Raw genomic sequence first — 112,174 nt, 5'->3', positions numbered from 1 at the left:
CTGGGCTACCGGGACGTGCAGGAGATCCTGGCGAGCTCCGCGCGCCTCACCGATGAGGCCGCGACGGGCTGGATCAACAGCGCCGCCGGCACCTGGAATGGCGGCGGGCGGATGTTCAACCGCGACTACGGGTTCGGCCTGGTCGATGCGCATGCCGCGGTGCGGCTGGCGGAGAGCTATATCGGCCGCGACGCGAAGACCGCCGCGAACGCGTTGAGCTACGAGACCGCCTATGTGCCGCCCAGCGCCGTGACACTCTCGGCGCAGTGGACCACGATCCCGCTGCACCTCACCGGCAGCGGCACGGTCGAGCATGTCAGCGTGGCGCTGCATCTCGACACGCCCAATTCCGGTAACCTCGCGATCGAGCTGATCTCGCCCACGGGCACCCGGATCCCGCTGCTGCAATTCGCCAAGAGCACGGATGCGATGGCCTGGCCCGAAGGCGGCTTCGCGCTGACGACGCCGGGCTTCTGGGGCGAGACGATCGACGGCACCTGGAAGCTCTCCGTCCTCAGCCTGAACGAGGACCCATCGGTGGTCGAGAGCCTGGTCGACGCCACGATCGAGGTCACGGGCGCACCGGTGGGCGGCGTGAAGGAGTTCGTCTACACGGACGACTTCGCCTCCCTCGCCGCCATCGACTCCTCGCGCCTGATGCTGTCCTCGGCCAGCAACCAGATCTCGATCAACGCCGCGGCGGTGACGAGCGGCATGATCCTGGACCTGCCGGGATACCAGCTCGACATCGGCGACACGGCCTCGGTGATCAACCCCGCCGCCCGCGTCGTCGCGTTCCAGGGCGGCGACGGGGACGACGTGATCTACGGCGATGCCGGCGACACGCTCTTCGCCCCCGGCCGCGGCGCCAACGTCACCGAGGGCGGCGACGGCCACGACACGGTGAAGCTGCTGCGCCCGCTCGACGCCTATTCCGAGTTCGCCAGCGGACGCTGGGTGGTGGTCGCCGGCAAGGACAGCTACGACACCATCTCGGAGGTCGAGACGCTGCAGTTCAGTGACGGCAGCATCACCATCGGCAGCAACCCGATGGTCCGCGGCGTCTACTACGCGCAGAACAACCCGGATGTGTACGCCTCCGGCGTCGCCGCCGACATCCACTACGCCACCGAGGGCTGGCAGCAGGGGCGCGATCCCAATCCCTGGTTCAGCACCACCAGCTACCTGGCGAACCACCAGGACGTGCGGGATTCGGGGGTGAACCCGCTCGACTACTATGCCTGGGTCGGCTGGCAGCAGGGCCATGACCCCTCGGCCAATTTCGACGGCTCGATCTACCTGCACTTCAACCCGGATGTCGCGGCGGCCGGGCTGAACCCGCTGCTGCACTGGCTGCAATACGGCCAGACGGAAGGGCGCCGCTTCTCCCCGGTGGCCGATGGCGAGGCGCTGCAGGGCGACTTCGATCCCACCTACTACGCGCTGGACAACCCGGACGTCGCCCTGGCGGGCGTCGACCCGATGCTGCACTGGCGGGAATATGGCTGGCAGGAGGGGCGCGACCCGAATGCCTATTTCGACACCGACTTCTACCTGACGAACAACACGGACGTCGCCGCGGCCGGGCTCGACCCGCTGCTGCACTACCAGATCTATGGCTGGCGGGAAGGGCGCGACCCCTCGGCGGCCTTCGACACCGAGGCTTATCTGCACCGCTACGCCGATGTCGCGGCCGCGGGGGTCGACCCGCTGCTGCACTTCCTCAGCTACGGCATCCTTGAGGGCCGCACGGCGGAGGCGGAGCTGGTTTGATGCCCGGCCCGTCCGGGTGGAGACACCCGGGCGGGCGCCGTTGAGATCCCTGTTGCCGCAACAGGGCTGGATCATGATCCGCTCACACAGGGTCGCGGATCATGGTCCAGGCCGTTGCTTGATCGCGTGAGTCACGCTCTAGGCGTCCGGACCTCCAGGCCCGGACGCAACCCATCCCGGCAAGCCCGCCGCCACCCGTTGCCCTGACGCGGATTCGTCGCGGCAGGCTGTGACGGACCTTCGACCGGAAGCAAATCCCGAGGCCCTGCGACGCCGCGCAGCGACGTCGCGGGGAACAATCACGCCCCCTTCACCCCGCCCGCGGTCAGCCCGGCGACGATCTGCCGCTGCGCCAGCAGGGTCAGCAACAGCACCGGGAGGGTGACCAGCAGCGCCGCGGCCGAGAGCGGGCCCCAGGCGATCTGCTCGAAGGTGAGCATGTTGTTCACCGCGACCGGCAGGGTCCGCGTCTCCCGCCCCGCCAGCACCATGGCGAAGACGAAGTTGTTCCAGGAGAAGATGAAGGCGAGGATGGTGGCGACCGTAATGCCCGGCCGCGCCAGCGGCATCGCCACGTGCCGGAAGGCCTGCCAGATGGTCGCGCCATCGACCAGCGCCGCCTCCTCCAGCTCGCCCGGCAGCCCCTCGAAGAAGGAGATCATCACCCAGACCACGATGGGCACGGTGATGACGAGGTGCGAGATGACGATCGGCACCAGCGTCCCGGTGAGCTCCAGCCACTGGAACAGCAGGAACATCGGGATGAGGTAGGAGAGGCCCGGGGTGATGCGGGCGATCAGGATCAGCGCCGCCGCCCGCATCGCCCGCATCTTGGCGATGCCGTAGCCCGCCGGCACGCCGACCAGCAGGGCGAGGCCGGTCGCCGAAACCGAGACCACCACGCTGTTCCAGGCATAGAGCAGGAAGTCGTTGCGGGCGAAGACCTCGCGGTAATTCTCGAGCGTCGGCGGGTCGGGGATGAAGACCGGCGGCCAGGCCGTGTTGTCGAGCTCGGTCTTCAGCGAGAGCGACAGCATCCAGAGGAAGACCAGCACCGCCGGCGAGACCAGCGCCAGCACGGCGAGGCCGAAGCCGAGCCGTTCCAGCAGCCGGCGCAGCCGGTACCGGAGCGGCGCGTGCCGCGGCGCGGGACGGGTCGCGGCGCCGCTCATGTCACGCGCACCCGGGCGCGGGTCCAGAGCAGCAGCGCGGCGAGGGCCATGATGATGGCGAAGAACACCACCACCACCGCGCTGGCATAGCCGACATTGTAGAAGGCGAAGGCCTGCAGGTAGAGGAAGATGTTGATCGTCTCGCTCGCCTGTCCCGGCCCGCCCTGGGTGATCACGTAGATGGTGTCGAAGGCCTTCAGCGCATCGATGCTGCGGATGATGAGCGCGACGACGATGAAGGGCGCCAGCAGCGGCAGGGTGACGTGGCGGAAGGCCTGCCAGGCACTGGCGCCGTCGATCTTCGCCGCCTCGTAGGGGTCCTGCGGCAGCGAGGCGAGGCCGCCCAGGATCAGCAGCATCACCAGCGGCGTCCAGTGCCAGACCTCGACGATGACCAGCGTCGGGATGACGGTGTCGGCGCTGTAGACCCACATGGAGGGCGGCAGCCCCACCTGCGTCAGCAGCCAGTTCAGCACGCCGAGCTGCGGGTGGAACATCATGGTCCAGACCAGGGCGACGGCGACCGGCGTCGCCATCATCGGCAGGATGAAGACGGTGCGCGCCAGGCCGCGCAGCGGGAAGCGGCGGTGAAAGCAGAGCGCCGCGGCGAGGCCGAGCAGCATCGGCGCCACCACCGCGAGGGCGGTGTAGAACAGGGTCCGCAGCACCGCCCAGCCGAAGCGCGCATCGGCGAAGAGGCGGGCGTAGTTGTCGAGCCCGACCCAGCGCCGCTCGCTGCCGAGATGCCAGTCGAAGGCCGAGACGTAGAGGGTGAAGAGCCAGGGGAAGAGGATGACGGCGATGACCACCGCCGCCGCCGGCACGACGAACCAGGCATAGCGCCGCGCATAGTTGCGACGCCGGCCGGCGCCGGCCGCCCGTGCCGGCGCGGCCAGGATGGCGGCATCCTGCGGCATCAGCCCTTCTCCTCCAGCACGCAGCCCTCGGGCAGCGCCACCCAGTCGCGCTTCGAGCGGGTCCAGATATGCCGGTCCACGCGGAACCAGCCGGGATCGTCGAAGCAGCCGCCGGCGAGGATGCGCCCCTGCGGCGCGCGCTCCACCCGCAGGCCGGTATTGGTGCCGCAGCGCGGGCAGAACTCGATCTCGAGCCAGCGGCCGCTCTCGTCCGAGATATGCCGGTAGGTCGAGGGCGGCTCCCCCATCATCTCCACCGCCTCGGTCTTGAAGAGGGGCAGCACGGCGAAGGCGCTGCCACTGCGCCGCTGGCAGAAGGCGCAGTGGCAAACCGAGGTCCGGACCGGATCGCCGGTGACGCGGAAGCGGATCCGGCCGCAGAGGCAGCCGCCCTCGTGCCGCCCCGCCATCAACTCTCCCGCTCGCTCTGCTCGAGGATGGGGCGGAACTCGGCGGTCGCCCGCTTCAGCTCCGCCGCGACATCGGCGCCGCCGAGGGTGTTGGTCAGCGCCGTGCCGATCACGTCGCGGAACTGGGTGACAGGCACGATCTCCGGCAGGCCGGCGCGGGCGATCTGCGCGCTCGCCTCCAGCGTCCGGAAGAATTCGCGCGGGAAGTGGCTCTTGCCGATCGCCTCCTCGTTGCGGAAGGGGCTGCTGCGGGCCGGCACGCCGGCGGCGGAGGTGAGCCATTCGAGCTGGTTCTTCTTGCCGAGCGCCCATTGGATGTAGAACCAGGCCGGCCCCTTCTTCTTCGAGGCCTCCGGGATGCCATAGCCGGCGCCGAACAGCGCGCAATGGTGCTGCGGCCCCGGCCCCTTCGGCACCACCGCATAACCGACCTGGCCGGCGATGCGCGAGCGCGCCTTGTCCTCCAGCGGCGCGGCGAAGCCGATGCCGTCCACCCACATGGCGGCGCGGCCCTGCATGAAGGTGGTCTGGCACTCGTTCCAGTTGAAGCCGATGGAGCCGGGCGGCGAGAGGTCACGGATGAAGCTGCGATAGGTCTCGCCGGCCCAGACCGCATCCGGCGTGTCGGTGATGAGCCGGCGGTTGGCGTCGATCATGTCGCGCTGCGCGGTGCCGAGCAGGTAGCTCGACCAGAGCACGACATTGGCGTTCTTCAGCCCGCGCCCGACATGGCCGTAGACCTGCTTCTTCGGATCGGCGAGGCGCTTCGCCACCTCCTGCATCTCGTCCCAGGTCTTCGGCAGGTCGAGCTTCGCCGCCTCGAACAGCGCCTTGTTGTAGTAGAGGATGAAGTAGTCGGCGCCGGCCGGGCAGCTGTCGAGCCGGCCATCGGACTGGGTGGCGTAGGTCACCATGCCCTTGCCGTAGTCGTCGAAGTCGAAATCCGGCGAGGTGAGCGAGGGATCGGCGAGCAGCGCCTTGATGTCGGTGTTCCAGCGCGCCTTGCCGACCTGTCGCTTGTTCACGTGCAGGCTGATCTCGGTGACGTCGAAGCTCGGCCGGCCGGAGGCGTATTCGACGATGATCTTCTGCCGGTGCTGCTGCTCCGGCACCACCTCCAGCCCGACCTTGATGCCGGTGAGCTCCTCGAACTCGGCATTGTGCCGCTGCAGGAACTGGCCGCGCGGCGAGAGCTGCACCGTCACCTCGATCCGCTCGCCGCGGAAGCGGCGCCAGTCGAAGCCGCTCTGCGCATTGGCGCGCTCCACCAGGGCCGGGGCGGCAACCGCCGCCGCGCCGGCCCGGAGCGCCTGGCGGCGCGTGATGCCCTGCATGGACCTCTCCCCGTTCGGAGGCGGATGCGTGCCCGCCCCTGTTGCGGGGCGATGGTCGGCCATAACCCCGCCCGCCGGCAAGCCCATCCGGCACGGCCTCCCTCCTTGACCGCCTCCCCTGACCGCTCCTGGGGGCTTCCCGCCCGCGCGGACTCGATTAGGCTGCCGCGCCGGACCGGCAGGGAGGAATACGGAATGCCGCGCATCGAAGGGATGGCATTGCCGGAGGATTGGCGGGATGGCTGCTTCGCCGCGCGGGTGATGATGCCGGACGGGCCGAGCGCGGTCGCCGTGCTGCGCGGCGCCGCCTTCGACATGACGCCGGGCTTCGGCACGGTGAGCGCCTGGCTGAACGAATCCGATCCGGTCGGCGCCATCCGCGCCCGCGGCGTGCCGATGCCGCTCGACCTGCCCGCGACGCTCGCCAACAGCGCGCATGACCGGCGCGATCCCCATCGTCCGTGGCTGCTGCCGCCCATCGACCTGCAGGCGGTGAAGGCCTGCGGCGTGACCTATGCGCGCTCCATGCTGGAACGGGTGATCGAGGAGCGCTGCCGCGGCGATGCCAGCCAGGCCGAGGCGGTGCGCGCCGAGGTCCGCGACATCATCGGCGACGACCTCTCGGCGGTGAAGCCGGGCAGCACGGAGGCGATGCGCCTGAAGGCGGCGCTGGTCGAGCGCGGCTGGTGGAGCCAGTATCTCGAGGTCGGCATCGGCCCGGATGCCGAGATCTTCACCAAATGCCAGCCGATGGCCGCGGTCGGCCCCGGCGCGCTGATCGGCGTGCATCCGGTGAGCCATTGGAGCAACCCGGAGCCGGAGGCGGTGCTGGCGGTGAATGCCCGCGGCGCCATCCTCGGCGCGATGCTCGGCAACGACGTCAACCTCCGCGATGTCGAGGGCCGCTCCGCCCTGCTGCTCGGCCGCGCCAAGGACAACAACGCCTCCTGCGCCCTGGGGCCGGTGCTGCGGCTCTTCGGCGACGGCTTCTCGCTGGACGACGTGCTCGCCGCCGAGATCGCGCTGACGATCGACGGCGCCGACGGCTTCCGGCTGGAGGAGCGGGGCGCGGTCAACGCCATCAGCCGCGACCCGCGCGACATCGTCGGCCAGCTCATCGGGCCGCACCACCAGTATCCGGACGGGGCGGTGCTGTTCCTCGGCACGCCCTTCTCGCCGAGCAAGGACCGCACCGCGCCGGGCCAGGGCTTCACCCACAAGCCGGGCGATCTGGTGCGCATCGCCACGCCGCGGCTCGGCGCGCTGGTGAACGAGGTGGCGCGCACCGATGCCTGCCCGCCCTGGGGCTTCGGCATCGGCGCCCTCCTCGCCAACCTCGCCCAGCGCGGCCTGCCGCGGCGATGAGCGGGGAGGAGGAGCAGGGCAGGCTCGACCGCGGCGACGGCACCGCCCTCGCCTGGCGGCGGCGGCGCGGGCGGGGCCCGGGCGTCGTCTTCCTCGGCGGCTTCAACAGCGACATGACCGGCAGCAAGGCGGAGGACCTTTCCGCCTTCTGCGCCGGGCGCGGCCAGGCCTTCCTGCGCTTCGACTACAGCGGCCATGGCGCGAGCGGCGGGCACTTCGTGGACGGCACCATCGGCCGCTGGGCCGAGGATGCGGCGGCGGTGCTGGCGGCGCTGACCGAGGGGCCGCAGATCCTTGTCGGCTCCTCCATGGGCGGCTGGATCGCGCTGCTGCTCGCCCTGCGGCAGAGGGAGCGGGTCGCCGGGCTGATCGGCATCGCCGCGGCGCCCGACTTCACCACGCGGATCGAGGCGGCGCTGCCGGCCGAGGCGCGCGCCGCGATGGCGCGCGAGGGCGTCTGGCACCGGCCGAGCGCCTATGGCGACCCCTACCCCATCACCCGCGCGCTGATCGAGGAGGGACGCCGCCACCTGCTGCTGCAGGCGGGCGTGCCGCTCGCCGTTCCCGTCCGGCTGCTGCAGGGCCAGCGGGACCCGGACGTGCCCTGGGAGCACGCGCTGCGCATCGCCGAGGCCATCGAGGGGCCGGATGTGCAGGTGGTGCTGGTGAAGGATGGCGACCACCGCCTCTCCCGGCCGCAGGATTTGCGGCTGCTGCGGCGGGTGCTGGGGGCGATGCTGGAGGGCGGGTAGCGGCTGCCTTCAGCCCGCCCCCGACTCCTCCGCCAGGATCGCCCGCAGCCCCTCGCGGTAGCTCGGATAGCGCCAGGCGAGGCCGAGCGCCGCCTTGGTCGCGGCATTGCCGATGCGGCGGTTCTCCGCCCAGAAGCTGCGCGCCATGGGCGACATCGCCGGCAGCGCCGCGGCGAAGTCGATGAGCGGCGGCGGGTCGAGGCCGAGCAGCCGCGCCGCCTCCGCCACCACCGCGGCATTCTCCGCCGGCTCGTCATCCGCGAGATGCAGCACCCGCAGCCCGGGCGGCACCGCCTGGCGCAGGGCGGCGAGCACGGCATGGGCGATGTCGTCGCGGTGGATGCGGCCGAAGAGATGGCCGGGCTTGTGGATGCGGCGGGCCCGGCCGGCGCGCAGGTCGTCGAGGGCGCTGCGGCCGGGGCCGTAGATGCCGGCGGCCCGCATCAGGTCGAGCGCCCGCCCGGCCGCCGCCGCCCGCCAGGCCTCCTCCGCCGCCAGCCGCCGCTGGCTGCGCCCCTGCCCCGGCGCGGGCGGCGTCGCCTCGTCCACCCAGGCGCCGCCGCGATCGCCATAGACGCCGGTGGTCGAGACATAGCCGATCCAGCGCAGCGCCGGGGCGGCGCGGATCGCCGGCTCATGCGCGGCCAGCACCGGGTCGCCCGTCTCGCCCGGCGCGGCGGTGACGAGGAGATGCGTCGCCGCCGCGATCGCGGGTCCGGCCGCCGCGAAGGCGACGACATCGACGCCGGGGGGCGGCGCCGCGCCGGCCGGATCGCGCGCCGTGCCGGTCACCTGCCAGCCCGCCGCCGCGGCGGCCCGCGCCACGGCGCTGCCGCTATAGCCAAGGCCGGCGACGACCAGCCTTCCAGGATTACGCTCCGTCATGCCCTCCGATCTGGCGTGGATTCGCCCGCGCGGCTAGGCTCCGCCGCGTGTTCCGGCCCTTTCCTGCCCTGTTCGGCGCCGCCATCGCCCTGCTGCTCGCCATGGGTGGTGCCCGGGCGGCCGACGAGGCCCTGCCGCTGCCGCCCGACATCCCGCGCCTCGCCGAGGGGCCGCAATACGAGGAATGCCTCGACCTGCTCCGCACCGATCCGGATGGCGCGCTCAGCTTCGCCGAGAGCTGGGAGGGCGCCGGCGGCGGCGAGGGAGCGAAGCAATGCGGGGCGCTGGCCATGCTGGCGCTGGGCGAGCCGGAGAAGGCCGCCGAGCGGCTGGAGGCGCTGGCCCGCAACAGTGCCGCCAGCGCCACGGCGCGCGCCGCGGTCTTCGCCCAGGCGGTGCAGGGCTGGATGCTGGCCAACCAGGCCGGCCGCGCCTTCGCGGCGGCGACCATGGGGCTGACCATCGCGCCCGACGATACCGGCTTGATGCTGGACCGGGCGGTGGCGCTCGGCACGCTCGGCCGCTACCGGGAATCGCTCGAGGACCTGGCGCGCGTCACGGCGGCGGAGCCGGACCGGGCCGAGGCCTTCGTCTTCCAGGCGGCGGCGTTGCGCCACTTGGACCGGCTGCCGGAAGCGGCGAAGGCGGTGGACCACGCCCTGGCGCTCGCCCCGCGGAATGCCGAGGCGTTGCTCGAGCGCGGCATCCTCCGCCAGCTCCGCGGCGATGCGAAGGGGGCGCGGGCGGACTGGCAGCAGGTGCTCGCCGTCGCGCCCGACAGCGCCGCGGCCGATCTGGCGCAGCAGAACCTGGCGCTGAACGAGGCCGGCCCGAAGCGCCGGTGAGCCGCCCGTTGCCGCAGTCGCGCCCCCGGTTGCCCTGCCGTGGCTTCGCCACGGCAGGCCGTGACGCGTCGAGGATCAGGTGCGAATCCCGGGGCCCCCGCGAAGACGCGCAGCGGCTTCGTGGGGAAAGCTAGAAGTCCAGGTCGTCGTAGTGCTGCGGCGGGGTGAGGCCGCTCACCCGCTCGGCCAGCAGGGCCCGGAAGCAGGGGCGCGACTTGCAGCGCGCATACCATTCCTTGGCCGCCTCGTTCAGGCTCCAGTCGATGTCGCCCGTGTAATCCAGCGCCGAGAGATGCGCCGCGGCGGCGAAATCGGCGAGGCTGAGCTGCGCCCCGGCCAGCCAGCTCCGCGTCTCCGCCAGCCAGCCGATATATTCGAGATGCGGCCGCAGGTTCTGGTAGCCGGCGCGGATCGCCGAGGCATCCGGGTTGCCGCGGCCAAGCATGCGCTTCATCTGCTTCTCGAAGAGCAGGTTGCGCGTGACCTCGAGGTTGAACTTGCCGTCGAACCAGGCGACCAGCCGCCGGGTCTCGGCCCGCTCCGCCAGGGTGCGCCCCAGCAGGCCGGTATCCGGATAGGCCTCGTCCAGGTACTCGCAGATGGCGTAGCTGTCGGCGATGGCGAGGCCGGTCGGCTCCTGCAGCACGGGCACGGTGCAGGCCGGGTTCATTTCCAGGAATTCGGGCCGCCTCTCCCAAACCCGCTCGACGCGGAGCTCGAAAGGGATGCGCTTCTCCGCCATTGCCAGGCGGACTTTGCGCGCAAAGGGCGAAAGCGGGAGGTGATATAGGACACGCACGGATCGGCTTATGCCATCCGGGCGGCGGTGGGGAAAGCGCCGTGACGACGCTTCCCCCGATTATCGCTACTCGGCGGCGACCGCGGCCGCCTCCTGCATCGGCACCGGCAGGTATTTCGCATATTCCTTCGGCACGACGTGCCAGAAGGCCTCCCGCTCCTGCGCCCAGTTGTTCAGCAGCCGGGCGGCGAGGCGGGAGCCGGTCTCCCGGGCATGCCGCTCGACCAGCCCCCTCAGCACCCCCTCCCAATGGGTGGAGGCGAGGCGGGACCAGAGCAGGGTGTCCGGGTTCACCCGCTTCTCGAAGACCTCCTCCGGGTCGTAGAGGAAGGCCATGCCGCCGGTGAAGCCGGCGCCGAAATTATCGCCGACCTGGCCGAGGATGACGACCGTGCCGCCGGTCATGTACTCGCAGCCATTGGCGCCGCAGCCCTCGACCACCGCCGTCGCGCCCGAGTTGCGCACCGCGAAGCGCTCGCCCGCCTGGCCGCCGGCGAAGAGCTCGCCCGCCGTCGCGCCGTAGAGGCAGGTGTTGCCGATGATGGCGTTCTCGTTCCAGACCAGGGTGGAGGAGGGCGCCGGGCGGACCACGATGCTCGCCCCCGAGAGGCCCTTGCCGACATAGTCGTTGGCGTCGCCGAAGACCTCGAGCTTGAGGCCCTGGACGGCGAAGGCGCCGAGCGACTGGCCGGCGGTGCCGCGCAGGCGCACGGCCAGATGCCCCGGCTGCAGGCCGGTCATGCCGAATTTCCGGGTGATCTTGCTGCTGATCTTGGTGCCGATCGCCCGGTGGGTGTTCCGGATGTTGTACTGCAACTGCATCTTCTCGCCGCGCTCGAACAGCGCCGCGGCGTCGCGGATCATGTCGGCATCGAGCGTCTCCGGCACCTCGTTGCGGCCTTCCTGCGTGCAGTAGGCGGCATGCGGGCCGGCATCGGCCTGGACCAGCAGCGGGTTCAGGTCGAGGTCGTCGAGATCCTCCGAGCCGCGGCTGACCTGCTTCAGCAGGTCGGTGCGGCCGATCACGTCGGTCAGCTTGCGGTAGCCGAGCCGGGCGAGGATCTCCCGCACCTCCTCGGCGACGAAGGAGAAGAGGTTGATCACCTTCTCCGGGCTGCCGGCGAATTTCTCCCGCAGCGTCTCGTCCTGGGTGCAGACGCCGACCGGGCAGGTGTTGCTGTGGCACTGCCGGACCATGATGCAGCCCATGGCGACCAGGGAGGCGGTGCCGATGCCGAACTCCTCGGCGCCGAGCATGGCGGCGACGACCACGTCGCGCCCGGTCTTGATGCCGCCATCGGTGCGCAGCCGCACGCGGTGGCGCAGCCGGTTGAGCTGCAGCACCTGATGCGTCTCCGACAGCCCCATCTCCCAGGGCAGGCCGGCATACTTGATCGAGGAGACCGGCGAGGCGCCGGTGCCGCCGGAATGGCCGGAGACCAGGATGGCGTCGGCCTTCGCCTTGGCGACGCCGGCCGCGATGGTGCCGATGCCGCTGCGCGAGACCAGCTTCACGCAGACCGAGGCCTCCGGGTTGATCTGCTTCAGGTCGTAGATGAGCTGCGCCAGATCCTCGATCGAGTAGATGTCGTGGTGCGGCGGCGGCGAGATCAGCGTCACCCCCGGCGTCGCGTGCCGCAGCCTGGCGATCAGCCCGGTGACCTTGAAGCCCGGGAGCTGGCCGCCCTCGCCGGGCTTGGCGCCCTGCGCGACCTTGATCTCGATCTCCTTGCAGTTATTCAGGTATTCGGCGGTGACGCCGAAGCGGCCGGAGGCGATCTGCTTGATGGCGCTGTTCGGGTTGTCGCCATTGGGGCGCGGCCTGGCCCGCCCCGGATCCTCGCCGCCCTCGCCGGAATCCGAGCGGGCGCCGATGCGGTTCATGGCGATGGAGAGCGTCTCATGCGCCTCCGGGCTCAGCGCCCCGAGCGAGATGCCGGGCGCGACCAGGCGCTTGCGGATCTCGGTGATGCTCTCCACCTCCTCGAGCGGGATCGGCGTCGCCCCCTCGGTGCGGAAGTCGAGCAGGTCGCGCAGCGCGACCGGCGGGAGCTTGCGCACCGCCTCGGAGTACCGCTTGAAGGTCTGGTAGCTGTCGGTCTCCACCGCCTTCTGCAGCGTGTGGATCAGGCCGCCGTCGAAGGCATGGCTCTCGCCGCGCTTGCGCAGCTTGTAGAGGCCGCCGACCGGCAGCGTCACCGCATCGGCATCCCAGGCGATGCGGTGCAGCGCCAGCACGCGGCGGGCGATGCCCTGCAGGCCGATGCCCGAGATGCGCGACGGGATGCCGGGGAAGAATTCCGCGACGAGGGCGCGCGAGAGGCCGATCGTCTCGAAATTCATGCCGCCGCGGTAGCTCGAGAGCACGGAGATGCCGATCTTCGACATCACCTTCAACAGCCCCTTGTCCACCGCCTTCTTGTAGCGGGCGACGCAGTCGGTGAGCTTCAGCTCGCCGAACAGCCCGCGCCGGTGGCGATCGGCGATGCTCTCCTGCGCCAGATAGGCGTTCACCGTAGTGGCGCCGGCGCCGATCAGCACCGCGAAATAATGCACATCGACGCATTCCGCGGTGCGGACGTTGAGGCTGGTGAAGGTGCGCAGCGAGGTCTTGACCAGATGCGAGTGGACGCCGCCGACCGCCAGGATCATCGGGATCGGCGCCCGCTCCGGCCCCTGGTTCTCGTCGGTCAGGATCACATGCGCGCAGCCGCTGCGCACGCCCTCCTCCGCCTCGTGCCGGATGCGCTCGAGCGCCCGGCGCAGCCCGGCCGCGCCCTCCGCGGCCGGCCAGGTGCAATCCACCTCATGCGCGGTCGCGCCCATGTACTGCCGCATGCTGGAGAACTCGGCGTTCGACAGAACCGGGCTGTCCAGCATCAGCATGTCGCACTGGGTCGGGTCCTCGTCGAGGATGTTCCCGAGATTGCCGAGCCGGGTCTTCAGCGTCATCACCCGCGTCTCGCGCAGGCTGTCGATCGGCGGGTTGGTGACCTGGCTGAAGGTCTGGCGGAAATAGTGGTGCAGCCCGCGATACTGGCCCGAGAGCACGGCGATCGGCGTGTCGTCGCCCATGGAGCCGACGGCCTCGGCCGCCTCCTCTACCATCGGGTGCAGGATCGTCTCCAGCTCCTCGAGCGTGTAGCCGACGGCGAGCTGGCGGCGCCGCAGCTCCTCGCCCTGGAAGCTCACCGGCTCGCCCTGCTCGGCGCGGACGATGCCGTCGATGCGGATGGTGCGGTTGGTCCAGTCGCCGAAGGGGTGGCGCGCGGCCAGCATGTCCTTCAGCGCCGCATCGGTGAAGAAGCGGCCATCGGCGAGGTCGACGCCGATGCACTGGCCCGGGCCGACGCGGCCCTTGGCGACGATCGCCTCCTCCGGCAGCTTCACCATGCCGGTCTCCGAGCCGACGATGAGCAGCCCGTCCGCGGTCTGGGTGTAGCGCAGCGGCCGCAGCCCGTTGCGGTCGAGGCCGGCGACCACCCAGCGGCCATCGGTGCCGCAGATGGCGGCCGGGCCGTCCCAGGGCTCCATCACCGCGTTGCAGTAGAGGAAGAACTCGCGGTGCGATTCCGGCATGGTGGCGTTGTTGCCGATGCTCTCGGGGATGAGCATGGCCTTGGCCATCGGCGCGTCGCGGCCGCCGCGCACCAGCAGCTCGAAGACGTTGTCGAGCGTCGCGGTGTCGGAGCCGCCGGCCTGCACCACCGGCTTGATGTCCTCGAGATAGGGGTCGAGGAGCTGGTGCGAGAGCCGCGTCTCGTGGCTCTTCATCCAGTTGGCGTTGCCGTGGACGGTGTTGATCTCGCCGTTATGGGCGATGGTGCGGAAGGGCTGCGCCAGCCGCCAGGTGGGGAAGGTGTTGGTGCTGTAGCGCTGGTGGTAGATGGCGAAGCGGCTGACGAAGCGCTCGTCCAGCAGGTCCGGGTAGAACTCGGTCAGGTGCTCGGCGAGGAACATGCCCTTGTAGATGAGCGAGCGGGAGGAGAGCGAGCACAGGTAGAGCTCGGGGATCTGCGAGGCGATGGCCTGCTTCTCGATCCGCCGGCGGATGACGTAGAGGTCGCGCTCATAGACCTCCGCCTCGCGCTGCTCCGGGTCGTAGACCAGGATCTGCTCGATCTCGGGCCGGGTGGCGTTGGCCTTCTCGCCGATGCAGGCGACGTTGATCGGCACCTGCCGCCAGGAATAGATGGCGTAGCCGGCCGAGAGGATCTCGGTCTCGACGATCTGCCGGCAGCGCTCCTGCGCGCCGAGGTCGCTCTTCGGCAGGAAGACCATGCCGACCGCGATGCGGCCCGGCCGCAGCCGGTCGCCGCCGCGCTGCACCACCTCGGCGAAGAAGTCCTGCGGGATCTCGATATGGATGCCGGCGCCGTCGCCGGTCTTGCCGTCGGCATCGACCGCGCCGCGGTGCCAGACCGCCTTCAGCGCGTCGATGCCGGCCTTGACCACCTGGCGCCGCGGCTTGCCGTCGAGCGAGGCGACGAGGCCGACGCCGCAGGCATCGTGCTCGGTCAGGTCGATCTGCGCCGCATCGGCCAGGCGGGCGGCCTCGGCGGGGAAGCGGGCGGCGAATTCGGTGGCGCTCATGACGATACGCTCCCTACACGGATCTAGAGATTGAGGCCGCGGGCGCGCAGCGCCTCGCGGTGCTTGGCCAGGGCGGCGGCGGCGATGCGCGCCCCCCAGGCCTGGCCGAAGCGCAGCGATTCGGCGAAGACCTCGGGCATCAGCCCGCGCAGCTTCACCCCCACCGGCATGGCGTAGAAGGCGGCGATCTGCCGCATCTCCTCGGGCGTCAGCCGCCCGGCATAGATGGCGACCGTCGCCTCCACCACCTCGCCCGCATGGGCGCGGAATTCCGGCATGACGAACTCGTCGACCAGGGCCGCGACCTGCGCCTCGGGCAGCCGCGGCGCCTGCTGGCGCAGCGCCGCGATCATCGGCCCGCGCAGCTGGCCGATCATGTCCTCGACCTGGCCCGGCAGGCCGAGCGAGGCGACGAGGCCGCGCGCCGCGGCGAGGGCCTGCGCCGGGCCAGTCTCCTCCGCCTTGGCCTTCTCCATCCCGGCGGACGCGACGAGGGCCAGCAGCGCGGCGCCGGCGAGGGCGAGCGGCCCGCGCCTCATTCCGCCGCCACGGCGAGCTTGCCGCCGGCCTTGGCCCGCACATAGGCGTCGATCTGGTCGGCGGCGTCGCGGCCGTCGCGGATCGCCCAGACCACCAGCGAGGCGCCGCGCACGATGTCGCCGCCGGCGAAGACGCCGGGCAGCTCGGTCATCATGGTGCGGTGATGCACCTTCAGCGTGCCCCAGCGCGTCACCGGCAGGCCCGGCTCGTCGAAGGCGTGCGGCAGGTCCTCGGGGTCGAAGCCGAGCGCCTTGATGGCGAGGTCGCAGGGGATGGTGAAGGCGCTGCCCGGGATCGGCGCCACCTGCTGCCGCCCGGTCGCATCCGGCAGGCCGAGATGCATGCGGGTGGCGCGCAGGCCGGTGACCGCCGTCTCGCCGAGGAAGGCCTCGGGCGCCGCCAGCCAGGCGAATTCCACGCCCTCCTCCTCGGCATTCTTCACCTCGCGCATCGAGCCCGGCATGTTCGCCTTGTCGCGGCGGTAGAGGCAGGTGACGGCGGTCGCGCCCTGCCGCACGGCGGTGCGCACGCAGTCCATGGCGGTATCGCCGCCGCCGACGACGACAACGCGCTTGCCCTTGGCGTCCAGCGCGCCCGAGGCGAAGTCCGGCACCGCATCGCCGAGGTTGGAGCGGTTGGAGGCGGTGAGGTAGGAGAGCGCCGGCACGATGCCGGACAGGTTGCTGCCCAGGCAGTCGATGTCGCGCGCCTTGTAGACGCCGGTGGCGATGAAGACCGCGTCGTGCCGCTCGCGCAGCTCGGCCAGGGAAACGTCGCGGCCGATGGCGCTGTTCAGGTGGAAGTGGATGCCGGCGGCCTCGAATTGCTGCCAGCGGCGCAGCACCACCGCCTTCTCCAGCTTGAAGTTCGGGATGCCGTAGATCATCAACCCGCCGACGCGGTCGTAGCGGTCATAGACATGCACCTGGTAGCCGCGCAGGCGCAGCCGCTCGGCGGCGGCGAGGCCGGCCGGGCCGGCGCCGATGATGCCGACGCTCTGCGCCAGCTCGCTGCGCGGCCGCGGCGGCTTCACCCAGCCCCGCTCCCAGGCGGTGTCGGTGATATAGCGCTCGACCGCGCCGATGGTGACGCTCTCGAAGCCCTTCTCGATGACGCAGTTGCCCTCGCAGAGCCGGTCCTGCGGGCAGATGCGGCCACAGATCTCGGGGAAGGTGTTGGTCGCGGAGGAGACCTCATAGGCCTCCTCGAGCCGCCCCTCGGTGGTGAGCTTCAGCCAGTCGGGGATGTTGTTGTTCAGCGGGCAGTGCACCGAGCAGAAGGGCACGCCGCACTGGCTGCAACGGCTGGCCTGCTGGGTGGCGCCGCCGGCGTCGAACTGCTCGTAGTGGTAGATCTCGCCGAAATCCGCCCGTCGGGCCGCGACGTCGCGCTTCTCCGGCTGGGCCTGGGAGAGTCGCACGAATTGCAGCATCCGTTCGGCCATGGCGCGGTCCTTGCATGCACATGAATCGGGCAGACGTGGATAGGCGCACCAGGACTGCCCCCGGCGCGCGCACCCCGCCGCCCTCTGGGGCGTTCTGCGCAGCAATACGGCCGTCTGAGAGGGGAGGCGAGTCCTTTTTCGACATCAGGGCAGAAAAGCTGCCCTATTTTTTGAGAAACCCCTTTCCCGACTCTGAACAGTCGCGCATGTCGATCGGATAATGGTCCGATTCGGACCTATCACCCCGCCAGGACCGGCCGCCGCCCGCCGCCGGGCCGGAACCGCGCGAGATAGCCGGGCACCACCGCCTCCACCGATTTCGGCGCGATGCCGAGTTCCATCAGCCCCGGCGCCTCGCCGGAAGCCACATTGTCCCGCGCCAGCATGAGCAGCTGGTCGCGGGTCAGCGGCGGGTTGGGCAGCATCTCGCCGAGCCGCGCCTGCAGCCGCGCCAGCCCCTCCGGCACGTCCCACATGCGGCGGCGATGCCCCGTGGCGTCGAGGATGAAGCGCAGCACCTCGCGGAAGCGCATCACCCGCGGCCCGCCGAGCTCATAGGTGCGGCCCGCCGCATCCTCCCGCGCCGCCGCGACCACCGCCTCCGCCACGTCGCCGACATAGACCGGCTGCAGCCGCGTCTCGCCGGCGACCACCGGCATCACCGGCAACAGCCGCGCCATGCCGGCGAAGCGGTTGAAGAACTGGTCCTCCGGCCCGAACAGGATCGAGGGCCGCAGGATCACCGCCTGCGGGAAGGCCGCGCGCACCGCCGCCTCCCCCTCCCCCTTGCTGCGTCCATAGGCCGAGGGGCTCGCCGGATCAGCGCCGATCGCCGAGACATGCACCAGCCGCTCCGCCCCCGCCTCGGCGGCGAGGCGCGCGACGGTGCCGGCGCCCTCGGCCTGCAGCCGGCGGAAATCCCCGGCATGCCGCTCGTGCAGGATGCCGACCAGGTTCACCACCAGATCCGCCGCCGCGACGGCCCGGGCGACGGCGCCGGCATCGGCGACGCTGGCGGCGAGCGGGACGATCTGCCCGACCCGCCCCTGGGTCTGCAGGAAGCGGGCGCCGGCCGGATCGGTGACCGCGACGCGGACGACATAGCCCTCATGGGCCAGGCGCTGCACGACGTAGCGGCCGAGGAAGCCCGAGCCCCCGAAGACCGTGGCGACCTTGCGTACCGTGCTTGCGCGCATGCTGGCTGGGCTCCCCGAGATCCGCATCCGCGACGCCAATGCGTCCAGGCTGAACGCAACGCCGCCGCCTCCGTTGGTTCCGGCGCGGCGCCGCGCGTCCCGAACGCTCCGGCTCGCGCGATCCGTCGCGGTCGGCGCGGCCGCGACATGCGACCGGCGCCAGACCGTTGTGGCCCGACGATATGGCCACCCTCCGCCGCCGCCAAGCCGAGCCCGGGCCGCCGCTTCCGCCGCCGTTCTCATCCCCGGTTTCATCGCCGGAGCCGCTTGACGCTGCCCCGGCTGCGGCTCTATGTCCGCGCTCCCGGCGGGCAGACAACCCCGTCGGCTCCGCACCCTGTGCCCAGGTGGTGGAATTGGTAGACGCGCTGGCTTCAGGTGCCAGTGACCGCAAGGTCGTGAAGGTTCGAGTCCTTTCCTGGGCACCACTTCCCTCGGCGGGCTGCCGCCCGCGGCGCGGAAGCCCCCGCCGGCGGCCCTGCTGAACCTCGCTCGGGCCTCGTGCGCATCACCCTCTTCTCGCGCGGCGCCCCCACAGGGAATCCCGCCGTGATCCAGCTGCACCGGCACGACCTGCCCGATGGCCTCGGCTTCGGCCCGGTGGTGGCGATCGATACCGAGACGATGGGCCTCAACCCGCATCGCGACCGGCTCTGCCTGGTGCAGCTCTCCGCCGGCGACGGCGACGCGCATCTGGTGCAGATCATCCCGCCCGCCATGGGCGGCCGCGGCGCCGATTGCCCGAACCTGAAGCGCCTGCTGGCCGATCCGGCGGTCACCAAGCTGTTCCACTTCGCCCGCTTCGACTGCGCCGCGCTGCAGCAGCATCTCGGCGTCACCGTGGCGCCGGTGATCTGCACCAAGGTCGCGGCCAAGCTGGTCCGCACCTTCACCGACCGGCACGGGCTGAAGGATCTCTGCAAGGAGCTGCTCGGGGTCGAGATCTCCAAGCAGCAGCAGAGCTCGGACTGGGGCGCGCCGGAGCTGAGCGCCGAGCAGCTCGCCTATGCCGCCTCGGACGTGCTGCACCTGCACGCCCTCTGGGCCCGGCTGGAGGGGCTGCTGCGGCGCGAGGGGCGGCTGGAGCTGGCCGAGGCCTGCTTCCGCTTCCTCCCCACGCGCGGCGCGCTCGACCTCCTCGGCTACGACGAGCCCGACATCTTCGCCCACTGACGCCGCGCGCCGGCGCCGCGTCTGGCCGGAAGGCCTTGGCATGATTCTTGTTCGATACGGGGACGGCTCATTGACCCCCGCCACGCCACGCCCCATACATCCGGGCGTGACCCCGACGCCTCGCGCTCTCTTGCCGATCCGTGACCATCGCGCCGGACGTCGCATCCGGCGGGCGATGTCGCGCGAGTTGGGGTCGTGCCGCCGGTGATCCAGGACCAGGCCCCGCCGGCGGAGGCCGCGGCCCCGCGCCCGTCCGCCTCGCCGCGGCACATTCCCTCGCCGACGCGCCTGCGCCGGGCGCCGACGGTCGGGCAGATGGCCCGCCGCCGCTTCCTCGTCGCCTGGACCAAGCGGCTGCTGCCCCTGCTCGCCCTCGGCCTGCTCGCCGCCGTCGCCTTCTGGCCGGAGATCGAGGGCACCGAGGACCGCGCCCGCGTCTCCTTCCGCCGCACCATGCAGCCGCGCGCCGAGGCGCTGCGCGTGGTCAATCCGCGCTACCAGGGAATCGACGAGCTGAACCGCCCCTTCACCCTCACCGCCCGCATCGGCCAACAGGAGGGCTCGGACGAGATCCTCAACCTCGAGGAGCCGAAGGGCGACATCGTCATGGGCGACGGCGCCTGGATCTACCTCCAGGCCCGCACCGGCCGCTACGACAAGCCGGCCGGACGGCTCGACCTCGCCGGCGACGTCACGATCTACCACGACGACGGCACCATGCTGCTGACCGAGCGGGCGACGGTGATGCTGGATCAGGGCAACGCCAGCGGCGACGCCCCGGTGGCGGCGCAGGGCAGCTTCGGCACCCTGACCTCGGAGGGGTTCGAGCTGACCGATCGCGGCGCGGTGGTCGTTTTCACCGGCCATGCGCATGCGGTGCTGGAGGGCGGACGGTGAGCCGGCGCACCCGCATCCCCGGCCGGCCGTCCCGCGCCTGGGCGGCCGCCGCCCTGCTCCTCCTGCTCGCCGGGCCGGCCGTGGCCCAGGGCATCGACCTCTCCCAGGGCGGGCCGGTCGACGTCACCGCCGATGACGGCATCGAGTGGCGCCAGGGCGAGCAGGTGGTGATCGCCCGCGGCAATGCCCGCGCCATCCGCGGCGGCGTCACGGTCAATGCCGACCGGCTGCTGGCCCGCTATCGCCCCTCGGCCAGCGGGGTGGGGGCCAGCGGGGCGGGAGCCAGCGGGGCGGGGGGCGCCGCGGCGCCGGCCACCACCGCGAGCACCGCCGATCCGATGGCGCCCGGCGGCAGCAACGACATCTGGCGGCTGGAAGCGGAGGGGCATGTCGTCATCCGCACCGCGACCGATACCGCCCGCGGCGACCGCGCGGTCTATGATGTCGACCAGGCGGTGCTGGTGCTGACCGGCCGCGACCTCTCGCTGACCACCCAGACCCAGGTGATCACCGCGCGCGACAGCCTGGAATACTGGTCGCAGAAGCGCATGGCCGTCGCCCGCGGCAGCGCGGTGGTGGTCGAGCCGGCGGAGAACCGCCGCATCGCCGCCGACACCCTCGTCGCCTATTTCCTCGAGGGCGCCGGGGAGGGCAACGCGCCGCCGCCGCCCAAGCCGGCCCTCGCCCCCGGCGAGAAGGAGGCGCCCGGCGCCGGTCGCATGGACCGGGTCGAGGCCTATGGCAATGTCGAGATCCGCACCGCGACCGAGGTGGTCCGCGGCGATCGCGGCGTCTACAGCGCCCAGACGGGGATGGCGCGCCTGCTCGGCGATGTCCGCATCACCCGCGGCGAGAACCAGGTGAATGGCCGGGAGGCGATCGTGAACATGCGCACCGGCGTCGCCCGGCTGGTCTCCTCACCGGGCGCCCGGGTGCAGGGGCTGATCGTGCCGAACCAGAAGGACCAGGAGGCCGCCCAGCCGAAGCAGCCCGGGGCCCAATCGGGGGGCCAAGCGGGAAGCCAGCAGCAGCCGGGCGCGAGGATCGGCCGATGAACGAGGCCTCCCCGGCGCCGCTGCTGAAATCCGTCCCCGGCGAGGGCGGGCTCGCCGCCTACGGGCTTGGCAAGCGCTACCGCAAGCGCCCGGTGGTGCGGAACGTCTCGATCCATCTCCGCCGCGGCGAGGCGGTCGGGCTGCTCGGCCCCAACGGCGCCGGCAAGACCACGACCTTCTACATGATCACCGGCCTGGTGCAGCCCGATGAAGGGCAGGTGGTGATGGACGGGCATGACGTGACCAACCTGCCCATGTACCGCCGCGCCCGGCTCGGCCTCGGCTACCTGCCGCAGGAGGCCTCGATCTTCCGCGGCCTCTCGGTCGAGGACAACATCCGCGCCGCGCTCGAGGTGGTGGAGCCGGTGCGCGACCGGCGGGAGCAGATGCTGGACGCGCTGCTGGCCGAGTTCGGCATCGCGCATCTGCGCCGCGCCCCGGCGCTGGCCCTCTCGGGCGGCGAGCGGCGGCGCTGCGAGATCGCCCGGGCGCTCGCCACTCACCCTTCCTACATCCTTCTCGACGAACCTCTGGCCGGCATCGACCCGATCGCGGTGGGCGAGATCCGCGACCTGGTGAAGCATCTGAAGGACCGCGGCATCGGCGTGCTGATCACCGACCACAATGTGCGCGAGACGCTCGAGATCATCGACCGCGCCTATATCCTGCACGACGGCCAGGTGCTGATGGAGGGCGCGCCGCGCGACATCGTGGCGCATGAGGGCGTCCGCCGGGTCTACCTCGGCGAGAGATTTAGCCTGTGACGCCAGGGAGCGGCGCCGGAGGCGCCCACACCGCCCGGTGCGAAGGGTTGGACGGGACCCCGTCGCAGCCTTGCTGCGACGGGAACCCGGTGTGGCGGCTTCGCACCGGGCGGCATATATGAGCCTGGCGCCGCGGCTCGATCTGCGGCAGTCGCAGTCGCTGGTGATGACGCCGCAGCTGCGGCAGGCGATCAAGCTGCTGCAGTCGAGCAATCTCGAGGTCACCGCCTTCGTCGAGGAGGAGCTGGAGCGCAACCCGCTGCTCGAGCGCGACGAGCGGCCGCTGCCTGGGCCGGATGACGGCCACCGCGTCGATCCCCTGCCGCCCGCGCCGGAAGCGCCGGACGCGCATGCCGCCGCCACCTCCGACGCCCTGCCGCAGGAACAGGCCGGCCCGCTCGATGCCGAGTGGGACAATGTCTACGATGCCGGGGGCGGCTACGAATCCCCCTATGGCCGCGGCGGCCGCGCCGATTTCGCCGAGGATCTCTCGGGCGTCGAGGACCTGGCCGCGACCGGCCGCAGCCTGCGCGAGCATCTCGGCGAGCAGGTGCGCCTCGCCTTCGCCGATCCCGCCGACCGGCTGATCGCGGCGCAGCTCATCGCCCTCGTCGATCCCGCGGGGCGGCTCGCGGTCGAGGATGCGGCGATCGCCGCCGCGCTCGGCTGCGAGACCGGCCGGGTCGCCGCGGTGCGGGCGCGGATGCTGCGCTTCGAGCCGGTCGGGATGTTCGCGCGCAACCTCGGGGAATGCCTCGCGGCGCAGCTCGCCGAGCAGAACCGGCTGGACCCGGCGATGCAGGCGCTGCTCGACCATCTCGAACTGCTGGCGCGGCGCGACCGCGCCGGGCTGATGCAGGTCTGCGGCGTCGATGCCGAGGACCTGGCCGAGATGATCGCCGAGATCCGGCGGCTCGACCCCAAGCCGGGCGCGAGCTTCGACGCGCCGCCGGCGCCGGCCGTGGTGCCGGACGTGCTGATGCGCCGCGCTGAGGATGGCGGCTGGATCCTGGAGCTGAACCCGGAGACGCTGCCGCGCGTGCTGGTCAATCGCGGCTTCTACGCCCGCTGCCAGGTCTCGGCCCGCAGCAAGGACGACCGTGTCTTCCTCGCCGAGCGGCTGCAGAGCGCCAACTGGCTGCTGAAGAGCCTGGAGCAGCGGGCCAACACCATCATCAAGGTGGCGCAGGAGATCGTCCGCCGCCAGGACGCCTTCTTCCGCCACGGCGTCGAGCATCTCCGCCCACTCATCCTCCGCGACATCGCCGAGGAGGTGCAGATGCACGAGAGCACGGTCAGCCGCGTCACCGCCAACAAGTACATCGCCACGCCGCGCGGCACCTTCGAGCTGAAGTATTTCTTCACCACCGCCATCGCCGGCACCCATGGCGGCGAGCAGCACAGCGCCGAGGCGGTGCGCTGGCGGATCCGCGCCATGATCGCGGCGGAAGATCCGGAGTCAGTCCTTTCGGATGATGCGATCGTGGAGAAATTGCGCCAGGAAGGCGTAGACATCGCCCGCCGAACCGTGGCCAAATACCGCGAAGCGCTGCGCATCCCCTCATCCGTGCAGCGCAAGAGGGAGAAGGCCGTCCCGGCCTGATCCGGCCTTCCGGTCGCGCTCGCGTTGCGGCCGGGCGGCATGCGGGCATGGTGCGGCAGGCCGCGCCGTCGCAAGCCCCGCCGGGCGGTCCTCCTCGTCGGGAAAGGAGGAACAACCCGCATGCACATCACCGTCGCCGGCAAGCAGGTCGAGACCGGGGAGGCGTTGCAGACGCATGTCCGGGAAGGCCTGTCCGTCATCGCGCGCAAGTATTTCGACCATGCGCTCGAGGCGAACGTGACCTTCCGGCGGGATGCGAGCAGGAGCAAGCAGGGCGTCTTCTTCACCTGTGACATCAACCTCAAGGCCGGGCGCAACCTGTTCATGCGGGGTGAGGGTGAGGGGCCGGATGCGCACCGGGCCTTCGAGGTGGCGGCCGAGCATGTCGCCAAGCGCCTGCGCCGCTACCGCCGCCGGGTGAACGACCATGCCCGCAGCCTGGCCGAGACGCGGCTGAACGAGGCCGAGACGGCGACGCAATACGTGCTGCAGCCGGAGGACGGGGAGGAGGCCGAGGAGGGCGCCGCCGCCGCGCCCGAGGCCACAGCCGGCAACGGCCTCGACCATGGCGCCATCGTCGCCGAGCAGGTGACGGAGATCGCCCGCCTCTCGGTGAGCGAGGCGGTGATGCGGCTCGACCTCACGCAGCAGACGGTGCTGATGTTCCGCAACAGCCGCTCGGGCGCGCTGAACGTGGTCTATCGCCGCCAGGATGGCTGCGTCGGCTGGATCGACGCGCCGGCCTAGGCAGTTCCCCGCAACGGACCCGAGGGACGTCACAGCCTGCCGCGGCGAAGCCGCGGCAGGGCAACGGGACGCGGCTGTTCCGATGGGCGCCTCGATGCCCTGCCCGCGCTCGTCCTGCCAGGCCTGGAGCAGATCCCGTTCGAGTGGAAACACTCGAACGGCAAATGCTTTAGCGCAGGTGCGGCCCCGCCCAGCAGAGCAGCAGCAGCGCGGCCAGGATCGCCGAGACCACGCGCCAGAACAGCAGCGGATCGCGGTCGTGCAGCGAGCGCGGGCGCGGCCGCACCGGGGCGCCGCCGGCCATCCCGCGCTCGAGCGCGAAGAGCAGCTCCACCGCATCGCCGAAGCGCTCCTCCGGCGCCACGGCGACGGCGCGGGCCAGCACCTGGTCGAGCCAGGCCGGCAGGTCGGGCCGTCGCCCGAGCAGCGAGGCCGGCGCGCCGAAGCGTGGGCGCGAGAAGGGCTCGACCTCGCCATGGGGATAGGCCCCGGCGAAGAGCCGCCAGAGCGTGACGCCGAGCGCATAGAGGTCGGAACGCTCGTCGCCCGGCCCCTCGCCGGCCAGCAGCTCGGGCGCCATGAAGCTCGGCGTGCCGGGGATGTCGGCCGGGGCGAACTCCTCCATCTGCGGCAGCCGGGCGACGCCGAGATCGATCAGCCGCAACCCGCCATCCGGCTGCAGCAGCACGTTGTCCGGCTTGATGTCGCGATGGACAACGCCGGCGCGGTGCAGCGCCGCCACCGCCTTGCACAGCGTCGCGGCGATGCCGATCCCCTGCTCCAGCCCGATCGGCGGCCCGCGCAGGATGCGGCGCTCCAGCGTCTCGCCGCCATAGAAGGGCATGACGGCATAGAGGCAGGTGGCGCGGCCGGGCGGCGGCTCCAGCACCTCGCCGAGGAAGGGGCTGCGCACCCGCGCGGCGATCCAGCCCTCGCGCAGATAGGCCTGGCGGAAGCTGGCCTCGGCGGCGGTGCCGGGCTTGGGGAATTTCAGCACCACCGCCCGCCCGTCCGGCGCCAGCCCGTCGCGGCCGCGGAAGACGCGGCTGTAGCGGCTGTCGGCCAGCATCGCCTCCAGCGCATAGCCATCCACCACCGCGCCGGGCTTCGGGGGCGGCAGGATCGGCCGGGCATCGATCGCCGCCTCCAGATCGGCCCGGTCGGGCGCCGGCAGGTCGAGCAGGTCGAGGAGGAGGGCGGTGGCGTTGTCGCCGAGCGGCGTGGCGAGGGCCGCCGCGACCAGCCGCCGCGCCGTCTCCTCCGGCGCCGCGCGGCGGCCCAGCTCGGCGGCGATCGCCGCTTCCGGCAGCGCGCCATGCACGCCATCCGAGCAGAGCAGGTAGCGGTCGTGCGGCCGCGCCTCCGCCTCGGCATGGTCGACGCGCACGCTCTCCTCCGTCCCCAGGGCGCGGGTGAGGACGTTGCCGGCGCGCTGCAGATGGTCGGTGGTCAGCCGGGTGAGCTGGCCGTCGCGGAAGCGATAGGCCCGGCTGTCGCCGAGATGCAGCACATGCATCCGCCGCCCGCGCAGCACCAGCGCCGTCAGGGTGCAACCCATGCCGGCGAGGGCGGCATCGGCGCGGCCCTGGGCGTGCAGCCAGCCGTTCAGCGCCTCGATGGCGCGGCCGGCGGTCCGGCGGACGCCGCGCGCCTCGCTCTGGCCGAGCATGCCGTCGATCAGCCCGCGCACCGCCGTCTCGGCCGCGACGCGCCCGCCCCGGGCGCCGCCGACGCCATCCGCCAGCGCGGCGATCGCGCCCTTGCCGGCGCCGAGGCCGGGCTCGCCCAGCCAGGCGGCGGCGTAATCCTCGTTCGCCGGCCGGGCGCCGCGCTCGGAGCAGAGGCCGAGGCGGAGGTCGAGGCGGCGGCGCGGCAGCGGGGGAGGCAATGGAGGAGGGAAAGCCGGGGCGCTGCCCCGGGCCCCGCGAAGGGGGCGAGGCCCCCCTTCGAGACCGCCCGTCATCGTGGGGTTCGGCTCAGGCGGCGCGGCGCGCGGCCTCGCCGCGCTCATCCGCCAGCGCCACCACCTCGCCGATCAGGGTGAGGGTCGGGCCCTCCACCGCCGCCTCCGCCACCGCGCCGGCGATGTCCGCCAGCGTCCGGCGGATGCGGCGCTCGCCCGGCAGGGTGGCGTTCTCCACCGCGATGGCGGGCGTCGCCGGCGACATGCCGGCAGCGAGCAGCGCCTCGGCGACGCGCGGCAGGGTGCGGGCGCCCATATAGACGGCGAGCGTGCCGCCGGCCACGGCCAGGGCCCGCCAGTCATGCTGCGGCAGGCCCTCCGCGTCGCGGCCATGCGCGGTGATGAGGTGCAGGCTGCGGGACAGGCCGCGATGCGTCAGCGGCATGCCGAGCCGCGCCGCCGTCGCCAGCGCCGCGGTGATGCCGGGCACCACCTCCACCCTGGCCCCGGCCTCGCGCAGCGCCTCCAGCTCCTCGCCGCCGCGGCCGAAGATGAAGGGATCGCCGCCCTTCAGCCGCACGACATGGCCGCCGCGCCGCACCTCGGCGACCAGCAGGCGGTTGATCGCCGCCTGGCTCATGGCATGCCGGCCGCAGCGCTTGCCGACATCGATCCGCCGCGCCCGGGCCGGCGCCAGGTCGAGCAGCCGCGGATCGATCAGCTTGTCGTAGAGCACGACATCCGCCGTCTCCAGGGCGCGGACGGCCTTCACCGTCAGCAGCGCCGGGTCGCCCGGCCCGGCGCCGACCAGGCTGGCCCGGCCATGATGGGCCCGGGGCGGCGCCGCGACGGCATTGACCAGCACGCCGGCCGCGCGCGCCATCGCCGCCACCGCCTCGCCCGCTGCCCCTTCCAGCGCGACGACGCAGAGCCGCACGCCGGCCAGATCCGCCGGCAGGACGGCGCGGCGGTGCAGCGTGAGCCGCCCCGCCTCGGCCAGCGCCGCCAGCGCCGGCGCCGGTGCCGGATCGACCACGCGCAGCCGGGCGCCGGCGGCGAGCAGCGCCTCGGCCTGCTCCGCCGCGCCGCCGGCCAGCAGCACCGGCGTCTCCGTCAGGTCGAGGGTCACGGTGAATGTGCCGGCCATTGTCAGGCTGCCGCCTCCGTCTCGTTCTGGGCCTCGCGCAGCAGCGCCCGGATCTCGGGCAGGCAGGACCCGCAATTGGTGCCCGCGCCGAGTGCCGCCCCCACCGCATCGGCGGTGGTGAGGCGACGGTCGAGGATGCAGGCCCGCAGCGTCTCGATGCCAACGCCGAAGCAGGCGCAGATATTGCGCTCCGCGGGCCGCGCCGCCAGGGCCTGGCCGGCGAGCAGGCCGGGCCGTGCCCCTTCCGCCACCAGCCCCTGCAGCAGCGCCGCCAGCGCAGCGCCCGAGGGCAGGCTGGCGCGGCTGCCCTCGCGCATCAGGAACAGGCAGGCCTCCACCCGCCCCTCGACCAGCGCCGCGAAGCGCCAGATGCCGCGGCCGGGATCGGCCAGATGCACCTGCTCCGCCCCGGCGGGGGCCGCCAGCAGCGCCTCGACCAACGGCGCGAGCTCGGCCGGCAACGGCGCCGCGCCGGTGAGCTCGAGGACATGGCCCTGGACCACCGGCACCCGCGACCAGTGCAGGCCCGGCGCCTCCGGCCGCAGGGCCCGGCGATGCAGCAGCAGCCCGCGCCAATGCACCGGCAGCGGCTCGGCCCGCACCGGCGTCGCCTTCAGCTCGGGCTGGCCGGAGACCGGATCGGTCGCCGCTCCCACCAGCCGGTCCACCGGGCCGGAGGAGGTGAAGTCATCCGTCCAGTGCATCGGCACGAAGACCTCGCCCGGGCGCTGGCCCGGCTCGATGGCGACGCGCAGCACCGTCTCGCCATGCGGCGAGGCGAGGCGGACCAGCCCGCCCGGTTCCAGGCCCAGCCGCGCGGCATCGCCGGGGGCGAAGCCGGCCGCCGGCACCGGGCTGTGCTCGGCGAGGCGCGGCACCTGCCCGGTGCGGGTCATGGTGTGCCACTGGTCGCGCAGCCTTCCGGTGTTGAGCAGCAGCGGGAAGGCGGCGTCCGGCGCGGCGGCGAGGCCGCGGAAGGGCGTGGCGACGAAGCGGGCGCGGCCATCCGGCGTCGGGAAGCCGCCCTCTGCGAAGAGCCGGCTGCCCTCCTCCCCTGCCCCGGCCGGCAGCGGCCAGCGGAAGGGCGTCATCGCCTCGTAGCCGGCCTCGTCCAGCCCCGCCATGGCCGAGATGTCGAAGCAGCGGCTGCCGGCATTCCCGAAGCCGGAGAGGGCGGCATGCTCGCGGAAGATGGCGGCCGGCCCGTCCCAGGCGAAGGCCGCCGCCCAGCCGAGCCGGCGGCCGGTCTCGGCCAGCATCCACCAATCCGGCCGCGCCTCGCCCGGCGGCGCGCGGAAGGGGCGCTGGCGGGAGATGCGGCGCTCGGAATTGGTCACCGTGCCGCTCTTCTCGCCCCAGGCGGCGGCCGGCAGCACCACATGGGCGAGGCGGGTGGTGTCGGTCTCCCAGCAATCGGAGACCACGACGAAGGGGCAGGCCGCCAGCGCCTCCCGCACCAGCCCGGCGCGGGGCAGGCTGTCGGCCGGGTTGGTGGCCATGATCCAGAGCGCCTTCACCCGCCCCTCGCGCACCGCCTCGAACAGCTCGACCGCCTTCAGCCCCGGCCGGGTGGCGAGGTTGGGCGCGCCCCAGAAGCGGCGCACGAGGTCCTGCGCGCCCGGCATGTCGAAGCGCATATGCGCGGCGAGCTGGTTGGCGAGGCCACCCACCTCGCGCCCGCCCATGGCATTGGGCTGGCCGGTGACGCTGAAGGGCCCCATGCCGGGCCGGCCGATGCGGCCGGTCGCCAGGTGGCAGTTGAGGATGGCGTTGACCTTGTCCGTCCCCGCCGCGGACTGGTTCACCCCCTGGCTGTAGACGGTGACGCTGCGCTCGGTCGCGGCGAAGAGGGCGTAGAAGCGGCGGATCTCCGCCTCGGCGAGGCCGGTGAGGGCGGCGACGCGCGGCAGGCTCGGCGCCGTCTCCCGCGCCGCGGCGAGCGCCGCCTCGAAGCCGCCCGTATGGGCGGCGATCCAACCCGCCTCCAGCGCCCCCGCCTCGGCCAGGTGCGCGAGCAGGCCGGCGAAGAGCGCGACATCCGAGCCCGGCGCCAGCGGCAGGTGCAGGTCGGCGCCGGCCGAGGTGGCGGTGCCGCGCGGGTCGATGACGACGAGCTGCGTTCCCCGCCCGGCGCGCGCCGCCTGCAGCCGGCCATGCAGCACCGGGTGGCACCAGGCGAGGTTGCTGCCGACCAGCACGACGAGATCGGCCTCCTCCAGGTCCTCGTAGATGCCCGGCACCACATCGGCGCCGAAGGCGCGGCCGTGGCCGGCGACCGAGGAGGCCATGCAGAGCCGGCTGTTGGTGTCGATGTTGCCGCTGCCGATGAAGCCCTTCATCAGCTTGTTGGCGACATAGTAGTCCTCGGTCAGGCATTGGCCGGAGACGTAGAAGGCGACCGAATCCGGCCCGTGCTCGTCGATGGTCGCGCGGAAGCGGGCGGCGACCTGATCGAGCGCCGCGTCCCAGGAAGTGCGCCCGCCGGCGACGGTTGGATGCAGCAGGCGCCCGGCCTCCGACAGCGTCTCGCCCAGCGCCGCGCCCTTGACGCAGAGCCGGCCCCGGTTCGCCGGATGCGCCGGATCGCCCTTCAGCGTGCCGTCCGGCGCCGCCAGGACGCCGCAGCCGACGCCGCAATAGGGGCAGGTGGTGCGGACGGCTTGCGTCATCGCCCGTGTCTCACTCGGCCGCGATGCCGGCATGCAGCGCCGGCGCGGGCGCCTGCCGCTTCGGCGCGGTGCGGGCATGCGTCGCGTAGAGCGTCAGGCCGACGAAGGTGATGCCGCCCACCAGATTGCCGAGGACGGTCGGCAACTCGTTCCACAACATGTAGTCGAGGAAGGTGAAGTGGCCGCCGAGCATGAGCCCCGAGGGGAAGAGGAACATGTTCACGATGGAATGCTCGAAGCCCATGTAGAAGAACACCATGATCGGCATCCACATGGCGATGACCTTGCCGGGGACGGAGGTGGACATCATCGCCGCCACCACGCCGGTCGAGACCATCCAGTTGCAGAGCACGCCGCGGATGAAGAGGGTGAGCATCCCCGCCGCGCCATGCGCGGCATAGCCGAGGGTCCGCCCCTCGCCGATGCTGCCGAGGCGCTTGCCCACCTCGTTCGGCGCCTCGGTGAAGCCGAAGGTGAAGATGATGGCCATCATCACCGCGACCATCAGCGCGCCGGCGAAGTTGCCGAAGAAGACCAGCGTCCAGTTGCGCAGCACGCCGCCGAGGGTGACGCCAGGCCGCCGGTCGAGCAGCGCCAGCGGCACCAGGGTGAAGACGCCGGTCAGTAGGTCGAAGCCCATCAGGTAGAGCAGGCAGAAGCCGACCGGGAAGAGGATGGCGCCGACCAGCGGCTGGCCGGTCTGCACCGTGACGGTGACGGCGAAGGCGGCGGCGAGCGCCAGGATGGCGCCGGCCATGAAGGCGCGGATCAGCGTGTCGCGGGTGGCCATGAAGACCTTCGCCTCGCCGGCGTCGATCATCTTGCGCGTGAAATCCTGCGGCGTGACATAGGACATGGGATCTCTCCTGGCGTCAGGCGGGAAGGGAGAGGAGGATGCGGCCATCCTCGACGCGGACCGGGATGCGCTTGACGCAGCCCATATCCGGCGCCGCGGCCTCGCCGCTCTGCAGGTCGATGACCCAGCTGTGCAGCGGACAGGTCACGGCATGGCCGTGCACGATGCCCTGGGAGAGCGGGCCGCCCTTGTGCGGGCAGCGGTCCAGGGTGGCGAAGACCGTGTCGTCCAGCGCCCGGAAGACGGCGATGTCGCCGATCCGGCTCGCCACCACGCGGGCGCCCTGGCGCGGGATGTCCACGACCTGCCCGATCTCGGTCCAGTGCCCCGTCACAACCATGCCGTCCATCGCCGCCTACTCCGCCGGAACCAGGGTCTTGAAGGGCTCGGCCACCGCGCCGCCGGCGGCGCGCTCGGCCCAGGGATCGTCCTGCATGAACTGCTGCGAGTGCAGGAATTTCGCATGCAGCGCCCGGCGGCCCTCGGCATCCTCGACGATCCGCCGCTTCACGTAACCGATGCCGACGCGCTCCACCCAGGGGGCGGTGCGCTCGAGGTAGCGCGCCTCCTCGCGGTAGAGCTGCAGGAAGGCGCCGCAATACTCCAGCACCTCCGCCTCGGTCTCGACCTTGCAGAGCTTGTCCGTCGCGCGGACATGGATGCCGCCATTGCCGCCAACCGAGAGCTCCCAGCCGCTATCGACCGCGACCACGCCGAAATCCTTGATCGTCGCCTCGGCGCAGTTCCGCGGGCAGCCGGAGACGGCGAGCTTGACCTTGTGCGGGTGCCAGGAGCCCCAGGTCATCTTCTCGAGCTGCACGCCCATCCCGGTGCTGTCCTGGGTGCCGAAGCGGCACCAGGTGGAGCCGACGCAGGTCTTCACCGTGCGCAGCCCCTTGGCATAGGCATGGCCGGAGACCATGCCGGCGGCGTTCAGGTCGCGCCAGACCGCCGGCAGGTCCTCGCGCTTCACCCCGAAGAGGTCGATGCGCTGGCCGCCGGTGACCTTCACCTCCCGCACGTTGTACTTCTCGGCGACATCGGCGATGGCGCGCAGCTCCTTGGCGCTGGTCAGCCCGCCCCACATGCGCGGCACCACGGAATAGGTGCCGTCCTTCTGGATGTTGGCGTGCATGCGCTCGTTGACGAAGCGGCTCTGCGCGTCGTCAACGTATTCGCCGGGCCATTCGCAGAGCAGGTAGAAGTTCAGCGCCGGGCGGCAGGAGCCGCAGCCCTCTGGGTTCTTCCAGTCCAGCCGGCGCATCACCTCCGGGATGGACTTGATCTCCTGCTCGCGGATCGCCTTGCGGACGACGTCATGGCCATGCGCGGTGCATTTGCACATCGGCTTCTCGCCGGCCGCCTTCTGGAACCCGTCGCCGAGCGAGAGGGCGAGCAGGCTCTCCACCTGCGGGGTGCAGGAGCCGCAGGAGGCGCTGGCCTTGGTATGGGCGCGGACGGCCTCGAGCGTCGTCAGCCCCTTCTCGGCGATGGCCCGGGTGATCGCGCCCTTGCAGACGCCGTTACAGCCGCAGATCTCGGCCGTCTCGGGCAGGGCGGCGACGGCGGCGTTCGGGTCGGGCGCCGCGGCGCCGAGCGCGGCCGTCGCGACGGTGCGGCCGAGGATGAGGGTGTCGCGCATGGCGGCGACATCCGTGCCCTCGCGCAGCATCTGGAAGTACCAGCCGCCATCGGCGACGTCGCCATACATGACGGCGCCGACGATCTTCGATTCGCGTAGCACCAGCTTGCGGTAGACGCCGCGCGCGGCATCGGCGAAGGTGATCTCCTCATCGGCCTCGTCGGCGGCGGCGAGGGCACCGGCCGAGAAGACGTCGATGCCGGTGATCTTGAGGCGGGTGGAGAGGGCCGGCGTCACATAGGCCGCCTCCTCCTCGCCGGCGAGCTGGGCGGCGCAGACCTTGGCCTGCTCCCAGATCGGCGCCACCAGGCCGAAGACCTGGCCGCGATGCTCGATGCACTCGCCGACCGCGAAGATGTCGGCATCCTCGCTGGTGCGCAGCCCGTCATCCACCACGATGCCGCGATTGACCTCGAGATCCATGGCGCGGGCGAGATCGACATTCGGCCGGATGCCGATGGCGACGACGACGAGATCGGCCTCGATCTCCCGCCCATCGGCCAGCTTCACGCCCGTCGCGCGATCCGCGCCGGTGATCTGCTCGGTCTGGCCGTTGGTGAAGAAGGCGATGCCGCGCTTGTCGAGGTCGCGCTGCAGCAGCATGCCGGCATGGGTGTCGAGCTGGCGCTCCATCAGCGTCGGCATCAGATGCACCAGGGCGACGCCCATGCCGCGGCGCTTCAGGCCCCAGGCGGCCTCGAGGCCGAGCAGCCCGCCGCCGATGACCACCGCGCGCCTGTGGTTGCGCGCCGCCTCCAGCATCAGCTCGACATCGTTGATGTCCCGGAACGCGCAGGTGCCGGGCAGGCCGAGGCCGGGGATCGGCGGCGCCAGCGGCTTGGAGCCGGTGGCGATCAGCAGCTTGTCGTAGCCGAGCCTCACGCCGGAGGCGGAGGTGACCGTCTTCAGCGCCCGGTCCACCGCCACCGCGGGGTCGCCGGCGATCAGGCGGATGCCGTTCTCGGCATACCAGTCGCGGCTGTTGATGACGATCTGCTCGAGCGTCTTCTCGCCGGCCAGCACCGAGGAGAGGGCGATGCGGTCGTAATTCGGATGCGGCTCGGCGCCGAAGACGGTGATGTCGTAGCGCTGCGGCGCGCGCTTCAGCAGCTCCTCGACCGTCCGCATGCCGGCCATGCCGTTGCCGATGACGACGAGGCGCTGACGCTGGGGGGAGATCATGTTCATGGCGAGCGTCTCCGGGCCGGGGTCAGATGCGGGCGGTGGTGGCGGCGGCGGCGCCCCAGGTGGTGCGCCAGCGGCGCTTCACGCCGGTGAGGCCGACCAGGGCGAGGGCGGCGAGGGCGGCGAAGACCAGGAAGCCGGCCTGGTAGCTGCCCGTGTACTGCTTCGAGAGACCGAGGGAGGAGGCGAGCCAGAAGCCGCCGATGCCGCCGGTCATGCCGACGAGGCCGGTCATGACGCCGATCTCGGCGCGGAAGCGCTGCGGCACGAGCTGGAAGACCGCGCCATTGCCCATACCGAGGGCCAGCATGGCGGGGACGAAGACGGCCAGCGCCAGCCAGGCGCTCGGCAGGCCGAGGCTGACGATGCCGAGCGCGATGGCGGCGACCGCGTACATGACCGAGAGCGAGCGGACGCCGCCGACGCGATCGGCCAGCGCGCCGCCGATCGGCCGCACCAGGGAGCCGGCGAAGACGCAGGCGGCGGTGAAGTAGCCGGCGATGACCGGGCTCAGCCCGTAGACGTCGTTGAAGTAGATGGTGAGCGAGGCGGCGAGGCCGACGAAGCCGCCGAAGGTGACGCTGTAGAAGACCATGAACCACCAGGCATCCGGGTTGCGAAGCACGGCGGCGTATTCGGCGAGCGACTTGGCGGCCGGGCGGTTCGGCGCATCCTTGGCCATCGCCAGATAGGCGACGAAGACGGCGACGAGCGGCAGGGCGGCGAGGCCGAGCACGGCGTTCCAGCCGAAGGCCAGGGCAAGGCCCGGCGCGAAGAGCGCGGCGAAGACGGTGCCCGAGTTGCCGGCGCCGGCGATGCCGAGCGCGGTGCCCTGATGCTCCGGCGGATACCAGCGGGAGGCGAGCGGCAGGGCCACGGCGAAGGCCGCCCCGGCGACGCCGAGGGCGAGGCCGACGAGCAGGATCTGGGCGAAGGAGGAGACGCCGAACCACCAGGCGGCGAGGAGGCCGAGGATGACGATCACCTGGCCGATGGCGCCGGTGCGCTTCGGGCCGATCCGGTCGACCAGCACGCCGTTGACCACCCGCAGCAGCGCCCCGGCCAGCACCGGCACCGCGACCATCAGCCCCTTCTGCGCCGGCGAGAGATGCAGGTCGGCGGCGATCTGCACGGCGAGCGGGCCGAGCAGCACCCAGACCATGAAGCTGACGTCGAAATAGAGGAATGCCGCGATCAGGGTCGGGAGGTGACCCGCCTGGAGGAAGCCCTTGTTCACGCTGGGTGGTCTCCGCGGACCCTGATGTCCGCGCGCGGGCCGCCTTTGGCCCGCAGGTCAGGTGCAGGAGGGCCCGTGGTCCTCCACTGCATGGCGCCGCACCGCCTTTGGCGGGCGCCAGGCGCGGCGAGCGGGGCGGGAGACCGCGCCACTGCCGGCAGGCGAGCCATAGCAAGATGCCGCTTCGGCGATCAATGGTGATTTATCAGGCCATCACAGGCCACAAGCTAATTATAGCCTATATTATGTGCGTCTATGCCGAAATTTTCGGCTTTCAGCCTTCGTTCAAGGCGAAGAGCAGCAATAGGGACCGCTGCAACGGGAACTGGTTGTCGTCCGAGACCAGCGCGACAAGGGTCCGTCCCCCGACCCGCGCGGCGCTGACGCCTTCGAAGTTATCGGCTGGCAGGGGCGCGGCGATGCGGAGGATCTCCTCGCCCTGCAGCACCGTCACCGGCACCGCCTCGCGCAGCGCCGCAGCGGAGAGCCGCACCAGCCGGCCGCCGAAGCCGCCGAGGATGGAGAAGCTGCGCTCCAGCACCAGAGCCCCGCCATCGGGCAGCGGCGCCGCATCCGCCGGGTAGAAGCCCTCGGCGGGGCGGTAGGCCAGCGCCATCCACCGCCCGGGCCCGCCCAGCCAGGCCTGGGTGGCGCCCTCCACATCCTCCAGCGGCAGCGCCTCGGCGATCGCCAGCCAGCGGCCATCCGCCAGCACGGCGAGGGATTCCAGCCCGCCATTGTTGCTCGCCCGCTGCAGACCGGGCGGCGGCTCGACATAGAGGCCCGGCCCGCTGAGCCGGCGATAGGCGCGGATGCGGTGCCAGCGCTCGAAGCCGACCAGCCAGCCGCCATCCGGCAGCCGGGCGAGGGATTCCGCATCGCCGGCATAGCCGCGGCGCAGCGGCCGGCCGGCCCCGTCGCGCAGCGGCCCGGTCCAGAGCTCGGAGAGGCCGACCGGCCGGCCATCCTGCAGGTCGAGCCGGGCGGTCATCCAGAAGGCGAGGTCGCTGATGGCGGTGATGCGCAGATCGGCATCGAGGTGCAGCGCGGAGAGGCCGCCGAAGCCGATCGCCTCGTCATCGAGCTGCAGCCCGCCCAGCAGCGTCAGCGGTCCGCCCGGCGGCAGCGGGTCGATGGCGATCGGCCTGGCCGGCGCGAGATCGGCCGGCGAGGCCGGGCCGCCGAGCACGCAGGCGGCGGGCGCCAGCGAGGCCAAGCCAGCCGCCAGCAGCGACCGGCGCCGCCAGCGCCGGTCGGGAGGAAAGGGCATGCAGGAAACTCAGGCGACGAGCGGCGCGCGCTCCATCGCGGCCCGCTGCCAAGCCTCGGCAGCGTCCTCGTCGAACAGTTCGGCCAGCTTCTTCATCATGGTCCCGCCCAGCTCCTCGGCGTCCACGATCGTAACGGCGCGCCGATAATACCGGGTTACGTCATGTCCGATGCCGATGGCAATCAGTTCCACGTCACCACGGCCCTCGATATCGGCGATCACCTTGCGCAGGTGGCGTTCCAGGTAGTTGCCCGGATTGACCGAGAGGGTGCTGTCATCCACCGGCGCGCCGTCCGAGATCACCATCAGGATGCGGCGATGCTCCGGCCGGCCGCGCAGGCGCTTATAGGCCCATTCCAGCGCCTCGCCGTCGATATTCTCCTTCAGCAGCCCCTCGCGCAGCATCAGGCCGAGATTCTTGCGCGCGCGCCGCCAGGGGGCGTCGGCCGCCTTGTAGACGACGTGCCGCAGGTCGTTCAGCCGACCCGGATTGCGCGGCTTGCCCTCCTGCACCCATTTCTCGCGCGACTGGCCGCCCTTCCAGGCGCGGGTGGTGAAGCCGAGGATCTCGGTCTTCACCGCGCAGCGCTCCAGCGTGCGGGCCAGGATGTCGCTGCACATGGCGGCGACGGTGATCGGCCGTCCGCGCATGGAGCCGGAATTGTCGATCAGCAGGGTGACGACGGTGTCGCGGAAATCCGCCTCCCGCTCCCGCTTGTAGCTCAGCGCCAGCAGCGGGTTGGCGACGATGCGGGCGAGCCGCGCCGCATCCAGCGTCCCCTCCTCGAGGTCGAACTCCCAGGCGCGTTGCTGCTGCGCCAGCAGCCGGCGCTGCAGCCGGTTGGCGAGCTTGGAGACGACGCCCTGCAGGTGGGAGAGCTGCTGGTCGAGCTGCTGCCGCAGCCGGCCGAGCTCCTCCGGGTCACAGAGGTCGTCGGCCTGCACCTCCTCGTCGAAGGCGGTGGTGAAGGGGTGGTAGCGGCTGGCATCGTCGGTCTGCGGCACCTCGCGGCGCTGCTGCGGGCCGCCGGGCTTGTCGTCGCCCTCGGCGGCGGCGCCCTCCTCCTCGGCCTCCTCCACCTCCTCGTCGGCGGCCTCGCCCTGCATGGTCTCGGGCTGGGCGCCGAGCATGCTCTCCTGATCCTGCGACTGCGCCTCGCCCTCGCCGGACTGGTCCTGCTGGGCGGATTGCTCGCCGCTCTCCTCGCCGTCCTCCTGGTCCTCGGACTCGGCCTCCACCTCCGCCTCGGCCAGGTCGAGCGCGGTGAGCAGCTTGCGAGCGGCGCGGGCGAAGGCGTCCTGGTCCTCGGTGGTCGTGGCCATCTCGGCCAGCGCCGCCTCGGCCTGGTCGCCGAGCGTGTCGCGCCAGAGATCGAGCACGCGATGCGCCGCCTCGGGCGCCGGCTCGCCGCTGATGCGCTCGCGCGCCAGCAGGGACAGCGCCGCGGGCAGCGGCAACTGGTCCTTGCGGGTCATGCGGTCATAGCCCTCGGTCTCGCACTGGTCGGCGAGCCGGGCGCGGAGATTGGCGGCGACGCCGGCCATGTGCCGGCTGCCCACCGCCTCGACCCGGACATCCTCGAGCGCGTCGAAGACCTCCTTGGCCTCGCGCCGCGCCGGCAGGCGGGCGGTATGCACCGTCTCGGAATGGTGCCGCAGGCGGAGCGCGGCGGCATCGGCGGCGCCGCGCAGCTTCGCCATCTCCGAGGGCGGCAGGGTGCGGGTCGGCAGCGGCAGGCGGACGCGCTTGCCGGCGACGCCGCCCGGGCCGGGCTGGAAGGCCACCTGCACCTCGGAATTCGCATGCGCGATGGCGCGCAGCGTGCCGGCGGTGGCGCGCTTGAACTCTTCCTGGCGGGTCAGGTCCTGCTTGCTCATCCAACTCGCTCCGGGACGGCCAGCGCCGTCCGCATCCACCATGTCATGCGGCGGGCCCGCGGGCATCGGCGGCCAGGGCCCGCTGCCGCGCCGGCCGCGCCTCGAGCGCCGCCATGTAGCGCCGTAGCGATGCCGGCGCCTCGGCCAGCTTGCCCCAGCCATCGAGCCAGAGCAGCATCGAGCCGATCAGCACATCCGCGGCGGTGAAGCCCTCGCCGAGCAGCCAGGGCCCGCGTCCGAGCGGCGCATCGAGCCGCGCCAGGGTCTCGGGGAAGGGCGGCCAGCCGAGCGCCCGGGGCGGGGGCGGAGCGGCCCGCGGGAAGACCAGGTCGGCCGCCGCCGGCTCCAGCACGCCCGGGCACCAGGCCATCCAGTCGGCATAGGCGGCACGGCCGGGCGAGCCCGGCGGCGGCGCCAGGGCGGCCTCCGGCAGCGCATCGGCCAGATAGGCGCAGATCGCCGCGCTCTCGGTCACCACCACGCCCTGCCAGTCGCCCGCCAAGCCGCGATCCTCGAGCGCCGGCACCTTGCCGGCCGGGTTCAGCGCCAGGTAGCCGGGCTGCTTCTGCGTCGCCTGCTCCAGGTCGTGCAGGGCGATGTCGTAGGCAGCGCCCGCCTCCTCCAGCATCCACAGCGCCCGGCCCGATCGCGAGCGGGGCGCGTGGTGCAGGCGAAAGCGCGCTGCCGCCATCAGCCCGCCTTCTTCAGCAGCGTGCCGGTCGGCAGGTCCTCGTTGAAGCAGCGCTGGTAGTACTCGGCCACCGTGCTGCGCTCCGCCTCGTCGCACTTGTTGAGGAAGGTGAGCCGGAAAGCGAAGCCGACATCGCCGAAGATGCGCGCATTCTCGGCCCAGGTGATGACGGTGCGCGGCGACATGACGGTGCTGATGTCGCCGGCGATGAAGCCGGCGCGCGTCAGGTCGGCGAGCGCCACCATCGCCTCGACCCGCTTCTTCATCTTCGCGTCCGACGGGTCGGCGCCCATCTTCGCCAGCACGATCGAGGTCTCCTGCGCATGCGGCAGGTAGTTCAGCGTGGCGACGATGGACCAGCGGTCCATCTGGCCCTGGTTGATCTGCTGCGTGCCGTGATAGAGGCCCGTCGTGTCGCCGAGCCCGACCGTGTTCGCCGTGGCGAAGAGGCGGAACATCGGATGCGGCCGGATCACCTTGTTCTGGTCGAGCAGGGTCAGCTTGCCCTCGACCTCCAGCACGCGCTGGATGACGAACATCACGTCCGGGCGGCCGGCATCGTACTCGTCGAAGACCAGGGCGCAGGGGTGCTGCAGCGCCCAGGGCAGGATGCCCTCGCGGAACTCCGTCACCTGCTTGCCGTCCTTGAGGACGATCGCATCCTTGCCGATCAGGTCGATGCGGCTGATGTGGCTGTCGAGGTTGACGCGGATGCAGGGCCAGTTCAGCCGCGCCGCCACCTGCTCGATATGCGTCGACTTGCCGGTGCCGTGATAGCCCTGGATCATGACGCGCCGGTTGTGCGCGAAGCCGGCCAGGATCGCCAGCGTCGTCTCCCGGTCGAAGCGGTAGGTGGTGTCGATCTCCGGCACGTGCTCGGTGCGCATGGAGAAGGCCGGAACCTCGAGGTCGATATCGAGACCGAAGGCCTCCCGCGCCTGCACGGTGGTGTCCGGGGTGTCGATCGCCGAAGTGGGTCGGATTTCGGCGAGTGTGGCGACCTTGTTCATCGGCATCCGCTCAGTGTTCTTGGAGGGCAGACTAGGCCAGGGCTGCGTGGCAGGCTACCCGGGCCGGGGCGAATTCCCAATCGTCGGCCCGGCGGCCGGATGGCGGGGCCGAAGCCGGCCCCTGGGGGGACATTCCGCTCCCGATCCCGGCCTGCTTGGTCAGGGCGCCGCCCTGGCGGGCTCGGCCGGCGCGCCGGGGCGGCCACTGCCGATACGCTGCCGAAGCAGGCTGTAGGCACGGTTGACGTCCTTCAGGCGATCCTCCGCGCCGCGATCGCCGCCATTGACGTCCGGGTGCAGCTGCTTCGCCAGTTCCTTGTAACGGGCGCGGAGCGCCGGCGGATCGACCGGCCAGTCCAGGCCGAGAACGTCGAGCGCGGCCCGCAGTTCAGGCGGCGCCTCGCGCTTCTCGGCGGCCGGCCGACGCTGCGCGTGCAGCGGCGTCTCCCGCAGGATCCCGAGCGGATCGCGCAGGGCGTCCGGCGAGAAGCGGGCGGCGCCGCCGAGCCGGCCGAGCGGCCAGGTCGGGCGCTGCCAGCCGCTGTCGCTGCGGAGATTGGCCTCGATCTCGGCCGGGCCCATGCCCTTGTAGTAGTCCCAGCCGGCATTGTACTCGCGCACATGCGGCAGGCAGAACCAGAGATACTCGTTCAGCCGGGATCGCGAGCGCGGCGCGCGAAATTCCCCCACCTCCCCGCAACCGGGAGCGTCGCAGGGCCGCTGCGGCCGGTCCGGGTCGGGCTCGGGTTTCTGGCCACGGCGGGGGGGCATCGGTGCTTTATGGGCGTGCGCCGCCGGGGGCGCAAGGCGAAGCCGCCAGCGCGCGGAACGGCGCCGGCATGCCCGTCCGACCGCTTGCGGATCGCGCCGAAACCCTTGAAATATCGGGCATGCAGACACGGTCCGAACGCATCCGCCTGGCCCTCGAAGCCGCCTTCGCGCCGGCGCGGGTGGAGGTCCGGGACGATAGCGGCCAGCATGCCGGCCATGCCGGGGCGCGGCCGGAAGGCGAGACGCATTTCTCCGTCCTCGCGGTCAGCCCGGCCTTCGCCGGCCTGTCCCGCCTTGCCCGCTCCCGGGCAGCGCATGCGGCGCTGGAAGCCGAGTTCGGCGGCGGGCTGCACGCCCTCTCCCTGCGGCTGCTGACCCCGGAGGAGGCCGGCCAGGGCTGAGCCACGCCGCCGGCGTCCCCCAGGGCAATTCGCCCTAGAGTGTTGTTTTCAGGGCCGATTCATCCCTATGGCTGGCCCCGGTCCAGCCGCAATCGGCTCTAGCCCCGCGGGCGCCCCGCCGCTAATGGGTCGCAGTTTCAAGCAGGACGCAGCGCCATGAACCCAGCCGAACTCGCCGCCGTGCAGGCCCATCTGCGCCGGCTACTCGGCAACGAGCGGATCACGCTCTCGACCCCGAAGCGCAAGAACGCCTCGGTCGAGCTCTTCGTCGGGAGCGAGTTCGTCGGCACCGTGCATCGCGACACCGAGGACGGCGAGGTGTCCTACGCCGTACAGATCGTCGTGCTCTCCGAGGATCTGTCGCAGATCAACTGAACCCGGGCGGCCTCCCGGGCGTCATGCCGGCATGAGCGACCGCGCCCCCGGGGACCGCCCCGAACAGCTCCGCCTCGACGCCGTGCGCTGCCCGCATTGCGATCAGGTCACCATGGCCAACATGCTCGGCGACGGGAGCGTGGTCTGCTCCTGCACCGCCGAGCGGGCCCTGCCGCTCGACATGCTGCACGGCACGCCCTGGGACGGCGAGGAGGGCACTATGCCCGCCCCGGTCGACGAGGCGCCGGCGACGGGCGGGCGCGGCGCCCTGCCCGAGGACAAGGGCCAGTTCGGCCGCGATATCGAGACCGAGGATTACGAGCCGCTGCGCCCGCCGCCGGGCCGGACGCCCGGCGGGTAACATCGAGGGTCTCCAGGGCAGGGCGCGAAGCTCGGGCCGCCCACCGGTATGCCATTAGCGGTGCAACGGCCCCGCCTCAACGGTACCAGGGCTGCCGTCGCGCCCAGGCCTCGCGCTCGCGCTGCTCCTGCCAGCTGTCGCGCTGCCACTGCTGATGCCGGCGGCGCGCCTGTTGCTCGCGCCGTCGCCATTCCGCGGCGCGCCAGCGCTCATACTCCTGGCGGCGGCGCTGGTTCTCCCACCACCAGGACTGCGGCGCGGGCGGCCGGGGCGGCGGCGGCCGGAAGGGCGGCGGGCCCGGCGGCGGCCCAGGCCGGGGTGGCCCGGGCGGATGCGGGCCGGGCGGGAAGGGTCCCGGTGGCGAGCCCATTGATGGGCCTGGCTGCGCCGAGGCGCTCGCCGCGCCGAGCAGGGCGCCGCCCAGCCCCGACAGGCCGAGCAGCAGGCCGCGGCGCGTCGCCACCCGCATGCTGTTACCGCCGCGGCGCCGTCAGCGCACCGCCGGCCGCCCCAATGCCGCCGCCGATCAGGGCGCCGGTGCCGACATTGCCCCCGGTCAGGGCGCCGACACCGGCCCCAGCGCCGGCCCCCAGCAGCCCGCCCGAGACCGCGCGGCCGCCGGGGCTCTGGCCGCAGGCCGCGAGGGCCAGGACCAGGAAAGACGCAAGCGCCATCCGCATCATGCCTTCCTCCATCTTTATCCGAAGGCGTAACGCATCGGCCGCGCCGCGGTCTCGCAGCACCGGCGGCAATTCCGGATCACATCGGCTAGCGGTGGCGGGCCGCCTCAGCCGGCGAGGTCCTGCGCCGCCTGCAGCACCTGGGCGGCATGCGCCTCCGGCTTCACCTTGCGCCAGATGCGCGCGACCTTCCCCTCGGCATCGACCAGGAAGCTGCTGCGCTCCATGCCCATGTACTTCCGGCCATACATGGATTTCTCCACCCAGGTGCCATAGGCCTCGGCCACCTTGTGGTCGGGATCGGAGGCGAGCGGGAATTCCAGGCCGAATTTCTGCGCGAATTTCTCGATCGGCGGCAGCTTGTCCGGGCTGACGCCGATCACCGTCAGGCCGATCCGCCCGAGCTGCGGCAGCGCCTCCTGGATGCCGCAGGCCTGCCTGGTGCAGCCCGGCGTATCCGCCTTCGGGTAGAAGTAGAGCAGGAAGGGCCGGCCCTTCAGCCCGGCCAGGCTCACCGTCCGGCCGCCGCTCGCCGGCATGGTGAAGTCCGGCGCCGCCGCGCCTTCCTGCGGGCCCTGCCCGCCCGTGACCGCCTCGCTCATGCCGCTGCCCCCGTCCCGAGATCGCCGATCCGCCGCTCGAAGATGGCGCGGACCTCGGCCGCCACCGCGCGCATCTGCGCACGCCATGCCTCGAGGTCAACCGCCGGCGCCGGCAGCAGCGGCGCCGTCGCCCGCAGCAGCGCCGCCGCGGCCGGCGCCGGCAGGGCCGGGTCGCGGGACCGGCCATGGGTAAGCCGGATCAGCCCGATCGCGGTGCGCCAGAGCTGGTCGGCGGCGATGAGGGTCGCCGCTTCCCCTGGCGGCAGCACCCCGGCCTCGCGCAGCCGGGCAAGGGCGATGCGGGTCGTGGTCGCCAGCACCCTCGGGGCCGCCGCGGCGTGGCGGAGCTGCAGCGCCTGGGCGATGAACTCCACCTCCACCAGCCCGCCGGGCATCGCCTTCAGGTCCCAGGGGCCCTCCGGCGGCAGGTCGCGCAGCATGCGCTGGCGCATCGCCACCGCATCCTGCAAGGCGGTCTCGGCCACGCCCGGCCGGGTCAGGGCGGCGCGCAGGATCTCGCCGATGCGCCGCCGCATGGCCGGCGGCCCGGCGATCGGCCGCGCCCGGGTCAGCGCCATGCGCTCCCAGGTCCAGGCCTCGGTCATGTGATAGCGCTCGAAGGCCGAGAGCCGGACCGCCGCCGGCCCCTTGTTGCCCGAGGGGCGGAGCCGCATGTCCACCTCCCAGAGCCGCCCCTCCGCCCCCGGCGCGGTGATGGCCGAGACCACCTGTGGCGCCAGGCGGACGAAGTATTCCGAAGGCGCGAGCGAGCGCCGGCCGCCCTCGCTGCCCGCCGCCTCCGGGTCGTGCTCGTAGAGCAGCACCAGGTCGAGATCGGAGCCCGGCAGCATCTCCCGGCTGCCGAGCTTGCCCATGGCCAGCACTGCCATCGCGCCGCCCGGCACCCGGCCGTAGCGCTCGGCGAAATCCGCCATGATGCGCGGCAGCAGCGCGGCGATGGCGGCGTCCGCCAGGTCGGCGCGCAGCTCGCCCGCCGTGTCGGCGTCGATCTGCCCCTCGAGCGCCGCGGCGTCGATCTCGAATTTCCGCGCCGTCGCCAGGCGCCGCGCCGCCTCCATCGCCTCCTCGATATGGCGGGCATCCTTGACCAGGGCCGGCAGGCCGGCGGAGGGATCGGCGTCGCTCGGCGAGATGCCGCCGGCGAGCAGCCCGTCCAGCGCCGCCGGGTTGCGCGCCAGGTGTTCGGCCAATTGCGGCGCGGCGCCGAGGATGCCGGCGATGCGCTCCAGTAGGGCCGGGTTGCGGTGCAGCAGGCTGAGCACCTGCACCCCGGCCGGCAGGCGGCTCATCACCGCATCGAAGCGCACCAGCGCCTGGTCGGGGTTGGACTGCTTGCCGAAGGCGGCGAGCAGCGAGGGCATCAGCGCGGTCAGCAGCTCCCGCGCCCGCTCGCTGCGGGTGGCGCGCGGCCGGCCATGGTGCCAGCCGCGCACCAGGGCGGCGACCGAGGACGGGTCCTGGAAGCCGAGCCGCTTCAGGGTCTGCAGCGTGCCGGGATCGTCCTCGACGCCGGTGAAGACCAGGTTGCCGGTGCCGGCGCCGTCGGGCGCCTCGACCGAGAGCGGCGGCGCGGTCTCGAAGAAGCTCTCGTAATGCCGCTCGACCCGGCCGAGATGCGCCATGAAGGCGGCGGCGAAGGCATCGGCCGATTCGTAGCCCATGAAGGAGGCGATGCGCGCCAGCCCGGCCGGGTCCTCCGGCAGCCTGTGCGTCTGCCGGTCCGCCACCATCTGCAGCCGATGCTCGAGCGTGCGGAGGAAGACATAGGCATCGGCGAGGTCGGCCGCGGCGCGCCGGTCCAGCCGCCCGGCCGCCGCCAGGGCCGAGAGGGCGCCGAGCGTGGTCGGGTCGCGCAGCGCCGGGTCACGTCCGCCCCAGATGAGTTGCAGCACCTGGGCGGTGAACTCGATCTCGCGTATGCCGCCGCGGCCGAGCTTCACGTCGTGGCCGGCCAGCGCGATGGTGGCCCCTGCCCCGCGCGCCCGCTTGTGGACATGGATCTGCCGCTTGATGGAATGGATGTCCGCGACCGCGGCGAAATCGAGGTGACGGCGCCAGACGAAGGGACGGATCTCGCGCAGGAAATGCTCGCCGAGGGCGCGGTCGCCGGCTACCGGGCGGGCCTTGATCATCGCCGCCCGTTCCCAGTTCTGCCCCATGCTCTCGTAATAGACGATGGCGGCATTGACCGAGACGGCGAGCGGCGTCGCCGCCGGGTCCGGCCGCAATCGCAGATCGGTGCGGAAGACGTAGCCCTCGGCGGTGCGTTCATCGAGCAACCGCACGAGGTCGCGCGCGAGGCGGACATAGCAGGCGCCGGCCCGGTCGCTGTGATAGGCAGCCTCCTTCGGGTCGTACAGCACCATGAGGTCGATATCCGAGGAGTAGTTCAGCTCCCGCCCGCCGAGCTTGCCCATGCCGAGCACGATGAGGCCGCTGCCCTTGCAGATCTGCCGCGGATCGAGCCGCGCGGCCTGGGCGGGGCGGGCGATGCGCAGCTCGCCGCGCCCGGCGGCGGCGAGCAGCAGATGCGCGCAGGCGAAGTCGATCGCCGCCTCGGCGAGATCCGAGAGCGCCCCGGTGACCCGGTCGAGCGGCCAGAGGCCGGCGAGGTCGGCCGCGGCGACGATCAGCGCCGCCTGCCGCTTCGCCCGCCGCAGCATCGCCCCGACCGCATCGCGCGGCGCCGCCGGATCGGCATGGCGCAACGGCTCGAAGGCGAGGTCGAGCGCCTCGTCCGGGCCGCGCGCAGCGAGGCGCAGCAGCGCCTCCGGATCGCGCTGGGCGAGCTCGGCGAGGAAGGGGCTGTGGCCACCGAGCGCGGCGAGCAGCGCCGCGCCGCCGGGCGAGGCGGCGAGGGCGCGCATCGCGGCGTCGCCGCCGGCATAGTGCTGCACCAGCCGGTCCGCCGCCTCCCGGTCGAAGGGGCGGGGCAGGCGCTCCGGGGCGAGGGCGATCTGGGACATGGTCCCGGAGGGAAGGGGTGAGCGGCGGCCGAGGTCAAGCCTCGCCCGATCCAGGCCCGCGCCGCCGGGCGCTTCCCCATTGGGGCTGGCGCTGGACCCGCCGCTGCGCCGCCGGGGCGATCGGCCTGCTCTTCGTGCTGCTCGCCGGGCTCGGCCTGCTGGCCTGGCGGCTGGGCGAGCGGCCGCTGGAGCTGCCGCAGCTCGCCCGCCGCATCGAGGCGGCGGTGAACGACCGGCCCGACGGGCTGCGCCTGTCGATCGGCCACGCCGCCATCGCCTGGGAGGGCTTCCGCGGCGGCACCGCCGCGCCGCTCGACATCCGCCTGGGCGCGGTCCGGCTGCAGGGCGGCGAGGCCGAGATGGTGCTGCCGGAGGCGAGCATCGCGCTCTCCTTCCGCGCCCTGCTGCACGGTGTCCTGGCGCCGGCAACGATCGAGCTGCGGCGGCCGCGGCTGCAGGCCGTGCTGACCGACCAGGGCATCGCGCTCGGCCTCGGGCCGGGCGGCGCGGCGCCCCCCGCGGAGGCGCCGCCGCCCGGAACGCAGCTCTCCGCCCTGCTCGGGCGGCTGATGCAGCCGGCCTCCGACCGCGACCCGCTGGCGGCGCTCCGCCGCATCCGGGTGAATGGCGGCGAAATGGTGCTCACCGATCCGGCCGCGGGGCTGACCTGGCGGCTGCTCGAGCCCCGGCTCGATCTGCGCCGCGCCGCGGCCGGCGGGCTGGCCGGCGAGGGTGCGGCGGTGCTGCAGGCCGGCGCGGTCAGCCTGCCGGTGCGGCTGAGCGGCATGGCCCGCGGCACGCCGATGCGCCTCTCGGCCCGGCTCGCCCTGCCGGCGTTGCAACCCGCCGCCCTGGCGGCCTTCTGGCCGCCGCTGGCGCCGCTCGCCGCGCTCGACGCCCCGGTGACGCTCGCCGCCGAGGCCGAGTTCGACGCCGATGCCCGGCCCGACCGGATGCGGGCGCGGCTTGAGGGCGGGCCGGGGGCGCTGGTGCTCGCCCCGGGTCAGCGCCTGCCGCTCGCCGGCCTCACCGCCGAGGTCGAGGGCAACAGCCGCAGCCTCGCGGTGCGCGAGGCGGTGCTGCGCCTGCCCGGCCGGCTCGGCCAGCCCGGCCCGGCGCTGCGCGCCGAGGGCACGGTGCGGCAGCGCGAGGAGGGCTGGCTGGCGGCGATCGACCTCGCCGGCGGGCCGTTGCAGGCGGCCGAGCTGCCCTATCTCTGGCCGGCCGCCCTGGCCCCGGCGCTGCGGGCCGAGGCGCTCGCCGCCCTGCCCGCCGGCCAGTTGCAGGCGGCGAAGGCCAGCCTCTCCCTCGCCCTGCCCGCCGCGCTCGACGGGCTGCGGCTGGAGGCGGCGCGCGTCGAGGCCAGCCTGGCCCAGGCGGTGTTCCAGCTCGGCGGCGGCCGCCTCGCCACCGAGAGCCTGTCGCTCGCCGGCCATTACGCGCCGGGCGAGGCGGCGCTCGACCGGTTGCAGCTCCGCCTACCGGCGACCGGCGCCGCCGGCGGCCCCTCGCCCAGCCTCGCCGCCGATGGCCGGGCGGTGCTGCGCGACGGCGCCTGGCGGATCGCCGGCGAGGCCTCGCTCGACGCGCTGCGCGTCGCCGATCTCGCCAGCTACTGGCCGGCGGGGATCGTCCCGGGGGCGCGCGACTGGATCGTGCAGAACATCACCGCCGGCCGGGTCCGCGATGGCCACTGGCAGGCGCAGGCGGAGGTGCCGGAGAGCCTGGACGGCATCCGCCTCACCGGGCTCACGGGGCAGGTGCAGGTCACCGGCGCGACGGTGCACTGGCTGCGCCCGATCCCGCCGGCGGTCGGCGTCTCCGGCACCGTGGACTTCGCCCCGACCGAGATCATCCTGCGCGGCCAGGGCGTCCGGCAGGCGCGGGCGGATGGCCGGCCGGGCGGGATCGAGGTGCGGGACGCACTGGTGCGCTTCAGCGGCCTCGATACCGAGCCGGGGGCGGCCGACATGGCGCTGCAGGTCGCCGGGCCGCTGCCCGAGATCTTCACCGTGCTGCGCCAGCCCCGGCTCAAGCTCTTCGAGAAGCGCAAGCTGGAGGCGCAGGCGGTGGCCGGGCAGGCCGAGGCGCAGCTCAGCATCGGCTTCCCGCTGCTGCACGACCTGCCGATGGAGATGCTGCGCATCCGCGCCACCGGCCGGGTGACGGAGGCGAAGCTGCTGAACGCGCTGGCCGAGCGCGACCTGGACCGGGCCAATTTCGACCTCGCGGTCGATACCGAGGGGATGAAGCTGAACGGTCAGGCGCTGCTGGTCGGCGCCCCGGTCCGGCTCGGCCTGGAGATGGATTTCCGCAGCGGGCCGGCCAGCCAGGTGACCGATCGCGGCACCCTCGCCGGCCGCTTCGACGCGCCGCAGGTCAAGGCGCTCGGCGTCGAGACCGGGCAGGTGCTGGGCGGCACCGTGGCGCTCGACGCGAAATACGAGAAGCGGCGCAACGGCCAGGGCAGCGTCGCGCTGCGCGGCGACCTGCGCGACGCCCGGCTCGGCCTCGAGGCGCTGCACTGGAGCAAGCCGCCCGGCGCGGCCGGGCTGTTCGAGGGCACGCTGCGGCTGCAGGGCGAGACCCTGGCCTCGATGGAGGCGATGCGGCTGGCGACGCTCGACCTGGCGCTGCGCGGCCGCGCCGAATTCGGGCCGAAGGCGCGACTGGAGCGGGTGGAGGTCGGCGAGGGCAGCCTCGGCCTCACCCGCTTCGCCGGCACCGTGACCCGGCCGGCGCGCGAGGGCGGCCCCTGGGCGGCCAGCCTGCGCGGGCCGCTGGTGGATCTGCGGCCGGTGCTCGGCCCCGCCGATGCCGCCGGGCCGGCCCCGGCCGCGGCGGCGGACGAGAGCGGCCTGCCCTTGCAGCTCGATCTCCGCTTCGACCAGGGGACCATGGGCGAGGGGCGGCTGCTGCACGACCTGCAGGCGCGGCTGCGCAGCGATGCCAACGGCCTGCTGCGCGAGGCGCGCGCCACCGGCCGCACCGGCGCCGCTGCTGGCCAGGGCGGCTTCGACTTCACCCTCGCGCCGCAGGGCCAGCACCGGCTGCTGCGGCTGACGGCGCGCGACGGCGGGGCGCTGCTGCACGCCCTCGACGTGACGGATTCGATCCGCGGCGGCCGGCTCTCGGTGAGCGCGAGCTATGGCGAGCTGCGCCCCGGCGCCGCGCTGGAGGGCACCGCCGAGCTGGAGGAGTTCGTGCTGCGCGACGCGCCGGCCCTGTCCAAGGCCTTGCAGGCGATGACGCTCTACGGGCTGGTCGAGGCGGTGCGCGGCGGCAGCGGGCTGGTCTTCAGCCGGCTGGTCGCCCCCTTCGCCCTGACGCCGGAGACGCTGACGCTGACCGATGCGCGGGCCTTCTCGGCCTCGCTCGGCATCACCGCCAAGGGGCGGATCCAACGGCTGCGCAAAACCGCGGCGATCGAGGGCACCATCGTCCCGGCCTATGTCTTCAACACCCTGCTCGGGCGGCTGCCGATCCTCGGCCGGCTGTTCAGCCCCGAGGCGGGGGGCGGGGTCTTCGCCGCCACCTACCGGGTGCAGGGGTCGCTCGCCGACCCCACCGTCTCGGTCAACCCGCTGGCGGCGCTGACGCCGGGCTTCCTGCGCGGGCTGTTCGGGCTGGGCAGCGCGGAGCGGTAGGCGCCCCGGCAGGCCCCCTTGGGCGTTTCCACGGTCCTGGCAGATCGCGGCGCCGTCACGCACGCTTTTCATGCCGATAACGGCACAATAAGCCTCTGCCGTTACTGCGTCACGGAACGTTACGCTCCACGCTTTCAGGAAGAGTATTTTGGAAAACCAATCACCTTATAGGTTCCGGTCTGCAACATTGATCGATATGATCCGGCAAGGGGATGGAGCCAGCCGGAATGTTGCGCGTGCCCAAGGTCAGCGTGGTCCTGCCTACTTACAATCACGAGCTTTATGTCGCGGAAGCCATTGAAAGCGTCCTGACGCAGTCCTTCGACGATCTCGAACTCATCGTCACGGATGATGGATCGAAGGACGACACAGCCAGAATCATCAACTCCTTCTCCGACTCAAGACTCAGCACCAGGATCACACGGCCGAATTCGGGCTATTCCAATACGCTGAACAAGAGCATCAGACGCTGCAAGGGCGAATACATCGCCCTGCATTGCTCGGACGACGTCTTCCATCCCGGCAAGCTGGAACGCCAGGTCGCCTTTCTCGACGAGAACCCCGGCATCGCCGCCGTCTTCGGCAAGGCGGACTTCATCGACGAGCATGGCCGGGCCTGCGCGCCCGGCAGCCATCCCTATGAGCACGCCTTCATCGACGACCTGCCGAACCGGTTCGCCTGGCTGCGACATTTCTTCATGCAAGGGAATGCGCTTTGCCATCCGACCGCAATGATCAGGCGGGTGGTGCTGGCCGAGATCGGCGCCTATGACCCGCTTCTCGTCCAGCTGCAGGATTTCGACCTCTGGATCCGGCTGGTCACCCAGCACGAGATCAGGGTGCTGGACGAGCCGCTGGTCGCCTACCGGGTCCTTGGCGAGGGGAAGAACACGAGCTGGCCCAGCAGCCGGGTGATGCGCCGCTCGGCCTGGGAGACGCGGCGCGTGCTGCGGCGCTTCCTCGCCCTGTCGCCCGACACGCTGGAACGCGCCCTCGGCTCCGAGCTGGCGCGGCTGGAGGTGCCGGCCGATCCGGTCCGCGTCGCCCTCGGCCTGCTGCTGGCCACCTTCGCCAAGGACCAGCCGCGCCAGGCGCTCGCCCTCGAGCTGCTGGAGGCGGCCATCGATTGCGGCGAGCCGGGGATCGACTGCCGCACCTTCACGCAGTTGTCCGGTCAGCTCGATCCCTTCAATCTCGATGCCCAGGCGGCCATGGTCCAGGCCGTGGACCGGGCGAAGCAGGCAGCCGAGCGGAGCGCCGCCATGGAGAACCAGACGCAGCGGCTCGAGCAGAAGCTCGGCGCGGCCGCGGCGAGGACCGCCGGCCTGGAACAGGAGGCCGCCGCGGCGCGGACGCGGGTGGCGGAGCTCGAGACCGGCATCGCCGCGACCCAGACGCGGACGGACGAGCTCGGCCGGATGCTGGCCTCGGCCCAGGCGGAGATCGCCCGTTTCGCCGGCGATGCGACGGCGGCGCAGGCCGGCATGGCCAGGCTCGCGGCGGAGGCCGCCATCGCCGAGGCGAGGATCGCCGAGCTGGAGCACCGCGCCGCCCTGGCGGAGGCGAAGGCGGAGGCGATCGCCAGCAGCACCCTCTGGCGCTCGACCGCGCGGCTGCGAGATGTCGTCTCGCGCCAACCGGCGATGCGCGCGGCCATGCGGCGCCTGCTGCGGGGCGGGGCCGCGCCCAGCCCGATGCCGCTCGTCCCGCCCCCGCCCCCGACACCGCCCTTGGCCCCTCCCTTGGCCCGTCCCCTGGCCCCTCCCTTGGCACCGCCAGCCCCAGCGCAGGCGGCGCCGGCGATGCCGACCGAACCGGTCGCCGAGGCCGCGGCGCCGGCGATCGCCCCGGTTGTCGCCGAGGCGCCGCCGGCGCCCGATCCGCGGCCGCCGGAATGGGAATACGTGCCCGAGGGCTGGCAGCCGGACGACCCGCGCACCGCCGGGTGGGACCATCCGAGCATCGCCGAGACGCAGCTCGCCAAATGGCCGACCTTCCTGGCCGCGCTGCGCAGCACCACGCCGCTCGGCATCTATCACGAGGCGGCGCAGATCGGCTCGGAGGACCCGGCCGCCCACAACTTCATCCTCGTCTTCTCCTACGTGCTGGCCCGGGCGGCGGCGGGACGGAAGCGGATCTCCGTCCTCGATTGGGGCGGCGGCATCGGCCATTACGCCGCGATCGCCGAGGCCGTCCTGCCGGAGGTCGAGATCGACTACACCGTCTGCGACCGGCCCTCCCTCTGCGCCGCCGGCCGGCAGGTGCTGCCGCGGGTCCGCTTCGCCAGCGATCCCGCGGAGTGCTTCGCGCGGCGCTACGACCTGGTCTTCGCCAGCGGCTCCCTGCAATACGCCCCCGACTGGCAGGCGCAGCTGCGCCAGTTCGCGGATGCGGCGGAGGGCTGGGTCTTCCTGAGCCGGACGCCCTTCGTGCGCTCGGCGGCCTCCTTCGCCGTGGTGCAGCGGCCCTGGTCGGCGGATGGCTACCGCACGGAATACCTGACCCGCGTCTTCGCCCATCCGGAGCTGCTCGCGGCGGCGCAGGCCGCGGGCCTGACCCTGGAGCGCGAGTTCATGATGATCGGCGAGCGGGTGGCCGCGGTTGGCGCGCCCGAGCCCTTCGAGTATCGCGGCTTCCTGCTGCGGCCATCCGGCGCCGCGACGCCGCCCGCCGGCTGACGCCCGGGGCCTGAACGGGCGCCGCCACCGGTGCGGCGGCCCCGGCGATGGGACAGGGTCCCTGCCCCTTGCCAAGGCGTGCCAGGGCGATTCCCATGGGCGATGCCGCCGCGGCGGCACCGAACCGGCAGGGAGCCCCATGGCGCAACCCCGACTGCGCGAGCCGCCGCTCTGGCTGCTCTTCCTCATCACGCTCAGCGGCACCATGGCGATGCACATGTTCGTCCCGGCCCTGCCGGAGGCGGCCGCCGATCTCGGCGCCAGCGTCTCGGCGATGCAGGCGACGATCAGCCTCTACATCCTCGGCCTGGCGGTCGGGCAGCTCGTCTATGGCCCGCTTTCCGATCGGCTGGGGCGGCGGCCGACGCTGATGTGGGGCCTCGGCCTCTTCACCCTGGCCGGCCTCGCCGCGGCGCTCGCGCCGGGGGTGCGGCTGCTGATCGCCGCCCGCCTCGTGCAGGCCCTCGGCGGCTGCGCCGGCCTGGTGCTCGGCCGCGCCATGGCGCGCGACACGGCGACGGCGGACGACGTGGTGCGGCGCATGGCGCTGCTCACCCTGATGATGATGACCGGGCCGGCCCTGGCGCCGCTGGTGGGCGGGCTGCTGGCCTCGCATCTCGGCTGGCGCTCGATCTTCGTCCTGCTGACCGGCTTCGGCCTCGCCAACCTGCTGCTCTCCTGGCGGCTGCTGCCGGAGACGGGCCAGGGGGCGGGGCAGCGCGGCGGCGGGATGAGCGCGCGGGCGCTGTGGCGCGCCTGGCGAGGGCTGCTCGCCTCGCCCGCCTTCCTCGGCTACGCCATCGGCGGCGGCTGCGCCACGACCTCGATGTACGCCTTCGTCGCCGCCGCGCCCTTCGTCTTCGTCGCCGACCTCCACCGGCCGGTGGAGGAGGTGGGATTCTATCTGGGCCTGCTCATCCTCGGCATGGCCTGCGGCAACCTGCTGATTGGCCGGCTGCTCGGCCGGGTGCGGGCGGAGAGGCTGATGGTCGGCGCCAATCTGCTCAGCCTGCTGAGCGCCGTGGCGCTGCTCGCCGCGGTGCTGCTCGGCCGCCTCAGCGTGCCGGTGGTGATGGGGCTGATGCTGGTCTTCACCTTCGGCGTCGGCATGGCCAGCCCGACGGCGCTGACCAAGGCGGTGGGACTCGACCCGAAGGTGATCGGCTCGGCCTCGGGCCTCTACGGCTTCAGCCAGATGGCGGTGGGCGCGCTGTGCAGCGCCCTGGCCGGGATCGGGCCGGACCCGGCGCTGGCCTCGGCGCTGGTGATGGTGCTGGCCGGGGCCTGCGCCCAGCTCGGCTTCTGGGTGGCGCTGCGCGCGGAGCGGCGCGCCGGCCGGGCCTGACGCGGGCGGCGTCAGGTATGGACGGACTGGTCCCTTGACCGGTCCGAGGCCCCGAACGGGGCCAGCGGGTCGCGCCGCCAGGCGCGCCTGACGGCGCGACGCCGCGAAGCCAGGCAAACCGAAGGTTTGCGCCCGGCATTTGAGGGGCGTTGGGCTATACCGGCCGCACCAGCACGTGCCGCTTGCGGCCCAGCGAGAGCTTGGCGGCGCCGTCCTGCAGGTCGGCCTCGGTCAGCATCCGCTGCGGGTCGGTCACCGGGGCGTCGTTCAGCCGCACGCCGTTCTGCCCCATCAGCCGCCGCGCCTCGCCCTTGCTGGCGACCAGGCCGGCGGCGGCAAGCAGGTCGATCACCGGCGCCGGCAGGGCATGCGCGATGCCCGGCAGGCTGGCCGCCGCCTGGCCCTGCTCGAAGGCCAGCCGCGCCGTCTCCGCCGCCGCCTCGGCCGCGGCGCGGCCGTGCAGCAGCGCCGTCGCCTCGGTGGCCAGCACCTTCTTCGCCTCGTTGATCTCGGCGCCGCCGAGCGCGCCGAGGCGCCGCACCTCGGGCATCGGCAGCTCGGTGAAGAGGCCGAGGAAGCGCGCCACGTCGCCATCCTCGGTGTTGCGCCAGAACTGCCAGTAGTCGTAGGGCGCCAGCCGGTCGGGGTTCAGCCAGACCGCGCCGGCGGCGGTCTTGCCCATCTTGGCGCCCGAGGCGGTGGTGAGCAGCGGCGTGGTCAGGCCGAAGGCCTCGGCCCCTTCCCTCGCCCCGCCCATGCGCCGCACCAGGTCGGCGCCCATGACGATGTTGCCCCACTGGTCGGAGCCGCCCATCTGCAGCGCCACGCCATGCCGCCGGTGCAGCTCCAGGAAGTCGTAGGATTGCAGCAGCATGTAGTTGAATTCGAGGAAGGAGAGCGGCTGGTCGCGCTCGAGCCGCAGCCGCACGCTGTCCATGGTCAGCATGCGGTTGACCGAGAAGTGCCGCCCCACCTCGCGCAGGAAGGGGATGTAGCGCAGCTCGTCCAGCCATTCGGCATTGTCGAGCATCAGGGCGCCGGCCGGCCCCTCGCCGAAGTCGAGGAAATTGGCGAAGCTGCGGCGGATGCCGGCCTTGTTGGCCTCGATTCCCGCCTCGGTCAGCAGCTGCCGCGCCTCGTCCTTGCCCGAGGGGTCGCCGATCTTGGTGGTGCCGCCGCCGATCAGCACCACCGGCCGGTTGCCGGCGCGCTGGAACAGCCGCAGCATCATGATGGAGACAAGATGGCCGACATGCAGGCTGTCGGCCGTGCAGTCGAAGCCGATATAGGCGGCGACCGGCCCGGCCCGCAGCCGCGCATCCAGCGCCGCCCGGTCGGTGATCTGGTGGATGTAGCCGCGTTCCTCCGCCTGGCGGAGGAACTCGCTCTCGGGGCCGCTCATCGTCTCTGCCGCTCGATTCTCGCTCTGGTTTCCCACTCTGGCCCAGGCCACCTGAGATTGACCTTGGCATGCGGGCCGCTCCCGTAGCACAGGGGGGGCATGCTTAGAACCATCGGGCTGATGAGCGGCACCTCCCTCGACGGGGTGGACGCTGCCTGGATCGAGACGGATGGCGAGGCGATCGGCCGCATCGGACCGACCCTCACCTTGCCCTACGACCCGCCGCTGCGGCGGGACCTGCGCCGGCTGCTCGATCTCGCGGTCGGCGTGCCGGGCGAGCCGCCGCTCGCGCCGGAAGACCCTTTCCTCGCCGATTGCGTCCGCCGCCTGACCGAGCGGCATGCCGAGGCGGTGGAGCGGCTGCGCGCCGAGTCGCTGCGGCTGTTGGGCGAGGATGCCGACCTCATCGGCTTCCACGGCCAGACCATCCTGCACCGGCCGGCGCGCGCCGGCGATGCGGCGCCCGGCCGCACCTGGCAGGTGGGCGATGCCGACTGGCTCGCCCGCCGCGCCGGCCTGCCGGTCGCCTTCGATTTCCGCAGCGCCGACGTCGCCGCCGGCGGCCAGGGCGCGCCGCTGGTCCCCGTGGTGCATGCGGCGCTGGCCGCGACCCTGCCCAAGCCGCTCGCCGTGCTCAACCTCGGCGGGGTCGGCAACGTGACCTGGATCGGCCGCGACCGCAGCCTGCTCGCCTTCGATACCGGCCCGGCCAATGGCCCGCTGGACGACTGGGCCCGGCGGCACACCCAGTCCGACTACGACCGCGACGGGGCGCTCGCCCTCTCGGGCCAGCCGGACGGGGCGGTGCTGGCGCGGCTGCTGGCGCATCCCTACCTCGCCGCGCCGCCGCCGAAATCTCTCGACCGGCTGGATTTCGACCGGGCGCTGAAGGAGGCGGGAGCCGGCGCGCTCTCCCCGGCGGATGGCGCCGCGACGCTGGTCGCCTTCGCCGCCGTCTGCGTCGCCGCCGCGGCCCGGCATTTCCCGCAGCCGCCGCTGCAATGGCTGGTGGCCGGCGGCGGGCGGCGCAACCCGGCGCTGATGCGGGCGCTGGCCGGCGCGCTGGAGCAGCCGGTGCGGGCGGCCGAGGTGGTGGGCTGGAACGGCGATGCGCTGGAGGCGCAGGCCTTCGGCGTGCTGGCGGCGCGCTGCTGGCATGGGCTGCCGCTCACCTTCCCCGGCACCACCGGCGCGCCGCAGCCCCTCGCCGGCGGCCGCATCGCCGGGGGCTGAGGCGATCGCCGCCCGGTGGCGGCCTATTCCGCCGCCTGGTCCGTCGCCGGCGGCCGCAGCCAGGGCCAGCGCGCCTGCGTCACCGGGCTGTCCGGCGCATAGGCGATGCAGGTGCCGACCATGGCGGGCGGCCGCGCCGGGCGCTGGCCGGTGGCGAGGATGCGGGCGGTCTCCGCCTGCTCCTCGGCGGCGCGGAGCGGATAGAGGGTCTGGAAGACCACCGTCGCCATCTGGCCCAGCACCTCGCGCAGATGCGTGCAGCCAAGGATGCCGCCGACCCGCTCGACCACGGCGCGGTTGAAGCCAGGGCCGACCTTCAGCCCGGCGAGCCGCGCGAAATTCGGCGCCGCGCCCGGGCAGACCGTGTAGGGCGTGTGGTCGGAGGCCGCCTCGGCGGCGATGATGACCATCTCCTCGTTCACCGTCAGCCGCAGCCAGAGCCCGTGCAGCGGCTCGCCCGGCGTGATGGTGCCGCGGTCCTCGTTCTCGAAGGGATAGGCCTTGGTGTCCTCGAGATAGGCCTCGATGTCGAACAGCCCGTCCTCCCGCCGCCAGCCGCGGATGTCGATGGCGCGGCGATGCAGCATTTCGCGCGGGGCGGGCGGCGACAGGGGCATGCAGCGGGACTCCCGTTGGACACTCGACCGATTGCCTACCGCGAATCGGGCTGCCTGGCATCGGCGGATGGCGTGGACCAGACCTGCGCTGTCGCGGCAGGTGCCACGGCGGCTTCGGCATCGCGCGGACTTTCCTCGGCTTTGCCGGCCGATTTCCCTTTGCTGTGATGACGCCCGCGGCGCCGCCCAGTCGTCGGCATCGCGCCGAGCCGCTAATGGTTCCCTGACAGAGGCCGAACCCTGGGGGATGCGGACCATGCCCGAGGACAGTCGGTCCGATCTGCCCGATATCGAATGCATCCGCGGCTTTGCCGAGGAATCGCCGATGGCGGTCCTGGTGCTGGAGGGCGCCGGGCAGGTCATCCGCTTCGCCAACCGCGCCTTCCTCGCCGCCGTCGCGCGGCCCGAGGCGGCGCTGCGCGACCGGCCGCTCGCCGCCGCCCTGCCCGAGCCTGGCGCCGCCCTGCTGGCGATGCTGGAGGAGGTGCATGCCACGGGCGTCGCGCGCCGGGTGGAGGCCCTCCCGCTGCGTCTCGATGGCCGCGCGGCGCGCCGCTGGGACATCGAGCTCTCGGCGATCCGCGCCGACGGCGCCGTCGCCGGCGCGCTGGCCCTGCTGCGCGACGTCACGGAGCGGGAGGCGCAGGCCGAGCGCTACCGCGCCCTGGTCGAGGTCGGCGCGCTCGCCGTCTGGATCGCCGGGCCGGACGGCGCGGTGCTGGAGAATGCGAGCTGGGCCGCGGTGACCGGCCTCGATCCGGCGACGGTCAGCGGCAAGGGCTGGCAGGAGGCGATCCATCCCGAGGACCGGGCGCGCGCCGCGGCGCTCTGGCAGGCCTCGGTCATGAGCGGCGAGGTCTACGAGGTCGAGTACCGCCTCCGCCGCGCCGATGGGACCTGGCGCTGGAGCACCGCCCGCGCGGTGCCGCGGCGCGACGAGGACGGCCGGATCCTGGAATGGGTCGGCGCCAATGCCGATACCGAGGCACGGCAGCTCGCCGAGCAGGCGCTGCGGGCGAGCGAGGACCGGTTCCGCACCCTCGCCGAGGCGATGCCGCATCTCGTCTGGCAGACCGATGCCGCCGGCCGGATGGAATACGTCAACCGGCGCTGGCGGGCGCTGACCGGCCTCGGCCTCGCCCCGCTGGCTGAGGCCGGCTGGATGGCGGCGCTGCATCCCGAGGATGCCGCGCGGCTCGCCCCCGGCTGGGCGGCGGCGCTGGCCGGGGGCGGCGAGTACGACGCCGATGCGCGCATCCGCACCGCGGAGGGCGAGGATCGCTGGCACCGGGTGCGGGCGGCCTCGGTGCGCGACGCCGCCGGCCGCATCCATCACTGGGTCGGCACCTGCACCGATGTCGAGGAGCGGCACCAGGCCGAGGCGCGGCTGCGCGAGGCGCTGGCGATGCAGGAGCGGCTGCTGCGCGAGGCGGAGCACCGCATCAAGAACAGCCTGCAGCTCGTCGCCGCGCTGCTGCGGCTGCAATCCGGCCGCATGCCGGAACCGGCGGCGCGCGAGGCGCTGGAGGCGGCCACCGCCCGCGTGCAGGCGGTGGCGGAGGCGCACCGGGCGCTGCAGATGAGCCCCGACCTGCGCAGCGTCCGCCTCTCCGACATGCTGCGCGAGCTCGCGGCCGGCGCCTCGGTGCAGCATCCGGGCTGCGATATCCGCATCGCCGCGCCGGAGACGCTGGCCCTCGACGCCGAGCGGGCGATCCCGCTCGCCCTCATCCTCTCCGAGCTGGTGACGGATGCGCTGCGCCGCGAGCGGCCCCCGGGCGCCGAGCATCCGATCCGCCTCGAGGCCCGGCTGGAGGCCGAGCGGCTGGTGGTGACGGTCGCCGATGGCGGCACCCTGCTGCCGCAGGACCTCGCCGCGGGCCGGATGGGCGAGACGGTGGTCCGCGCCCTGGCCCGGCAGATCGGCGCCGAGGTCGCGACCGAGGAGAATGCCGATGGCGATCGCCACCAGGTGACGCTGCGGATGCGGCTGGAGCCGGGGTAAGCTGCTGCCCGCGGCATCCTGCCGATGGCGGGATCGGGACAGGCGGGCCGCGAGAGGCGAGGATTGAAGCATGAGCGAGACCGTGGGCTTCGCCGATATCGAGGCGGCGGCGGCGCGGCTGCGCGGCAAGCTGGTGCGCACGCCGCTGCTGCGCCACCGGCTGCTGGACGAGATCACTGGCGGCACGGTGCTGGTGAAGCCCGAGCCGCTGCAGAAGACCGGCAGCTTCAAGCTGCGCGGCGCCACCAACGCCGCCCTGCTGCTCGATCCCGCGGCGCGCCGGGGCGGGCTGGTGACGCATTCCTCGGGCAATCACGGCCAGGCCATCGCCTGCGCGGCGCAGATGCTCGGCATGCCGGCGCTGATCGCCATGCCCCGGGATGCGCCGGCCATCAAGGTGGAGAGCACGCGTCGCTGGGGGGCCGAGATCCATCCCTTCGACCGGCATGGCGAGGACCGCGACGCGCTCGCCGCCCGGCTCGCCGCAGCGCGCGGCGCGACGCTGATCCCGCCCTTCGACCATCCGCATGTGATCGCTGGCCAGGGCACCGTGGCGCTGGAGATGCTGGAGGATGCCCGCGCCGCCGGCCTCGCCCTCGATTGCCTCGCCGTCTGCACCGGCGGCGGCGGGCTGATCGCCGGCTGCGCGCTCGCGGTCGAGGCGCTGGCGCCGGAGGCCGAGGTCTGGGCGGTCGAGCCCGAGGGCTGGGACGACACCCGGCGGAGCCTCGAGGCCGGTCGGCGCATCGCCGCAGACGGTCAGGCCGACGGCTTCTGCGACTCCCTGCTCTCGCGCCAGCCCGGGGCGCTGACCTTCGCCATCAACCGCCCGCGCCTCGCCGGCGGCCTGGCGGTGAGCCGGGGCGAGGTGCTGCGCGCCATGCGCTTCGCCTTCGACCACCTGAAGCTGGTGACGGAGCCCGGCGGCGCCGTCGCCCTCGCCGCGCTGCTGGCCGGCCGGCTGGACACGCGCGGGCGGACCATCGGCATCGTCATCAGCGGCGGCAATGTCGATCCGGCGGTCTTCATGCAGGCGTTGGCCAGCGGCTGATGCGCCTCAGGCTCGGCCTTCTCCACCGGCCGGTGCTGCTGGCCGCAGCGGGTCTCGGCGCCCTGGCCGGGGCGCTGCTGTGGCTCGGCGGGCTGCACCTGCCGGCGGCGTTGCTCATCGGCTGGTGCGTCGCGGTGCTCGCCTATGCCGGCCCGACCCTGCGCGTCATGCACCGCGCCACCCCGGCGCAGATCCGCCGGCGGGCCGAGCTGCTCGACGACGGCGAGGCGGCGGTGCTGACGGCGAGCCTCGCCGCCTCGGTCGCGGCCCTCGGGGCGGTGGGATGGTTCCTCGCCTCGCGCTCCGACCCCATGGCGGTGCCCGACATCGCGCTGGCTGCGCTCGCCATCCTGCTGTCCTGGCTCTTCGTGCACCTGCTCTTCGCGGTGCGCTACGCGCATGAATACTGGCAGGCGGATAGCGGGCTGAACTTCCCGGGCGGCGAGCCGCCCGATTTCAGCGACTTCCTCTACTTCGCCTTCACCATCGGCATGACCTTCCAGACCTCCGACGTGGAGATCTCGAGCCGGCTGCTGCGCCGGCTGGCGCTGGCGCACAGCCTGGTGGCCTTCCTGTTCAACGTCGTGATCCTGGCGACCGCGGTGAACGTCACGGCCGGGATGATGAACTAGCGCCCCCGCAAAACCGCTGCGCGGCTTTGCGGGGACCCCTTGGCGTTCCCTCCTGCCCAGGAACCGTCACAGCCTGCCGCGGCGAAGCCGCGGCAGGACAACGGGCAGCGACGGTTTTGACGGGCGCTTTTAAGCCCCCGCGAGACTGCCTGCGCACCCTCGCGGGGGGTGCCGCCTTCAGCGCTGATGCGCGAGCAGGCTGCGCTCGGCGCTGGCCCAGCCATGCGAATGCACCAGGCCGTCGTCGTAATCCTCCTCCTCAGGATGCCGGGCCATGGCCTCGGCGATCTCGGCGCCGCGCCGCATCGGGCCGGTCGTCGGCGCCAGCGGCTCGCTGGCCCAGCCATGGGAATGCACCAAGCCGTCGTCGTAATCGTCGTGGGACATCGGAAGCCTCCTCGTCGTGCTGGTGGATGGTCGGGGGTGCCGCGCCTCACCCGGCGCGGCACCCTTGGCTCACTTCGCCGGGGCGGGCTGCTTCGCCGGGGCGTGTCCGGGGGCGTGCCCATGGTCGTCATGGAACTGCGCCGCCTCGGTGCTGGTCGCCAGCGCCGTGGTGCTGGACTGGCCGCCGCCGGCCGCTGTCGCCACCGCGTCGAAGTAGCCGACGCCGACCTCGCGCTGGTGCCGCACCGCGGTGAAGCCCTCGGCCTCGGCCGCGAACTCGGCCTGCTGCAGCTCGGAATAGGCGCCCATGCCGCGGTCCTTGTAGCCGCGGGCCAACTTGAACATGGACAGGTTCAGGCTGTGGAAGCCGGCGAGCGTCACGAACTGGAACTTGTAGCCCATGGCGCCCAGCTCGCGCTGGAACTTGCTCGCCGCCTCGACGCCCATCTTCCGCTGCCAGTTGAAGGACGGGCTGCAGTTGTAGGCGAGCATCTTGCCCGGGAACTCCTTCTGGATCGCCTCGGCGAAGTCGCGGGCATCCTGCAGGTCCGGGTCCGAGGTCTCCCACCAGAGCAGGTCGGCATAGGGCGCATAGGCCAGGCTGCGGGCGATGGCGTATTGCTTGCCCATGCCGGGCCGGATGCGGAAGAAGCCCTCGGGCGTGCGCTCCTCGGTGATGAAGGGGCGGTCGCGCTCGTCGACATCGCTGGTGAGCAGCTGCGCGCTCTCGGCATCGGTGCGGCAGAGCAGCACGGTCGGCACGCCCTCGACATCGGCCGCGAGCCGGGCCGCGTTCAGGGTGCGGATGTGCTGCTGGATCGGCACCAGCACCTTGCCGCCGAGATGGCCGCACTTCTTCTCCGAGGCGAGCTGGTCCTCGAAATGCACGCCGGCCGCGCCCGCCTCGATCATGGCGCGCATCAGCTCATAGGCGTTGAGCGGGCCGCCGAAGCCGGCCTCGGCATCGGCGACGATCGGCGCCATGTAGTGCGTGTCGTCGCCCTTGCCTTCCTGCACGGCGATCTGGTCGGCGCGGCGCAGCGCGTTGTTGATCCGGCGGATCACCGTCGGCACGCTGTCGACCGGGTAGAGCGACTGGTCCGGATACATGGTGGAGGCGCTGTTGGCGTCGGCCGCCACCTGCCAGCCGGAGAGGTAGATCGCCTTCAGCCCCGCCTTCACCTGCTGCAGGGCCTGCATGCCGGTGAGCGCGCCGAGGGTGTTCACATAGGGCTCGGACTTCAGCAGCTGCCAGAGGCGGCGCGCCCCGCGATCGGCCAGCGTGTGCTGGATCCGGAAGCTGCCCGCCAGCCGCGCGACATCCGCCGGGGTGTAGTCGCGGCGGATGCCGTCGAAGCGGCCGGGCTCGGGCCGGTCACCCCCGAAGCTGCCATCGGGCGCATAGGTGGGGGTGGGGGTCGTCTGACGCATGGTCCTTGGAACTCCTGCTGCCGTTGTCTGGCGTGCAGGTCAATAATTCACATTGCGGCGCCGAAGTTCAGCGCCTATTGCCGTGAAAACCGGCAAAGCTGTAAGCATCTTCACAGCAAGATTGTAAATTTAGTTAAGGTCGTAAAGCATGGCGCGGGCACTCATCGGGCGGACGGTCCGCCGGCTGCGGCAGGAGAAGGGCCTCGCGCAGCAGGCCCTCGCCGCCCGCCTCGGCATCTCCGCGAGCTACCTGAACCTCATCGAGCATGACCAGCGCGCCGTCACCGCCTCCCTGCTCATCAAGCTGACCGAGGCGCTGCAGGTCGATATCGCCGCCCTCTCCGGCCTGCGGGAGAAGGCGGTCGAGACCGGGCTGCGGGAGGTGCTGGCCGATCCGCTGCTCGGGCTCGAGCAGGTGCCGGAGGAGGAGGTGGCGACGCTGGCGGGCAGCGCGCCCAATGTCGCGCGCGCCATGCTCGCCCTCTACCGCGCCTGGCGGGTGGCGCGGGAGGATTCCGGCGGCATCGCCCTGCCGACGGGGCGTCGCATCCTGCTGCCGACGGAGGAGGCGCGCGACTTCTTCCACGACCGCTCCAACCATTTCGCCGAGCTGGAAGCGGCGGCCGAGGCGATCGCCGCCGAGATGGGCGTCACCGCGCCCTCGGAGATGAACCATGCGGTCGCGCAGCGGCTGCGGCAGAAACACGGCCTCGTCGTCACCGTCACCGCCCTGCCCGGGGCGCTGCGCCGCTACGACCCGGTGGGCCGCCGCCTCGACCTCTCGGAGACCCTGCCGCGGGAGAGCCGCGGCTTCCACCTCGCCTTCCAGCTCATGCTGCTCGAGGCGGGGGATGCCGTGCAGGCGGCGATCGGCGGCTTCGAGCCCTCCTCGGCCGAGGCCGGGCAGCTCATCCGCATCGGGCTGCTGAACTACGCCGCGGCGGCGCTGCTGATGCCCTACGGCCCCTTCCTCGCCGCGGCGCGGGAGTTGCGGCACGACCTGGAGGCGCTGGCCTCGCGCTTCGGCGTCTCCTTCGAGCAGGCCTGCCACCGCCTCACCACCCTGCAGCGGCCGGACGAGCCGGGGCAGCGCGGCGTGCCCTTCTTCTTCCTCCGCGTCGATCCGGCGGGCAATGTCGGCAAGCGGCTGGCCGCGGCCGGTTTCCCCTTCGCCCGCTTCGGCGGCTCCTGCCCGAAATGGATCGTGCACCAGGCCTTCGCCACGCCGGGCTCGCTGCGGGTGCAGCTCGCCCAGCTCCCCGATGGCGGCACCTTCCTCTGCGTCGCCCGCACCGTGCACGGCGTCGCCGCGCGCTGGGGCGATCCGCCGCCGGTCTATGTCGTTGCCATGGGCTGCGACATCTCCCGCGCGCCGGAGGTGGTCTATGGCGACGGGCTCGACCTCGAGAAGGCGATGGTCGGCATCGGCCTGTCCTGCCGGCTCTGCGACCGGATGGATTGCCGCAGCCGCGCCTTCCCGCCGCTCGAGCACCGCCTCGCCCTCGATCCGCTGGTGGCGAGCGACGCGCCCTACCGCTTCGAGCCGCCGCGGCGCGCCCCGCGGCCACCGAACCCGGCCGGGTGAGCCGGGTTTATCCCCCGAACCCTCGCGAGGGACGGAACGGATCGGAGACACTGTGGCGCTGCGCATCGAGGACTATGCCCTGCTCGCCGATGGCCATACCGCGGCCCTGGTCGGCCGCGACGGGTCGATCGACTGGCTCTGCCTGCCGCGCTTCGACAGCGCCGCCTGCTTCGCCGCGCTGCTCGGCACGCCGGAGCATGGCCGCTGGCGCATCGCCCCGGAGGGCGAGGTGCGGCAGGTGCGGCGCCGCTACCGGCCCGGCACCATGGTGCTGGAGACCGAGTTCGAGACCGCCGAGGGCGTCGTCGCGCTGATCGACTGCATGCCGGTGCGCAACGGCGCCGCCGATCTGGTGCGCCTCGTCGAGGGCCGCCGCGGCCGCGTCGCCATGGCCATGGACCTGGTGCTGCGCTTCGATTACGGCTCCCTCGTGCCCTGGGTGCACCGCGCCTCGGACGGCACGCTGCTCGCCGTCTGCGGCCCGGACCAGGTGGCGCTGCGCACCCCCGCGCCGCTGCGCGGCGAGGATTGCCATACCGTCGGCCGCTTCACCGTCGCGGCGGGCGAGACGGTGCCCTTCCACCTCGTCTGGACCCCCTCCCACCAGCCGCCGGGCCCACCGGTGGATGCGCCCGCCGCCATCGCCGCCACCGAGCATTACTGGCAGGACTGGCTGGCCGGCGCCCGACTGGCCGAGGACTGCCCGCATCCGGAGATGGTCCGCCGCTCGCTGCTGGTGCTGAAGGCGTTGACCTATGCGCCGACCGGCGGCATCGCCGCCGCGCCGACCACCTCCCTGCCCGAGACGCTGGGTGGGCAGCGCAACTGGGACTACCGGCTCTGCTGGCTGCGCGACGCCGCGCTGACCCTGCATGCCCTGGTCGGCGCCGGGCATCTCGGCGAGGCGGAGGCCTGGCGCCGCTGGCTGATCCGCGCCGTGGCGGGCAGCCCGCAGCAGGTCCGGCCGCTCTACGGCCTTGCCGGCGAGCACCGGACGCCGGAGATGATCCTGCCCTGGCTGCCGGGCTATGAGGGCTCGGCGCCCGTGCGCATCGGCAACGAGGCCGGCGCGCAGGTGCAGCTCGATGTCTATGGCGAGGTGATGGACGCCTTCTTCGCGGCGCGCAGCGTCGGGCTGCGGCCGGACCGGCTGGGCTGGGCCATGGCGCGGCAGATCCTCGACCATTTGGCGCAGATCTGGCGCGAGCCCGACGAGGGGATCTGGGAGGTGCGCGGCCCGCGCCGCCACTTCGTGCATTCCAAGGTGATGGTCTGGGTCGCCTTCGACCGCGCGGTGCGCGCCGCCGAGGAGGACGGGTTCGACGGGCCGCTCGAGGCCTGGCGGCAGGTGCGCGATGCCGTCTTCGCCGAGGTCTGCGCCCAGGGCTTCGATGCGGAGCGGGGCACCTTCACCCAGAGCTACGGCTCGCGCCACCTCGATGCCAGCCTGCTGCGCATGCCGCTGGTCGGCTTCCTGCCGGCCGACGACCCGCGGGTGCAAGGCACGGTGCGGGCGATCGAGTCCGAGCTGATGGAGGAGGGGCTGGTGCTGCGCTACCGGCCGGACCCGGATGTGGAGGGCCTGCCGCCGGAGCCGGAGGGCACCTTCCTGGCCTGCACCGCCTGGCTCGGCGAGGTCTATGCGCTGCAGGGCCGCTGGGAGGAGGCGCGGGCGGTGCTCGACCGGCTGGTGGCGATCGCCAACGATGTCGGCCTGCTGGCCGAGGAATACGAGGTCCACCTGCGCCGGCAGGTGGGGAATTTCCCGCAGGCCTTCTCGCATCTCGGCCTGGTCGGGCTGGCCATGGCGCTCGCCCGGCGGCGCATGCGCGATTCCGGGGCGCAGCCGCCTCCGGCGAGGCCGGAGGCGCGCTGAGGCGGGACGCGCCGGGGCTCAGCCCCCCGGCTCGATCCTGGTGATCTTGGTGCCGTTCAGCGCCAGCGCCGCCATCAGCCCCTGCTGGCCAAAGGTGATGGCATAGACCGGTTCGGTCAGGGTGGTGGAGGTGGCATTGGCCTGCAGCCCGCGGTCGAGCGCGACCACCGAGGGGCCGGTGCCGATCTCCCAGCCATCCGCCCGCTCCAGCGCCTTCAGGGCGGATTCCTGCATGAAGAACATGCCCAGCCCGGCCGATTGCGCGCCGGCGAGGAAGCCGAGGGAGAGGCCGGCGATGGCGTAGTAGCCCCGGGTCGCGCCGTCGCGCAGCAGGGCCCCCTCGCCATATTGGCCACCGACGATGAAGCCGCCGCTGATGATGCGCGGGAAGATCAGCATCGCGCGGGCGGCCCGCAGCAGCGGCTCGGCATTGGGCATCTGCCGCAGCCGGACCAGGGCTGCCTCGACCTCGGCATCGATCTCCTGGCGCGTGGCGGCGCGGGCCGCGCGCGGCGCGGCGAGAAGGCCGGCCCCGAGGCCGAGGGCGGCGAAGCCCAGCGGGAAGCTCAGCGGCATGAGCCGGCGGCGGGTAAGGTGGGACATGGCGGCACTCCGGAGCCGCCGCCCGCAACGCCCGGCGGAAGGCCGGGTTGCCCCCGCTCCCGCCGTTCTCAGCCCTTCACGTCCATCGCCTGCCGCAGCCCGTCGGCCAGCAGGTTGAAGCAGATGGAGGTGACGAAGATGCAGAGGCCGGGCAGCACCGCCACCCAGGGCTGCACGTAGATCGCGGTGCGCAGCGTGTTCAGCATCAGCCCCCATTCCGGCTCCGGCGGCTTGGTGCCGAGGCCGAGGAAGGAGAGGCCAGAGGCCAGGATCATGCAGACCGAGATCAGCGAGGTGGCGTAGACGAAGATCGGCCCGAGCACGTTGCCGAGCACATGCACCCGGACGATGGTGAAGCCCGAGGCGCCGGAGGCCCGCGCCGCATCCACGAAGTCGAGGCTGCGCACGCCCTGGGTCACGCTCTCGGCGACGCGGATGATCTGCGGGATGAAAACCAGGGTCAGCGCCAGGATGGCGTTGAAGATGCCCGCCCCCAGCGCGCCCGAGATGGCGACGGCGAGCAGCACCGAGGGGAAGGCGTAGAAGATGTCGGTGGTGCGCATGATCGCCATGTTCACCTTGCCGCCCACGAAGCCGGCCAGGATGCCGAGCGTCGAGCCGATGGCGAAGGCGAAGACCACGGGCAGGATGCCCATGAACCAGGAGAGGCGGCCGCCATGCAGCAGCCGCGTCAGGATGTCGCGGCCGAGCTCGTCGGTGCCGAGCGGGTAGTTCGGCGTGCCGATCGCCTTCAGCCGCCGGATCATACTGCCCTGATAGGGATCGTGCGGCGAGAGCAGCGGCGCGAAGACGATGGCCAGCAGCATCAGAAGCAGGATGGCGGCGCAGGCGATGGTCACCGGGTCCCGCCGCAGCCGCTTCCAGACGCCGGCCCAGTAGCCCTCCGACCGGGCGACCGCCTGCCGGGCCTGGACGGCGAGCTCGGCCTCGGCGGCCGTCGTGATGGTCGTGCTCATGCCGGGCTCCTCAGGCGCGCTTGATGCGGGGGTCGAGCGAGGTCTGCACCAGATCGACGCAGAGATTCAGCGCGACGAAGAACATCGCCAGCACCAGGATCGTGCCCTGCAGCACCGGCAGGTCGCGCTGGAAGATGGCGCTGTTGAGCAGCAGCCCGGTGCCTGGCCAGGAGAACACCGTCTCCACCAGGATCGAGCCGCCCATCAGGTAGCCGAGCTGCAGGCCCATCACGGCGAGCGCGTTCGGCGCGGCGTTCTTCACCACATGCCCGAAGACGCCCCAGCGGGTCAGCCCCTTGCCCCGCAGCGCGGTGACGAATTCCTGGTTCATGATCTCGGCGACGATGCCGCGGACGGTGCGCGTGACGATGCCCATCGGGATCACCGAGAGCGTCGCCGCCGGCAGGATCAGGTGCTTCACATGGTCCCAGTCCCAGCCCCAATCGGAGGAGCCGCCGGGCCCCGCCCCCATCGCCGGCAGCCAGTTGAGCTGCACCGAGAAGATGACGACGAGCACCATGCCGAGCCAGTAATGCGGCACCGAGACGCCGGCGACGGCGATGCCGACGGCGCCGCGATCGAGCGCCGAGCCGCGGAAGGTGCCGGCGAGGCCGCCGAGCACGCAGCCGAGGGTGAAGCCGATGGCCGAGGCGGCGAAGGCGAGCATCAGCGTGTTGCCGATGGCCGAGCGCAGATCCGCCCAGACCGGCCGGCCGGTGGCGAGGGAGCGGCCGAGATCGCCGATCGCGACCTTCGAGATCCAGAGGCCGAACTGCACCGGCAGCGGCTTGTCGAGGCCGTAATCCTTGCGGACCTGCTCGACCACATCGGCCGGGGCGTCGGGCGGGACGATGGCGTTGATCGGATCGCCCGGGGCGATCTGCACCAACATGAAGCAGACGAAGCCGACCGCGAGCGCGATCGGCACGGCATAGACCACCCGGCGCAGCAGGTAGAGAAGCATGGGAACTCCCGGGCATGCAGTGGCGCCGCCGCCCCGCCTGGGGTGGCAGCCCGATATTCGCGGCGGGGTTCGCAAGCCGCGTGCCATGTCATGGGCCGGGCCGCGGCCCCCCGTTGCGCCGCCGCTGCCCAACCCACGGGCAGCCTGCCCGCAACGATGGCGCCATGACGGAACTTGGCCCCGTGCCGGACCGCGGCCGGGCCATCGTCGGAATTTCTTAAGCCCCGGCCGTGCAGGATCGGGCCGCGGCGGCAGGTGCGGGGCTGATGGCGGGCAAGGGCAAGGGTGGACGCGACGGGGCGCCGACCATCGTGCTGCGGCGCGAGGAGGCCGGCGGCGACGGGCATCACGGCGGCGCCTGGAAGGTGGCCTATGCCGATTTCGTCACCGCGATGATGGCCTTCTTCCTGCTGATGTGGCTGCTGAACGCGACCTCGGACGACCAGCGCCGCGGCCTTGCCGACTACTTCGCCCCCTCGAACGTGCTCGGCCGCAGCGCCACCGGCTCGGGCGAGCCCTTCGGCGGCACCACGCCGAACTCGGACGGCGCCATGGTCTCGGACAACGGCGCCATCCGGATCGAGCAGGGCCGCGCCCCGGTCCGGCTCGACATCGAGGATGAGGGACCCTCCGACGCCCTGCCCGAGACCGCGTCGGTGGCGCCGCCGCAGCCGGCGGGCGAGGCGGTGGCCCACGGCGCCGAGGCGCGGCCGCCACAGCCGCCCGGGAAGGCCGCGCCGCAATCCGCCGCGCCGGCCGCCCGGCCCGCCGTCCCGCCCCCGGAGGCGAATGCGCCGGCAGCGGGCATTGATGCCGCGGCGATCGGCGAGGCGGCGCTCCGGGCCGAGCTCGGGCGGCGCGAGGCCCAGGCCTTCGAGCAGGCGGCGGCCGAGATCCGCGCCGCGGTGCGGGAGGATCCGGCCCTGGCCGATCTCGGCCGCCAGCTCGTCGTCGAGCAGGTGCCGGAGGGCCTGCGCATCCAGCTCCTCGATGCCGAGCGGCAACCCATGTTCGCCATCGGCAGCGCCGCGCCGAACGAGCGCGCCCGCGCCCTGCTGGCCAAGGTGGCGGCCATCGCGGCGAAGCTGCCGAACGGCCTCGCCATCGCCGGCCATACCGATGCCTCGCCCTTCCGCGGCGATGCGCGAAGCAATTGGGAACTCTCGGCCGAGCGGGCGAATGCCGTCCGTCGCCTGCTGCTGGAGGCCGGGATCGCCGAGCCGCGGCTGCAGAGCGTCGCCGGCCATGCCGACCGCATGCCGCTGCTGCCGGAGACGCCGATGGCCGCGGCCAACCGCCGGGTCGCCATCACGCTGCTGCGCAGCTCGCCGGGCGCCGCACCATGACGACGATCGCCGGCCTCGTCTTCCTGCTCGCCTGCGTCTTCGGGGGCTATGTCATCGCCGGCGGCAAGTTCGACATCATCCTGCACGCCCTGCCGCATGAGATGATCGTCATCGGCGGCGCCGCCATCGGCGCCTTCGTCATGGCGAACAGCATCGGCGACATCAAGCATGTGGCGGGCGGCTTCGGGAAAATCCTGAAGGGCGCTCGCTACAAGAAGGCCGATTACGTCGAGATGCTGAGCCTGCTCTACTATTTCGTCCGGCTCGCCCAGTCGAAGGGCGCGATGGCGCTGGAGCCGCATATCGAAAAGCCGGAGGAGAGCAACGCCTTCGGCCATTTCCCGAAGATCCAGAAGGACCATCACGCCAGCGCGCTGATCTGCGACTACCTCCGCATGGTGGGCATGAATGCCGACGACCCGCACCAGATCGAGGATGTGATGGCACGCGAGCTGAAGAAGATCCTGATCGAGGAGCTTCACCCCTCGCATGCGCTGCAATCCGTCGCCGACGCGCTGCCGGCGCTCGGCATCGTCGCGGCGGTGCTCGGCGTCATCAAGACCATGGCGAGCATCGACCAGCCGCCGGCGATCCTCGGCGGCATGATCGGAGGCGCGCTGGTCGGCACCTTCATGGGCGTGCTGCTGGCCTATGGCATGGTCGGGCCGATGGCGGCGCGGCTGAAGGGCGTGGTCGAGGAGGAGGCGAAATACTACGAGGTCATCCGCGCCGTCCTGGTCGCGCATCTGCACGGCAACGCGCCGCAGGTCGCGGTCGAGACCGGCCGCAAGATGGCCCCGACGGCCTATATGCCGAGCTTCCAGGAACTGGAGCAGGCGCTGCAGGAGTTGCAGATCGCCTGACGCAGCCGCCTGCCAGCGCCGCTACTCCACCTTCAGCGCCGCCCGCATCGCCGCATGGCCCTCCGGATCGGAGGCGGCGGCCAGCCGGCCGGCCGCGAGCCGGGCGAAGCGATGCAGCAGGGCGCGGCGCCGGGCCGGCGCGAGCGGATGCGCCGGCGCCTCGCGCAGCAAGGCGCTCTCCCACCCCTCGGCGGCCACCAGGCCTGTATCTTCAGGAATGAGGTCCTGTGGAAAGTCCAGGTCGACGGCAAAATAAAGCCGATCGCAGAAGTCGCGGTATTCCGGCCATTTGAGGTCGGAGAGGAAGTCCCGGGCGCAGGACTTGATCTCGAGGATCACGAACCCACCATCGGGTTGCAGCGCCAGAATATCGGCGCGGCGCCCGTTCGGCAGCGGCACCTCCTGGATCGGGGCCCAGCCGCGCAGGGCGCAGAATCGCGTGGCGGCCCGGCAAATCGCCAGGGTTCGTTCGGCCGGTGCGGCTGGCCCGCCACAGATGGAGAATTTGTTCATAGGACTCCACTCCGTGAAGGGCAGCCCCCTGGCCATGCCGGCGCTCAACTGTCAATTGTCGCAAGTCATACATTCTTGGACATGATTGCAACACGCTTCTCCGTCGCTCTCCACATCCTGCTCCTCGTCGCCGACGAATCCGCCGGCGACTCGACCAGTGCGCGGCTGGCCTGGAGCATCGGCACGAATCCCGTGGTGGTGCGCCGCATCGCCGGCCAGTTGTCGCGGGCAGGGCTGATTTCCGTCCAGCGCGGCCCCGGCGGCGCTTCCCTGTCCCGCCCGGCCGCGCAGATCACGCTGCGCGATGTCTGGCGCGCCATCCATCCCGAAAAGGAAAAGCTGCTCGGCGTCCACCGGAAGACCAATGCGGAATGCACCATCGGGCGGCATGTCCCCGATCTGCTGCGCCAGCGCTTCGACCAGGCGGAGATGGCCCTGCTGAAGGATTTCGCCACCACCTCGATCGCCGATCTGGCCGAGACCATGCGGCGTGGGCCGCCGATGCGGGAAGCGATCTAGACGATGATCCGCTCACACTGGGTCACGGATCATGGTCCAGGCCGTTGCTTGATCGCGTGAGCCACGCTTTTCGGTGAGTCACCTCAAGCGATCACGCCCTAGCGTTCCGACCGCCACCTTCGCGGGACGTCTGGTGAAGGCGGCGGATCGGAGTCCTCTCTACAGCGGATTGCGTTCGAGATGGAACGCCGCTCCGCTGTGGCCTGTTGTTTTCAGGGTGGCGTCACGCCGTCCCGCGATCCGCTCTAGCCGGTCAGCGCATCGATCGCCCGCGCCAGCCGCAGGTCGCGCTCTGACAGCCCGCCCGCGTCATGCGTGCTGAGCAGGATCTCGACCCGGTTCCAAACATTCGACCATTCCGGGTGATGGTCCTGCGCCTCGGCCAGCAACGCCACCCGGCTCATGAAGCCCCAGGCCTCCGAGAAGTCGCGAAAGCGGAACTCGCGGCGGATGGCGTCCCGTCCCTCCGCCAGCCGCCAATGCGGCAGGCTCTCCGCCAATGCCGCCCGCGCCGTCGCATCCAGTCGCTCGACCATGCCCCGCCCCTTCCCGCTTGACGCCGCGCCCGGCGCGTCCTCCGGTGTCGGCATGCGCCATGGCACCCCGCCCAGTCTCGAGGACATCCTGGATATGGCGGAGACGGCGCTGGCCGCCATCCCCGCCGCCCTCCGCGCCCAGGTGCGCGACACCGCCATCGTCGTCGAGGAAGCCCCCGATGACGAGACGCTGACGGAGATGGGGATCGACAATCCCTGGGATCTGACCGGCCTCTATCGCGGCGTGCCGCTGACACAGAAAAGCGTGCTGGACGTGCCGCAATCGCCCGACACGATCCTGCTCTACCGCGAGCCCATCCTGCTGGAATGGATCGAAACCGGGGAGGACCTCTTCCGCCTCGTCCGCAACGTGCTGCTGCACGAGATCGGCCATCATTTCGGCCTGTCCGACGCCGATATCGCCCGGCTGGAAGGCGAGGGCGAGCCGGATCAGGGGTGACCCGCGCCCCGGTCCGGGACGATGCCCGGGGCCAGGGGTGACGCTGGCCCGGAACCGGACCCGCCCGCCCGCAGCGCTGCCGCCACGGGCGCCACCGAGACCGCCACGCCGACCGGTGCGTCCCCTGCTCCCATGGCCCCGACCCCGCCGGAGACCACGCCGGCCACGGCCCAGCCTCCATCGGCGCCGCGAGCCAGCAGCGGCGCGCCGCTCGCGCCGCGGGTGCCGGCGCAGTCATGCAGCAGCAGCGCCCCCGCCAGCACCGTTCCCGCTGGTGCCACCCCGAGCAGATGGCAGCCGGCATCGGCCAGCAGCACCTCCGGCCGGTCCTGCTGATAGCCGCCAAGCATTAGGGCCGCCTGGGCAGCCGGCGGGGCGGCGAGCAGCGGCAGGATGCGGTCCGGCGTGCCCAGCGGCGCATCCAGCGTCACCAGCGCCCAGTCGGCGCCGCGCGGCCCGCGCGATGCCGGCCGGAAGCCCGGCGCAACCTGCAGCGCGACGCCGCGGGCATGGCCGGCCTGCCGGCCCAGCTCATAGCCCAGGAGGAAATGCACGGTCCCCGGCTGCACCAGCGCCGCGGTGCGCGGCGCGACGAGGCAATGCGCCGCGGTCAGCACCGTCCGCGGGCCGATCAGGGCGCCGGAACAGCGTGGGCCGAGCTCGAGCTGCAGCCGCCCGAGGGCGCGCCAGGGGGTCTCGGCCAGGCTGACGGGCCGGCGGGGATCCGCGCTGCCGATGCCGGGCAGCGCCGGTCGGGCGGCGACCATGGCGGGCTGCGCCGGCGCCAGGCCGGGCCACAGCCCCAGCCCGGCGACCAGAAGCGATCGCCGCAAGACGCGGCCGCCCGCGAGCATGGCCCCGCCTCGCCGATCCCCCGCCCTGCCCGCCTTCCGATGCCGGCCCCGGTGGAGCGGAGCGCGCGCGACGACAGGAGGGGGATTAACCATCATGCGGTGCGGATAACCCGAACCGGTACGGAAGCGAAGGAAGATCGGGCCGCGGGGTGCGGCACGGGATGTGGTCAAGGGGAGCCGCCCCCCCGCGCCAATATCAGCCTGCCCCTCGCCTGGTGGTTGGCGAGGGACGATCCAACACCGCGATCGGCTCCTGGTGTCAGGGCGAAGCCGCGCCTCCGGGCATTTCCGTCTCTCGGCGGTCTGCCTTAACGCGGCAAGGCCGGCGCCGCGCTGACGCCCTGCCTCCGCTCCTCCATGACCGGGCTGCCGCCAACGGCGCGGAACAGGTCGTAGACATGGGTCGAGTCCGGGAAGTCCTTCCGCGCCGGCATGCCGCAGAGTTCCTGGTGCCGGAAGCCGGCGCCGAGGGTCGGCCGGGTCAGCGGATCGCTGCACCGCCCCTTGTTCCAGCCGAGGACGAGAACGCCGTCAGGGCGCATGACGCGCCGCAGGGCGGTGAAGGTGAGATCCTGGTCGTGATCGGCATCGACGCCGAAGCCGAGGACGCCATTCAGGAAGACGAGGTCGAAGTAACCCGGCGCGAAGAACTCGTCGGCATTGCGGACATCGCCGGTCTTGTGGTGCCGGGCGCCCCATTTCGCGTGGATCTGGTCGATCTCCAGGGTCCAGTACTCGCTGTCCTGGAACACCGCCTCATAGGGCTTGGTGTAGCTGCGGCAGCCGACGAACAGGATGCGGCCGCTCTCGAGCGGCAGGAGGCTGGGGAAGATGACGCCCGTCAGGTATTTCCGGTCCGGCTCTTGCGGAACAATGCGACGATCGAACATTGAAATAAGGGCAACATCCAGCGCGGGCGGCAGGGCTCGCCGAACAATGGGTGCCTTTCGGCCGACATATGCTAAGGCGCCCTGGACCTGTTGCCACATTGCGAGATGTTCCCGGATCATTATCGTCATTCTGTTTCGTGCATAAATCAGAATGACACAAGCTCAGAATGCAACAAAGCGAGAGCTATCATTCACTATTTTTGATTTTTGCGTCAACTATTCAATAACCAAACCAGAATTAACTATGGGTTGAATGCCTCGTTACGCAATTCTGGGCATCCTTGCTGGCACAGGGCGGAACCAAGGGCCGCCTGTTACGACGGCGCCGAGCGGAGCCTGAAACGGATCCCGGTGCCCGGATCAGCGGATGGCGTGTCGAGAGTGGTTGACCAACGAGCCGTGGGGCCGGCGCGGTCGGACTCGGGCCCCACCCATACGCTAAGCGCACCGGATCGGCAGGCCATGAAGACCGCGGCCGGCGCTCCGACGCCGACTGCCCTGGGACAAATGGAAGCGGGGCGTCGGGTGCATCGTCGCAGGGTGACGGATATGCCGGCCCGGATAGCCGCGCCGCTGGCGCCCGACCTGCCGCGGCAGGTCGAGACGCAGCGGCCCGGAGGTCAGTGCGCGTGCGCCGCCGGCCCGCGTGCCCCGGCCGGCAGGATGGCGAGCGTCACCGTCACCTCGCCCGCCCGCTCGAAGCGCAGCGTCACCGGGGCGGTCTGGCCCTGGATCAGCGGCGCCTTCAGCCCGATCAGCATCAGGTGGAAGCCACCGGGTTGCAGCGTGACGGTCTGGCCGGCGGGGATCTCCACCGCCTCCACCGGCCGCATGCGCAGGATGTCGCCCTCCCGCATATGGGTGTGGATCTCGGTGACCCGTGCGGCCGGGCTGCTGGCGCCCACCAGCCGGTCGGCCGCGCTGCCGTGGTTGGTGATGGTGAGGAAGCCGGCGCCGGTGCCGTTCTGGCCCGCGGCGCGGGTCCAGGGCGAGGCGATGTGCAGCTCGCCGGCCGTCTGCGCCCGGGCCGCCGGGGCCAGCGTCAGGACGGGCAGTGCCAGGACGGGCAGCGACAGGAGCAGGGTGGCGGCGAGCAGAGGCCGCCGCGAGGCCGGGCGCCTCACCGCGGCACCAGGCGGATGGCGGGCGCCGGCCGGGCGAGGTCGTGCGCGGATTGCCCGGCGGCGGGCGTCTCCACCCAGCGCTCGGCCTTGCCGCCCTCGCAGCCCTGCACCACCGGCAGGGTGAAGACGCCGTTCGGCTCGTTCGGCGCCTGCAGCAGGACGACGAACTCGTCATACTGGTCGTCGGGCAAGGGCCCACCCTCCCAGGTGATGCGCGAGACTTCCGTCTCCACCTCGGCCCCATGCGCGCCGCGCACCATCTCCGGCAGGCGCCGGCGCTCGATGTGCAGGCGCCAGCCGGGCTTGGGCATCGGCTTCGCCGAATAGACCCCCTCCGGCAGTTCGAGGCTGATGCGGGTGGTGGCCGCGCCGCCGCAGCCATGCGGCACGCGCAGCGCGGTGCGGACGAAGCTGCCGGCCGGTGCGGCGGCGGGGTCGACGGTGACATGGGCCCGGGCGGGCGTGAGAGCCGGCAGGACGCAGAGCGCGCCGGCTAGGGCGAGAGACAATCGCATCGGTTTCTCCTGAGGCGTCGCGGTTCGTGGGATCGCGCGCGCCCGGCCGGCCATCCGGCGCGGGCGGCGGCAGCGCTCAGGCGTTGGGCGGGCCGCGGGCCCTCTCCCGCGGCAGGGCCACCGGCGGCGGCCGGCGGGCCGGGGCGGCCGCGGCGACGAGGCCGAGGGCCATGGGAGGCGGCAGCGCCGCGCCAGGCACGGGCAGCGCCGGGCAGAGGATCAGGCAGGCATCGCAATGCGCCGCCATCGGCAGGGCCGGTGCCGTCGGGTCGGGGATGTGCCGCGGCCCGCCCGCGGCCGAGCAGATGGGCAGGGCCGCCGCCGGCACCGCCTGCCAGGGCCCGGCCCATCCCCGCAGCGGGGCGAGCAGCAGGGCCAGCGCGAGCAGGACCCGCGATGTGGCCCTGGAGCAGATCGCCACGGGGCGGACACGCCCGGAGGCGTGGATCGGCTCCGCAAACAACGAGATAGAACGCATTCCGCCGTTCCGGTCAGGATGGATGCGCTCTAGGCCAGCTCATACTCCACTTCCGGGACATAAACCGCCGCATCCTTGCCCAGGCGGGAGGAATACAAGGTGAAATGCTCAACCGCCACGGGTGGGGCGCGGAACAGGTTATGCGCTTGCACGAAGGTGATCAGCTTCTCCGGCGCCGCCCGCTCGGTGCGGGCCAGGGTGACATGCGGCGCGAATCGCTTGCGCTCCGGCTGCAGCCCGATGCGCTGCAGGGCGGTCTCCACCTTGGTCTGCAGGAAGCCGAGCTGCTCGGTCTTCTCGACCCCGACCCAAAGGGTGCTGATGCGCCCGCCCTTCTCGAAGATGCCGACGCCGCGCAGCGAGAGCTCGAAGGGCCGGGCACGGATATTGGCCAGGGCGTCGTCCACCTCCTGGGCCTGCCAGCCCTCGACCTCGCCGATGAAGCGCAGGGTGAGATGGTAATTCTCGGGGGGCACCCACCTGGCCCCCGGGATGCCGCCGGCGAGCATGGCGAGCTGGGTCTTGATGGCGGCCGGCAGGGCCAGGGCGACGAAGAGGCGAATCATCGGCTCTGTCTCCTCATCAATCGGGCTCCTCATTGATCGGGCGGAGGCGCGGCCCGGTCCAGCAGGGACTCGACGGCAGGCAGGATGCGCCGGACGATCTCCGCCACCCCCTTCGCATTCGGATGGATGCCGTCCGGCTGGTTCAGCCCGGCATCGCCCGCCACGCCGTCGAGGAAGAATGGATAGAAAATTGTGTCCGGATATTCTCTCGCCAGCCCTGAATAGACCGCCGCGAACTCGCGGCCATAGGGGGCGCCGAGATTGGGCGGGGCCAGCATCCCCGCCAGCAGCACCGGGATGTTGCGGGCCTTGAGCCGGTCCAGGATGGCGGCGAGGTTGTCGCGGCTCGCCGCCGGCGGCAGGGCCCGCAACCCGTCATTGCCACCGAGCTCGACGATCGCCGCCTGCGGCCGCTCCGCGAGGGACCAGTCGAGCCGCGCCAGGCCACCGGCCGTGGTATCGCCCGAGACGCCGGCATTCACCACCTGCACCGCACGCCCTCGTGCGGCGAGCGCCGCCTGGAGCTGCGGCACGAAGCCCTGGTCCTGCGGCAGGCCGTAGCCGGCGGCCAGGCTGTCGCCGAGCACGAGCAGGTGCGGCGCCTGCCCCGCCGCCACCGTCCGGCGGGGGCGGCGAAACACTCCGAAACCGGCCAGGGCTGTTCCCAGGAGGATACGGCGGCCATATCCAGCGGCACCCCGGAAACCCCTCGGCGCCATGGATGCCATCGCAAACAACTCCCGATCCCTGACCGAACCCGACGACTCCGCACCGCTCATCGCCGCCAGGGATCTGCGATTCAGGGTGGCGGGGGCGGCGGGCGAGGTCAACATTCTCCGCGGCCTGGCACTGACCGTCCGGCGCGGCGAGGCTCTCGGCCTCGTCGGTCCCTCCGGCTCGGGCAAGACCTCGCTGCTCATGCTGCTGGCCGGGCTGGAACGGCCGAGCGGCGGCGCGCTCACCGTCGCCGGCCAGGATCTCGCCCGCATGGACGAGGATGCGCTGGCCCGTTTCCGCCGCAGCCATGTCGGCATCGTCTTCCAGGCCTTCCACCTCATCCCGACCATGACGGCGCTCGAGAATGTCGCGGTGCCGCTGGAATTCGCCGGCCGGGGCGATGCCTTCGACCGCGCCGCGGCGGCGCTCGGGGCGGTCGGGCTCGGCCATCGCCTCGGGCATTATCCCGGCCAGCTCTCGGGCGGCGAGCAGCAGCGCGTCGCCCTCGCCCGCGCCACGGTGGCCGAGCCGCCGCTGCTGCTGGCCGACGAGCCGACCGGCAATCTCGACCGCGCGACGGGCGGGCAGATCATCGACCTGCTCTTCGGGCTGCGGGAGCGGCTCGGCACGACGCTGCTGCTGATCACCCACGACCCGGCGCTCGCCGCGCGCTGCAGCCGCGTGGTGCGCATGGAGGATGGGAGGATCGTCGAGGATGCGGCCAGCCGAACGTCCGGGACGCCGTGACGTTCTCCCGCCGATGCGCCGGCCGCCCGCGCGGCGGCCGGCGCCTGCCCAGAGCGTGATCGCTTGAGGTGGACGCACCGAAAAGCGTGAATCATGTGATCAAACAACCGCCTGGACCATGATCCGCGACCCTGTGTGAGCGGATCATGGTCCAGGATGAAGGAGTGACGCGATGCGATTGGCCCTGCTGCTGCTGGCCGCCCTCAGCCTCTCGGGCTGCGGGCTGCTGGCCCTGCCCTTCCGGGTGACGGGCGACGTGATCCAGGTGGTGCCGGTGGTCGGCAAGCCGCTCGGCGCGCCGGTGCACGCCATCGGCGACGCGATCGACTGAGATCGGCAGGATCAACCCATGCCCCACGAGGCGGCCCGGCGGCCTCGTGGGAAGCGATCAGCGTCCCACCTCCGCCTTGTCGCCGCGGCGCCGCTCGATGTCTCGCCAGCGCGCCACGTTGCGGTTGTGCTCGTCCAGCGTGCGGGCGAAGGCATGGCCGCCGCTGCCATCGGCGACGAAGTAGAGATCGTCGCTCGCCATCGGCTGCGTCACCGCCCGCAGCGAGGCGATGCCGGGCGAGGCGATGGGGGCCGGCGGCAGGCCGCGGTTGCGATAGGTGTTGAAGGGATGGTCGCGCTCCAGATCGGCGCGCGACAGCGGCCGGTCAAGCACGCCGCCATCCGTCGCGGCATAGGCGACGGTCGGGTCGGATTGCAGCGGCATGCCACGCTTCAGCCGGTTGAGGAAGACGGCGGCGACATGCGGCCGCTCCGCCGGCACCGAGGTCTCGCGCTCGACGATGGAGGCCAGCACCAGCGCCTCGCGCGGGCTCGCCAGCGGCAGGCCTTCGGCGCGCTCCGCCCAGGCCTTCTTCAGCACCTGCGTCATCGCACCTTGCGCCCGGCGCAGCAGGGCGCCGCGGTCGTCGCCCCATTGATAGGCGTAGGTCTCCGGCAGCACGCTGCCTTCCTCGGGCGCGTTGATCTCGCCGGTCATGCCCGCCGCGTCGCGCACCAGCGCGGCGATCTGCCGCGCCGTCAGACCTTCCGGAATGGTCAGCCGGTGCTGCACCGGCTTCGCGCTGCGCAGCACGGCCAGCACCTGCTCGAGCGAGGCCCCGGCCGGGAAGGCGAATTCGGCGGCGTGCAGCGGCCCCTGGCCGCGCGTCGCCCAGGCGGCCGCGGTGAAGCTGCGGCCATCGGCGATGACGCCGGCCTTCAGCAGCGAGGCGGCGATGGCCTCGGTGCCGCCGCGCTGCACAACGACATTGGTGGGTTCGGCGAGCGGGCCGGGGGCGTGATAGAGGCGCAGCGCCTGCCAGGCGCCGGCGCCACCGAGCAGCGCGAGCACCACGAAGCCGAGGCCGAGGCGGCGTAGCCAGCGCCTCATCGGGCACCTTCCGCCGCGCGGATCGGCCGGTCGTTCAGGACGATGATCATCACCCCATGAACGCCCGGATGCCGGCATCGGCTCCATGACAAGGTGCCACGGCGCGAGAGTTGACGCATGCTGCGAGGCAGTCCGGGCTGCATTCTCGCATATGGAGAAATGCCCCGGTCCGCCCGGAAGCGGTGCCGGCCGCCGGCGGCCGGCGCCGCAACCTCAGGGTGCGCCGCGGAAGACGATGCTGGCGTTGGTGCCGCCGAAGCCGAAGCTGTTGGACAGCGCGACCTCGATGCGGCGGGGCTGGGCCTGCTTCGCGACCCGGTCGATGGCGCTCTCGCGCGACGGGTTCTCGAGGTTCAGGGTCGGCGGCGCGACATCGTCGCGGATGGCGAGCACCGAGAAGATGCCCTCCACCGCCCCGGCGGCGCCGAGCAGGTGGCCGACCGCCGACTTGGTCGAGGACATGGCGAGCTTGCCGGCATCGCCGCCCCAGAGCCGCTCCACCGCGCCGAGCTCGAGATCGTCGCCGAGCGGCGTCGAGGTGCCATGGGCGTTGACGTACTGCACCTCGGCCGGCGCCACGCCGGCGCTCTTCAGCGCCGCGCGCATCGAGCGGAAGGCGCCGTCGCCGGTATCGGAGGGGGCGGTGATGTGGTGCGCATCGCCCGACATGCCGTAGCCGATCACCTCGCCATAGATCCTGGCACCCCGGCGCTTCGCGTGCTCGAGCTCCTCGAGCACCATCACGCCCGCACCCTCGCCCATGACGAAGCCGTCGCGGCCCTCGTCCCAGGGACGCGAGGCCTGCTGCGGCGTGTCGTTATAGCCGGTGGAGAGGGCGCGCGAGGCGCAGAAGCCGGCCATGCCGAGCTCGCTGATCGCCGCCTCGGCGCCGCCGGCCACCATGACATCGGCATCGCCGAGGGCGATCAGCCGCGCCGCGTCGCCGAGCGCATGCACGCCGGTCGCGCAGGCCGTCACCGCCGAGTGGTTCGGTCCCTTGAAGCCGTATTTGATCGAGACATGGCCGGAGGCCAGGTTGATCAGCGCGCTCGGGATGAAGAAGGGCGAGAGGCGCTTCGTCCGGCCCGAGGCGACGGTGAGCGAGGCCTCGTAGATGGTCTGCAGCCCGCCGATGCCGGAGCCGATCATGACGCCGGTGGCGCAGCGGCCTTCCTCGTCCTCGGGCTTCCAGCCGGAATCCTCGACCGCTTCCGTCGCCGCCACGATGGCGAGCTGGATGAAGCGGTCCATCTTCTTCTGGTCCTTGACCGGGATCCATTCGGCGAGGTCGAGCCCGCCGCCTTCCCGGGTGCCGGACGGCACCTGGCCGGCGATCTTCGCCGGCAGGTCCTTGGTGTCGAAGGACTGGATAGCCGAAATGCCGCTTTCGCCCGCGATCAGCCGCTTCCAGACATGCTCCACGCCGAGTCCCAGCGGGCAGACCATGCCCATGCCGGTGACGACGACACGCCGCGGCGCGGCTCCGTTCGCGAACACGCTTGGCCTCTCCGTCCCTGTTCAGCCCTAAGCCCTAATCAGGCCGCCTTCTGGCTGTCGATATAGGCGATCGCCTCCTTGACGGTCGTGATCTTCTCGGCCGCGTCGTCGGGGATCTCCACGCCGAAGGCTTCCTCGAAGGCCATGACCAGCTCGACCGTGTCGAGGCTGTCCGCCCCCAGGTCGTCGATGAAGGAGGCATCCTCGGTGACCTTGGCCTCTTCGACGCCGAGGTGCTCGACAACGATCTTCTTAACCTTCTCGGCGGTATCGCTCATCGCCTGGTGCTCCTGATGGCGCGTGACTGGGCCCCGGCAGCGCCCGGACAGGGCACTCCTTAAGAGGCGGGGGGCTTAACACGGAACCCTGAGCGGGCCTAGGCGGTGTTTGCAGGGCTGGCAAGCCCTGACGGCGCGGCTCGCGAGCTTCGGAGGCCCCGTCGGACGGCCCCTATATCGAGCGCAGGAGGGTTTCGCCGTCCTGCCCCCTGGACGCCGGGCGCCGCTTCCGGCGGCTTGGCCTCGCCGCATTTGCGGCGGCGCCCATTCGGGTGCCCAGCCGGCGGTGCCGGCGGCAGGTCGGAACCTCGTGCAGCCGGGATCAACGCGGCGGGGGCACCACCGCCAGGGCCAGCCGCGCCAGCCCCATCATCGCCTCGATCGCCGCGCCCGGCGTGGCAAGGCAGGCGAGCGAGGCGAGCAGCGCCACATGCAGATCGCCTCCCTGGATCAGCACCGCCGGCGGCGCCGCGAGCGCGGCGGCGCCGAGGAGCCACCAGGGTCCTTCGGGCCAGGGCCCCCGGCAGGGCCGGGGCCGGGCAATCCGGGGCCTGTCGACACGTGCCATCAGCCGCCTCGCCGTCCGAAGGGTGATAGCGGCCGAGCCTAACCCAGGTTGCCTCGCCGATACCCGCACAATCGCGCCGCGACGCGATATCCCGCCCCTGCCCCTGGGAGGGGGGAGGCCGGGGGCGTCAGAGCGCCCGGTTGGCGCGGGCCAGCACCGCCTCGAACAGCACTTGGCAGCCGGCCTCGGCCTCCTCCGGCTCGATGCTCTCCGCCTCGTTGTGGCTGAGGCCGTCCTTGCAGGGGGTGAAGATCATCGCCGTCGGCACGCTGCGCGCGACATAGACCGCGTCATGCCCGGCGCCCGAGACGATCTCCCGCGCCGGCAGGCCGAGCTTCGCCGCCGCCTGGCGGACGAGATCGACGCAGCCGGCATCGAAGGGCTGCAGCGGGAAGCGGAACAGCTCGGTCAGCTCCAGCGGCAGGCCGCAGTCGCGGGCGATGAAGCCGGCCTCGCGCGGGAATTGCGCCGCCAGCCGCTCGATCTCGGCGGTGTCGGGGTGGCGGAACTCGACGCTGAAGCGCACCTCGCCGGGCACCACGTTGCGGCTGTTGGGGAGCACCTGCAGGAAGCCCACCGTGCCGCGCCCATCCTCGCCGCGGGCGCGCATCATGCGGTCGACGAGGTCGATGATGCGGGCGGCGCAGACCAGCGCGTCCTTGCGGGCGGCGGGCGGGGTGGTGCCGGCATGCGCGTCCTGGCCGAGGATGCGGGCATCCCACCAGACCTGCGCCTGGGCGCCGGTGACGATGCCGATCCGCTTGCCCTCCTGCTCCAGGATCGGGCCCTGCTCGATATGCAGCTCGAAATAGGCATCGGCCGGGAAGGGCCTGGCCGGCGCCTCGCCCTTGTAGCCGATGGCGGTCAGCGCCTGCTCGACGCTCACCCCGTCCACGTCCTGCAGCCCATAGACCTTGTCCAGCGGATAGACCCCGGCCCAGGCGCCGCTGCCCATCAGCGAATGGCCGAAGCGGCTGCCCTCCTCGTCGGTCCAGTTCACCAGCTCGATCGGCGCCTCGGTCTGGAGGTTGAGGTCGTTCAGGCTGCGCATCACCTCGAGCCCGGCGATGACGCCGAGCGCGCCGTCGAACTTGCCGCCCGAGGGCTGGCTGTCGAGATGGCTGCCCATCAGCACCGGCAGGCGGTTGGGGTCGCGCCCCTCGCGCCGGGCGAACATGTTGCCGATCGCATCCACCCGCACCGTGAGCCCTAGCGCCTCGCACCAGGTGCGGAAGCGGTCGCGGCCGGCCTTGTCCACCTCGGTCAGGGTCAGCCGCCGGACACCGCCCTTCGGCGTGGCGCCGATCTCGGCCATGCTCATCAGGCTGTCCCACAGCCGCTTGCCGTCGATGCGCTGGTTGGTGCCGCTCATGCTGCCCTGCCCCTTCCGATTGGCCGCGGTCTAGGCAATTCCCGGGCCGTTGTGCAGCGCGAAAATCCGCGGCAGCCTGGGTACCGGGCCGGGGTTGCGCCCGGCCGCGGCGGCGCTCAGGCCCTGGTCAGCGGGCAGCCGCCCTGCGCCAGCGGCCGGAAGGCCTCCTCCGCTGGGGTGGTCTGCAGCAGCCGGTAATAGTCGAAGGGCCCCTTCGATTCCTCCGGCGCCTTCACCTCGAACAGATAGGCCGGATGCAGCTTGCGCCCGTCCTCGCGGATCCGGCCGGGGCCGAAGGCGTCGTCATCCGTCGGCAGCGCCTTCATGCGGGCGACCGCCGCGGCGCCGCTGGCCCTGGCCGCCGGCACGCCCATCTCCTGCACCGCTTTCAGGTAGTGCAAGGTCGCGGCATAGGTGCCGGCATGGGTGCTGGCGATGCCGGGGTTGGGCCCGACCAGCCGGCGCAGCCGCGCGGTGAAGGCCCGGCTGCGGTCGTTGAGGTCCCAGTAGAAGCTCTCGGTCACGATCAGCCCCTGCGCCGTGCGCAGGCCGAGCGAATGTACCTCGGTGATGAAGAGCAGAAGCGAGGCGAGCTTCATGCCGCGCCGCGTCAGCCCGAACTCCGCCGCCTGCTTGACGCAGTTGGTGGTATCGGCGCCGGCATTGGCCAGGCCGATGACCTTGGCGTTGCTCGCCTGCGCCTGCAACAGGAAGGAGGAGAAGTCCTGCGTCCCCGGAAAGGGCGTGCGGACGCTGCCGAGCACCCGGCCGCCGGCGGCCTTGATGAAGCCGGTCGTGTCGCGCTCGAGCGCATGGCCGAAGGCGTAGTCGGCGGTGATGAAGTACCAGCTGTCGCCGCCCGCCCGCACCGTGGCGCCGCCGACCGAATTGGCCAGCATCCAGGTGTCGTAGGTCCAGTGGACCATGTTGGGCGAGCAGCCCTTGCCCGTCATGTCCGAGCTGGCGGCGGAGCTGTTGAGGTGGACCTTGTTCTTCTCCCGCACCAGGTCGTTGACCGCGAGGGCGACGGAGGAGGTGGCGACGTCGACGAGGCAATCGACGCCGTCGCGGTCGAACCACTGCCGGGCGATGCCGACGCCGACATCCGGCTTGTTCTGGTGGTCCGCGGCCAGCAGCTCGACCTCGAAGCCGCGCGGGCCGAAATCCTGGATCGCCTGCCGCACCGCGGCGACCGAGACCTGGCCGGTGACGTCGCGATAGGTGCCGGACATGTCGACCGGCACGCCGAGCCGGATGGTGTTCTGCGCCTGCGCCCGGGCGCTGCGCCAGGGCAGGCCGGCGAGCGGCGCGGCCGCGGCCGCCCTCACGACGGCCCGGCGATCGAGTTCGGTCATTGTCCTTGCCTCCCCGTGGCGGCGTCTTCGCTGCCGCTTGCGGGGGAATGCTACCGGGACGGATCGCCGCAAGGCGAGCCCGGATGCGCTCAGCCGCCGCGGAACCAGGCGCCCGAGGCGAGGACGCCCGCGATCAGCGTGCCATAGGCCACCAGCGCCAGGGCCAGCGCGGCGAAGACCCAGGTGAGGGAGCCGGTCAGGTGCAGCGCGGCGTAACCGCCGCCGACCGCGATCAGCAGCCGCAGCCCGCCCGCCAGCAGCGGCCAGAGCAGCTGCCCCGCCCCCTGCGAGGCGAAGTAGAGCGAGAGGCCGAGCCCGAAGAAGCCATAGGCCGGGCCGACGATCCGCAGATAGGCCGCCCCCGTCTCGATCATCCGCGGATCGGCGCCGAACAGGCCGAGCCAGGCCTCGGGCCAGAGGGCGGCGGCGAGGCCGATCGCCTCGGTCAGCAGGAAGGCGAGCGCGCCGCCGGTCAGCGCGATGCGCAACGCCCGTTCCCGCTGCCCGGCGCCGATATTGGTGCCGACCAGGGCGACCAGCGGCGCGCCGAGGCCGAAGACCAGCGGGATCAGCAGGTATTCCAGCCGGTTGCCGGTGCCGTAGCCGGCGATCGCATCCGGCCCGCCGGCGGCGCCCACCACGGCGGTGGTCAGCATCACCGTCAGCGTGGTCTGGAAGGTGGAGAGCGAGGCGACGGCGCCGACCTTCAGGATGTCGCGGAACAGCGCCGCGCGCAGCGGCACCGGCCGCAGCCGCGCGATGCTGCGGCCGCCGCACACCGCCCAGCCGAGCAGCGCCGTGGTGAGCAGCGAGGTCAGCACCACCGCCCAGCCGGCGCCGGCGACGCCCAGCGCCGGGACCGGGCCGAGGCCGAAGATCAGCAGCGGCGAGAGCGGGATCAGCAGCAGCACCCCGAGCACGACGGCGAGCGAGGGCAGCAGCATGTTGCCGGTGCCGCGCAGCACGCTGGCGAAGGCGTTGTACAGCCAGACCAGCACGGCGCCGGCGAAGACCACGTCGGAATAGGCGAGCGCCGCTTCGAGCGAGGCGCCCTCGCCGCCGAGGCCGCGGTAGAGCGCCGGGCCGAAGCCGAGGACGAGGCCGGAGAAGAGCAGGCCGAGCAACCCGTTGATGACCAGCGCGTGCAGCACCAGCGCATCCGCATCCTGCCGCCGGCCGCCGCCGAGCGCCCGGGCGATGGCCGAGGAGATGCCGCCGCCCATCGCCCCGCCCGAGAGCATCTGCATCATCATGAAGCCGGGGAAGACCAGCGCCATGCCGGCCAGCGCATCGGTGCCGAGATGCCCGACCCACCAGGTCTCGATCAGCCCGACCGAGGCCTGGGCCAGCATCACCAGCGTGTTCGGCCAGGCGAGCCGCAGCAGGGTCGGCAGCGGCCGGCCCTGCAGCAGCCGCCGGGTGCGCGGGTCCATGGCGGTGGCGGCGGGCGAGGCCGGCCGGATCGGGGTCTCGGCGGTCATGGCATGTCCTCGCCCGGCGCGGGATGGCGTCGCCGGGCGAGGCGGCGGCGCAGGCCCTCGCCGGCGGCCGGGCCGGGGGCGAGGGTGAAATCGGCGGTGTCGATCGCCCGGCCGCTGCCGCGATCCACCAGCACGGGATCGGCGGGCGCGCCGGTGCGGGCATCGACGATCTCGACCGTGGTGCCCTCCGGCGTGAAATGCCGGTTGCCCCAGGCGAGCAGCGCCAGCAGCACGGGGCGGAAGTCCCGGCCGCGCGCGGTCAGGACGTATTCGTGCCGGGGCGGGCGCTCGGAATAGGGGCGGCGCTCCAGCAGCCCGGCCTCGACCAGGGCATTGAGCCGCCGGGTCAGCATGTTCGGGGCGATGCCGAGGCTGGCCTGGAACTCCTCGAAGCGGGTCATGCCGCTGAAGGCGTCCCGCAGGATCAGGATGCTCCACCATTCCCCGACACGCTCCAGGGCACGGGCGATTGGGCAGGGCATGTCGGCAAAACCGGTGCGGCGCATGGCGGCAGGATAGGCGGAGTCACTATCATGATGCAAGTGACTCTTCGCAGGGGGACCCCGACAGGGGCCCGCAGGGGCCGGTCAGTCGAAGGCGACGGTCAGGTTCATCGGAAAGATGCCGAAGGCGTCGTCGAGCCGGAGCCGCCCCTCCTCGCCCGGCGCCCGGCGCAGGCCGGGCAGGCGCAGCACCGGCTTGCAGATCTGCGGCAGCATCGCCTGGTTCATGTGGATGCCGAAGCATTCATGCTGGCCGAGGCCGAAATGCAGGCCGAGCGGGTCCAGCCGGTCGGTGCGGAATTCGCGCGGCGCCGGCACCCGGCGGCCATCCATCATGGCCGAGCGCGTGGCGGCGAGCACGATGGTGCCGGCCCTGATGGTCCGGCCCCGCCAATGCCCGGCCGCCAGCCGGTAATCCTCGCGGCAGAGGCGGAACAGGCCCGGCGTCAGCGGCCGGAAGCGGGCCGCCTCGAAGACGATGCGGGCCAGCGCCGCGTCGTCATCCGCCCGCGCCGCCGCCTGCGCCGCCGCCAGCTCCCGCGGTCGGTCGAGCAGCAGGTCGAAGAGTTGCGGGATCAGCATCGGCGCCTGCGGCAGGGCGCCGACGACGAGGCCGATCAGGTTGTTGCGGATCTCGAGGTCGGTGAAGCCGGGCCGGCCCTCCGCCTGCAGCCGCAGGCAGCGCCCGAGCACGTCCTCACCCGCCCCCTCGCCCACCCCCGGGGTCCGCTTGCGCGCCGCGACCGCCGCTCCGATCCGGCGGCGCAGCGCCGCGGCCACCGGCTCGGCCGCGGCGCGCTGCGCCAAGTCGTCGAGCGGGTTCCCGAACATGTAGCCGAACAGCGCCCGCGCCTGGTCCGCGATCTCGCGCTCCGGCGCGTCCCCGAGGCCGAAATAGGCGGCGTAGAGCCGCGTCGTCACCGCCTGCGACAGCTCCATGGCAAGGTCGAGGCGGCGCCGCGGGGCAGCCTGCCGCACCACCTCGGCGGCCAGCCGCGCCGTCTCCGGCCCGATCCGCGCCCGCGCCTCGGCCGAGGGCGCGGTCAGGCGCATATTGGCCTTGTCGCGCCGCGCCTCCTCCGTATCCGGCATGCCGAGGAAGATGTTGCCGCCCTCCATGACGACGGCGATCTTCGCCGCATAGGGCACGTCGAAGACGTCGGGCCGACGCAGCACCGCCTCGACATCCTCGGCGCGGGTGACACAGGCCCAGCGCCGGCCGCGGATGCGGAAGGGGAGGACGAGGATCGGCAGGGTGTTGCGCAGGATGCGGAAGCCGAGGTCCATGTGCCGCTGCAGCCAGCCGGGCAGCCGCCCACCGGGGCGCGCCGCCGGGGTGGGGAGGACGGGGGCCGGCAAGGGGGCCGAGAGCTCGGTCATGTCGGGTCGATTTCCCCCATGGCGATCATGCGCAGCGCGCTCAGGCTCGGGATGAAGAAATAGTCGCCGCCGCGCGTCTCGACGAAATGCGGCAGCCGGTCCGCGACATAGGGCAGCCGGCCGGAGGCCGGGTCGGCGGGAATGACGAAGCGCGCCGACTGCTCGCGGCTGCCGGTGATCGGGCAGGTGTCGTTGCCGGATTCGAGATCGAGCCCGTACTGCATCCATTGCTGCTGCACGAACTCGAATTGCCGGAACAGGCTGGCGCAGAGCGCCATGATGAAGACGCCGTGCTCGTCCTCGTCGCGCGGCGTGGTCTCGCCATAGGGCAGGCCGCGGCGGAGGATGCGCCGACGGTTGGTGAGGGTCGAGGCGCTGCAACCGGGCTCGGGCGCGGGATCGAGCATGTCGCGCGGGTTGGCGCGGCGGACATGCGCGCCGAGCGGGCAGCGGATGCCCTCCGGATCGTCGATATAGCGGTAATCCGCGGCCTCGCGGTTGAAGGCGGCAAGCTGCCGCTTCGCCTCCCACGTCTCGGCGCCGGTCAGCGGCACGCCCTGCTCCTGCTTCAACAGCAGCGGGAAGCGGTCCAGCATCGCCAGCATCTCGGCATGGGTCGGCGCCAGGATCAGCGGCACGCCGCTCGACCAGCGGCCGACCATCTTGGCGCGCAGCGTCTCCCGCGCTACCTCGGGCGTCGGCAGCCCGGCGACGCGCTGGAAGACCTCGGCATGCCGCTCGATCGCCGCGGCGAAGCGGCCGGTGTTCTGGTGCAGCTTGCGCAGCGCCATGAAGGTGCCGTTGCGCATGAAGCCGTAGGGGACGCTGCTCCGCGCCAGCTCCTGTCCCTCATTCGGATGGCCGAGCAGGAACTCGCCGGTGGCCAGCGGCTGCCAGCGCCGGGACGCGCCGGGCGGGCCGCGCAGCAGCTTGCCGGCGCCGATCGCGGCCTGCCTGTCCTCGTCCAGCACCCCCTGCCCGGCGAAGACGGGGTCGGAGATGCCGTCGGTGAAGCCGAAATGCTCCTTCGCCGTCGGCACCAGCCGGCCGCTCGCCGGGTCGCGCGCCATGAGCGCGGCGCTGTCCTGCCACAGCCCGGCGCCGTCGCGGCCATGGCCGGGCAGCAGCAGCACGCGGTCACGCGCGCGCCGGTGCCGCAGCAGCGCCTGCAGCCACTCGGTCCAGCGCGCCAGGGCCTCGACCGGCCGACCGTCGCTCTCCCGCGCCGCGGCGCTGAGGTTGAGCCAGACATGCACGCGCCGGTCCGCCTTCCGCGCGCCGTCGCGCCAGACCGGGTCCCAGCCATCCGGGTGGTTCGGGCCGAGATCACCGAGGATGTGGTTGCGGCGGGCCATGCCCTCGATGAACTCGTCCGGCATCTGCCGCAGCGTCGCGGTCGGCAGGCCGAGGGCGAGGAGGCCGGCCCAGGTGAAGGCGATGTTCAGCGCGATATCGGGCTTCTGCCGCAGCCCGTCCCGGTCCGGCACCCGGCTGCTGGCCCAGGGCTCGGCGGTGGTGACGTGCGGGCGGAGCTGGTCGACGAACCACCGCCCGGCCTCGCCGCCATCGGCGGCGATGTGGAACAGGAAGGTGCGGGCATAGGGGAAGCCGTAGCGCCCGTAGGGCCGGTGGATGTTGCCCTGGATGTCGGGCAGGTCGAGCCGGGGCGCGCCATCCGGCGGCGTGTCGCGGCGCAGGGCCGCCGGCTCGCCCCCCCAATGGCCCGGCGCAGCGGTGTCGTCCTTCGGCATGGCTCAGGCTCCCGGCGGCAGGATCTTCTCCGGCAGGCAGATCAGGCCCGGCGCCTGGCTCGGCGCCGCGACCTCCGCCGGCCGGTGCCGGGCGAGGAAGCGGCCGAACTTGGCATGCAGGGCTTCCGGCGTCGCATCCTGCGCGGCGATCACGAAATCGGCGAAATGCTGCTGCAGGTAGAGCGCCTTCAGCACCTCCGGCAGCGAGGCGCTGCGCGGCAGCGGTACGTCGCCGAGCGCCAGGGCGCGGCGCCAGAACCGCTGCAGGGCGAACCAGGCTGCGCCGAGCCCTAGCACCACGAGGAGAAGGGTCCCGAGCAGCAGCCCGACGGCGATGCGCGGCAGCGCCCCGCCCGCGATCAGCGCGACGACGACGACCAAGAGCAGCACGGCGCCCCAGGCATAGGCGAGCCGGGGCAGGAGCTGCCAAAGGCGGCGGAGCCTGTCGAGCGGCAGCGGCAGCACATCCTGCAGCCGCTGCCTCTGCGGCTCCTCCGGGTCATAGTCGTTGAAGGGCATGGTCGTCTCGACCTGGCAGCGCCGGATGTAGCGGAAGAAGTCCTCGGCCCCGGTCACCGCCTCGAAGCCGTGGCAGGCGCCGAAGACGGCCTCCAGCTCGGGGCGCATGGTCCGCCAGAGCGTGTCGGTGTAGCATCGCAGCGAGGTCTCGCTGCCGTCCTCGGCGTCGAACTCGGCGGCGAAGAGCAGATAGGGCGTCGGCAGCCGGTCCGCCCGCTGCGGCTCCAGCGGATCCCGCTCCTTCAATCGGTCGATCAGGGCGTCGCCGGACTCGCGGCCGTTATAGGGCAGGTCGTCGATCAGCGCGAAGCGGGCGAGATGCGTCAGCCGGCTGCGCGCGAAGGGACTCTGCGCCGTGGTGCCGCGGGACTTCGCCGTGGTCTCGGATTGCGGCAGCCGCGCCAGCGCCTCGAGCAGCCGCTGGCGGTGGGACTCGCCCTCCGGCCCGGCGCGGCCGGCCCGCACCGGCGCGAGGACGGTGAGGAAGTAGTGGCCGGTGTCGAAATTCGGCATCGCCCGCTCCTACTCCGCCGCCTTCGGCAGGGCGGCATCCGGCGGCGGCATCCGCCAGTCGGCCGCCCGGCTCTCGGCGAGGTAATGGGTGCGGCGCTCATCGGCGCGTTCCGCGGCGACCGAGGCGGAGGGCGCGTCGCCATGGCTGCCGAGGCAGTTCTGCAGCCCCTCCTCCACCAGCTGCCGGCGGTATTCGGCGGCGAAGGCGGCCGGGTCGCCCTTCGCATGCACCGCCGCCAGCGCCGCGATGCCACGCGCCACGCGCAGCGCCCGCTTGATGTCGCGCTGCGCCGCGCCGGGCGTCGCGTTGTAGTAGTAGTTCGTGTCAATCTGATTGCGGCTGATATAGGCCTTGAAGTCGGTGATCGGGATCGATCGCGGGTAGCGGGTGCTGGTGTACCAGAAGATGTCGAGCCCGCTCGGGATGCCATCGGCGAAGGCGTCGATGTACTGGTCCCAGGTGCCGTTGAAATTGCTCAGGAAGAGCATGGCGTCATGCTGCAGCCGCGGCCGGCCCTGGCCGAGATCGGGCCAGGCGTCGCGCGGGATGACGACCCAGCGCGCGAAATGGATCAGCCGCAGGCCGAGCAGCCCGCGGAGCTGCGAGGGGCGGCAGCGCGCCAGCATGAAGAGCAGGACCTGCAGCGCGGGCCGGCTCGGCAGCCAGGACCAGTCCGGCAGCCAGGACCAGCGACGCCGGATCGGCGTCAGCACGTTCATCGCATAGGCCTTGCCGGCGATATTCGACATCCGATCCCCCGCCTGCCGTCACGCCACCCGCTTCGCCGCGACGCAACGCGGGGACCGTGCCGCCGCATCGCGGCGCGCCGCAAGCGTCGTTTCAACGGATCCTGTGCGTGCGCGCACAGGGCCGTCCGGACGGCTGCGTCAGTGCTCCGGCGCGCCCGTGCTCCGCGCGACCGGCGCATCGCCCGGCCGCGCCGCCGGCCCGATGAAGTTGCGCGCCAGCGCGTGGTAGACGCCCTCGGCGCAGAGCAGGCGCGAAACCTGCGAGCCGATGATCGCCGCCATCATCAGCGGGATGACCATCGCATGGTCGTTGGTCATCTCGGTGACGATGACGAAGGCGGTGATCGGCGCCTGCACCACGCCGGCGAAATAGGCGACCATGCCGAGCAGCACCATGGCGTCGAGGGAGACGTCCGGGAACAGCGTGGCGATGTTGAAGCCGAGCCCGGCGCCGACCGCGAGGGAGGGCGCGAAGATGCCGCCCGGGATGCCGCTGATGGCGGCGAGGACCGTGGCGCCGAACTTCAGCAGGGCGAAGGATTGCGTCAGCGGCGTGCCGTCATCGACCAGCGCCCGCACCTCGCCATAGCTCGTGCCGTAGACCATGTCGCCCGAGGCGAGGCCGCAGAAGGCGGTGCCGAGGCCGCAGAGCATGGCGAAGACGACCGGATGGCGGCGGATGGCGCGGCCGGCGGCGCCCGGCAGGCCGCCCGCCACCTCGACCAGGATGCGGCTGAAGGCACCTCCGAGCAGCCCGCCGGCGAGGCCGCAGACCGGCACCGCCAGCCAGCCCGCGGCGCCCTGCAGCGTCGCCGTCGTGGTGCCGAAATAGGTGTAGTTGCCGAGCAGCGCCAGCGAGGTGAGGCCGGCGGTGATGATGGCGACGATGAGCAACCCGCTCGACTTCACCTCGAAGGCGCGGCTCATCTCCTCGATGCCGAAGACGATGCCGGCGAGCGGCGTGTTGAAGGCGGCGGCGACGCCCGCCGAGGCGCCGGCCAGGATCAGCCCCGGCTGGCGCCGCGGCGAGAGCCGGCCGATGGCGAACATGATGGAGGCGCCGACCTGCACCGTCGGCCCCTCGCGGCCCACCGAGGCGCCGCAGAGCAGGCCGAACAGCGTCAGCAGGATCTTGCCGACCGCGATGCGCAGCGAGACCAGCGCGGCGCGCGCCGACTGGTTCAGCAGCTTGCGGGCGGCGATCGCCTGCGGGATGCCGCTGCCGCCCGAACCCGGGAAGTAGCGCCGTGCCAGCCAGGCGGAGAGCCCCATGCCGAGCGGCGTCACGATCAGCGGGGCGTAGCGCCACCGGTCGAGCAGCGCCCGGAAGGCCTCCTGCGCCAGGTCGGCGAGCAGGGCGAGCGCCACCGCCGCGGCGCCGACCACGATGCCGCCGAGCAGGAAGATGAGCTGCCGCTGCGTGCGCGCCGAGTGCAGCCGCAGGCGCCGCGAGGAGGGAAAGGACCGGGGCAGCATCGCAACCTACCTGGATCGGGCTGCCGGGCGGGCAGCGCCCCGGCGCGCATCGCCGGCAGGCGCGACCGCGTCCGGCTCGCCCGCGATTCCGGGCAGTCCGCCACGCGCCGCACCATCCGCTGCGCCGGCTCGCAGCGGCCCCGCCCGTCGCCGGCGGCAGGCCGGCGACGGGTGCCCGGCAAGGCTAGAGCGCATTCACTCTGACCGGAATAGCGGAATGCGCTCTATCTCGTTGTTTGCAGAGCAGATTCACCTCTCCGGGCGATTCCGCCCTGCGGCGATCTGCTCTGGCATGCGACGATCGCGGCGCGATCCAGGGTAGCGGCGGGCGGTTCCGCGGCGGCGCGGTTTCCCCCTCCGGGCCGGCATGGCAGAGTCCGGCCGGCGCGCATCGCCGCACCGGCCGGACGCATGGCGGCGCCGTTGGAGGAATGCCCGCATGCCGTCCTATACGCCTTCTGGTCTCAGTCTCGGCTTCCTGCTCTTCCCGCGCCTCACCCAGCTCGACTTCACCGGCCCCTTCGAGGTGCTGAGCCGATTGCCGGGCGCGACGGTGCGGACCCTGTGGAAGGAGGCGGGGCCGGTGCGCGCCGATACCGGCCTCACCATCCTGGCCGACACCGCCCTCGCCGATTGCCCGCCGCTCGATTTCATCTGCGTCCCGGGCGGGCCGGGCGTCGCGCCGCTGATGGAGGATGCGGCGGTGCTGGACTTCCTCCGCCGCCAGGCCACCGGGGCGCGCTGGGTCACCTCGGTCTGCACCGGCGCGCTGGTGCTCGGCGCCGCCGGCCTGCTGCGCGGCAAGCGGGCGACGACGCATTGGGCGAGCCATGACTTCCTCGCCGCCCTGGGGGCCGAGCCGGTGCGGGCGCGGGTGGTGCGCGACGGCAACCTCGTCACCGGCGGCGGCGTGACGGCCGGGATCGACTTCGCCCTTGCCCTGCTCGCCGAGATCGCCGGCCCGGAGGTGGCGCAATCCGTGCAACTGCAAATCGAATACGCGCCCGACCCGCCCTTCCAGTCTGGCGAGCCGGCCACCGCTCCGGCCACGGTGCTGCAGGCCGCCCGGCAGCGCGGTGCGACGATGCGGGCCGAGCGGGAGGCGCTGGTCGCCCGCGTCGCGGCCCGGCTGGCCGCGGCCTGACCGGTCCGATGGGGAGCCCGGCGCGGGCATGGTGACCGGCGAGGCGGAGCCGCCGGCGGGTTCGGCGCCACGCCGGGCGGGGCGGCTGGTCCTGCTCGGCCTCGGCTATCTCTGCCTGGCGCTGGCGGCGATCGGCGTCGTGGTGCCGGGGATGCCGACCACCATCTTCCTCATCGGTGCCGCCGCCGCCTTCGGCCGCGCCTCGCCGGCGCTGCGGGCGCGGCTGCGGGCGCATCCGCGCTTCGGCGCCACGTTGCGGCATTGGGAGGACCATGGCAGCATCGCCCCGCGCGCCAAGCGGGCGGCGCTCATCGGCATGGGTCTCGGCTGGCTGATGCTGACCCTGTTGCTGCAGCGGCCGCTGGTCTCGGTCCTGGTCGGGGTCTGCATGGCAGCGGTCGCGGTCTACATCCTCACCCGGCCATCCGGGCCCGAGCCGGTGCGCGACGGCCAGCCATAGCCGCAGCGAGGATCACCCCTGCGTGTAACGCGGGCCACCGCAACGGAACGAAACAAGCAAATCGCCGCCATCTGGCCCACATTCAGCCTGTAGGGTCGGCCAGCCGGCGGCCCCTCCCAATCCTTGCCCCCGATGCAGGACGGCCCCGCCCCGCGGCGCCGGAACGATAGGATAGTCCCCGTGGTCCAGAGTCAGGCGAAAGCCGCACCGAACACGCCCAGCGACACCGCGCAGCAGGAGGAGGAGATCGCCTATCTGGCCAAGCGGCACCGGGTGACGCCGGCCATCGTGCGCGAGATCATCCGCCGCATCGGTTCCTCCGAGCGCAGCGCGGTCGAGCGCGAGATCCAGCGTGGTAAGGCCCGGCGCTAGAGCATTTTCCGTTCACCTGCATTCACGGCAAATGCTCTAGACCATGATCCGCTCACACAAGGTCGCGGATCGTGGTCCAGGCCGCTGTTTGATCGCGTGAGTCACGCCTTTCGGTGCGTCCGCCTCAAGCGATCACGCTCCAGCGCGGCGTAGCCGCAGCAGGGCAACGGGCAGCAATGCTTTTGCCGGGCGCGGCAAAATTGATGCCGGCCGGGCGGATGTGCCCGGCCGCTTCAATTCACATTAAATCAAAGATTTAGATTCCACCGCGCTTGCGGCGGCCCAACCGCTCAGCGCTGGCGGGCTTTCCGCGCCGCATAGCGGGCGTCGCGCTTGGCCTTCTGCTCGGCGGCGAGCGCCAGCGCCCGCGCCTTCTTCTCCTCGTCGAGCTGGACGGCACGCTCATGCTGCTCGGCCTCGGTGCGGGCGGCCATGGCCTTTGCCTCGGCTTCCTGCCGGGCCCGCTCGCGTGCCGCAGCGGCTTCCGCCTCGGCCTTCGCCTTGGCCTCGGCGGCCCGGCGAGCGGCTTCGGCCTCCCGCTCCGCCTTACGGACCGCGGCGCGCGCCTCGCGCGCCTCCGCGACCGCCTTCTGCTCGGCAAGCTTGCGCTGCCGCTCCGGGTCGTCGACCGCGGGGCGGGAGCGGAACCGCTCCAGCAGGGCCTGTTTCGCCTTCGCCTGGTTGTCCAGCCGATCCTTGACGTTGTCGAAGCTTCGGAAAGTCATCGCGTCTTCCTAACGCATATCGGCCATCGCCGCCCAGCCTTGTTCCGCAAGCATTATGTCCGTGCCGCGGCGAGGCGGGCCGGCCTGGCATTTGCCGTCCTGGCGGGAGCGGCGCATACCGCCGCGATGCCGCCCTCGATCGCCGACGCAACGCCGAGCAGCGCGCCGGGCTCCGCTCGACGCCTCATTCTCCTGCTCGGCCTCGCCGCCTTCGCGGGGGCGCTCAGCGTGCGGGCGACCGATCCCTTCGTGCCGACCATCGCCGCGGAATTCGCCACCTCGACCGATCGGGTGGCCCTGCTCGCCACCGCCTTCGCCATCCCCTTCGCGGCCATCCAGCCCATCCTGGGCCCGGTCGGGGATGCGCTCGGCAAGCGGCGGATCATCCGCCTCGCCCTGCTGCTGCTCTCGGTCTTCGCCCTGCTCGCGCCGCTCGCGCCCGACCTCACCACGCTGACGGTGCTGCGGGCCCTAACCGGCGCCGCGGCGGGCGGCATCATGCCGCTGACCCTCGCCTCGGTCGCCGATGCGGTGCCGATGGCGGAACGGCAGGTGGCGCTCAGCCGGGTGGTGGTCTTCTCGATCGCCGGGCAGATCGCCGGCGGGGCGCTGGCCGGGGTGCTGGCGCCGGTGCTCGGCTGGCGCGGCGTGCTCGCGCTCTGCGGCGGCGTCGCGCTGCTCACGGCGGTCCTGCTCTTCCTCATCCCCTTCGGCGGACCACGCGAGCCGCGGCGGCGCTTCGAGCCCATGCAGGCGATGCGCCGCTACCGCATGCTGCTCGGCATGCCGGCGGCGCGGCTGCTTTTCCTTTCGGTCTTCGTCGAGGGCATGCTGGTCTTCGGCACCTTCCCCTATCTGGCGCCGGTGCTGCAGGCGCGCGGCCTCGGCAGCGGCGAGGGAGCCAGCCTCGAGGCCGGGCTCGCGGTCGCCGCCTTCGGCGGCGGCGGCTTCGTCTATGCCGCCCTCGCCCGCTCGCTGCTGCACCGGCTCGGCCAGGCGCGCATGGTCCGGCTGGGCGGGGTGATCGCCGGCCTTGCCCTGCTCGGCTTCGGCTTCGCCCCGGCGGCGACGCTCTTCATCGCCGCCGGGCTGGTGCTCGGAACCGGCTTCTACATGATCCACAACAGCATCCAGACGCGGGTGACCGAGGTGGCGCCGGAGGCGCGGGGCTCGGCCGTCGCGCTGCATGCCTGCCACTTCTTCGGCGGCCAGTCGCTCGGGCCGGTGGTGGTGGGGCTGGCAATCGGCGGCTTCGGGGCGCCGGCGGCCTTCACGCTGGCCGCCGCCGCCATTTTCGCGCTCAGCCTGCGGCTCGGCCGGCGCGAGCCGGGCTCGCGGCCGGCCTGAGGGAACGCCGCGCCGGGATGAGCGAGGCGCAGGCTTGTTTCAGGTTTGTCGGACCGGCCGGAAGGCCGATCCGTCGCGCTCAGCCCTGCTTCAGGTGCAGCAGCAGCTTGTCGGTCGCCTGCACCTTGTCGGTGCGGTCGATGGCGGCGAGCTCGGCGGCGAGGCGGTCCATCGCCTGCTCGTAGATCTGCCGCTCGGAGAAGGACTGGTCGGGCTGCCCGGCATTGCGGTGCAGGTCGCGCACCACCTCGGCGATCGCCACCGGGTCGCCGGAGTTGATCTTCGCCTCGTATTCCTGGGCGCGCCGCGACCACATGGTGCGCTTGATGCGCGCCTTGCCGCGCAACGTGTCGAGAGCGTCCTTCATCGCGCCGTCGGTCGCCAGCTTGCGCAGGCCGGAAGAGGCCGCCTTGTTGACCGGGACGCGCAGCGTCATGCGGTTCTCGTCGAAGGTCACGACGATCACCTGAAGGGTATGACCCGCGGCGGACATCGATTCGATGCCCTGAACGGTCCCGACCCCGTGGGTCGGGTAGACGACATGGTCGCCGGTCTTGAATTCCACTGGTTTCGCAGGCTGTCTCGGAGGGGGTGAATGAGGCCCGCCAACGCGGCCGGGAGCGGCCGGGGAATGTCCCGGCGAGCCGACCCGCGGCACGGCGGCGGGAAGCGGAGGGGCTGCCTGCGCCTCGGCAAGGCCGGGCGGCGCAGGCTTCGTCGCCGCCGGCGGGGCCGGGGCGGGCGAAGAGGTGGCCAAGGGGGTGGCCAGAGGAGTGGACGGTGCGAGCTGCGCGGCAGTCGCGCGGCCAGCCTCGGCCGCCCGACCGGCAGCCGCGGATGCGACCGGCTTGTGCATGGCAGGTTTGGGCATGGCGGACAGGGCGGTGGACCCGGCGGGCGGCGATGCGGGCGGAACGGCACCGGCAGCCAGGGCCTTGGCCGAGACGGGGGTCGCAGCGGGTGCCTTGGCCGCGGGCTTCGCGGGGGCCGGCTTCGCAGCAACGGCCAGCGCGGACTTCGAGGCGGGAGATTTGGCGGGCGCAGGGGCAGGGGATGGGGCAGGCGCGGGCCTGGCCGAGGCCGGCGACGCGGCGCGACGGGCCGGTTGCGGCGCCGGCTTGGCGACGGGCCGGGCGGGCGCCGCCTTGGTGGCGGGCTTGGTCGCCGGCGCGGCGCGGCTGACCGGCTTGGCCGCAGCCTTCGGCGCCGGCCGGGCCGCCGGCTTCGGGCTGGCCTTGGCGGGCTTCGACGCTGCGTTGCGGCGGGCCTCGACCGGCGGCTTCGGCTTGGCCGCCGGCTTCGAGGCCTTCGCGGCCGGCCGCTTCGCGGGGCTGCGCGGGCCGGCCTGCTTGCCGCTGGCTTGTGCCTTCATTGCGGACGCACCTCCTGCGGCAGGTCGCTTCTCCGGAATCCTGAGGTCATTGGCCTGTTGGACGAGGGTATCCCGGCGATTCCATCGAGGGAGACCCTGTCGGGTTCACTGCCCATGCCGAATTCCGCAAATGGTTCCGCCGGCGGCCGCACGCCGGATGCGGCCCGCATTGCCAAGGGATTGAAACTATAGCATTCGGGCGCGAGGGTGTCATTATCCCCCCTGCTGGCCGCCGCAGCGGGTGGTTTCACGCTCCGGGCAGGGCCTTCCGAACCCGCCGGGAGGCCGCCCCCGCCCCGCTATCCGCCGGCACCCTCCTCCGGCCCGGGCAGGATGGCGGCATGTGCCAGGTTGGAGAGGATATCCATCCGGCGGTTGTGGAATTCCTCGGTCTGCCGGCAATTCGAGAAGAAGGCGAAGCTCACCCCGCTGGTCGGGTCCGCCCAGCAATAGGAGGAGCCGACGCCGCCATGGCCGAAGACCCGCGGATGCGCGATGGCGCCGAGGCCGCGCGCCACCGGATGCTCGCCCCGCGAATGCGGCCCGATCCCGCGGCACATCGGCAGGCCCATATACTCGTCGATGCGGTCGCCGGTGAAATTGCGGGTGACGAAGGCGATGAGCCGCGGCGAGAACAGCCGCACCCCGCCCAGCACCCCGCCCTGCGCCAGCATCTGGTAGAAGGCCGCCATGCCGCGGGCGGTGCCGTAGCCGCCGCCGCCGGGGATGCCCGCCAGGTGGTGCAGCGGGTGGTTCTCGCCCTCGCGCGGCGGGAAGCGGCCATCGGCGGGCGGATCGTAGATGTCGACGGCGCGGCCATGCTCGGCCTCGGGCAGGCCGACGAAGACCTCCTCCTGCAGCCCGAGCGGGGCGAGGATGCGATCGCGGATCACCTGCCGGAAGTCCTGCCCGGTCACGGCCTCGATCAGCATCGCTGCGACCCAATGCGCCGAGGCCGGGTGGTAGCGGACCTTGCTGCCGGGCGTCCATTCCAGGGTGAAGCCGCAGACCGCGCGCCGCACCGCCTCATGGTCGCCCATGATCTCCGGCGGCACCACGGCGGAGGGGAAGCCGCCCTGATGCGTCAGCAGCTGCAGGATGGTGACCTCGCCCTTGCCGTTGGCGGCGAAGCCCGGAAGGTGCTGCGCCACCGTATCGGTGAAGCGGAGCAGCCCCTCCTCCGCCAGCAGCCAGACCGCCGCGGCGGTGACCACCTTGGTGTTGGAATACATCAGGAACAGGCTGCGGTCGTCCGCCGGCCGGTCGGGCGCCACCCGCGCCCGGCCGAAGCTGCGGAACAGCGCCAGCCTGCCATGGCGGGCGAGGGCGACCTGGGCGCCGGGATGCTGCCCCTCGGCGATGTGCCGCTCGATCAGGGCGCAGAGCCGGCCCAGCGGCCGCGGGTCGAGGCCGAGCGCCTCGGGGTTGGATTCCGCCAGCGGAAAGCTCATCGGACCGTCCTCCTGTTTCGTTTGGCTTGGCATCAGGCCAGGGCCGGCATCACCTCGCGGGCGAACAGACTGGCCGAGCGCAGCATCTCCGCCTCGTCCTGGTCACCGAAGGCGAAGCGGCTGACCAGGTAGTTCACCCCGGTCGCCGCAACCTGGGCCCGCAGCGCGTCGCGGATCATCGCCGGGGTGCCGGCGAAGGCGAGGCCGGCCGCCTCGGCCGCGTCGAAATCCTCGGTCATCTGCGCCGTCGCCGGTTGCGCGCCATGCCGCCGCCAGAGCCGGAGGAAGTTCGTCGCATGCACCCGCCAGGCGCGGCGCGCCACCGCCCGCGCCTCGGCCGCGCTCTCGGCGAGCACCAGGGCGCGGGAGAGGCCGAGGCAGGGCATGGGGTCCGGCCGCCGCCATTCGGCGCGGTAACGCGCGACGATCTCGGCGACCCGGCCGACCGGGGCATTGCAGACGGTGGCGGCGCCCGCCGCCGCGGCGCGCGCCGCATGCTCGACGGTCGCGCTCGGCATCCAGAGCGGCGGATGCGGGCGCTGCCGCGGCCGCAGCACCACCGGCACCTCCCGGCACTGCCAGAAGCGGCCCGCGAAACTGACCTCCTCCTCGGTCAGCGCCTTGAGCAGCAGTGCCAGCCCTTCCTGCAGCATGGCCGGGCTCGCCGCGGCATCGACACCGTGATAGCCGAGCTCGAAGGGCGAGACGCCGCGGCCGATGCCGAGCTCGAAGCGCCCGCCGCTCATCTGGTCGAGCAGGCAGACCTCCTCGGCGAGCTGCAGCGGGTGGCGCAGCGGCAGGATATAGACCAGCGGCCCGAGGCGGATGCGGCGCGTGCGCTGCGCCACGGCGCCGAGCCAGGCGCCGGTCGCGGGCGTCGCCGAAAGCGGCGTCGCATGGTGCTCGCTGACATGGTAGCGGTCGAAGCCGGCGGCATCGTAGAAGGCGGCCAGGTGGAGCCGCGTCTCGAGATGCGCGGCGAGGTCGGCGCTGCCGGGCTCCGTCGCCGGGATGTCGTTCTGATCGAAGATCCCGAACTGCACGCCGGCTTCCCCCTGACCCAAGGAGCCTAGAGCGTGATCGCTTGGGGTGGGAACACTGAAAAAGCGCGGAGGAGGCCCCCTTCCCCCATCGCCCCTGCCTGGAACCCGCCGGTTCCGGGCCTTCGCGCCGATCGGCCGCGCCTCAGCCCGCGCAGCCTGCCGGGGACAGCCTCGCCGCCTCGATGGTGAAGACGCGATCGGCCATCCGCCGGGCCAGCGCGGCGTCATGCGTGACGAGGAGCAGGCCCAGATCGCGCTCGGTGACCAGCTCGCGCAGCAGCAGCGCGACCTCCCGCTGGGTGATCGGATCGAGGCGCGATGTCGGCTCGTCCGCGAAGAGGAAGACCGGATCGAGCGCCAGGGCGCGCAGCAGGGCAAATCGCTGCAACTCGCCCCCGGACAGCTCCGCCGGGCGCCGGTCGAGCAGCGCCGGCGGCAGGCGCAGGCGGTCGAGCAGCCCGCCGAAGACGGCGGGCGCCAGGCCATGCCGCCGCCCGAGATGGCGCAGGGCCTCGCGCATGCTCTGATGCGGGGCGAAGGCGCTCGGCGGGTCCTGGTACAGCTTCTGGAAGCGCCAAGGGGCGAGGCCGGCGAGGCGCCGCACCTCGCCCTGGCTCGGGCGAAGCAGGCCGAGCAGCAGGTCGCCGAGCGTCGTCTTGCCGCAGCCGCTCGGGCCGAGGACGGCCACCGTCTCGCCGCGCCCGACCGCGATATCGACGTCCTCCAGCACGGCACGCCCCTGGAAGCGCTTGCCGAGGCGACGCGCCGCGACGACGGCCTCGCCCGCCGGGCGGCGCGGCGCGGCGGATGGCATCGGCCACTGGGCCGGCTCCGCCGCGACGAGCCGGCGGGTGTAATCCTGCGCGGGGCGGGCCAGCAGCCGCTCCGCCGGCCCCTGCTCGACGACCTGGCCCTCCAGCATGACGGCGAGATGGCCGCCCAGGATGCGCGCGACGCCGATGTCATGCGTCACGGCGATGACGGTCCGCCCCCGCCCGGCCTCGTCGCGCAAACGCAGCGCCGCCTCGTCCCGCCGCTCCGCATCGAGCCCCTTGGTCGGCTCGTCCGCCAGCAGCAGCGGCGCGTCCGCGGCCCGCAGCACGGCCAGGGCGAGGCGTTGCGCCATGCCGCCGGAAAGCTGGAAGGGATAGAGGCGGGCGACGCCCTCGAGCCCGAGATCCCGCAGCAGCCGCTCCGCTTCGGCGCGCGAGGCTGGCGGCGGCATCCCCCGCACCAGGCGGCAGACCTCGGCGACCTGCGCCAGCGCCCGCATGGTCGGGTCGAGCGCCAGCCAGGGCTCCTGCGGCAGCAGCGCGATCCTGCGGCCCCAGAGGCCGCGCCGCGCCCGCCCCTCCGGCAGCGGCTGCCCGTCCAGCACCACCTCGCCGGTGCGCCGCAGGCGAGGCGGCAAGGCGCCCATGATGGCCTGCAGCACCAGCGACTTGCCCGACCCGGTCTCGCCGAGCAGCACCAGGGGCGTGCCGGGCCGTGCCGCGAGCGACAGGTTCTCGACGAGCGGCGTGCCATCGGCGGCCCGCACCGTCAGGCCGCGGAGTTGGACATGACCGCTCATCGCGGGCGGCCCCCGGCGAGGAGATGGCAGGCCAGGACGGCCAACGCGACGAACAGGCTCGGCAGCAGGGCCTGGAACGGCGCCTCGGCGAGATAGGGCAGCATCTCGCTGGTCATGCCGCCGAGCTCGGCCGTCGGGGGCCTCAGGCCGATGCTGATGAAGCTGAGCGTGGCGATGGTGAGGATCACCCCGCCGATCCCGAACCCCGCGAGGGTGAGCAGGATGGGCGCCAGCTCCGGCAGGATGAGGTGCCGCAGGATATAGGCCCGGCCGAAGCCGAGCAGCCGGGCCGCCTCCACATGCGGCCGCGCCAGCAGGCTGCGCGCCTGGGCGCGCGTCACCCGGAAGAATTCCACCCACAGGGCGAGGGCGATGCCGCAGGCGAGCGGCAGGATCTGCCCCGGCGCGAAGGCGATCACCAGCAGCACGAGCAGCAGCCCGGGCAGGGCCAGCACGGTATCCGCGAGCAGGCTCAGCCCGCGATCCAGCCAGCCACCCTCCCAGGCGGCGAGAAGCCCCAGCACCGTGCCGAGCAGGCCGGCGGCGGCGACGGTCAGCCCGCTCAACAGGAAGGACAGCCGCACGGCATGGGCGAGGCGCGCCAGCATGCTGCGGCCGAGATGGTCGGCGCCGAGCAGGAAGCGCGCGCCCGGCGGGGCGAGTGACGCCGTGAGGTCCTGCCGCGCGGGGTCGGCCTCGATCAGCCATGGCCCGAGCAGGCCGAAGCCCAGCAGGAGCAGCAGGAGGACGGCGCCGGCCAGGCGGGCGCGGGGAAGCGCCGCGTGGCGCCGGCCGAAGGCGAGGCCGCTCACGCCTCCTGCCTGCCGCGGCGCGGATCGATCAGCAGGCAGGCGAAATCGACCGCCGCGTTGAGCAGCACGACGCCGAGCCCCATGATCAGGGCGCTGCCCTGCACGAGCGGGACGTCGCGCGCGAAGATGGCGTGCACCAGGGCGTGGCCGATGCCTGGCCAGCCGAACAGGGTCTCGACGATCAGGATGCCCTCGACGAGCCCGATCAGTTGCAGGCCGAGCACGGCGAGGACGGGAATGGCGGCGTTGCGCAGGCCGTGCCGCCGCACCGCATCGCGCTCCGACAGGCCCTTCCAGCGGGCGAAGACCAGGACGGGCGAGGCGGCGACGGCCGCGACGGACTCCCGGGCGACGCGGCTCGACACCGCCGCGAGGCCGAGGGCGAGGGTGAGCGAGGGCAGCACCAGCTCGGCCCAGCCCTCGAAGCCGCCGGGCGGCAGCCAGCGCAGCCGGACCGATAGCAGCACCATCAGCGCCAGGCCCAGCGCATAGGCCGGCACCGCGCGCAGCAGCACCGACAGGCCGAGCACGGCATGGTCCGGCCATCGGCCCCGCCACAGCCCGGCGACGATGCCGAGCGGCAGGCCGATCAGGGCCGAGAGGGGCAGGGCCGTGCCGGCGAGCAGCGCCGTATAGCCGATCTGGACGCGCAGCTCCTCGATCACCGGCTCGCCGGTCACCAGGGAGCGGCCCAGATCCAGCCGGAGGACGCGCCCAAGCCACTCAAGCAGTTGCACGGCCAGGGGTCGGTCCAGTCCGAGTTCCGCCCGCATCGCCGCCGCGGCGCGGGCATCCACCATGTCGGGACCATAGCGCTCGGCGGCCAGGCGGAAGGCCTGGTCCCCCGGCAGGGCGTGCATCAGGGCGAAGCCGATGCATCCGACCAGCAGCGCCACGAGGCCCGCCTGGCCGAGACGCGACAGCAGCGGCCGCAGGACGCGCCATGCGTTCCTGCGCATGCTACGGCTCCCTCCAGCGCATGTCCGGCAGGCGGTAGCTGGTCTCGAATGGGTCGATGGCGACATGCGCGACGCGGCGGCCGATGGCGACGGCGAGCTCGGACCAGGCGATGGGGATCACCGGCAGCTGCTCGTGCAGGATGGCGCTCGCGCGCTGCGCCAGCGCCCGGCGCTCCTCCGGCGCCGCGGCGGCCTCCAGGCGCGCCAGGGCCGCGGCGAGCTGCGGATCCGTCCAGTTCATCGCGCCCCAATCGCTGCCCCCCTGCGCGAAGTCGGTGAGGATGGTCCCCAGCGGATCCGGCACCAGGGCGTAGTTCCGCGACATCAGGCCGAGTTCGAGCGTCCCGTCGCGATGCAGGCGGGGGATGTCGGAGGTGTTGCCGATCGAGACATCGACATCCACGCCGATCTCGCGGAACTGCGCCTGTAGGGCGGTGGCGATGGCCGGCAGCTCGGGCCAGGTCGAATAGGTGGTGAGCACCACCCGGAAGCGGCGGCCCTGCCGGTCGCGCAGGATGCCGTCGGACCCCGGGGTCCAGCCCGCCGAGGCCAGCAGCGCCCGAGCACGCGGCAGGTCTCGCCCCGGCGGCGGCAGATCGGCCAGGTGCCAATCGCCCGTCATGGGGGGCAGGAGCTGCGTCGCGGCCAGGGCCGGATTGCGCAGCAGCGCCGCGGCGATGCCCTGGCGGTCGATGGCGAGGTCGAGGGCCTGGCGCTCCGGCAGGCTGCCGAAGAAGGCCGAGGCCAGGTTCAGCTTCAGGATGCGGGTGCGCGGGATGGCGACGGTTCGCACCTCCAGCGCCGGGTTCCGCCGCAGCCGCGCCATGGTCACCGGGTGCAGGCCGAAGACCAGGTCGGCCTGGCCGCTCTCCGCCATGGCGGCGCGCGCCTCGCCCTGCCCCGCGACCAGATAGACGGCGCGGGTGATCTCCGGGCGCGGCCCCCACCAGGATTCGAAGCGCTCCACCTCGAGCCGCATCGGCGCCGTGATGGAGACGACGCGGTAGGGGCCGGTGCCGATCACCGCCTGGACATGGCCGGCGGCGTCATAGGCCGCGGGGGCCAGGATCCCGCTGCCGTAATTCGCCAGGACGGCCAGGAGGATCGAGAAGGGTCGGGCGAGCCGGATCACCACATCGCGGCCGGTGGCGTCCAGCGCGGCGAGGGGCGCGCGCGCCAGGGCCGTCGCATCGGCGAGGGCGCGCCGCAGGCTGGCCACCGCCGCCTCCGGCGTCACGGCGGACCCGTCGTGGAACCGCAGGCCGGGACGCAGCGTGAAGCGCCATTCGAGGCCGGCGGCATCGACCGACCAGCGCTCCGCCAGGACGGGCACCGGCCGACCCTCGGCATCGGCCGCCAGCAAGGTCTCGACCACGCCCATGCGGGTGAAGATGAAGCCGCCGCGCGCCGGATCGAGGCCGCCGATCTCGACCGGCGCGACGATCCGCAGCACGCGCTCGTCCACCGCCCCTGCCGCCGCCCCTGTCACCGCCTGGGCCACGCCGGGCCGCGGGGTGGGCGCGAGGCAGGCGGCAGCGAGGGCGGGGAGGCGGCGGCGGCGCATGGGGGCGCTAGAAGCGGAAGGCGAGGCTGCCGAGCACGGTTCTCGGCATGCCGGGCGACACCCAGACGCTGCTGTAGGAGCGGTCATAATAGTGCTTGTCGAACAGGTTGATGATGTTGAGGTTCAGCCGGACCCGCTCGTTCACCTGGTAGTAGGCCAGGGCATCGACCGGGGTGTAGCCCGGCAGGCGGAAGCCGGGATTGGCGTTGTCGCCGGCGCGCGAGCTGACATGCACGATGCCGCCGCCGATGCCGAGCCCTTGCAGACTGCCCTCCTGGAATTCGTAGACGTTCAGCAGGCTGAGGCTGTTGCGCGGGATGTTCAGCAGCGGCGCGCCCGCCGCCAGGGTCTCGTCGCGCGTCACCTCCGCATCGACATAGGCATAGCCGCCGATGATGCGCCAGGAGGGCGTGATGTTGCCGGCCAGGGTCAGGTCGAAGCCCCGGCTGCGCGCGGCGCCGGCCGCGATGCTGAAGCCGGAGTTGTTCGGATCGGCGGTCAGGACGTTCTTCTTGTCGATCTGGAACAGCGCGGCGGTCAGGCTGAGCTGGTCGCGCAGCAGGTCAAGCTTGAGGCCGACCTCCCAGGCCTCGCCCTCCTCCGGCGCGAAGGACCGGCCGGTCGCGTCGCCGCCGGAATTCGGCCGGAAGGAGCGCGCATAGCTGGCATAGGCCGCGACAGTGTCGGTGAGGTCGTAGATCAGCCCGATCCGGGGCGAGGCGGCCGTCTGCGATTGCGGCGTGGCCAGGCCGGTGGCCCGCTGCACGAAATCCTGCTCGTACTGCTCGACGCGGACCCCCGCGACCGCCTTGAGGCGCGGGGTGAGCGCGATCTGGTCCTGCAGATAGGCCGCATAGACCTGGGTCTGCTCCAGCGTATCGCTGCGCCGGGTCAGCGCCGGCGCGGCCCGGCCGTAGCTGGGCGCGAAAATGTCGATGGCGTAGGGCGCCGCGTTCGGATTGGAGCGCAGCAGCCGCTCGCGGTTCCGGTAATTCTCGTATTCCAGGCCGGCCAGCAGCGTGTGCTGCACCGGGCCGGTGGCGAAGCGCCCGGTCAGCGAGGCCTGCAGGTCGAAATCATCCCAGGCGTAGTCGCGGAAGCGCCGTTCGCGCAGGAGAGTGCGGCCGTCGGCGAGCAGGCGGCTGGCCTCGGTCGCGTAGCCATTCATCGTGCCGCCGAGATACTGGCCGCCGAGGCTGAGGGTCCATTGCTGGTTCAGCCGGTGCTCCATGCAGAGTTGCAGCGTGGCGTTCTCGTTGCGGATGCGGCCATCGCCCGGCTCGCCCAGGAAGCGGCTGCGCGGGATCACGCCGAGCCGGTTGCCGACGGCGACCACGCCGCGGTCGAAGGTCTGGTCGTTGCGCAGGAACTCGCCGTTCAGCATCACCACCGTATCGGGCGTCGGCTGCCAGGTGGTGACCGGCGCCAGGAAGAGGCGATCGGTCTCGACGAAGTCGCGGAAGCTCGTCTGGTGCTCGGCGCCGCCGTTGAGGCGGTAGCCGAAGCGTCCATCCGTCCCGATGGGGCCCGATGCATCGAAGGTGCCGCGGGCCTGGCCCGGGCTGCCGAACAGCCCGGTCAGGCCGAAGCCCGGCTCTGGCAGCGGCTGCCTGGTGACGATGTTGAAGGTGCCGCCCGGATCGCCGCGGCCATAGAGCAGCGCCGCCGGTCCGCGCAGCACCTCCACCCGCTCGATCGTCGCGGCATCCGGCGTGCTCTGGTAGCCGCGATTGACCGGAAAGCCGTTGCGGTAGAACTCGCCGGTCGCGAAGCCGCGGATGGCGTAGTTGAACAGCGTCTGGCCGCCGAAATTGTTCTGCCGCGTCACGCCGCCCGCATAGTCGAGCGCGCTCTCGACACGCGTGGCGCCTAGATCCTGCAACACCTGCCGCGGGACGACGCTGACCGATTGCGGCACGTCGCGGATGGCCGTGTCGGTGCGCGTCGCCGAGCCGGTGCGGGTGGCGCGATAGCCCTGGACCGGCCCGTCCGCGCGTTCCCTCGCCGCCTCCACGGTCAGTTCCGGCAGTTCGGTGACGGAGGGTGCCGCCTCCGCGGCCGGCACGTCTGCTTGCGACCAGGCGGGCGCCACGGAGACGACGAGGCTGGCCGCGCCCAGCAGGATATGGATGTGGCGCCAAGCTGCCAGCACTGCTGTCCCCATCGGCGAGACCGGCTCGATGGCGGCCCTTGCGTCATACCAAGGTCCAGATTTGTCATACTACGTCAAGGCTTGCCGCTTTCGATGTCGTCATGGGCCGCTGCCGGGACGGCGCAGCGCCACCGAGGGATCGGGCACCGTGACGGCCCGATGCGGATGGCTTCGACCGGCTCAGTCCCGGCAGGATCGGCGCGATCAATACGTTATAATATAACGTATGGCAACGCCCCCGCGGTCCTGCCTTAGCGGCCGGGACCGGCATCACCCCTCTCTATTCCACGATCAATAAGGTCAATAATCGTTTGACACACCACTCTGAATGATCGTTAATAGCTTCCGTATCCGACGCATTCCGCGTCGGAGCCGCGGGATTTGAGGAATGCAGCTTGCACCGCGTTACCAAGCGCTAAAGCGCCATCTCTCGGGTGAGGGCGTGCGTGCCGCGCCCTGTCCAGGGCGGCGCTGTCGACGCTGAGCGTCCCGGGCGCAGGACGCCCTTCGCCATTCTCCACAGCCATCCCGACGAGCACGCCCCCTGCGCGCCCGGAGAGACACGCATGCACACATCCCGACCCATCGAGGTGGAGGGACGCTTCCTCGGCGTCGCCGTCACCCATGTCAGCGAGAGCCAAGCCCAGCATTGGCGCTTCGTCGCCACCGATCCCGTCGTCGAGGATCTCGACGGCGCCGCCTTCCCCAGCCCGGCCGAGGCGCGACGCGTCGCCGGCCTCGTCCTCGCCCGCAGCCGCCGCCCGGTCGGCACGGCGGGATGACCCCGGAAGCCGCGCGACGCGGCCTCCCGATGGAGATGACCGAGATGAGCCCCCTATCCTCCCGCCGCGCCCTGCTGCGCGCGGCGGGCACCGCGGCCCTCGCCCTTCCCGCCGGCGCCATGGCGCCGCAGGCCACCACGCCGGAGCTGGATGCCCTCCTGCGCGATCCCCGCGCCATCTGCCGCACCGCCGGCACGGCGGGCGGCGCCTTCGCCGCGCCGGGGCCGCGGCGCCGGCTCAAGCTCAGCTTCAACGCCAATGCCATCTGCACGGTCGGCGCCAGCGTCGCCGTCCAGCGCGGCTTCTTCGAGCGCAACAACCTCGATGTGGAGCTGGTGAACTTCGGCGGCTCCACCGACCAGCTGCTGGAGGCCATCGCCACCGGCAAGTCGGATGCCGGCATCGGCATGGCGCTGCGCTGGCTGAAGCCGCTGGAGCAGGGCTTCGACGTCCGCATCACCACCGCCATCCATGGCGGCTGCATGCGGCTCTTCGCCCCCAAGGGCAGCGGCATCGAAAGCGTGGCCGACCTGCGCGGCAAGGTGCTGGGCGTGACGGATATGGGCGCGCCGGACAAGAACTTCTTCGGCATCCTCGCCGCCCGGCGCGGCGTCGATCCGGTGAAGGACATCGCCTACCGCGTCTTCCCGGGCGACCTGCTGGGCGAGGCGCTGAAGCGCGGCGAGGTGCAGGCCATCACCCTCGGCGATCCGATGGCCTGGATCCTGCGCGAGCGCGACGACCTGCACGAGGTCGCCAACAACCTGAGCGGCGACTATGCCGACCGGACCTGCTGCATCCTCGGCATCCGCGGCAGCCTGCTGCGGCAGGACCAGGCCGCCGCCCGCGCCGTCACCGGCGCGCTGCTGGAGGCGCAGGACTGGGTGCATGCGCATCCGGACGAGGCGGCGGAGATCTTCCTGCCCAATGCCCGCAACACCAGCGCCGCGCAGCTCGCCGCCATGCTGCGCAGCCATACCCATGGCGACCATCCGCACGGCGCGGTGCTGCGCGACCAGCTCGCCGCCTATATCGAGGAGCTGAAGCTGGTGCAGGTGATCCGGCCGAACACCAACCCGCAGCGGCTGGCCGGCCGCATCGCGGCCGATGTGCTGGGCGAGGTGCCGGCATGAGCGCGACGACGCTCGGCGCCGGGCTGCTCGCCCCGTCGCGCCCGGCCACGTTCTGGCCCACCGGCTGGGTGGCCGGCCTGGCCTGGATCGCCGCCGCCGCGGCGATCGCGTTGCTGCCGGATGCGGACGATCTCGGCCGCACCCAGGCGCTGGCGGCACTGGCCGCGGGGGTGGGCGGGCTGGTCCTGCTCGCCGCCTTCGGCAGTTCCGTCCCGGCCCTGGCGCTGCGCCTGGCGCGGCTGCGCGAGGCCGGGCCCTGGCTGATCGTGCTCGCGGCCGCGCTCACCGCCTGGGAGCTGGCGACGGCGAAATACGCGGTGCTGCCACGGCCCTTCTTCGCCGCGCCACAATCCCTCCTCGAGGTCTTCACCGACGACTATGCGCGGCTGGGCGAGAGCGTCTGGCACAGCCTGTTGCTCGTCCTGCCCGGCTATGCGCTCGGCGCCGCCATCGGCTTCCTCTTCGGCATCGCCATGGGGTGGTCGCGCCTGGTCGGCTACTGGGCGCATCCGGTGGTGCGGCTGATCGGCCCGCTGCCGGCGACCGCCTGGCTGCCGGTCGCCTTCTTCGCCTTCTCCAGCAGCCGCGGCGCCTCCACCTTCCTGATCGCGCTGGCCAGCTTCTTCCCGGTGACGGTGCTGACCTGGTCCGGCGTCTCCGCCGTCTCCAAGGCCTATTACGACGTGGCGCGCACCATGGGCGCCTCGCCCTGGTTCCTGGTGCGCAAGGTGGCGGTGCCGGCGGCGATGCCGAGCGTCTTCGTCGGGTTGTTCATGGGCCTCGGCGCCTCCTTCAGCGTGCTCGTCGTGGCCGAGATGATGGGGGTGAAGGCCGGGCTCGGCTGGTACATGCAATGGGCCCAGGGCTGGGCCGCCTATGCCAACATGTATGCCGCGCTGCTGGTGCTGGCGCTGATGTGCTCGGGCGCCGTCACGTTGCTCTTCCGGCTGCGCGACCGCCTGCTCTCCTGGCAGAAGGGGCTGGTGCGGTGGTGAGCGGCGCGCGGCTCGAGGTGCGCGGCGTCAGCCACGCCTTCGCCCTGGAGAAACGGGCGCTGCCCGTCCTGCAGGCGATCGACTTCATCGCCGAGCCGGGGGATTTCGTCGCCCTGCTCGGCCCTTCGGGCTGCGGCAAGTCCACCCTGCTGCGGCTGGTGGCGGGGCTGGAGCCGCCGAGCGAGGGGCAGCTCCTGGTCGATGGCGTGCCCATCACCGGCACCGATCCCTCCCGCACCATCATGTTCCAGGACCCGACCCTGTTTCCCTGGCGCACGGTGCGCGGCAACGCCCAGCTCGGCCCGGAGGCGCGCGGCAGCCTGGCGGCGAATGCGGCGCGGATCGAGGCGGCGCTGTCCCTGGTCGGGCTTGACGCCTTCGCCGAGGCCTATCCGCACCAGCTCTCGGGCGGCATGGCGCAGCGCGCCTCCCTCGCCCGGGCGCTGGTGAACGAGCCGCGGATCCTGATGCTCGACGAGCCGCTCGGCAAGCTCGACAGCCTGACGCGGCTGGCGATGCAGCGGGAGCTGGTCTCGCTCTGGCAGCGCGAGCGCTTCACCGCGCTGCTGGTCACGCATGACGTGGAGGAGGCGCTGCTGCTCGCCGACCGGGTGCTGGTCCTCAGCGACCGGCCGGCCCGCATCCGCGCTGATATCCGCGTGGAGACGCCGCGGCCGCGGCGCCGCGACGATGCCGGGCTGGTGGCGCTGCGGGAGGAGATCCTGGCGCTGCTCGGCCTTGCCCAGGCTGCCTGACGCCATGGCCTGCGGCACCCCGGTGCCGTGGGCCTGCTACCCTGCGAGGCGCAGCAGCGTTCCCCATCACACCTCTTCGGAGATGGTCACGATGCGATCACCGATCCGTTCAGGACGCCGCGCCCTTCTCGCCGCGCCAGCGCTGCTCGCCCTGCCCGCCCGCGCCCAACGGCCCCGGGAGTTGCTGAATGTCAGCTACGACCCGACGCGGGAGTTCTACC

Annotated in this window: 101 protein-coding genes and 1 tRNA gene (2 of these 102 running past the window's edge); 38 read left to right on the top strand and 64 right to left on the bottom strand. The window is 72.5% G+C overall.

All coding sequences use genetic code 11. From position 1 onward, the window contains the following. Positions 1 to 1,773, top strand: partial view of a S8 family serine peptidase gene (locus HJG45_RS08320; protein ID WP_171611624.1) — the 3' portion only. Its footprint begins 810 nt before the window's first position; 1,773 of the gene's 2,583 nt are visible here — the last part of the coding sequence; its start codon lies beyond the left edge, outside the window; its stop codon occupies positions 1,771 to 1,773. Positions 1,774 to 2,072: 299 nt separating this feature from the next. On the opposite strand, the gene HJG45_RS08315 is transcribed toward HJG45_RS08320, so the two are convergent. From HJG45_RS08315 to HJG45_RS08300, 4 genes are read right to left on the bottom strand one after another with little or no spacing between them, the layout of a single operon-like run. After that, complete coding sequence (locus tag HJG45_RS08315) at positions 2,073 to 2,945, bottom strand: carbohydrate ABC transporter permease (RefSeq protein WP_171611623.1); 873 nt, start codon at positions 2,943 to 2,945, stop codon at positions 2,073 to 2,075. Next, positions 2,942 to 3,862: a carbohydrate ABC transporter permease gene (locus HJG45_RS08310; protein ID WP_171611622.1), complete on the bottom strand. Its 921-nt coding sequence runs from the start codon at positions 3,860 to 3,862 to the stop codon at positions 2,942 to 2,944. Before HJG45_RS08310 ends, HJG45_RS08315 begins: the two co-directional genes overlap by 4 nt. Then, entirely contained in the window at positions 3,862 to 4,272 is a 411-nt protein-coding gene (locus HJG45_RS08305; RefSeq protein ID WP_171611621.1) for a GFA family protein, read from the bottom strand. Before HJG45_RS08305 ends, HJG45_RS08310 begins: the two co-directional genes overlap by 1 nt. Next, complete coding sequence (locus HJG45_RS08300) at positions 4,272 to 5,606, bottom strand: sugar ABC transporter substrate-binding protein (protein ID WP_171611620.1); 1,335 nt, start codon at positions 5,604 to 5,606, stop codon at positions 4,272 to 4,274. Before HJG45_RS08300 ends, HJG45_RS08305 begins: the two co-directional genes overlap by 1 nt. Before the next feature lie 195 nt (positions 5,607 to 5,801). Here HJG45_RS08300 and HJG45_RS08295 point away from each other — a divergent pair, with 195 nt between their 5' ends. Next, complete coding sequence (locus HJG45_RS08295) at positions 5,802 to 6,971, top strand: fumarylacetoacetate hydrolase family protein (protein ID WP_171611619.1); 1,170 nt, start codon at positions 5,802 to 5,804, stop codon at positions 6,969 to 6,971. Beyond that, a complete protein-coding gene (locus HJG45_RS08290) occupies positions 6,968 to 7,723 on the top strand; it encodes a carboxylesterase (protein ID WP_171611618.1) in 756 nt (251 codons plus the stop codon). Before HJG45_RS08295 ends, HJG45_RS08290 begins: the two co-directional genes overlap by 4 nt. A 9-nt stretch (positions 7,724 to 7,732) precedes the next feature. Here HJG45_RS08290 and HJG45_RS08285 read toward each other — a convergent pair whose 3' ends face one another. After that, entirely contained in the window at positions 7,733 to 8,608 is an 876-nt protein-coding gene (locus HJG45_RS08285; protein WP_171611617.1) for an SDR family NAD(P)-dependent oxidoreductase, read from the bottom strand. A 47-nt stretch (positions 8,609 to 8,655) separates the two neighbouring features. On the opposite strand from HJG45_RS08285, the gene HJG45_RS08280 reads away from it, so the two are divergent. Next, positions 8,656 to 9,453, top strand: a complete 798-nt coding sequence (locus tag HJG45_RS08280) for a tetratricopeptide repeat protein (protein ID WP_368040546.1) — start codon at positions 8,656 to 8,658, stop codon at positions 9,451 to 9,453. Between the two features lie 130 nt (positions 9,454 to 9,583). On the opposite strand, the gene HJG45_RS08275 is transcribed toward HJG45_RS08280, so the two are convergent. The 5 genes from HJG45_RS08275 to HJG45_RS08255 form a co-directional block, all read right to left on the bottom strand. Further along, complete coding sequence (locus tag HJG45_RS08275; protein ID WP_171611616.1) at positions 9,584 to 10,252, bottom strand: glutathione S-transferase N-terminal domain-containing protein; 669 nt, start codon at positions 10,250 to 10,252, stop codon at positions 9,584 to 9,586. A 66-nt stretch (positions 10,253 to 10,318) separates the two neighbouring features. Beyond that, a complete protein-coding gene (gene gltB, locus HJG45_RS08270) occupies positions 10,319 to 14,845 on the bottom strand; it encodes a glutamate synthase large subunit (RefSeq protein WP_171611615.1) in 4,527 nt (1,508 codons plus the stop codon). A 23-nt stretch (positions 14,846 to 14,868) separates the two neighbouring features. After that, on the bottom strand, positions 14,869 to 15,384 hold the full coding sequence (locus tag HJG45_RS08265; protein ID WP_171611614.1) for a DUF2059 domain-containing protein: 516 nt from the start codon (positions 15,382 to 15,384) through the stop codon (positions 14,869 to 14,871). After that, positions 15,381 to 16,829 carry an NAD(P)-dependent oxidoreductase gene (locus tag HJG45_RS08260; protein WP_171611613.1) on the bottom strand — a complete coding sequence of 483 codons (1,449 nt, stop codon included), beginning with the start codon at positions 16,827 to 16,829 and terminating at the stop codon, positions 15,381 to 15,383. Before HJG45_RS08260 ends, HJG45_RS08265 begins: the two co-directional genes overlap by 4 nt. A gap of 239 nt (positions 16,830 to 17,068) precedes the next feature. Beyond that, positions 17,069 to 18,025 carry a complex I NDUFA9 subunit family protein gene (locus tag HJG45_RS08255; protein WP_171611612.1) on the bottom strand — a complete coding sequence of 319 codons (957 nt, stop codon included), beginning with the start codon at positions 18,023 to 18,025 and terminating at the stop codon, positions 17,069 to 17,071. A gap of 341 nt (positions 18,026 to 18,366) precedes the next feature. Between HJG45_RS08255 and HJG45_RS08250 the strand changes: the two genes are divergently transcribed. The 7 genes from HJG45_RS08250 to hpf all read left to right on the top strand — a co-directional run bounded on the left by HJG45_RS08250 (position 18,367) and on the right by hpf (position 24,264). Further along, positions 18,367 to 18,453 (top strand) — tRNA-Leu (locus HJG45_RS08250). A 121-nt stretch (positions 18,454 to 18,574) separates the two neighbouring features. Next, the gene (locus tag HJG45_RS08245) at positions 18,575 to 19,198 is read left to right on the top strand and encodes a ribonuclease D (RefSeq protein ID WP_368040545.1); all 624 of its coding nucleotides are present in this window, start codon (positions 18,575 to 18,577) and stop codon (positions 19,196 to 19,198) included. A 195-nt stretch (positions 19,199 to 19,393) separates the two neighbouring features. Next, positions 19,394 to 20,095 carry an LPS export ABC transporter periplasmic protein LptC gene (lptC, locus tag HJG45_RS08240; protein ID WP_368040544.1) on the top strand — a complete coding sequence of 234 codons (702 nt, stop codon included), beginning with the start codon at positions 19,394 to 19,396 and terminating at the stop codon, positions 20,093 to 20,095. Then, complete coding sequence (locus tag HJG45_RS08235; protein ID WP_171611610.1) at positions 20,092 to 21,150, top strand: LptA/OstA family protein; 1,059 nt, start codon at positions 20,092 to 20,094, stop codon at positions 21,148 to 21,150. Before lptC ends, HJG45_RS08235 begins: the two co-directional genes overlap by 4 nt. Further along, entirely contained in the window at positions 21,147 to 21,914 is a 768-nt protein-coding gene (gene lptB, locus HJG45_RS08230) for an LPS export ABC transporter ATP-binding protein (RefSeq protein WP_171611609.1), read from the top strand. Before HJG45_RS08235 ends, lptB begins: the two co-directional genes overlap by 4 nt. A 118-nt stretch (positions 21,915 to 22,032) precedes the next feature. Continuing rightward, entirely contained in the window at positions 22,033 to 23,517 is a 1,485-nt protein-coding gene (gene rpoN / locus HJG45_RS08225; RefSeq protein ID WP_171611608.1) for an RNA polymerase factor sigma-54, read from the top strand. Between the two features lie 120 nt (positions 23,518 to 23,637). Further along, positions 23,638 to 24,264, top strand: a complete 627-nt coding sequence (gene hpf / locus HJG45_RS08220; RefSeq protein ID WP_171611607.1) for a ribosome hibernation-promoting factor, HPF/YfiA family — start codon at positions 23,638 to 23,640, stop codon at positions 24,262 to 24,264. Between the two features lie 169 nt (positions 24,265 to 24,433). Here hpf and HJG45_RS08215 read toward each other — a convergent pair whose 3' ends face one another. The 12 genes from HJG45_RS08215 to HJG45_RS08160 all read right to left on the bottom strand — a co-directional run bounded on the left by HJG45_RS08215 (position 24,434) and on the right by HJG45_RS08160 (position 40,523). Further along, positions 24,434 to 26,152, bottom strand: coding sequence for a bifunctional protein-serine/threonine kinase/phosphatase (locus HJG45_RS08215; RefSeq protein WP_254452355.1), 1,719 nt, complete (start codon positions 26,150 to 26,152; stop codon positions 24,434 to 24,436). A gap of 88 nt (positions 26,153 to 26,240) precedes the next feature. Then, positions 26,241 to 27,314, bottom strand: coding sequence for a uroporphyrinogen-III C-methyltransferase (gene cobA, locus HJG45_RS08210; protein WP_254452354.1), 1,074 nt, complete (start codon positions 27,312 to 27,314; stop codon positions 26,241 to 26,243). A 2-nt stretch (positions 27,315 to 27,316) separates the two neighbouring features. Further along, positions 27,317 to 29,983 carry a nitrate reductase gene (locus HJG45_RS08205; protein ID WP_171611605.1) on the bottom strand — a complete coding sequence of 889 codons (2,667 nt, stop codon included), beginning with the start codon at positions 29,981 to 29,983 and terminating at the stop codon, positions 27,317 to 27,319. A 10-nt stretch (positions 29,984 to 29,993) separates the two neighbouring features. Beyond that, positions 29,994 to 30,839 (bottom strand): formate/nitrite transporter family protein, encoded by an 846-nt coding sequence (locus tag HJG45_RS08200; protein ID WP_171611604.1) that lies wholly within the window; start codon positions 30,837 to 30,839, stop codon positions 29,994 to 29,996. Positions 30,840 to 30,855: 16 nt separating this feature from the next. Further along, positions 30,856 to 31,188, bottom strand: coding sequence for a nitrite reductase small subunit NirD (nirD, locus tag HJG45_RS08195; protein WP_171611602.1), 333 nt, complete (start codon positions 31,186 to 31,188; stop codon positions 30,856 to 30,858). A gap of 6 nt (positions 31,189 to 31,194) precedes the next feature. Then, the gene (gene nirB, locus HJG45_RS08190; RefSeq protein ID WP_408902014.1) at positions 31,195 to 33,669 is read right to left on the bottom strand and encodes a nitrite reductase large subunit NirB; all 2,475 of its coding nucleotides are present in this window, start codon (positions 33,667 to 33,669) and stop codon (positions 31,195 to 31,197) included. A 22-nt stretch (positions 33,670 to 33,691) separates the two neighbouring features. Beyond that, positions 33,692 to 34,903, bottom strand: coding sequence for a nitrate/nitrite transporter (locus HJG45_RS08185; RefSeq protein ID WP_368040543.1), 1,212 nt, complete (start codon positions 34,901 to 34,903; stop codon positions 33,692 to 33,694). A 274-nt stretch (positions 34,904 to 35,177) separates the two neighbouring features. Continuing rightward, on the bottom strand, positions 35,178 to 36,173 hold the full coding sequence (locus HJG45_RS08180; protein WP_171611601.1) for an esterase-like activity of phytase family protein: 996 nt from the start codon (positions 36,171 to 36,173) through the stop codon (positions 35,178 to 35,180). Between the two features lie 9 nt (positions 36,174 to 36,182). Beyond that, entirely contained in the window at positions 36,183 to 38,051 is a 1,869-nt protein-coding gene (gene cobT, locus HJG45_RS08175; protein ID WP_254452353.1) for a cobaltochelatase subunit CobT, read from the bottom strand. 43 nt (positions 38,052 to 38,094) lie between these two features. Then, a complete protein-coding gene (locus HJG45_RS08170) occupies positions 38,095 to 38,742 on the bottom strand; it encodes a glutathione S-transferase family protein (RefSeq protein WP_171611598.1) in 648 nt (215 codons plus the stop codon). Next, entirely contained in the window at positions 38,742 to 39,752 is a 1,011-nt protein-coding gene (gene cobS / locus HJG45_RS08165; protein WP_171611596.1) for a cobaltochelatase subunit CobS, read from the bottom strand. The genes HJG45_RS08170 and cobS overlap by 1 nt, the downstream gene beginning before the upstream one ends. A gap of 159 nt (positions 39,753 to 39,911) precedes the next feature. Next, complete coding sequence (locus tag HJG45_RS08160; protein WP_171611594.1) at positions 39,912 to 40,523, bottom strand: J domain-containing protein; 612 nt, start codon at positions 40,521 to 40,523, stop codon at positions 39,912 to 39,914. Between the two features lie 119 nt (positions 40,524 to 40,642). On the opposite strand from HJG45_RS08160, the gene HJG45_RS08155 reads away from it, so the two are divergent. The 3 genes from HJG45_RS08155 to HJG45_RS08145 all read left to right on the top strand — a co-directional run bounded on the left by HJG45_RS08155 (position 40,643) and on the right by HJG45_RS08145 (position 41,660). Further along, positions 40,643 to 40,924 carry a BolA family transcriptional regulator gene (locus HJG45_RS08155; protein WP_171611593.1) on the top strand — a complete coding sequence of 94 codons (282 nt, stop codon included), beginning with the start codon at positions 40,643 to 40,645 and terminating at the stop codon, positions 40,922 to 40,924. A 156-nt stretch (positions 40,925 to 41,080) separates the two neighbouring features. Then, entirely contained in the window at positions 41,081 to 41,299 is a 219-nt protein-coding gene (locus HJG45_RS08150; protein ID WP_171611592.1) for a DUF3126 family protein, read from the top strand. Between the two features lie 31 nt (positions 41,300 to 41,330). Beyond that, a complete protein-coding gene (locus HJG45_RS08145) occupies positions 41,331 to 41,660 on the top strand; it encodes a hypothetical protein (protein WP_171611591.1) in 330 nt (109 codons plus the stop codon). 76 nt (positions 41,661 to 41,736) lie between these two features. Here HJG45_RS08145 and HJG45_RS28365 read toward each other — a convergent pair whose 3' ends face one another. The 4 genes from HJG45_RS28365 to HJG45_RS08125 form a co-directional block, all read right to left on the bottom strand. Beyond that, a complete protein-coding gene (locus HJG45_RS28365; RefSeq protein WP_217362865.1) occupies positions 41,737 to 42,129 on the bottom strand; it encodes a hypothetical protein in 393 nt (130 codons plus the stop codon). 4 nt (positions 42,130 to 42,133) lie between these two features. Further along, entirely contained in the window at positions 42,134 to 42,334 is a 201-nt protein-coding gene (locus HJG45_RS08135; RefSeq protein ID WP_171611590.1) for a hypothetical protein, read from the bottom strand. 113 nt (positions 42,335 to 42,447) lie between these two features. After that, positions 42,448 to 42,942, bottom strand: coding sequence for a thioredoxin-dependent thiol peroxidase (gene bcp, locus HJG45_RS08130; RefSeq protein ID WP_171611589.1), 495 nt, complete (start codon positions 42,940 to 42,942; stop codon positions 42,448 to 42,450). Next, positions 42,939 to 45,929: a bifunctional [glutamine synthetase] adenylyltransferase/[glutamine synthetase]-adenylyl-L-tyrosine phosphorylase gene (locus tag HJG45_RS08125; RefSeq protein WP_171611588.1), complete on the bottom strand. Its 2,991-nt coding sequence runs from the start codon at positions 45,927 to 45,929 to the stop codon at positions 42,939 to 42,941. Before HJG45_RS08125 ends, bcp begins: the two co-directional genes overlap by 4 nt. Before the next feature lie 17 nt (positions 45,930 to 45,946). On the opposite strand from HJG45_RS08125, the gene HJG45_RS08120 reads away from it, so the two are divergent. The 3 genes from HJG45_RS08120 (at position 45,947) to HJG45_RS08110 (ending at position 53,599) form a co-directional block, all read left to right on the top strand. After that, positions 45,947 to 49,576 carry an AsmA-like C-terminal region-containing protein gene (locus HJG45_RS08120; protein WP_171611587.1) on the top strand — a complete coding sequence of 1,210 codons (3,630 nt, stop codon included), beginning with the start codon at positions 45,947 to 45,949 and terminating at the stop codon, positions 49,574 to 49,576. 236 nt (positions 49,577 to 49,812) lie between these two features. Next, the gene (locus tag HJG45_RS08115) at positions 49,813 to 52,254 is read left to right on the top strand and encodes a methyltransferase, TIGR04325 family (RefSeq protein WP_171611586.1); all 2,442 of its coding nucleotides are present in this window, start codon (positions 49,813 to 49,815) and stop codon (positions 52,252 to 52,254) included. Positions 52,255 to 52,393: 139 nt separating this feature from the next. Beyond that, positions 52,394 to 53,599 carry a multidrug effflux MFS transporter gene (locus tag HJG45_RS08110; RefSeq protein WP_171611585.1) on the top strand — a complete coding sequence of 402 codons (1,206 nt, stop codon included), beginning with the start codon at positions 52,394 to 52,396 and terminating at the stop codon, positions 53,597 to 53,599. Between the two features lie 154 nt (positions 53,600 to 53,753). Here the strand turns inward: HJG45_RS08110 and tyrS are convergent, their stop codons facing one another. Continuing rightward, positions 53,754 to 55,001, bottom strand: a complete 1,248-nt coding sequence (gene tyrS / locus HJG45_RS08105; RefSeq protein ID WP_171611584.1) for a tyrosine--tRNA ligase — start codon at positions 54,999 to 55,001, stop codon at positions 53,754 to 53,756. A 99-nt stretch (positions 55,002 to 55,100) separates the two neighbouring features. On the opposite strand from tyrS, the gene HJG45_RS08100 reads away from it, so the two are divergent. Continuing rightward, positions 55,101 to 56,234 carry an anhydro-N-acetylmuramic acid kinase gene (locus HJG45_RS08100; RefSeq protein WP_171611583.1) on the top strand — a complete coding sequence of 378 codons (1,134 nt, stop codon included), beginning with the start codon at positions 55,101 to 55,103 and terminating at the stop codon, positions 56,232 to 56,234. A 23-nt stretch (positions 56,235 to 56,257) separates the two neighbouring features. On the opposite strand, the gene HJG45_RS08095 is transcribed toward HJG45_RS08100, so the two are convergent. After that, the gene (locus tag HJG45_RS08095; protein WP_171611582.1) at positions 56,258 to 56,851 is read right to left on the bottom strand and encodes a DUF2889 domain-containing protein; all 594 of its coding nucleotides are present in this window, start codon (positions 56,849 to 56,851) and stop codon (positions 56,258 to 56,260) included. Between the two features lie 256 nt (positions 56,852 to 57,107). On the opposite strand from HJG45_RS08095, the gene HJG45_RS08090 reads away from it, so the two are divergent. The 3 genes from HJG45_RS08090 to HJG45_RS08080 all read left to right on the top strand — a co-directional run bounded on the left by HJG45_RS08090 (position 57,108) and on the right by HJG45_RS08080 (position 60,539). After that, positions 57,108 to 58,856, top strand: a complete 1,749-nt coding sequence (locus HJG45_RS08090) for a PAS domain-containing protein (RefSeq protein ID WP_171611581.1) — start codon at positions 57,108 to 57,110, stop codon at positions 58,854 to 58,856. Between the two features lie 70 nt (positions 58,857 to 58,926). After that, on the top strand, positions 58,927 to 59,907 hold the full coding sequence (locus HJG45_RS08085; protein ID WP_171611580.1) for a threonine/serine dehydratase: 981 nt from the start codon (positions 58,927 to 58,929) through the stop codon (positions 59,905 to 59,907). Further along, positions 59,907 to 60,539, top strand: a complete 633-nt coding sequence (locus tag HJG45_RS08080) for a DUF1345 domain-containing protein (protein ID WP_171611579.1) — start codon at positions 59,907 to 59,909, stop codon at positions 60,537 to 60,539. Before HJG45_RS08085 ends, HJG45_RS08080 begins: the two co-directional genes overlap by 1 nt. Before the next feature lie 177 nt (positions 60,540 to 60,716). Here the strand turns inward: HJG45_RS08080 and HJG45_RS08075 are convergent, their stop codons facing one another. Both HJG45_RS08075 and aceA read right to left on the bottom strand, forming a co-directional pair. Further along, the gene (locus HJG45_RS08075) at positions 60,717 to 60,926 is read right to left on the bottom strand and encodes a hypothetical protein (protein ID WP_171611578.1); all 210 of its coding nucleotides are present in this window, start codon (positions 60,924 to 60,926) and stop codon (positions 60,717 to 60,719) included. Positions 60,927 to 60,995: 69 nt separating this feature from the next. Then, complete coding sequence (gene aceA / locus HJG45_RS08070; RefSeq protein WP_171611577.1) at positions 60,996 to 62,357, bottom strand: isocitrate lyase; 1,362 nt, start codon at positions 62,355 to 62,357, stop codon at positions 60,996 to 60,998. A gap of 148 nt (positions 62,358 to 62,505) precedes the next feature. On the opposite strand from aceA, the gene HJG45_RS08065 reads away from it, so the two are divergent. Together HJG45_RS08065 and HJG45_RS08060 are read left to right on the top strand one after the other, a co-directional pair. Then, positions 62,506 to 63,942 carry a short-chain fatty acyl-CoA regulator family protein gene (locus HJG45_RS08065; protein ID WP_171611576.1) on the top strand — a complete coding sequence of 479 codons (1,437 nt, stop codon included), beginning with the start codon at positions 62,506 to 62,508 and terminating at the stop codon, positions 63,940 to 63,942. A 52-nt stretch (positions 63,943 to 63,994) separates the two neighbouring features. After that, a complete protein-coding gene (locus HJG45_RS08060) occupies positions 63,995 to 65,818 on the top strand; it encodes a glycoside hydrolase family 15 protein (RefSeq protein WP_171611575.1) in 1,824 nt (607 codons plus the stop codon). 18 nt (positions 65,819 to 65,836) lie between these two features. Here HJG45_RS08060 and HJG45_RS08055 read toward each other — a convergent pair whose 3' ends face one another. From HJG45_RS08055 to HJG45_RS08045, 3 genes are all read right to left on the bottom strand, one after another. Continuing rightward, entirely contained in the window at positions 65,837 to 66,421 is a 585-nt protein-coding gene (locus HJG45_RS08055; protein WP_217362864.1) for a YSC84-related protein, read from the bottom strand. Positions 66,422 to 66,489: 68 nt separating this feature from the next. Further along, entirely contained in the window at positions 66,490 to 67,398 is a 909-nt protein-coding gene (locus HJG45_RS08050; RefSeq protein WP_171611574.1) for an ABC transporter permease, read from the bottom strand. A 10-nt stretch (positions 67,399 to 67,408) separates the two neighbouring features. Then, positions 67,409 to 68,362 (bottom strand): ABC transporter permease, encoded by a 954-nt coding sequence (locus HJG45_RS08045; RefSeq protein ID WP_171611573.1) that lies wholly within the window; start codon positions 68,360 to 68,362, stop codon positions 67,409 to 67,411. Positions 68,363 to 68,628: 266 nt separating this feature from the next. Here HJG45_RS08045 and HJG45_RS08040 point away from each other — a divergent pair, with 266 nt between their 5' ends. Further along, positions 68,629 to 69,708 (top strand): flagellar motor protein MotB, encoded by a 1,080-nt coding sequence (locus HJG45_RS08040; protein WP_171611572.1) that lies wholly within the window; start codon positions 68,629 to 68,631, stop codon positions 69,706 to 69,708. Next, positions 69,705 to 70,571: a flagellar motor stator protein MotA gene (motA, locus tag HJG45_RS08035; protein ID WP_171611571.1), complete on the top strand. Its 867-nt coding sequence runs from the start codon at positions 69,705 to 69,707 to the stop codon at positions 70,569 to 70,571. The genes HJG45_RS08040 and motA overlap by 4 nt, the downstream gene beginning before the upstream one ends. Before the next feature lie 21 nt (positions 70,572 to 70,592). On the opposite strand, the gene HJG45_RS08030 is transcribed toward motA, so the two are convergent. Then, positions 70,593 to 71,084, bottom strand: a complete 492-nt coding sequence (locus HJG45_RS08030) for an MmcB family DNA repair protein (RefSeq protein ID WP_171611570.1) — start codon at positions 71,082 to 71,084, stop codon at positions 70,593 to 70,595. 81 nt (positions 71,085 to 71,165) lie between these two features. Between HJG45_RS08030 and HJG45_RS08025 the strand changes: the two genes are divergently transcribed. Beyond that, complete coding sequence (locus HJG45_RS08025; RefSeq protein WP_171611569.1) at positions 71,166 to 71,603, top strand: Rrf2 family transcriptional regulator; 438 nt, start codon at positions 71,166 to 71,168, stop codon at positions 71,601 to 71,603. Positions 71,604 to 71,848: 245 nt separating this feature from the next. Here the strand turns inward: HJG45_RS08025 and HJG45_RS08020 are convergent, their stop codons facing one another. Beyond that, on the bottom strand, positions 71,849 to 72,139 hold the full coding sequence (locus HJG45_RS08020) for a 4a-hydroxytetrahydrobiopterin dehydratase (RefSeq protein ID WP_171611568.1): 291 nt from the start codon (positions 72,137 to 72,139) through the stop codon (positions 71,849 to 71,851). A 52-nt stretch (positions 72,140 to 72,191) separates the two neighbouring features. Here HJG45_RS08020 and HJG45_RS08015 point away from each other — a divergent pair, with 52 nt between their 5' ends. Further along, positions 72,192 to 72,599, top strand: a complete 408-nt coding sequence (locus HJG45_RS08015; RefSeq protein WP_171611567.1) for a metallopeptidase family protein — start codon at positions 72,192 to 72,194, stop codon at positions 72,597 to 72,599. Here the strand turns inward: HJG45_RS08015 and HJG45_RS08010 are convergent. From HJG45_RS08010 to HJG45_RS07980, 7 genes are all read right to left on the bottom strand, one after another. Then, on the bottom strand, positions 72,590 to 73,432 hold the full coding sequence (locus tag HJG45_RS08010; RefSeq protein ID WP_171611566.1) for a serine protease: 843 nt from the start codon (positions 73,430 to 73,432) through the stop codon (positions 72,590 to 72,592). The two genes, HJG45_RS08015 and HJG45_RS08010, sit on opposite strands and share 10 nt — an antisense overlap. Positions 73,433 to 73,761: 329 nt before the next feature. Continuing rightward, the gene (locus HJG45_RS08005; RefSeq protein WP_171611565.1) at positions 73,762 to 74,343 is read right to left on the bottom strand and encodes a methyltransferase domain-containing protein; all 582 of its coding nucleotides are present in this window, start codon (positions 74,341 to 74,343) and stop codon (positions 73,762 to 73,764) included. Positions 74,344 to 74,963: 620 nt separating this feature from the next. Then, positions 74,964 to 75,467, bottom strand: a complete 504-nt coding sequence (locus tag HJG45_RS08000; protein WP_368040542.1) for a copper chaperone PCu(A)C — start codon at positions 75,465 to 75,467, stop codon at positions 74,964 to 74,966. After that, entirely contained in the window at positions 75,464 to 75,982 is a 519-nt protein-coding gene (locus tag HJG45_RS07995; protein WP_171611564.1) for a YcnI family protein, read from the bottom strand. Before HJG45_RS07995 ends, HJG45_RS08000 begins: the two co-directional genes overlap by 4 nt. A gap of 76 nt (positions 75,983 to 76,058) precedes the next feature. Next, positions 76,059 to 76,403, bottom strand: a complete 345-nt coding sequence (locus HJG45_RS07990) for a hypothetical protein (RefSeq protein WP_171611563.1) — start codon at positions 76,401 to 76,403, stop codon at positions 76,059 to 76,061. A gap of 86 nt (positions 76,404 to 76,489) precedes the next feature. Beyond that, positions 76,490 to 77,026 carry an RNA 2',3'-cyclic phosphodiesterase gene (thpR, locus tag HJG45_RS07985; RefSeq protein ID WP_171611562.1) on the bottom strand — a complete coding sequence of 179 codons (537 nt, stop codon included), beginning with the start codon at positions 77,024 to 77,026 and terminating at the stop codon, positions 76,490 to 76,492. A gap of 29 nt (positions 77,027 to 77,055) precedes the next feature. Continuing rightward, on the bottom strand, positions 77,056 to 77,667 hold the full coding sequence (locus tag HJG45_RS07980) for an arylesterase (protein ID WP_368040541.1): 612 nt from the start codon (positions 77,665 to 77,667) through the stop codon (positions 77,056 to 77,058). A 76-nt stretch (positions 77,668 to 77,743) separates the two neighbouring features. Here HJG45_RS07980 and HJG45_RS07975 point away from each other — a divergent pair, with 76 nt between their 5' ends. Further along, positions 77,744 to 78,490 carry an ABC transporter ATP-binding protein gene (locus HJG45_RS07975; protein WP_171611560.1) on the top strand — a complete coding sequence of 249 codons (747 nt, stop codon included), beginning with the start codon at positions 77,744 to 77,746 and terminating at the stop codon, positions 78,488 to 78,490. A gap of 172 nt (positions 78,491 to 78,662) precedes the next feature. Then, a complete protein-coding gene (locus tag HJG45_RS07970) occupies positions 78,663 to 78,821 on the top strand; it encodes a DUF6726 family protein (protein WP_171611559.1) in 159 nt (52 codons plus the stop codon). Positions 78,822 to 78,878: 57 nt separating this feature from the next. On the opposite strand, the gene mltG is transcribed toward HJG45_RS07970, so the two are convergent. The 13 genes from mltG to HJG45_RS07905 form a co-directional block, all read right to left on the bottom strand. After that, positions 78,879 to 79,871, bottom strand: coding sequence for an endolytic transglycosylase MltG (mltG, locus tag HJG45_RS07965; RefSeq protein WP_171611558.1), 993 nt, complete (start codon positions 79,869 to 79,871; stop codon positions 78,879 to 78,881). A 213-nt stretch (positions 79,872 to 80,084) separates the two neighbouring features. Continuing rightward, a complete protein-coding gene (fabF, locus tag HJG45_RS07960) occupies positions 80,085 to 81,368 on the bottom strand; it encodes a beta-ketoacyl-ACP synthase II (RefSeq protein WP_368040540.1) in 1,284 nt (427 codons plus the stop codon). A 38-nt stretch (positions 81,369 to 81,406) separates the two neighbouring features. Beyond that, positions 81,407 to 81,646 (bottom strand): acyl carrier protein, encoded by a 240-nt coding sequence (locus tag HJG45_RS07955; protein WP_111469156.1) that lies wholly within the window; start codon positions 81,644 to 81,646, stop codon positions 81,407 to 81,409. A 322-nt stretch (positions 81,647 to 81,968) separates the two neighbouring features. Next, positions 81,969 to 82,214: a hypothetical protein gene (locus HJG45_RS07950; protein WP_171611557.1), complete on the bottom strand. Its 246-nt coding sequence runs from the start codon at positions 82,212 to 82,214 to the stop codon at positions 81,969 to 81,971. Between the two features lie 127 nt (positions 82,215 to 82,341). Further along, a complete protein-coding gene (locus HJG45_RS07945) occupies positions 82,342 to 83,586 on the bottom strand; it encodes a Zn-dependent hydrolase (protein ID WP_171611556.1) in 1,245 nt (414 codons plus the stop codon). Between the two features lie 116 nt (positions 83,587 to 83,702). After that, positions 83,703 to 84,941 carry an ABC transporter substrate-binding protein gene (locus HJG45_RS07940; protein WP_171611555.1) on the bottom strand — a complete coding sequence of 413 codons (1,239 nt, stop codon included), beginning with the start codon at positions 84,939 to 84,941 and terminating at the stop codon, positions 83,703 to 83,705. Between the two features lie 89 nt (positions 84,942 to 85,030). Beyond that, positions 85,031 to 86,422 carry an MATE family efflux transporter gene (locus HJG45_RS07935; protein WP_171611554.1) on the bottom strand — a complete coding sequence of 464 codons (1,392 nt, stop codon included), beginning with the start codon at positions 86,420 to 86,422 and terminating at the stop codon, positions 85,031 to 85,033. Then, positions 86,419 to 86,964: a helix-turn-helix domain-containing protein gene (locus HJG45_RS07930; RefSeq protein ID WP_254452351.1), complete on the bottom strand. Its 546-nt coding sequence runs from the start codon at positions 86,962 to 86,964 to the stop codon at positions 86,419 to 86,421. Before HJG45_RS07930 ends, HJG45_RS07935 begins: the two co-directional genes overlap by 4 nt. Positions 86,965 to 87,009: 45 nt before the next feature. Continuing rightward, positions 87,010 to 88,305: a cytochrome P450 gene (locus HJG45_RS07925; RefSeq protein ID WP_171611553.1), complete on the bottom strand. Its 1,296-nt coding sequence runs from the start codon at positions 88,303 to 88,305 to the stop codon at positions 87,010 to 87,012. Beyond that, positions 88,302 to 90,056 (bottom strand): Dyp-type peroxidase, encoded by a 1,755-nt coding sequence (locus HJG45_RS07920; RefSeq protein WP_171611552.1) that lies wholly within the window; start codon positions 90,054 to 90,056, stop codon positions 88,302 to 88,304. The genes HJG45_RS07925 and HJG45_RS07920 overlap by 4 nt, the downstream gene beginning before the upstream one ends. 3 nt (positions 90,057 to 90,059) lie before the next feature. Next, the gene (locus HJG45_RS07915) at positions 90,060 to 91,088 is read right to left on the bottom strand and encodes a hypothetical protein (RefSeq protein ID WP_171611551.1); all 1,029 of its coding nucleotides are present in this window, start codon (positions 91,086 to 91,088) and stop codon (positions 90,060 to 90,062) included. Positions 91,089 to 91,097: 9 nt separating this feature from the next. Continuing rightward, positions 91,098 to 91,838: a hypothetical protein gene (locus HJG45_RS07910; protein ID WP_171611550.1), complete on the bottom strand. Its 741-nt coding sequence runs from the start codon at positions 91,836 to 91,838 to the stop codon at positions 91,098 to 91,100. Positions 91,839 to 91,976: 138 nt separating this feature from the next. Continuing rightward, a complete protein-coding gene (locus tag HJG45_RS07905; RefSeq protein ID WP_171611549.1) occupies positions 91,977 to 93,314 on the bottom strand; it encodes a chloride channel protein in 1,338 nt (445 codons plus the stop codon). 439 nt (positions 93,315 to 93,753) lie between these two features. On the opposite strand from HJG45_RS07905, the gene HJG45_RS07900 reads away from it, so the two are divergent. The 3 genes from HJG45_RS07900 to HJG45_RS07890 all read left to right on the top strand — a co-directional run bounded on the left by HJG45_RS07900 (position 93,754) and on the right by HJG45_RS07890 (position 95,290). Then, positions 93,754 to 94,458: a DJ-1/PfpI family protein gene (locus HJG45_RS07900; protein ID WP_171611548.1), complete on the top strand. Its 705-nt coding sequence runs from the start codon at positions 93,754 to 93,756 to the stop codon at positions 94,456 to 94,458. Between the two features lie 28 nt (positions 94,459 to 94,486). Beyond that, positions 94,487 to 94,918, top strand: a complete 432-nt coding sequence (locus tag HJG45_RS07895) for a YbaN family protein (protein ID WP_171611547.1) — start codon at positions 94,487 to 94,489, stop codon at positions 94,916 to 94,918. Positions 94,919 to 95,098: 180 nt separating this feature from the next. Then, complete coding sequence (locus HJG45_RS07890) at positions 95,099 to 95,290, top strand: hypothetical protein (protein WP_171611546.1); 192 nt, start codon at positions 95,099 to 95,101, stop codon at positions 95,288 to 95,290. A gap of 290 nt (positions 95,291 to 95,580) precedes the next feature. Here HJG45_RS07890 and HJG45_RS07885 read toward each other — a convergent pair whose 3' ends face one another. Continuing rightward, on the bottom strand, positions 95,581 to 96,015 hold the full coding sequence (locus HJG45_RS07885) for a DUF6481 family protein (protein WP_171611545.1): 435 nt from the start codon (positions 96,013 to 96,015) through the stop codon (positions 95,581 to 95,583). Between the two features lie 126 nt (positions 96,016 to 96,141). On the opposite strand from HJG45_RS07885, the gene HJG45_RS07880 reads away from it, so the two are divergent. Continuing rightward, positions 96,142 to 97,362, top strand: coding sequence for an MFS transporter (locus tag HJG45_RS07880; RefSeq protein ID WP_171611544.1), 1,221 nt, complete (start codon positions 96,142 to 96,144; stop codon positions 97,360 to 97,362). Between the two features lie 79 nt (positions 97,363 to 97,441). On the opposite strand, the gene HJG45_RS28620 is transcribed toward HJG45_RS07880, so the two are convergent. The 8 genes from HJG45_RS28620 to HJG45_RS07840 all read right to left on the bottom strand — a co-directional run bounded on the left by HJG45_RS28620 (position 97,442) and on the right by HJG45_RS07840 (position 108,300). Next, positions 97,442 to 98,734, bottom strand: coding sequence for a CarD family transcriptional regulator (locus HJG45_RS28620; protein WP_254452350.1), 1,293 nt, complete (start codon positions 98,732 to 98,734; stop codon positions 97,442 to 97,444). 299 nt (positions 98,735 to 99,033) lie between these two features. Beyond that, positions 99,034 to 100,185, bottom strand: a complete 1,152-nt coding sequence (locus tag HJG45_RS07870) for a serine hydrolase (RefSeq protein ID WP_171611543.1) — start codon at positions 100,183 to 100,185, stop codon at positions 99,034 to 99,036. A gap of 32 nt (positions 100,186 to 100,217) precedes the next feature. Next, positions 100,218 to 101,228 (bottom strand): LLM class flavin-dependent oxidoreductase, encoded by a 1,011-nt coding sequence (locus tag HJG45_RS07865; RefSeq protein ID WP_171611542.1) that lies wholly within the window; start codon positions 101,226 to 101,228, stop codon positions 100,218 to 100,220. Between the two features lie 142 nt (positions 101,229 to 101,370). Then, positions 101,371 to 102,801, bottom strand: a complete 1,431-nt coding sequence (locus HJG45_RS07860) for an ABC transporter ATP-binding protein (protein ID WP_171611541.1) — start codon at positions 102,799 to 102,801, stop codon at positions 101,371 to 101,373. Beyond that, positions 102,798 to 103,613, bottom strand: coding sequence for an ABC transporter permease subunit (locus HJG45_RS07855; protein WP_171611540.1), 816 nt, complete (start codon positions 103,611 to 103,613; stop codon positions 102,798 to 102,800). Before HJG45_RS07855 ends, HJG45_RS07860 begins: the two co-directional genes overlap by 4 nt. Continuing rightward, a complete protein-coding gene (locus tag HJG45_RS07850) occupies positions 103,610 to 104,572 on the bottom strand; it encodes an ABC transporter permease (RefSeq protein ID WP_171611539.1) in 963 nt (320 codons plus the stop codon). The genes HJG45_RS07855 and HJG45_RS07850 overlap by 4 nt, the downstream gene beginning before the upstream one ends. Position 104,573: 1 nt before the next feature. Continuing rightward, positions 104,574 to 106,136 carry an ABC transporter substrate-binding protein gene (locus HJG45_RS07845; RefSeq protein ID WP_171611538.1) on the bottom strand — a complete coding sequence of 521 codons (1,563 nt, stop codon included), beginning with the start codon at positions 106,134 to 106,136 and terminating at the stop codon, positions 104,574 to 104,576. Positions 106,137 to 106,143: 7 nt separating this feature from the next. Continuing rightward, the gene (locus tag HJG45_RS07840; protein WP_171611537.1) at positions 106,144 to 108,300 is read right to left on the bottom strand and encodes a TonB-dependent siderophore receptor; all 2,157 of its coding nucleotides are present in this window, start codon (positions 108,298 to 108,300) and stop codon (positions 106,144 to 106,146) included. Positions 108,301 to 108,854: 554 nt separating this feature from the next. On the opposite strand from HJG45_RS07840, the gene HJG45_RS07835 reads away from it, so the two are divergent. The 5 genes from HJG45_RS07835 to HJG45_RS07820 form a co-directional block, all read left to right on the top strand. After that, positions 108,855 to 109,070: a hypothetical protein gene (locus HJG45_RS07835; protein WP_171611536.1), complete on the top strand. Its 216-nt coding sequence runs from the start codon at positions 108,855 to 108,857 to the stop codon at positions 109,068 to 109,070. A 44-nt stretch (positions 109,071 to 109,114) separates the two neighbouring features. Next, complete coding sequence (locus HJG45_RS07830; RefSeq protein ID WP_254452348.1) at positions 109,115 to 110,203, top strand: ABC transporter substrate-binding protein; 1,089 nt, start codon at positions 109,115 to 109,117, stop codon at positions 110,201 to 110,203. Next, positions 110,200 to 111,198: an ABC transporter permease gene (locus HJG45_RS28615; RefSeq protein ID WP_254452347.1), complete on the top strand. Its 999-nt coding sequence runs from the start codon at positions 110,200 to 110,202 to the stop codon at positions 111,196 to 111,198. The genes HJG45_RS07830 and HJG45_RS28615 overlap by 4 nt, the downstream gene beginning before the upstream one ends. Then, positions 111,195 to 111,953 carry an ABC transporter ATP-binding protein gene (locus tag HJG45_RS07825; protein WP_368040539.1) on the top strand — a complete coding sequence of 253 codons (759 nt, stop codon included), beginning with the start codon at positions 111,195 to 111,197 and terminating at the stop codon, positions 111,951 to 111,953. The genes HJG45_RS28615 and HJG45_RS07825 overlap by 4 nt, the downstream gene beginning before the upstream one ends. Positions 111,954 to 112,044: 91 nt before the next feature. Further along, a protein-coding gene (locus HJG45_RS07820; protein WP_217362863.1) for a sulfate ABC transporter substrate-binding protein crosses the window boundary here: on the top strand, positions 112,045 to 112,174 show its 5' portion. It continues 875 nt past the right edge of the window; only the first 130 of its 1,005 coding nucleotides appear in the window; the start codon lies at positions 112,045 to 112,047; its stop codon lies beyond the right edge, outside the window.

It is taken from the genome of Roseicella sp. DB1501, from assembly GCF_013112485.1.
Classification (GTDB): Bacteria; Pseudomonadota; Alphaproteobacteria; order Acetobacterales; family Acetobacteraceae; genus Paracraurococcus.
This window is presented reverse-complemented; position numbering and strand designations above follow the sequence as displayed.

Bases quoted from the DNA above. Each gene is read 5' to 3' on its own strand.
- HJG45_RS08315 (WP_171611623.1), bottom strand. From the start codon at position 2,945: ATGAGCGGCGCCGCGACCCGTCCCGCGCCGCGGCACGCGCCGCTCCGG.
- HJG45_RS08310 (WP_171611622.1), bottom strand. From the start codon at position 3,862: ATGCCGCAGGATGCCGCCATCCTGGCCGCGCCGGCACGGGCGGCCGGC.
- HJG45_RS08305 (WP_171611621.1), bottom strand. From the start codon at position 4,272: ATGGCGGGGCGGCACGAGGGCGGCTGCCTCTGCGGCCGGATCCGCTTC.
- HJG45_RS08300 (WP_171611620.1), bottom strand. From the start codon at position 5,606: ATGCAGGGCATCACGCGCCGCCAGGCGCTCCGGGCCGGCGCGGCGGCG.
- HJG45_RS08295 (WP_171611619.1), top strand. From the start codon at position 5,802: ATGCCGCGCATCGAAGGGATGGCATTGCCGGAGGATTGGCGGGATGGC.
- HJG45_RS08290 (WP_171611618.1), top strand. From the start codon at position 6,968: ATGAGCGGGGAGGAGGAGCAGGGCAGGCTCGACCGCGGCGACGGCACC.
- HJG45_RS08285 (WP_171611617.1), bottom strand. From the start codon at position 8,608: ATGACGGAGCGTAATCCTGGAAGGCTGGTCGTCGCCGGCCTTGGCTAT.
- gltB (WP_171611615.1), bottom strand. From the start codon at position 14,845: ATGAGCGCCACCGAATTCGCCGCCCGCTTCCCCGCCGAGGCCGCCCGC.
- HJG45_RS08265 (WP_171611614.1), bottom strand. From the start codon at position 15,384: ATGAGGCGCGGGCCGCTCGCCCTCGCCGGCGCCGCGCTGCTGGCCCTC.
- HJG45_RS08260 (WP_171611613.1), bottom strand. From the start codon at position 16,829: ATGGCCGAACGGATGCTGCAATTCGTGCGACTCTCCCAGGCCCAGCCG.
- HJG45_RS08255 (WP_171611612.1), bottom strand. From the start codon at position 18,025: ATGCGCGCAAGCACGGTACGCAAGGTCGCCACGGTCTTCGGGGGCTCG.
- lptB (WP_171611609.1), top strand. From the start codon at position 21,147: ATGAACGAGGCCTCCCCGGCGCCGCTGCTGAAATCCGTCCCCGGCGAG.
- rpoN (WP_171611608.1), top strand. From the start codon at position 22,033: ATGAGCCTGGCGCCGCGGCTCGATCTGCGGCAGTCGCAGTCGCTGGTG.
- hpf (WP_171611607.1), top strand. From the start codon at position 23,638: ATGCACATCACCGTCGCCGGCAAGCAGGTCGAGACCGGGGAGGCGTTG.
- cobA (WP_254452354.1), bottom strand. From the start codon at position 27,314: ATGGCCGGCACATTCACCGTGACCCTCGACCTGACGGAGACGCCGGTG.
- HJG45_RS08205 (WP_171611605.1), bottom strand. From the start codon at position 29,983: ATGACGCAAGCCGTCCGCACCACCTGCCCCTATTGCGGCGTCGGCTGC.
- HJG45_RS08200 (WP_171611604.1), bottom strand. From the start codon at position 30,839: ATGTCCTATGTCACGCCGCAGGATTTCACGCGCAAGATGATCGACGCC.
- nirD (WP_171611602.1), bottom strand. From the start codon at position 31,188: ATGGACGGCATGGTTGTGACGGGGCACTGGACCGAGATCGGGCAGGTC.
- nirB (WP_408902014.1), bottom strand. From the start codon at position 33,669: ATGAACATGATCTCCCCCCAGCGTCAGCGCCTCGTCGTCATCGGCAAC.
- HJG45_RS08180 (WP_171611601.1), bottom strand. From the start codon at position 36,173: ATGCCCTTTCCTCCCGACCGGCGCTGGCGGCGCCGGTCGCTGCTGGCG.
- cobT (WP_254452353.1), bottom strand. From the start codon at position 38,051: ATGAGCAAGCAGGACCTGACCCGCCAGGAAGAGTTCAAGCGCGCCACC.
- HJG45_RS08170 (WP_171611598.1), bottom strand. From the start codon at position 38,742: ATGGCGGCAGCGCGCTTTCGCCTGCACCACGCGCCCCGCTCGCGATCG.
- cobS (WP_171611596.1), bottom strand. From the start codon at position 39,752: ATGAACAAGGTCGCCACACTCGCCGAAATCCGACCCACTTCGGCGATC.
- HJG45_RS08160 (WP_171611594.1), bottom strand. From the start codon at position 40,523: ATGCCCCCCCGCCGTGGCCAGAAACCCGAGCCCGACCCGGACCGGCCG.
- HJG45_RS08155 (WP_171611593.1), top strand. From the start codon at position 40,643: ATGCAGACACGGTCCGAACGCATCCGCCTGGCCCTCGAAGCCGCCTTC.
- HJG45_RS08150 (WP_171611592.1), top strand. From the start codon at position 41,081: ATGAACCCAGCCGAACTCGCCGCCGTGCAGGCCCATCTGCGCCGGCTA.
- HJG45_RS08145 (WP_171611591.1), top strand. From the start codon at position 41,331: ATGAGCGACCGCGCCCCCGGGGACCGCCCCGAACAGCTCCGCCTCGAC.
- HJG45_RS28365 (WP_217362865.1), bottom strand. From the start codon at position 42,129: ATGCGGGTGGCGACGCGCCGCGGCCTGCTGCTCGGCCTGTCGGGGCTG.
- HJG45_RS08135 (WP_171611590.1), bottom strand. From the start codon at position 42,334: ATGGCGCTTGCGTCTTTCCTGGTCCTGGCCCTCGCGGCCTGCGGCCAG.
- bcp (WP_171611589.1), bottom strand. From the start codon at position 42,942: ATGAGCGAGGCGGTCACGGGCGGGCAGGGCCCGCAGGAAGGCGCGGCG.
- HJG45_RS08125 (WP_171611588.1), bottom strand. From the start codon at position 45,929: ATGTCCCAGATCGCCCTCGCCCCGGAGCGCCTGCCCCGCCCCTTCGAC.
- HJG45_RS08110 (WP_171611585.1), top strand. From the start codon at position 52,394: ATGGCGCAACCCCGACTGCGCGAGCCGCCGCTCTGGCTGCTCTTCCTC.
- tyrS (WP_171611584.1), bottom strand. From the start codon at position 55,001: ATGAGCGGCCCCGAGAGCGAGTTCCTCCGCCAGGCGGAGGAACGCGGC.
- HJG45_RS08100 (WP_171611583.1), top strand. From the start codon at position 55,101: ATGCTTAGAACCATCGGGCTGATGAGCGGCACCTCCCTCGACGGGGTG.
- HJG45_RS08095 (WP_171611582.1), bottom strand. From the start codon at position 56,851: ATGCCCCTGTCGCCGCCCGCCCCGCGCGAAATGCTGCATCGCCGCGCC.
- HJG45_RS08090 (WP_171611581.1), top strand. From the start codon at position 57,108: ATGCCCGAGGACAGTCGGTCCGATCTGCCCGATATCGAATGCATCCGC.
- HJG45_RS08085 (WP_171611580.1), top strand. From the start codon at position 58,927: ATGAGCGAGACCGTGGGCTTCGCCGATATCGAGGCGGCGGCGGCGCGG.
- HJG45_RS08080 (WP_171611579.1), top strand. From the start codon at position 59,907: ATGCGCCTCAGGCTCGGCCTTCTCCACCGGCCGGTGCTGCTGGCCGCA.
- HJG45_RS08075 (WP_171611578.1), bottom strand. From the start codon at position 60,926: ATGTCCCACGACGATTACGACGACGGCTTGGTGCATTCCCATGGCTGG.
- aceA (WP_171611577.1), bottom strand. From the start codon at position 62,357: ATGCGTCAGACGACCCCCACCCCCACCTATGCGCCCGATGGCAGCTTC.
- HJG45_RS08065 (WP_171611576.1), top strand. From the start codon at position 62,506: ATGGCGCGGGCACTCATCGGGCGGACGGTCCGCCGGCTGCGGCAGGAG.
- HJG45_RS08055 (WP_217362864.1), bottom strand. From the start codon at position 66,421: ATGTCCCACCTTACCCGCCGCCGGCTCATGCCGCTGAGCTTCCCGCTG.
- HJG45_RS08050 (WP_171611574.1), bottom strand. From the start codon at position 67,398: ATGAGCACGACCATCACGACGGCCGCCGAGGCCGAGCTCGCCGTCCAG.
- HJG45_RS08045 (WP_171611573.1), bottom strand. From the start codon at position 68,362: ATGCTTCTCTACCTGCTGCGCCGGGTGGTCTATGCCGTGCCGATCGCG.
- HJG45_RS08040 (WP_171611572.1), top strand. From the start codon at position 68,629: ATGGCGGGCAAGGGCAAGGGTGGACGCGACGGGGCGCCGACCATCGTG.
- motA (WP_171611571.1), top strand. From the start codon at position 69,705: ATGACGACGATCGCCGGCCTCGTCTTCCTGCTCGCCTGCGTCTTCGGG.
- HJG45_RS08030 (WP_171611570.1), bottom strand. From the start codon at position 71,084: ATGAACAAATTCTCCATCTGTGGCGGGCCAGCCGCACCGGCCGAACGA.
- HJG45_RS08025 (WP_171611569.1), top strand. From the start codon at position 71,166: ATGATTGCAACACGCTTCTCCGTCGCTCTCCACATCCTGCTCCTCGTC.
- HJG45_RS08020 (WP_171611568.1), bottom strand. From the start codon at position 72,139: ATGGTCGAGCGACTGGATGCGACGGCGCGGGCGGCATTGGCGGAGAGC.
- HJG45_RS08015 (WP_171611567.1), top strand. From the start codon at position 72,192: ATGCGCCATGGCACCCCGCCCAGTCTCGAGGACATCCTGGATATGGCG.
- HJG45_RS08005 (WP_171611565.1), bottom strand. From the start codon at position 74,343: ATGTTCGATCGTCGCATTGTTCCGCAAGAGCCGGACCGGAAATACCTG.
- HJG45_RS07995 (WP_171611564.1), bottom strand. From the start codon at position 75,982: ATGCGATTGTCTCTCGCCCTAGCCGGCGCGCTCTGCGTCCTGCCGGCT.
- thpR (WP_171611562.1), bottom strand. From the start codon at position 77,026: ATGATTCGCCTCTTCGTCGCCCTGGCCCTGCCGGCCGCCATCAAGACC.
- HJG45_RS07975 (WP_171611560.1), top strand. From the start codon at position 77,744: ATGGATGCCATCGCAAACAACTCCCGATCCCTGACCGAACCCGACGAC.
- HJG45_RS07970 (WP_171611559.1), top strand. From the start codon at position 78,663: ATGCGATTGGCCCTGCTGCTGCTGGCCGCCCTCAGCCTCTCGGGCTGC.
- mltG (WP_171611558.1), bottom strand. From the start codon at position 79,871: ATGAGGCGCTGGCTACGCCGCCTCGGCCTCGGCTTCGTGGTGCTCGCG.
- HJG45_RS07955 (WP_111469156.1), bottom strand. From the start codon at position 81,646: ATGAGCGATACCGCCGAGAAGGTTAAGAAGATCGTTGTCGAGCACCTC.
- HJG45_RS07950 (WP_171611557.1), bottom strand. From the start codon at position 82,214: ATGGCACGTGTCGACAGGCCCCGGATTGCCCGGCCCCGGCCCTGCCGG.
- HJG45_RS07945 (WP_171611556.1), bottom strand. From the start codon at position 83,586: ATGAGCGGCACCAACCAGCGCATCGACGGCAAGCGGCTGTGGGACAGC.
- HJG45_RS07940 (WP_171611555.1), bottom strand. From the start codon at position 84,941: ATGACCGAACTCGATCGCCGGGCCGTCGTGAGGGCGGCCGCGGCCGCG.
- HJG45_RS07935 (WP_171611554.1), bottom strand. From the start codon at position 86,422: ATGACCGCCGAGACCCCGATCCGGCCGGCCTCGCCCGCCGCCACCGCC.
- HJG45_RS07925 (WP_171611553.1), bottom strand. From the start codon at position 88,305: ATGACCGAGCTCTCGGCCCCCTTGCCGGCCCCCGTCCTCCCCACCCCG.
- HJG45_RS07920 (WP_171611552.1), bottom strand. From the start codon at position 90,056: ATGCCGAAGGACGACACCGCTGCGCCGGGCCATTGGGGGGGCGAGCCG.
- HJG45_RS07915 (WP_171611551.1), bottom strand. From the start codon at position 91,088: ATGCCGAATTTCGACACCGGCCACTACTTCCTCACCGTCCTCGCGCCG.
- HJG45_RS07910 (WP_171611550.1), bottom strand. From the start codon at position 91,838: ATGTCGAATATCGCCGGCAAGGCCTATGCGATGAACGTGCTGACGCCG.
- HJG45_RS07905 (WP_171611549.1), bottom strand. From the start codon at position 93,314: ATGCTGCCCCGGTCCTTTCCCTCCTCGCGGCGCCTGCGGCTGCACTCG.
- HJG45_RS07900 (WP_171611548.1), top strand. From the start codon at position 93,754: ATGCCGTCCTATACGCCTTCTGGTCTCAGTCTCGGCTTCCTGCTCTTC.
- HJG45_RS07895 (WP_171611547.1), top strand. From the start codon at position 94,487: ATGGTGACCGGCGAGGCGGAGCCGCCGGCGGGTTCGGCGCCACGCCGG.
- HJG45_RS07885 (WP_171611545.1), bottom strand. From the start codon at position 96,015: ATGACTTTCCGAAGCTTCGACAACGTCAAGGATCGGCTGGACAACCAG.
- HJG45_RS07880 (WP_171611544.1), top strand. From the start codon at position 96,142: ATGCCGCCCTCGATCGCCGACGCAACGCCGAGCAGCGCGCCGGGCTCC.
- HJG45_RS28620 (WP_254452350.1), bottom strand. From the start codon at position 98,734: ATGAAGGCACAAGCCAGCGGCAAGCAGGCCGGCCCGCGCAGCCCCGCG.
- HJG45_RS07870 (WP_171611543.1), bottom strand. From the start codon at position 100,185: ATGAGCTTTCCGCTGGCGGAATCCAACCCCGAGGCGCTCGGCCTCGAC.
- HJG45_RS07860 (WP_171611541.1), bottom strand. From the start codon at position 102,801: ATGAGCGGTCATGTCCAACTCCGCGGCCTGACGGTGCGGGCCGCCGAT.
- HJG45_RS07850 (WP_171611539.1), bottom strand. From the start codon at position 104,572: ATGCGCAGGAACGCATGGCGCGTCCTGCGGCCGCTGCTGTCGCGTCTC.
- HJG45_RS07845 (WP_171611538.1), bottom strand. From the start codon at position 106,136: ATGCGCCGCCGCCGCCTCCCCGCCCTCGCTGCCGCCTGCCTCGCGCCC.
- HJG45_RS07840 (WP_171611537.1), bottom strand. From the start codon at position 108,300: ATGGGGACAGCAGTGCTGGCAGCTTGGCGCCACATCCATATCCTGCTG.
- HJG45_RS07835 (WP_171611536.1), top strand. From the start codon at position 108,855: ATGCACACATCCCGACCCATCGAGGTGGAGGGACGCTTCCTCGGCGTC.
- HJG45_RS07830 (WP_254452348.1), top strand. From the start codon at position 109,115: ATGAGCCCCCTATCCTCCCGCCGCGCCCTGCTGCGCGCGGCGGGCACC.
- HJG45_RS28615 (WP_254452347.1), top strand. From the start codon at position 110,200: ATGAGCGCGACGACGCTCGGCGCCGGGCTGCTCGCCCCGTCGCGCCCG.